Here is a 112,651-nt window from a genome sequence, read left to right as displayed (position 1 = left end):
GCCGGTACCCATGGCGAACAGGATGCCGCCGACCAGCAAGGTGGTCAGGTTGGCGTCGACGATCGCCGAGTAGGCCCGGTTGAAGCCTTCGTGGATGGCGCGCTGCACCGACATGCCGGCGGCGATCTCTTCACGGATACGCGAGAAGATCAGCACGTTGGCGTCCACCGCCATACCCATGGTCAGCACGATACCCGCGATGCCCGGCAGGGTCAGGGTGGCGCCCAGCAGCGACATCAACGCCAGCAGCAGGACCATGTTGCCCGCGAGGGCAATGGTCGCCAGCACGCCGAAGGCACGATAGATGGCGATGATGAACAGCGACACGAAGAGCATGCCCCACAGCGAGGCGTCGATACCCTTGGTGATGTTGTCGGCGCCCAGGCTCGGGCCAATGGTACGTTCTTCGGCGAAGTACATCGGCGCGGCCAGACCACCGGCACGCAGCAGCAGGGCCAGTTCGGACGACTCGCCCTGGCCGTTCAGGCCGGTGATGCGGAACTGGCTGCCCAGCGGCGACTGGATGGTCGCCAGGCTGATGATTTTCTTCTCTTCCTGGAAGGTCTGCACCGCGACTTCTTTCTCGACGCCGTCGACCACCTGCTTCTGGTAGCGGGTGACCGGCTTCTGCTCGATGAAGATCACCGCCATGCTGCGACCGACGTTGCTGCGCGTGGCGCGGCTCATCAGCTCGCCGCCATGGCCGTCGAGGCGAATGTTCACCTGCGGGCGACCGTGCTCGTCGAAGCTGGCCTGGGCGTCGGTGACCTGGTCACCGGTGATGATCAGGCCGCGCTCGACCGGAGCGGAGCGACCGCCTTCGCGGAACTCGAACACCTCGGTGGTGGCCTTGGACGCGCCTGGCTCGGCACCGAAGCGGAACTCCAGGTTGGCGGTCTTGCCGAGGATACGCTTGGCTTCGGCAGTGTCCTGCACGCCCGGCAGCTCGACCACGATGCGGTTGGCGCCCTGGCGCTGCACCAGCGGCTCGGCCACGCCCAGCTCGTTCACACGGTTGCGAACGGTGGTCAGGTTCTGCTTGATGGAGTATTCGCGGATCTCGGCGACCTTGGCCTGGGTCAGTGCCAGGCGCAGCACGGCGAGCTCGTTGCGCTCGGTGGTGGTCAGGTCGAAATCACTGAAATTCTTGCGGATCAGGCTGCGAGCCTGTTCGCGGGTGGCATCGTCGGCGAAGCCCAGCATGATCCCGCCGTCCTGCTGCGGCAGGCTGCGGTAGCGGATACGCTCTTTGCGCAGCAAGGTCTTGACCTCGCCTTCGTAGACTTTCATGCGCGCGGTCATGGCCTTGTCCATGTCCACTTCCAGCAGGAAGTGCACACCACCGGACAGGTCCAGGCCGAGCTTCATCGGGCTGGCACCCAGGTTGCGCAGCCACTGCGGGGTGGTCTGGGCCAGGTTCAGGGCCACGACATAGTCGTCACCGAGGGCCTTGCGCGCCACATCCTTGGCCGGCAACTGGTCTTCCTGGTTGGTCAGGCGCACCAGCGCGCTGCCCTTCTCGCCCAGGCTGCCGCCTTTGACGGTGATGCCGGCATCGGTCAGCGCCTTGGTGACGCGATCGAGGTCGGCCTGGCTGACATGCAGGGCGGAACTGGCACCGCTGATCTGCACCGCCGGATCATCCGGATAGAGGTTGGGTGCGGAATAAATGAAGCCGACCGCCAGTACAGCCACGATCAGCAGGTATTTCCACAGAGGGTATTTGTTCAGCATCACGCCGCCCGTTCAAGACGCGGGGCGCTTTGCGCGCCCCGACTGGAAAAATGAAACCGGTAACTCAGATAGCCTTGAGCGTACCTTTTGGCAGGGTCGCGGCAATGGCGCCCTTCTGGAACTTCAGCTCGACATTGTCGGACACTTCCAGGACCACGAAGTCATCGGCAACCTTGACGATCTTGCCGGCGATGCCGCCGTTGGTGACAACTTCGTCACCTTTTTGCAAGTTGCTCAGCAGGTTCTTCTGCTCTTTGGCACGCTTGGCCTGCGGGCGCCAGATCATCAGGTAGAAGATGACCAGGAAGCCAACCAGGAAGATCCACTCGAAGCCGGTACCGGCTGGGCCGGCGGCGGGTGCTGCTGCGTCCGCGTAGGCGGCGGGGATAAAGAAGCTCATTGGGCTCTCCTAATGGAATTTTCTAATAATGGTTGCGAACAGTCAGTCCAAAGGCGGAACGGGAAGCCCGCGCTTGGCGTAGAAGGCGTCGACAAAGGCGGCCAATTTACCCTGTTGAATAGCCTCGCGTAAACCGGCCATCAAGCGCTGGTAATGGCGCAAGTTGTGGATGGTATTCAGCATGCTGCTCAACATTTCGCCGCACTTGTCCAGGTGGTGCAGGTAGGCGCGGGAGAAGTTGGTGCAGGTGTAGCAATCGCAGGTCGGATCCAGCGGCGATTCATCGTGGCGATGGAACGCGTTGCGGATCTTGATCACCCCGGTATCGACGAACAGATGGCCGTTGCGCGCGTTACGCGTGGGCATCACGCAGTCGAACATGTCGACGCCGCGGCGCACACCCTCTACAAGATCTTCCGGCTTGCCTACCCCCATAAGGTAACGAGGTTTGTCAGCCGGCATCTGCGCGGGCAGGTAGTCCAGCACCTTGATCATCTCGTGCTTGGGCTCGCCCACCGACAGGCCGCCGATGGCCAGGCCATCGAAATCGATATTGACCAGTGCTTCCAGCGAGCGCATGCGCAGGTCCTGGTACATGCCGCCCTGGACGATGCCGAACAGCGCCGCGGTGTTGTCGCCATGGGCGTTCTTCGAGCGCTGGGCCCAGCGCAGCGACAGCTCCATCGAGGTGCGCGCCACGTCGTGCTCGGCCGGGTACGGGGTGCACTCGTCAAAGATCATCACGATGTCCGAGCCCAGGTCGCGCTGGACCTGCATGGACTCTTCCGGCCCCATGAACACCTTGGAACCGTCCACTGGCGATGCGAAGGTCACGCCTTCCTCCTTGATCTTGCGCATGGCGCCCAGGCTGAACACCTGGAAGCCACCGGAATCAGTGAGGATAGGGCCTTTCCATTGCATGAAATCGTGCAGGCCGTTGTGTTTCTTGATGACTTCGGTACCCGGGCGCAGCCACAGGTGGAAGGTGTTGCCAAGGATGATCTCGGCGCCGATGGCCTCGATATCACGCGGCAGCATGCCCTTGACCGTGCCATAGGTGCCCACCGGCATGAAGGCCGGGGTCTCGACCGTGCCACGGGGGAAGGTCAGCCGGCCGCGACGGGCCTTGCCGTCGGTGGCCAGCAGTTCGAACGACATTCGACAGGTGCGACTCATGCTTGATCCTCTGGGCCGCGTGGCGCCGGATTGCGGGTGATGAACATGGCATCACCGTAACTGAAGAAGCGGTAACCGTTCGCGACCGCCGCCGCATAGGCGGCCATGGTCTCGGGGTAACCGGCGAAGGCCGAGACCAGCATCAGCAGCGTGGACTCCGGCAGGTGGAAGTTGGTGACCAGGCAATCGACCACATGGAACGGCCGGCCCGGGAAAATGAAGATGTCGGTGTCGCCACTGAACGCCTTGAGCTCGCCATCGCGCGCCGCGCTTTCCAGCGAACGCACGCTGGTGGTGCCCACGGCGACCACCCGCCCGCCACGGGCGCGGCAGGCCTGCACGGCATCGACCACATCCTGGCTCACTTCGAGCCACTCTTTATGCATGGTGTGGTCTTCGATCTTGTCGACCCGCACCGGCTGGAAGGTACCCGCCCCTACGTGCAGGGTGACGAAGGCGCGCTCGACGCCCTTGGCGGCGATCTTTTCCAGCAGCGCCTCGTCGAAGTGCAGGCCGGCGGTGGGTGCGGCCACGGCGCCGGCGCGCTGAGCGTAGACGGTCTGGTAGCGCTCGCGGTCGGCGCCCTCGTCGGGGCGGTCGATATACGGCGGCAGCGGCATATGGCCGACGCGCTCGAGCAGTGGCAGCACCTCTTCGCTGAAACGCAGCTCGAACAAGGTATCGTGGCGGGCGACCATCTCGGCCTCGCCGCCACCGTCGATGAGGATCTGCGCGCCTTCCTTAGGCGCCTTGCTGGCACGCACATGGGCCAGCACGCGGTGGCTGTCGAGCACGCGCTCGACCAGCACTTCCAGCTTGCCGCCGGAGGCTTTCTGGCCGAACAGCCGCGCCGGGATCACCCGGGTGTTGTTGAACACCATCAGGTCGCCGGGGCGCAGGTAGTCGAGCAGGTCGGTGAACTGCTTGTGGGCCAGCTCGCCGCTGGGGCCATCGAGCACCAGCAGGCGGCTGCCATGACGCTCGGCCAGTGGATGGCGGGCGATCAGGGAATCGGGGAGTTCGAAGGAAAAATCGGCGACGCGCATGATGATGTTCGGGTTCGACAGGGCCGGGAAGTTTAGCCCAATGCGTGAAAATTGACCATGAAAGCCGATTGACCACCTTGGGCGACCTCTCTATACTGCGGCGCCACAAGCCCTGATGGCGGAATTGGTAGACGCGGCGGATTCAAAATCCGTTTTCGAAAGGAGTGGGAGTTCGAGTCTCCCTCGGGGCACCAAGATCCAGAAAGAAGTCGACCAAATGGTCGGCTTTTTTTATGGCCGGATTTTAGTGGTCACCCAGCCTGACGCCTTGAGGGTGGACAGCACGCAAAGGATGGATCAACAGACAGGAGTCCACAGTGTTCGAAGAATGGAATGAAGTACTCAAAGCGTATCGAGCCAGTAGGCCCCGCTACTTCCAGGCACTTTTCACCCAGCCGCTCCGACTCGAGAAGCTACCCATCTGGCTTTGCGTCATCCTACTGACAGTCCTGCTTACACAGGCGCCGGACTTTCATGGCCGCCCCGTCCTCCTACTGGGCTTGGCGGTTTGCGTTGCACTGTGCATGACTGCCCTCTGGCTCTCGCGGGAAATCTTCAGTCTGTCTTACTATCAGGACTTGTACCGCCTACATGCCATCGCATCGCAATCCTCATTGAAAAGCAGCTTCACTCTTCGCTATGCGCTCTTTCTGCAACGCCTCCAGGACAGTGGCATGACCGCCACTCAAGCCGCTCGGCTGGCAGAGTTCGCAAAAATCTGCACGCCACCGCCCAAGTCCCTGAACCTGTCCCAAAGCCTGGTACTGATCGCACTTGTAACCTTTCTCGCTCCGCTCTCGATCGAAGTACTCAAGGCAAGCGAATCCTGGAACTCTGGCGCTGGCAAGATTTCTATCCTAGTCCTCGTGTTGCTTATCCTTATCGTCCTGCTCGTCAAGGCACTGCTAAGTGACCACGCTCATTTCAACCAGCGAATCATCAGATACATCGAGTTGGCGAGTCATGACCTCAAGAAATCAACGCCCTGCTTCCGCGACCGTGGATCCTCTGCCGAACTTTGAATGAGAGTAGGCGTCGCCTGGCGACTTCGAGCTCGTTTCACGCCCAGTCTTTTAAGACTTTCCCCATTCCCTGTAGTCCATTTCCCAAACATACTCCTAACCCCTTTCAAGCCATTGCGATGGTCTGGATCGGCCTCTAGTCTCGACCCGTCGCTGCCAAATCAGCGACCGGCTTTGACAGGCCGCTCCAGTAATTAACTCGCACAGTTTTGCCATCTATGGCGGCTGTACGTGGGGCACCTTCGGGTGCGCCGGGTTTCCTTACTGACCGGTCTGTCAACCCACGTACCGCTGCCACCCTCTTGTTTGACAGCAATGGTGACGGCCCTTCAGTAAGGATCACACCATGTTGAAGATTGTCCCCGACCCACCGCTTTCTCCCGAAACAGCCCACTCGCTCGAAGACCTGCTCATCCAGATCTCGGAACGTCTGTTCTGCGCCCTCTCCGTCACCCACCAGAACGCCCTCACCCAGGTCACCAGCACAGCGCGCGGTATGTCCATGGCAACGATGCACGAAATCGAGGCCGCACGCGGGCTGGTGGAACTGGCACTGAGCAAGCTGCAGATCAAGCACTGAACAGGGAGAAAACACGATGAACGACAAGACTACCGGCGTGACCGGATTCGGCTATGGCGATGGCGAGCAACCGCTGTTCCGGGTCGAACCGGGGCAGGACGGAAAGTCAGCCATGGAACAAGCCTCCGCGATCATGGCCTGCGTGAAGCGCATGACTTTGCTCGCAGCCACTGATGGTGAGGCCAACCTTGGCTGGGGTGCGCACTTGATGAGCGATATGGCCAAGGCGGTGATGGATGATGTTGAGCTGGGTCGCCAATGGGGCTCGACTGAATAGCCCTGACCCAACGTCTACCGTCTAAATCGGCTGCGCCCGCTCCCACACGCTCGATAAAGCCCTATGGGAGTGGGCTCGCCCGTCTACGCGTTAATGACTTTCGAGCTGAATTACCGCCTCTAGCCAAGCCTTTGCGACACTCCTGACTGCACAGAAAATCACAGTTAGTGCAATTTACTGTAGAGCCACAGCATTGACTTCACGTTACCGGCCGCACAGGGTAAATAGCTTCTGGTCCCATCGGAACATTCCCCGTGCCACTTATCCATCGCCCCGTCCAACCTGCCGACATCGCCACGCTCTGTAGCTTCCCTCAAAGCGCGGACGAACTCTTCTATATGTTCCCCAAAGCCACTTACCCGCTTACCCCCACACAACTAAGCGAAGCTATTGAGCAGCGCAGCGGTTCGACAGTGATCGAGGCCGATGGCGTGATCGTTGGCTTCGCCAATTTCTACAAAGCCGAACACGGCGGCGTCTGCGCGCTGGGTAATGTGGTGGTGGCGCCGGCTGCGCGGGGTCAGGGGGTGGCACGTTACCTGGTGCAGTGCATGATCGGCCTGGCTCGCGAAGCGTTCGCGGCGCGGGAGGTCTGGGTATCGTGTTTCAATCACAACACCGCAGGGCTGCTGCTTTATCCACAGCTGGGTTTTGTGCCGTTCGGGATCGAGGAGCGGCGGGCGCCGGATGGAAGCCGGGTGGCGCTGGTGCAGATGAAGCAGGTGTTGGGCTGAGGTTGATATGGTTTACCGGTGTGCGGTGTGGCCCGGATTGAGGCTGCGTTGCAGCCATCGCGGGGCCAGCCCGCTCCCACGCTGGCGATGCTTGCAACTCTGCTCACCGTGCGACAGTGCAGTACAAAATACCGGGTGCAAAGAGTCTGGCTGGACTAGCCATCTGCAGTGCGCAAGCGTGCGGCCTGGACATTGGACTGGGCTCGAATGATTTCATCTGCGTCACCTTCGGCCAGTACCTGTGACAGGTATTCCTGAATCGCTGCCTCTGAATCCAGTAGATCCGCAATCTTGAATGACGTCAGTTCACTGGTCATGCTCGACTTCCTCAAAGTGAGTGGGTCATGAGCCTAAACCATCGCCGCGAGAGAAGCCTTACCGCTTGATGTAAGCCTCTTCTTAAGTGCTGAACAGAAAAGCCACGTTACACCCTGCCCACGAATCCCAGCGAACCTTATCCCCTCCCGAGACGTCGGAACCTGCATCCCCTGCTTCGAGGTTCCCCCAACGTGAAAGCCCTCCTCGCCCGCAAGTACCGCCTGGTGGTCAAGACCTTCGGCTACATCGGCTGGTCGCTGTTCTGGCTGCTGATCTGGGACGTGCTGGTCACCATCGACTTCATGCTGTTCTTCAACAGCAAGTTCAGCCTGCCGCTGATCCCGCTCACCCTGCTGGGCTCGGCGCTGGTGGTGCTGGTGAGCTTTCGCAACAGCAGTGCCTACAACCGCTGGTGGGAAGCGCGCACCTTGTGGGGGGCGTTGGTGAACAGTTCACGCAGTTTCGCCAGGCAAGTGCTGACGCTGGTCGACGACCCGGCTGACGGGCCGAACCCGGTGAAGGCGACCTTGCTGCGTCGGCATATCGCCTATGTGAACTGCCTGGCCGCCCATCTCAAGAACGAGAAATGCCCGGATGAGCTGATGGCCTTCATACCGCCCGGCGAGTTCGAGCGGCGCAATCGCTCCAACAATTTCGCCAACGACATCCTCAGCGGTTCGGCGGCGCTGCTGGCCCAGGAATACCAGGCCGGGCGACTGGACAGCATCCGCCTGGCGCGTCTGGAATCGACGCTGGTGGACATGTCCAACGCCCAGGGCGGGATGGAGCGGATCGCCAATACGCCGCTGCCCTACCCTTATGTGTACTTCCCACGGCTGTTCATCACGCTGTTCTGCCTGATAGTGCCGGTGGGGCTGGTGGAATCGCTGGGCTGGTTCACACCGCTGGCTTCGACGGTCGTCGGCTTCATGTTGCTGGCGATCGAACGGATCGGCACGGACCTGCAGAGCCCGTTCCGCATCAGCGAGCATCAGATCCCGATGGACACGATCTGCGAGACCATCGAACGCAACCTGGAGTCGATGCAGCGTGAGGCGCAGTGTGCGGCCCGCGTGCCTTGAGCCCTCGGCCCTGCTTACTCCAGCCGTGCGTACTCCCGACAGCCTTCCCAACCGATCCCGCTCTGGGCCGTGTGCTGCAACAACCACTCCAGCGCCGGCTGGGCCTTGGGCAAGCCGTCACGGAACTGGATAACCCCCTTGCGCCACAAAAGCATCAGCGTCAGCACCCGCTGCGCCGAGGCCTCGGCGCTCAGCGGGCCGTCATCCTGAGCGTCGATGTCCCACAGTGAAACCCGCAGTTGCTGGGTGTCCAGGAATGCTTCGCCATCGGCGCGGCGCTGCCCATAGGGCGGACGGAACAGCGGTACATACTGCTCGGCCAAGTCGGCCTGCACCCGCGCCTGGCTGCGCCGCAGCGAGTCCTGCCAATCCTGCCACTGGGCATGGGAGCGGTATTCCCAGCCCTGGATACCCACGCACTGGCCGGCGTACAGCTCGCCCAGCGGGCCGGCGTCGCGCCGTTGCTGCAGGCGATTGCCAAGCACGAAGAAAATCCCGTCGAGCTTCTGCCGGCGCAGGTAGTCAGCCAGCGCATCGGTGCTACCGCCCTGGGGAGCGGGGCCGCTGACGAAAGTCAGCAGGAACATCCGGTCATTGAGTTCCTCGCCGTTGCGTTCACGATCGGAGAGCTTGGCCACCTCACTGGTGGTCTGCGGAAACAGCGCAGCCTTGCGCAGTTGCTCATCCAGGTAACGGGTATGGAACTGGTGGCTGGGTTCGACCCACTCGGTATAGAACGAGCCGACATCTTCGGCGAACACAGCGGCCTGTGTACGCAAATCGGCCATGGATTCCACCGGGTAGCAGAACGAGGCATCCTGCTCGCAACTGCGCTGCGCCTGCTGATAGCTTGTCCACAGACGCTGCCACAGGCGCGCCCGCACTGCCCGCACCACGGTCAGGTTGATCTGGCGAAGGCCCAGCCGGGCCTTCAGCGCCGGCTCGTCGAGCATCTCGCTTTCGTGCAGCACGCGGGCGAACGACAGGATCTCCGCCCGCGACGCCACGTCGAACAAAGCCGGGCTATTCAACTGCTCCGGCCAGCGCTCACGGTCGAAACTGACGAAGTCGGCCGGGGCCGCCTGCGCGCCAAGGCTCAGGAGCCCGGCTAGCAGGGCAAACGCGATACGCACGATGTGCATTCTCCTAGAAGACTTGGCGCGCACTATAACGCGACAGCCGCCGGTTGCCTGTGGCGATGTTCGCTGACTATCGTCGCCATAGTTTGGCGTTGCGCCAGCAGCCCCGTAGAATTCGCCCGACGATTCCAGGAGCCGACCCGATGCTGACGGTGATTTCCCCCGCCAAGACCCTCGACTACGACACCCCGCCGGTGACCCAACGCCATACCTTGCCCCAGTACCTGGACGATTCCCAGGAGCTGATCGTGCAACTGCGCGAGCTGTCGCCGGCGCAAATCGCCGAGCTAATGCACCTCTCCGACAAGCTCGCCGGCCTCAATGCCGCGCGTTTCGGCAGTTGGACCCCGGATTTCACCCCGGCCAACGCCAAGCAGGCGCTACTGGCGTTCAAGGGCGACGTCTACACCGGGCTCGATGCCGAAAGTCTGGGCGAGGACGATTTCAGCTATGCCCAGGATCACCTGCGCATGCTCTCGGGCCTGTACGGCCTGCTGCGTCCGCTGGACCTGATGCAGCCCTACCGCCTGGAAATGGGCACAAAGCTGGCCAACGGCCGCGGCAAGGACCTGTATGCCTTCTGGGGCACGCGCATCAGCGAGTGGCTGAACCAGGCCCTGGCCGACCAGGGCGACGACGTGCTGCTGAACCTGGCCAGCAACGAGTACTTCAGCGCGGTGAAGAAAAGCGCCCTGAAGGCGCGGGTGATCGACGTCGACTTCAAGGACCTGAAGAACGGCCAGTACAAGATCATCAGTTTCTATGCCAAGAAAGCCCGCGGGATGATGAGCCGCTTCGTGATCCAGGAGCGGGTCAACGACCCCGAGCAGCTCAAGCGCTTCGATGCGCAGGGCTACTACTATAGTGCCGAGCAGTCGAAGCCAGATCACCTGGTGTTCCTGCGCGATCACGCTGAGGGCTGATGGCCCCGGGGGCGCTTTGCGCCCCCATCCCACCCCTGCCCCGCAATAGGGCACGCTTGCGCCTGAAAATCGCCAAATAACAGACGCCAAAAAACCATCCCCATTATCCTTATCGCAAAACGCCATAAGACCGTTCGTAGTTTTTTGACGGATTTTGAAAAAAATTTTCGCATGCTGGCATATAACCATCGCGCTTCGTTTTCACCCTTTATATACGGGGACGAAACTGCGCCGTGCTATCAGATTGAAAGTATTTCCCTCTGAAAAAATATTTAGAAATCTTTCACCGTGGGGCAACCACCTCAGGAACTTCTACTACGCCCAATGGCTCATAGCACCCGTAACGAGTTTCAAGCGCTGAACGTGAGAAATGACTTACAGATGACAAAGGGCCGCCATCCCTAACCGGCCCGAGAACTTCAACGGCGGTACAGGAAGTGCCTGAAGCCATTATCCATGCAGGAGACAAGCGCCCCTAAAATTCGTCCTAGTGGTTGATTTCAAAGGATTTATCCACTTGAAAAAACAAGCACAGCAATTCGCGAACGGCGATTTGCAATAAAGACGGCTGCATTTCAGGGCACGCCTTTTAAATATTGGCCTTTGACTGCCAACTTTGAGTGCAGAACTTTTTGCGCTCCGGATTTATTCATGCCTGCGTTCGGTGAAGTGTCAATTCGCCATGGAACCGTGCGCCCGAAAACTGCTGGTCAATCAACCCGGTCGGCTCTTCGCTGAAGGGCTGGCGTGATAAACACATGAGGTGAATGCGATGCGTATCAGCATCTTTGGTTTGGGTTATGTGGGTGCAGTCTGTGCCGGTTGCCTGTCGGCACGAGGCCATGACGTGATTGGGGTGGACGTGTCCAGCACCAAGATCGACCTGATCAACCAGGGCAAGTCGCCCATCGTCGAACCGGGCTTGGAAGAGTTGCTGCAGCAAGGCATCGCCAATGGCCGTCTGCGCGGCACCACGGACTTCGCCGAAGCCATCCGCGCCAGCGACGTGTCGATGATCTGCGTCGGCACACCGAGCAAGAAGAACGGCGACCTGGGCCTGGAATACATCGAGTCGGTGTGCCGCGAGATCGGCTACGTGCTGCGCGACACTACCCGCCGTCACACCATCGTGGTGCGCAGCACCGTGCTGCCGGGCACCGTCAAGAACGTGGTAATCCCGATCCTCGAAGACTGCTCGGGCAAGAAGGCCGGTGTCGATTTCGGCGTGGCGGTCAACCCCGAGTTCCTGCGCGAAAGCACCGCGATCAACGACTACGACCACCCACCGATGACCGTCATCGGCGAGCTGGACAGCGCCAGCGGCGACGTCCTGCAAGCCCTGTACGAAGAACTCGATGCCCCGGTGATCCGCAAGCCGATCGAAGTGGCCGAGATGATCAAGTACACCTGCAACGTCTGGCACGCGACCAAGGTCACCTTCGCCAACGAGATCGGCAACATCGCCAAGGCTGTCGGCGTGGATGGTCGCGATGTGATGGACGTGGTCTGCCAGGACAAGGTGCTCAACCTGTCGCAGTACTACATGCGCCCAGGCTTCGCCTTCGGCGGCTCGTGCCTGCCCAAAGACGTACGTGCCCTCACGTATCGCGCCTCGAGCCTGGACGTGAAGGCGCCGCTGCTCGACTCGCTGATGCGCAGCAACGAATCCCAGGTGCAGAACGCCTTCGACATCATCGAGAGCCACGACAAGCGCAAAGTCGCCTTGTTGGGTCTGTCGTTCAAGGCCGGTACCGACGACCTGCGCGAAAGCCCGCTGGTGGAGTTGGCCGAGCGCCTGATCGGCAAGGGCTACCAGCTGGACATCTACGACCAGAACGTCGAATACGCCCGGGTGCACGGCGCCAACAAGGAATACATCGAATCGAAGATTCCGCATGTGTCCTCCTTGCTCAACGCCAACTTCGAGCAGGTGGTGAACGACGCCGACATCATCGTGCTGGGCAACCGTGACGAGAAATTCCGAGCCCTGGCCCAACAGGCGCCGGCCGGCAAGCAAGTGATCGACCTGGTCGGTTTCATGAACAAGCCGACCTGCACCACCAGCCGCACCGAAGGCATCTGCTGGTAAACCCGGTCGGGCGGCGCGTCCCTCCCCAGCGCGCCGCCCTTCCCACCCCGAATTCTCGACGGATGCCGAACATGCAAAGGTTCCAGACAGTGCTGTTGCAGTGCGCCGGCTGGCTGCTCTACATGAGCCTGCTCATGCTGATCGCCCTGGCCCTGCCCAGCGATATCTTCGATTCGCAATCGAAGCACTTCATCTTCCTGGTCGGCGCTGTCGGCATCTGGCGCTACTCCATGGGCGCCACCCACTTCATCCGCGGCATGATCTTCCTGTACCTGGTCTACCCGTACCTGCGCCGCAAGGTGCAGAAGCTCGGCCAGGCCGCCGACCCGTCGCATGTGTACCTGATGGTCACCAGCTTCCGCATCGATGCGCTGACCACCGCCCAGGTCTACAGCTCGGTGATCCGCGAGGCGATCGACTGTGGCTTCCCCACCACGGTGGTCTGCTCGCTGGTGGAGAAGTCCGACGAGTTGCTGGTCAAGAGCCTGTGGGCCAAGTACAACCCGCCCGGACACGTCACCCTGGACATCGTGCGCATCGCCGGCACCGGCAAGCGCGACGGCCTGGCCTATGGCTTCCGCGCCATCTCGCGGATGCTCCCGGACGAAAACGCCGTGGTCGCGGTGATCGACGGCGACACCGTGCTGGCCGAAGGCGTGGTGCGCAAGACCGTGCCGTGGTTCAAGCTCTACCCCAACGTCGGTGGCCTGACCACCAACGAGTTCTGCGAAGTGCGCGGCGGCTACATCATGAGCGAGTGGCACAAGCTGCGCTTCGCCCAGCGCCACATCAACATGTGCTCGATGGCCCTGAGCAAGCGCGTGCTGACCATGACCGGGCGCATGTCGATGTTCCGCGCAAGCGTAGTGACCAACCCCGAGTTCATCGCCGACGTCGAGAGCGACTCGCTGATGCACTGGCGCCTAGGCCGCTTCAAGTTCCTCACCGGCGACGACAAGTCGAGCTGGTTCAGCCTGATGCGCCTGGGCTACGACACCTTCTACGTGCCTGACGCGGCGATCAACACGGTGGAGCACCCGCCGGAGAAAAGCTTCGTCAAGGCCAGCCGCAAACTGATGTACCGCTGGTACGGCAACAACCTGCGGCAGAACTCCCGTGCCCTGGGCCTGGGCCTCAAGCGCCTGGGGCTATTCACCAGCATCGTCCTGCTCGACCAGCGCGTGTCGATGTGGACCAGCCTGCTGGGCCTGACCGTGGCGGTGATCGCCAGCTTCAAGTTCGGCCTGCAGTTCCTGCTGGTGTACCTGCTGTGGATCGGCATCACCCGCCTGATCCTCACCATCATGCTGCTGTGCTCGGGCCACAACGTCGGCCCCGCCTACCCGCTGATCCTCTATTACAACCAGATCGTCGGCGCGGTGATGAAGATCTACGTGTTCTTCCGTCTCGACAAGCAGTCCTGGACCCGCCAGCCCACTGCCCTCAAGCGCGACCTCGCAAGTTTTCAACAATGGTTCAACACCTGGTCCTCGCGGACCATGACCTTCTCGGCCGCGAGCGTCTTCGTCGCCGTGCTGTTCATGGTCGTGTGAGCCCCCGGATCGGATAACAGGAACGAATATCGCCATGAATACCGCCGTGAACGTCAACGTCGTGCATGAATCCGAAGCGCAGCGCCAGCATGCCCGGGTGCGCATCCCCGCCAAACTGCGCTACCTGGACGGCAACCGCGAGCCACACGAGGTGAAGGTTGACGACCTGTCCGCCGGGGGCCTGTCCTTCCATGCGCCAAAGCCCCTGGCCGAAGGCGAAGTGCTGCGCGGCCGCCTGCAGTTCGTGGTCGACAACCTCGGCCTGTCGATGGACGTGGAGCTGCTGGTACGTACCAACAGCCGCGACACCGGCCGTACCGGCGCCGAGTTCCAGAACCTGGAGCCGCGCGACATCGCCACCCTGCGCCATATCATCACCAGCCATCTGTCCGGCGAGTTGATCAGCGCCGGCGACGTACTCAGTACCCTGCAGCGCGACAACTTTACCAAGGCGCGCAAGCAGAAGGACGGTGGCTCCGGCCTGACGGCCTTCGGCCGCCTGCGCGCGGTCACCGTCACCGCCGGGGTGTTCGTGGTCGGCCTGGTGGCGTTCGGCTTCGTCGCCAAATCGCTGTATGGCCTGTACTTCGTCAGCCATGCCGAAGCCGGCGTGGTCGCGGTACCCACCACCAATGTCACCATGCCCCGCGATGGCAGCGTGCAGAGCCTGGTGGAAAACGGTGCCAGCGTAGCCAAAGGCGCGCCACTGGCGACATTCAATACCAGCATGCTCGACCTGCTCAAAGGCCACCTGGACGACTCGCAACTGGAGCCGGCCAAGGTCGAGGAGCTGTTCGGCAAGCAACTCTCCGGCACCCTCACCAGCCCGTGTGACTGCGTGGTCTCGCGCCAGCTGGTGGATGACGGCCAGTACGCCAGCAAGGGCCAGCCGGTGTTCGCGCTGATCCCGCGTACCAGCACCCCGACCATCGAGGCGCGCTTCAGCTACCGCCAGTTCGATGAAGTGAAGCCGGGCACCCGGGTCAACTTCCAGATCGCCGGCGAGGATGAAGTACGCAGTGGCCGGATCACCGGCAGCTCGAGCCTGGACACCGACAACCTGGCCTCCGACATCCGCGTGCAGATCAAGCCCGACGGCGGCCTGCCGGCCGAACTCGCCGGCCGCCCGGCCTCGGTCAACAGCGACCGTGGCCCGTCGCTGAACTGGCTGATCGACAAAGCCGTGGCCCGCGGGCTGTAAGAGGATCATGCCGATGACCAGCAGACACCCCGGCTCCCACAGGGACAGCTTGCGCCTGGGGGCATGCGCCCTGGCCGCCGCCATCACCCTGGCCGGCTGCGCAGGCCTGCCCGACCAGCGCCTGGCCAACGAAGCGCTCAAGCGCGGCGACACCGCCACCGCCGAGCGCAATTACAAGGCCCTCGCCGACCTAGGCTACAGCGACGCCCAGGTCGGCCTCGCGGACATCCAGGTCAGCACCCGCGACCCGGCCAAGCTCAAGCAAGCCGAGGCCACCTACCGCGCCGCCGCTGCCACCTCGCCCCGTGCCCAGGCGCGCCTCGGCCGCCTGCTGGTGGCCAAGCCCGATAGCACCCAGGCCGAGCGCGAGGAGGCCGAAACCCTGCTCAAGCTCGCGGCGCAACGAGGTGAGACGAATACCCTGATCCCGCTGGCGATGCTCTACCTGCAACACCCGCAGAGCTTCCCCAAGGTCAACGCCCAGCAGCAGATCGACCAGTGGCGCGCCGCCGGCAACCCTGAAGCCGGCCTGGCCCAGGTGCTGCTGTATCGCACGCAAGGCACCTACGACCAGCACCTGGGCGAGGTGGAAAAGATCTGCAAGGCCGCACTGACCACGACCGATATCTGCTATGTGGAACTGGCCACCATCTATCAGAAACGTGCCCAGCCCGACCAACAGGCCGCCCTGGTGGAGCAGCTCAAGGCCGCCCATGCCCGCGGCGCCGTGCCCGCCACCCGGGTCGACAGCGTCGCCCGCGTGCTGGCCGACCGCAGCCTCGGCCAGACCGACGAGAAGACCGCCAAGGACCTGCTCGAGCAGGTCGCACCGGCCAACCCGGCGTCCTGGGTGAGCCTGGCGCAGCTGCTCTATGACTTCCCCGAACTGGGCGACACCGACCAGCTGATGACCTATATCGACAAAGGCCGCGAGACAGAACAGCCCCGCGCCGAATTGCTGCTGGGCCGGCTCTACTACGAAGGCAAGACTGTGCCCGCCGATGCGCAGAAGGCCCAGGAACACCTGCAGGCTGCCGCCGATGCCGGCGAAGTCAGCGCCGACTACTACCTCGGCCAGTTGTACCGCCGTGGCTACCTGGGCCAGGTCGAGCCGCAAAAGGCCGTGGACCACCTGCTGGCCGCCGCCCGTGGTGGCCAGAACAGCGCCGACTACGCCCTGGCCCAGCTGTTCAGCGAGGGCCACGGCATCCGCCCGGCGCCGACCAATGCCTGGGTGTTCGCGCAGCTCTCCCAGGTCAACCCGACTCCACAGTCGAGCGAACTGCTGCAACAGCTCGACCAGCAGCTCACGCCCGACCAGCGCAACCAGGCCCAGCAACTGCTGGCGCAGGAGACGCAGGCACGCGGCAGCATGGCCCAAGGCGCCAACAGCACACTGGCCATCGAAGCGCTGCAGGACGAGAAAGAAGACGTAGACGCCGAGGATTCGCTATGACGCTCAACCCCTTCGTGAAAGCCGGCATCGGCCTGGGCTTCGCCCTGCTGTGGTCGATGCCGACCCTGGCGGCGGAAACCGCGCAGAAGAACTTCGGCCTCGACGTGAAGATCACCGGCCAGTCCGAGGACGACCGTGACCTGGGCACCCGCTCCGGCGGCGACGTCAACGGCCTGGGCCTGGACCTGCGCCCCTGGGTGTACGGCGAACGCGGCAACTGGAGTGCCTTCGCCATGGGCCAGGCAGTGGCCGCCACCGACATCATCGAAACCGACACCCTGCGCCAGAACGACGACGGCACCACCAGCGACAACGGCGACGACAGCCGCAAGCCGGACAAGAGCTACCTGGCCATGCGCGAATTCTGGGTCGGCTACAGCGGCCTGACCCCCTACCCAGGTGAGCAGCTGCGCTTCGGCCGCCAGCGTCTGCGCAGCGACGATGGCATGTGGCGCGACACCAACATCGAAGCGCTGAACTGGACCTTCGATACCACTCTGCTCAAGGCCGACTTGGGCGTTGCCCAGCGCTTCAGCGAGTACCGCACCGACCTCACCGAACTGGCCCCCGAAGACAAGGACCGCACCCATGTCTACGGCAACGTCGCCACGCAATGGACACCCGGCCACTGGGTTGGCCTGCGCGCCCACCACAGCCATGACGGCGGCAGCCTGAAGAGCCCCGGCGAAACCGTCGATGCCCTCGACAAGACGCGCACCGGCGACCTCACCTGGCTGGGCCTGGAAGCCAACAGCGACGCCTACAACTGGCGCAACGACCACACTGTCAACTACTGGGGCAGCGTCACCTGGCTGACCGGCGATCGCGATACGCTCAGCAGCCAGGTGGTGGGCAACGACCAGATCGCCACCGGCAAGCAAAGCGGTGACGTCAACGCCTGGGCAACCGATCTTGGCATCCGCCTGCGCCTCGATCCGCAGTGGCAGGTCGGTGCAGCCTACGCCCGGGGCAGCGGCGGCGGTGGCAGCAACGGCTCGAACAACTTCGAGCAGACCGGCCTTGAGAGCAACCGCTCCAACTTCACTGGCACCCGCTCGCGCGTACATCGCTTCGGTGAAGCCTTCCGCGGCGAACTGGGCAACCTGCAGGCGGCCACCCTGTTCGCCTCCTGGCAGCTGCGCGACGACTACGACGCCAGCTTCATCTACCACAAGTTCTGGCGTGTCGACGGCAAGCAGAACATCGGGTCCAGCGGCATCAACGCCGTGGTCGACGACGGCGGTATCAACCGTCCGCTGGTGCAGGGCGAGAAAGACCTCGGCCAGGAAATGGACGTGGTCGTGACCAAGTACTTCAAGCAGGGCCTGCTGCCGGCCTCGATCAGCCAGTCGATCGACGAACCGTCGGCTCTGGTGCGCCTGCGCGCCGGTGTGTTCAAGCCGGGAGACGCCTACGGCAAAGAGGCCGACTCGTACATGCACCGCGCCTTCGTCGACGTGATCTGGCGCTACTGAGGCCGGGAGAGGATAGCCATGAACCTGCACCCGAACCTTCGCCACAGCCTGCTCGCCAGCGCCCTGCTGCTGGCCGGCGGCCTTGCCCAGGCCGCCGAGTCCGAGATGGCCAAAGGGCTGCAACAGGCCAAGACCTATACCGTCTCCAGCGCGCCGATCGAGCCGCTGAAGATGGACCCGCCCAAGCTGCCCGACCTGTCCGGCTACACCGCCCAGGCCGTGCAGCAGAAGATCGACCGCCAGCACAAGGGCAAGGTCAGCGTGCGCCGCATGCTCCAGGAGGACACCCTCAAGGAGTTCATCGGCGGCGACAACAAGGGCGCCGAGTGGGTCCGCCGCCAGCACGGCATCCCCCAGGCGATCTTCGTCGATGACGGCCACGTCGACCTGGTGGAGCTGAGCAAGAAAGTGCCCAGCCAGTACCTGCGTGAAACCGCACCTGGCGTGTACCTGGCGCGCCTGCCGATCGTGGTCGGGCGCAAGGGCGTGCTGGAGATCGACGGCAAGGTCAAGGAGCTGCGCCTGTCCGAGGAAGGCGGCTCGTTCATCGTCAACGACGGCAAGCTGTTTGTCAGCGACACCCAGGTCACCGGATGGCGCGAGCAGGCCAATGGCCCGGCGACCTTCCGCAAGCCCGATGAATTCCGCCCGTTCCTGCTCAGCTGGGGCGGCACCGAGACCTATATCGTCAACAGCAAGATGGCTAGCTTCGGCTACGCCAAATCCAAGTCCTATGGCGTGAGCATCTCGCAGTACACGCCGAACATGGCCAAGCAGATGGGCCGCCCGGAACCCACCGGCTGGATCATCGGCTCCGAGTTCAGCGACATGTGGTACGGCTTCTACTGCTATGAGACCAGCGACTTCGTGGTCAAGGACAGCACCTACCGCGACAACATCGTCTACGGCATCGACCCCCACGACCGTTCGCACCGCCTGATCATCGCCGGCAACACCGTGTACGGCACCAAGAAAAAGCACGGGATCATCGTCTCCCGTGAGGTCAACGACAGCTGGATCATCAACAACAAGAGCTACGACAACAAGCTCTCGGGGGTGGTGATCGACCGTAACAGCGTCAACAACCTGATCGCCTACAACGAGATCTACCGCAACCACACCGACGGCATCACCCTGTACGAGAGCGGCGACAACCTGATCTGGGGCAACAAGCTGATCAACAATCGCCGCCACGGCATCCGCGTGCGCAACAGCGTGAACATCCGCCTGTACGAGAACGTCGCCATGGCCAACGGCCTGGTGGGCGTATACGGCCACATCAAGGACCTGTCCGACACCGACCGCGACATTGCCCTCGACCCGTTCGATACCAAAGTGTCGCTGATCGTGGTCGGCGGCGAGCTGGCGGCCAACGGTTCAGGTCCGCTGTCGATCGATTCGCCGCTGTCGGTGGAGCTGTACAAGGTGTCGATGCTGATGCCGCGCAAGGCCAACGGCATCAGCTTCAACGGCGTGCTCGGCGAACGCCAGGACGAAATCCTCGACCTGCTGGTGCGCCAGCAGAAGGCCGTGCTGATCGACCCGGTCGAACGCCAGACCGAAATGATCGACTAAGGAAGCCCAGACCATGACTCCACACCTGATGAAACTGCTGGGCCTGTCCGCCGCCCTCCTGGCCATCAGCCAGGGCGTGCGCGCCGAAGACGTCCAGGCACCGACCTTCAGCGCCGAACCTTGCTGCCAGCTGTGCCCCGAGGCCCACGATGCCAGCCGCTACACCACGCGCTACCAGCAGAACTTCACCACCCTGGTGCAAGCCCAGGGCGACTGGCTGTTCCGTACCCGTGAGGACCTGCGCACCGAGTTCGACACCACCCCGGGTGGCTACAAACGCCTGCAGCAAGTGCACGACGCGTTCAAGAAGCGTGGCGTCGAGCTGGTGGTGGTGTACCAGCCGACCCGTGGCCTGGTGAACCGCAACATGCTCAACCCCGAAGAGAAGGCCGCCTTCGACTACCAGAAGGCCCTGCGCAACTACCAGGCCATGCTCCAGCGCTTCAGCAAAATGGGCTACAACGTGCCCGACCTGTCGCCGCTGACCAACGAGCAACTGGCCGCCGCCGACCAGGGCAAGGACTTCTACTTCCGCGGCGACCAGCACTGGACGCCCTACGGCGCCGAGCGCGCGGCGAAGATCGTGGCCGACACCGTGCACAAGATGCCGGCTTTCGAAGGCATCCCGCGCAAGGAATTCGAGACCAAAAAATCCGGGCGCATGGGCAAGACCGGCACCCTGCACAACGTCGCCGGCCAGCTGTGCGGCACGAGCTATGCGGTGCAGTACATGGACCAGTTCGCCACCGAACCGAAGGGCGCCGCCGGCGGCGACGACCTGTTCGGCGATTCGGGCAACGCGCAGATCACCCTGGTGGGCACCAGCCACAGCGGCAAGAACTACAACTTCTCGGGCTTCCTCGAGCAGTACATCGGCGCCGATGTGCTCAATGTCGCCTTCCCCGGCGGCGGCCTGGAAGGCTCGATGATCCAGTACCTGGGCAGCGAGGAGTTCCAGAACAACCCGCCGAAGATCCTGGTGTGGGAGTTCTCGCCGCTGTACCGCCTCGACCAGGAAACCATCTGGCGGCAGATCCTCGGCCTGCTCGACGACGGCTGTGACGACCGCCCGGCACAGATGAGCGCCAGCGCCACCCTCAAGCCCGGCAAGAACGAGCTGATGGTCAACGGCAAGAACGGCGTGATCAAGGACCTGGTCAACCGCAACCACCAGCTCGACATCAAGTTCGAGGACACCTCGGTGAAGGTGCTGCAGGCCACCCTGTGGTACCTCAACGGCCGCCACGAGGACATCAAGATCGAGAAGCCCGAGACCTCCGACACCGACGGGCGCTTCGTCTTCCAGATGCGCGAGGACGAAGACTGGGCAGGCCAGAACCTGCTCGCCCTGGAGGTCCAAGGGCCAGAAAGCGGTACGCAGAAAGTCGAAGCCAAACTCTGCAAACGCAACAACTTCGCCAGCCCCGCGCAGCACACCGCGCAAGCTGGCCAGTGAGGCGACCATGACCACCATAAGCAGCAAGACCGCACCCGCCCTGCTCGCCCTCGCCCTGTTCGGCGGCGCGGCGCAGGCCGCGCTGGTGCCGCCCCAGGGTTACTACGAGGGCATCGACAAGCTCAAGACCGGCGACGGCAATTTCCGCTGCGAAGCCGCGCCCAAGCCTTATACCGGCGCGCTGCAGTTCCGCAGCAAGTACGAAGGTTCGGACAAGGCCCGGGCGACGCTCAATGTCGCCTCGGAAAAAGCCTTCCGCAAATCCACCGAGGACATCACCACCCTCGAGAAAGGCGTCAGCAAGATGGTCGGCCAGTACATGCGCGATGGCCGCCCGGCGCAACTGGACTGCGCCCTGACCTGGCTCGACACCTGGGCACGCGCCGATGCATTGATGTCCACCGATTACAACCATACCGGCAAATCCATGCGCAAATGGGCCCTGGGCAGCATGAGCGGCTCGTGGCTGCGCCTGAAGTTCTCCAACTCGCAGCCACTGGCGGCGCACCGCGCCGAAGCCGAGCAGATCGAGAAATGGTTCGTGCGCCTGGCGCGCCAGACCGTGCGCGACTGGAGCGACCTGCCGCTGGAGAAGATCAACAACCACAGCTACTGGGCGGCCTGGTCGGTGATGGCCACCGCCGTGGCCACCGACCAGCAAGAGCTGTTCGACTGGGCGGTGAAGGAATACAAGGTCGGCGTCAACCAGGTCGACGAACAGGGCTTCCTGCCCAACGAGGTCAAGCGCAAGCAACGCGCCCTGGCCTACCACAACTACGCCCTGCCGCCGCTGGCGATGATCGCCAGCTTCGCCCAGGCCAACGGCGTGGACCTGCGCAAGGAAAACAACTTCGCCTTGCAACGGCTTGGCGAAGGCGTGCTGGCCGGCGCCCGCGACCCTGTTCATTTCAACACCCGCGCCGGCGTGAAGCAGGACCTCAAGGACCTGAAGATCGACAGCAAGTACGCCTGGCTCGAGCCGTGGTGCGCGCTGTACCAGTGCGTCGGCGACACCCTAGAGCGCAAGCATGATATGCAGCCGTTCAACAGCTTCCGGCTGGGTGGCGATGTGACGCGGGTCTATGACCCAAAAGCCGAAATGAAGCAGTAAGTCGTTGGGAGCGGGCTTGCCCCGCGATGAGGCCCGAATGGGCAATGGTGTTGGCCCTGCTGACGCCATCGCGGGGCAAGTCGCATCGGCGAACCGCCGCTCCCACAGAGGTATAGGTTTCCCCTGCATTTTCGTGGGGGGTTTGGGGGGCGCTGTGCCCCAGGTGCTGTGCATAACTAGGAGAACCGGGATGGTCTTCTCGTCCAACGTGTTCCTGTTCCTGTTCCTGCCGGTTTTCCTCGGCTTGTACTACGTGAGCGGGAATCGCTATCGCAACCTGCTGTTGCTGGTTGCCAGCTACATCTTCTACGCCTGGTGGCGGGTGGACTTCCTCGCCCTGTTCGCCGGGGTCACCCTGTGGAACTACTGGATCGGCCTGAAAGTCGGCGCCGCCGGCGTGCGCACCAAGCCCGCGCAGCGCTGGCTGTTGCTCGGCGTGGGCGTCGACCTGTGCATCCTCGGCTACTTCAAGTACGCCAACTTCGGCGTCGACAGCCTCAATGCGATCATGACCTCGATGGGGCTGGAGCCATTCATCCTCACCCATGTGCTGCTGCCGATCGGCATCTCGTTCTACATCTTCGAGTCGATCAGCTACATCATCGACGTGTACCGCGGCGACACCCCGGCCACGCGCAACCTGATCGACTTCGCGGCCTTCGTGGCGATCTTCCCGCACCTTATCGCCGGCCCCGTGCTGCGCTTCAAGGACCTGGTCGACCAGTTCAACAACCGCACCCATACCCTGGACAAGTTCTCTGAAGGCTGCACCCGCTTCATGCAGGGCTTCATCAAGAAGGTGTTCATCGCCGACACCCTGGCGGTGGTCGCCGACCACTGCTTCGCCCTGCAGAACCCCACCACGGGTGATGCCTGGCTCGGCGCCCTGGCCTACACCGCGCAGCTGTACTTCGACTTCTCCGGCTATAGCGACATGGCCATCGGCCTGGGCCTGATGATGGGCTTCCGCTTCATGGAAAACTTCAAGCAGCCCTACATCAGCCAGTCGATCACCGAGTTCTGGCGGCGCTGGCACATCAGCCTGTCGACCTGGCTGCGCGACTACCTGTACATCACCCTGGGCGGCAACCGCAAAGGCACCTTCAACACCTACCGCAACCTGTTCCTGACCATGCTGCTGGGCGGGCTGTGGCACGGCGCCAACTTCACCTACATCATCTGGGGCGCCTGGCACGGCCTGTGGCTGGCCATCGAGCGCGCGCTGGGGCTGGACACCAACCCGCAGCGGTTCAACCCGGTGAAATGGGCCTTCACCTTCCTGCTGGTGGTGGTCGGCTGGGTAATCTTCCGCGCCGAGAACCTGCACGTGGCCGCCCGCATGTACGGCGCCATGTTCAGCTTCGGCGACTGGCAGCTGTCGGAAATCAACAGCGCCCAGCTAACAGGCCTGCAGGTCGCGACGCTGGTCGTCGCCTACCTCACCCTGGCGTTCTTCGGCCTGCGCGACTTCTACCGCAATGCCGCGCCGAAACAAGCTCCGCGCACCCCGGTGCAGGTCAATGCCGATGGTTCCCTGGGCCTGGACTGGACCCGGGTCATGACCCGCGCCCTGGTCCTGCTGCTGTTCGCCGCCTCGGTACTCAAGCTCTCGGCGCAGAGCTACTCCCCGTTCCTGTACTTCCAGTTCTGAGGCCTGAATCATGAACCGGACACTTCGCATCACCTATTCATTGACGTTCATGGGCCTGCTCGTCGGGCTGGGCGCATGGTCGGTCGGCGGGCTGGAAAGCTTCAACCGCACCGGGCAGATGACCCTGCTCGACGGCAAGCTGGCCAAGGCCGCCGAAACCCACTACGACGAGCAGTTCCCGATCAAGCGCGTCGGCACCAACCTGTGGGCCGCGCTGGACTTCAAGCTGTTCAACGAAGGCCGCCCTGGCGTGGTGTTGGGCCGCGACCAGTGGCTGTTCACCGACGAGGAATTCAACCCCACCGTCGGCGCGCAGCAACAAATGCAGGACAACCTGGCGCTGGTGCGCGGGGTGCGTGACACACTGCAACGCCAGGGCGTGCAACTGGTGCTGGCGATCGTCCCGGCCAAGGCCCGCCTATATTCCGAATACATCGGCAAAGAGACACCGGCCAGCCTGCACGACGACCTGTTCAACCAGTTCCACGCCCAGGCGCGCCAGGCCAATGTGTTCGCCCCTGACCTGCTGGCACCGCTGGAGCAGGCCAAGGCCCGCGGCCAGGTGTTCCTGCGTACCGACACCCATTGGACGCCGATGGGCGCCGAAGTGGTCGCGCAATCGCTGGCCGAAGCCGTCGACCGCCAGCACCTGCTCACCGGCGAGCCACAGGCGTACATCACCGAGGCCGGCGCCAGCGCGCCCTACAAGGGCGACCTGACCAACTTCCTGCCGCTGGATCCGCTGTTCAGCAACCTGCTGCCCAGCCCCGACACCCTGCAACAACGCAAGACCCATCCGGTGCAGGCCGAGGGCGCCGAGGGTGGCGACGCGCTGTTCGACGACAGCCGCATCCCGGTGGCGCTGGTAGGCACCAGCTACAGCGCCAACCCGCACTGGAACTTCCTCGGCGCCCTGCAGCAGGCCCTGCGCAGCGACGTCGCCAACTACGCCGAAGACGGCCACGGGCCGTTGCTGCCGATGCTCAAGTACCTGCAAAGCGACGCTTTCAAAAATGCCCCGCCACAGGTCGTGGTGTGGGAATTCCCTGAACGGTATCTGCCAATGAAGAACGACCTCAGCGCCTTCGATCCGCAGTGGATCGCACAGCTGAAGAACTCCCGCAAATCCGAAGAAAACCTGGCCCTGTCGTCCAACCGGACGGACCACTGAAGATAGAGAGGAACACGCACATGACCACCAAGACTTCCATTGCCAAAGCCCTCACCCTCGCCGCCGGCCTGTCCCTGGCCTCGATGCAGGCCTTCGCTGGCGCCGATGCCGCCCTCTATGGCCCGAGCGCGCCGAAGGGCTCGACCTTCGTGCGCCTGTACAACGCCGCCAGCAGCCCCACCGCCGCCAGCGTCGGCAACACCCAGATCAAGCAGGTCGGCGCCCAGGCCAGCAGCGACTTCAGCTTCCTGCCCGGCGGCGACTACACCGCCCAGGTCGGCGGCAAGAGCGTGCCGGTCAAGCTGGCCGCCGACAAGTACTACACCCTGGTCAACAACAATGGCGGCAACCCGCAGCTGATCGAGGAGCCACCATTCAAGAACAAGCAGAAGGCCCTGGTGCGGGTGCAGAACCTCAGCGACCAGTCGCTGAGCCTGAAGACCGCCGACGGCAAGACCGAGGTGGTCCAGCCAGTGGCGGCCAAGGGCCGTGGCGAACGTGAAATCAACCCGGTCAAGGTCAACCTTGCCCTGTATGCAGGCGACAAGAAAGTCGGCGACGTCAAGCCCGTCGCCCTGGAGCGCGGCGAAGCGGCCGTGCTGTATGTCACCGGTTCCGGCAACAGCCTGTCGCCGGTGTGGGTAACTCGCCCCGTGGCTAGCAACTGATCCCCCTGCCTCTAAACGACTATTGGAGAAACATGATGATCCCGGTAATTCTTTCTGGTGGTAGCGGTTCGCGTCTGTGGCCTCTGTCGCGCAAGCAGTTCCCCAAGCAGTTCCTGGCGCTGACCGGCGAACACACCCTGTTCCAGCAGACCATCGAACGCCTGGTGTTCGATGGCATGGACACCCCGATCGTGGTCTGCAACAAGGACCACAAGTTCATCGTCCAGGAGCAGTTGGCAGCGCTGAAGCTGGAAACCCAGGCCATCCTCATGGAGCCGTTCGGCCGCAACACCGCGCCGGCGGTGGCCATGACCGCGATGAAACTGGTCAACGAAGGCCGTGACGAGCTGATGCTGGTGCTCCCGGCCGACCACGTGATCGAGGACCAGAAGGCCCTGCAGCGCGCCCTGGCACTGGCCACCGTGGCCGCCGAGCGCGGCGAGATGGTGCTGTTCGGGGTGCCGGCGACCAAGCCCGAGACTGGCTACGGCTACATCCGTTCCAGCCAGGATTCGCTGCTGCCCGAGGGCGTGGCGCGGGTCGCCCAGTTCGTCGAGAAACCCGACGAGAAACGCGCCAACGAGTTCGTCCGCGCCGGCGGCTACTTCTGGAACAGCGGCATGTTCCTGTTCCGCGCCAGCCGTTTCCTGGAAGAGCTGAAAAAGCACGATCCGGACATCTACGACACCTGCCTGCTGGCCCTGGAGCGCAGCGACGAAGACGCCGATGTGCTGAGCATCGACGAAGCCACCTTCGCCTGCTGCCCGGACAACTCCATCGACTACGCGGTGATGGAGAAGACCCAGCGCGCCTGCGTGGTGCCGCTGTCGGCCGGCTGGAGCGACGTGGGCTGCTGGTCGTCGCTGTGGGACGTGCACGAGAAGGACGACAACGGCAACGTCACCAAGGGCGACGTGGTGGTGCAGGACAGCCACAACTGCATGATCCACGGCAATGGCAAGCTGGTGTCGGTGATTGGCCTTGAGAACATCGTGGTGGTCGAGACCAAGGACGCCATGATGATCGCCCACAAGGACAAGGTCCAAGGCGTCAAGCAGCTGGTCAACACCCTCGACGCCCAGGGCCGGACCGAGACCCAGAATCACCTCGAGGTCTACCGCCCGTGGGGCTCGTACGACTCGGTGGACATGGGCGGGCGCTTCCAGGTCAAGCACATCACCGTCAAGCCCGGCGCCAGCCTGTCGCTGCAGATGCACCACCACCGCGCCGAGCACTGGATCGTGGTGTCCGGCACCGCCGAGGTGACCTGCGACGAGAACGTGTTCCTGCTGACCGAGAACCAGTCCACCTATATTCCCATCGCCTCGGTGCACCGCCTGCGCAACCCGGGCAAGATCCCGCTGGAGATCATCGAGGTGCAGTCCGGCAGCTACCTGGGCGAGGATGACATCGAGCGCTTCGAGGATGTGTATGGGCGAACTTCCACGCCGGTGGAGCGTGGGGTTTCGGTGAAGACCATCGCGCAGTAAGCCTGGGGCACCTTCGCGGGGCAAGCTCGCTTCCACGCAGTTTTCCGGCGTGGGAGCGGGCTTGCCCCGCGATTGCGTTTTGGAGGCCTGCCCAATTTGCGGCTAGGATGGTCGAACCCCCGCCACCAAGGCCTGCACTCCCATGATCATCGGCGCCCTGCTCATCCTCACCTGGCTGGTCCTGCTGCTGCGCTATCCCGCCAAGGCCTTGCCGATTTCCCTGGCCGCCGTGTGCGGCCTGGGCCTGGTGGCACTAGGCGTGGTCTGGCAGGACACTCGCGAGGCCTCGCAGCTGGCCCGCCTGGACATTCGCCTGAGCTATGCCCCCGACCAGTGCCCCGCCGACCGCGCCCTGCAAGTACGGATGAAGAACGGCAACAAGGTGCCGCTCACCGAGCTGCGCTGGCGCGTGGCCGCCTATGCCCCCGGCGATACCGTGAACCTTGCCGAGAATACCTATGCAGCACCCCGCTACCGTGGTCCCGGCGAATTGCAGCCGGGCGTCGAGTGGAGCGACTGCCTGCCCTTGCCGCCGCTGCGCTCGGGGTATCGGCCGCAGACCCTGGAGTTTCGTGCCGAGCATCTGCAAGGTACATTCGCCAATTGATTCATTGCCTGTACCGGCCCTATCGCTGGCAAGCCAGCTCCCACAGGGGCTTCGGTGATCCCTGTGGGAGCTGGCTTGCCAGCGATAGGGCCGGGCAGGTATTACGACCCTCCCAGACCTAAGGCCTACCCCATGCCCACCGTCCTCATCACCGGTTGTTCCAGCGGCATCGGCCGCGCCCTGGCCGACGCCTTTCGCGATGCCGGCCACGAAGTCTGGGCCACCGCCCGCAAGCCCGACGACGTCGACGCCCTGCTCGCCGCCGGCTTTGCCGCACGGCAACTGGATGTGAATGACGGCGAGGCACTGACCCGCCTTGCCGACGAGCTGGAAGACCGCCACGGCGGCCTCGATATCCTCATCAACAACGCCGGCTACGGTGCCATGGGCCCGCTGCTCGACGGCGGTGTCGAGGCCATGCGCCAACAGTTCGAAACCAACGTCTTCGCCCTGGTCGGCGTAACCCGCGCGCTGTTCCCGCTGCTGCGCCGCTCCCGTGGGCTGGTGGTGAACATCGGCAGCGTCTCGGGCGTGCTGGTCACCCCGTTCGCCGGCGCGTACTGCGCGTCGAAGGCCGCCGTGCACGGTCTCACCGATGCCTTGCGCCTGGAATTGGCGCCGTTCGGTATCCGGGTGATGGAAGTGCAGCCGGGGGCGATCGCCTCGCAGTTCGCCAGCAATGCCCAGCAACAGGCCGAGCAGGTATTGGCGAGCGATTCCCCATGGTGGCCGTTGCGCGAACAGGTACAGGCCCGAGCGCGGGCGTCGCAGGACCGGCCGACCTCGGCGGCGGTGTTTGCCCAACGCCTGCTGGCCGCCACGCGCAAGTCGCCAGTGCCGGCGCTGGTACGTATTGGCAATGGCAGCACGGCGCTGCCGTTGATGGCCCGGGTGCTGCCACAGAGGTTGCTGGATTGGGTACTGCGCAAACGCTTCGGTCTGTTGCGACCGCTCTGACGACACAAGGCATCGTGGGCTTGCCCCGCGATGCCTTTCAAACCTGATCGAACGCCTGCCAGCCGCCGCCCAGCGCCTTGTATAGCCCGACCAACGCCTGCGACACCGCCGCCGAGCTGTCGATCCACTGCTCTTCGCTGGCCAGCAGCGCACCCTGCACCGTCAGCACATTGAGAAAGTCCACCGCCCCTTCCACATACTGGCGCTGCGCGGTCTCCAGGGCGATGCGATTCTGCCGCACCGCCTCGGCCAGATGATCACGGCGCAGTTGGCTGGCGTTGTACAGGCGCAGCACGTCGTCGATCTCGTGCCAGGCACCGAGCACCACCTTGCGGTAGTTCAGCGCCGCCTCCTGCTGCTGCGCCTCGCGCAGCTCCAGGGTGCCCTTGAGCCGCCCGCCCTCGAAGATCGGCAGCGACAGTTGCGGGCCGAAGGCGAACCGGCGCGAATCCCAACCACCGAAATCGGACAGTTGCATGGCCTGGAAACCGACACTCCCGGACAAGCGGATGCTCGGGTAGAAGTCCGCCTTGGCCACGCCGATGCTGGCGGTGGCGGCATGCAGGCGGGCCTCGGCCTGGCGAATGTCCGGCCGGCGCTCGGCCAGTTCCGAAGGCACGCCGATGGCGAAACGCTGCTGCGGCGCGGGCAGCTCGCCGCCTTGCAGCAGCTCACGCTGCAGGCTGCGTGGCGGTTCGGCGGCGAGCAGGCCGAGGGCGTTGATCAGGTCGTCGCGACGGGCTTCCAAGGTCGGCAGGCGCGCCTCGATCGAGGCCACCTGGGCGCTGGCTTGGGCCACGTCGAGGCGGGTGGCTACCCCTTCCGCCTGGCGGCCTTCGGACAACTTCAGGCTGTGGCGGGCAACCTTGAGGTTGTCCTGGGTAATGTCCAGGGTGTGCTGCACGGCACGCAACTGGATGTAGTTGCCGGCGGTTTCCGCAAGCAAGGCCAGCAGCACGCCCCGGCGATCGTTCTCCGCCACCTCGACGCTCGCGTCGGCGGCCTCGACCTGGCGGCGTACACGCCCCCACAGGTCCAGTTCCCAGCCGGCCACCAGGTCGCCTTGCCAGAGGTTGTACGCCGACTTGCCAGACTTGCCGGACGGGTCGTTCAGCCCCTCGGCGCTGTTGCGCGCACGGCTGTACCCGGCGTTCACGTCCACCGCCGGCAGCTCGTCCGCCGCCACGCTGCTGCGCAGGGCGCGGCTTTGCAGCAGGCGGGCACTGGCCATGCGCAGGTCGAGGTTGCGCTGTGTGACCTTCTGGATCAGCGCGCTCAGGCGCGGGTCGTGGAAGCTGTCCCACCAACGCAGTTCCAGCGGTTCGGCCACCGGCTGGCTGGACGCGGCAGCGCCTTGCAGCTCGGCCCAGTCCTTGGGCGCCTCGCTGTCCGGACGGTGGAAGTCCGGGCCGAGGGTGCAGCCGGCCAGCAGCATGGCCAGCAACAGAGGGCTCAGGCGTCTCATCGCGCAGTCACCTCTTTGCCGGCGAGCGTGTCGCCGTGGGTATCGATGGTCGCTTCCACCGACATGCCCACGCGCAGGCGCGCCAACAGCGGCTGGCCGTCATCGAAGACGATCTTCACCGGAATACGCTGCACCACCTTGGTGAAGTTGCCGGTGGCATTGTCCGGTTTCACGGCGGCGAAGGTCACCCCAGTGGCCGGGGCGATGCTCTCGACACGGCCGTGGAGTTGTTCGCCGGAGAAGGTATCGACACTGATACTGACCGGTTGCCCCGGTTGCACATGGGTCAGTTGGGTCTCCTGGAAGTTGCCGACGATATAGGCGCGCTCCAGCGGCACCACCGACAGCAGCCGCGCCCCCGGATTGACGTAGGCGCCGATGCGCAGGGCGCGCTCGCCGACCATGCCGTCGACCGGCGCGGTGATACGGGTGTAGGACAGGTCCAGGCGGGCTTTTTCCAGCCCGGCTTCGGCACGCTTGAGCTGGCCATCGGCGCTGGCCACCTGGGCGCTGAGGATGTCCACCTGCTTGCGCGTGGCCAGCAGCGCCGCCTGGCTGTTGGCCAACCGCGCACGGGCCTGGTCGACGCCGCTGCGCGCCTGCTGGGCATTCTGCACGGTGCCGGCGCCCTGCTCGGCCAGGCGGCTGTAGCGGGTCACCTCGTGGTCGGCGAAGGCCGCCTCGGCCTGGGCTGCCTTTACCGCCGCCTCGGCCTGGGAGATCAACGAGGCCTGGCGCTCGAGCGTGGCGCGGGCATCCAGGCTCTGCGCCCTGGCCACCAACAGTTGCGCCTGGGCGGCGTCGAGCGCGGCCTGGTAGTCGCGCGGATCGATGGTCGCCAGCAACTGGCCGGCACTCACCTGCTGGTTGTCCTCCACCAGCACCTCCTTGATGAAGCCCGCCACCTTGGGCGCCACCACTGTGTAGTCGGCGGTCACATAGGCGTCGTTGGTGCGCTGGCGGTGATCGCTGCCGAACATCCAGGGGCCGACCAGGGCGGCGAGCACGGCCACGGCGAGTGCCGAGCCGATGAAGAGCGTCTTGCGGTTGTTGGTCATCTTTCTATCTCGAATTCAGCCCCGGCTTCAGGCCACCGCACGCGGCGGGAAGATCCGGGTAGGCACGAAGGGGATCAGGCAGATCATGGCGACGGCGATACCCGCCATCACCAGGTACAGGTCGGCCGAGGTCAGCACCAGGGCCTGTTCATGGATGCGCTTGGCCAGGCCAGCGGCGTTGTCGTCGATCAGCGGCGCGTTGCCCAGGCTGTCGACCAGGTGGTTGGAATGAAAATGCCGGCGCAGGGTGCCAAGGGCATCGAGCAGGCCGCCGGCGATCACCGCCGACAGCCCTTTGATCGTGTTGAACCAGGCGGAGGCGAACGGGCCTTCCTGCGGGGTCATGCCATTGGTGGAGAGCATCAGCAGGGGCAGCACCGCCATCGGCTGGCCGAACACCTGCAGCAGGTAGAAGGGATAGAAGTCGCCGCGAATCCACTGCGAGGTCAGCAGGCTGCTACCCACGCACGATGCCGCCAGCATCGCCAGGCCCGCCGCCAGCACCCAACGGCAGTCCACCGCGCGGATGTTGCACAGCGCCGCGGTGAGCGGCAGGGCGAGCAGCTGCGGCATGGCCACCAGCATCATCAGCGGGCTGGTCTGCGCCGGGCGGTAGCCCTGGATCTGCGCCAGGTACGCCGAAGGAATGCTGCCCACCCCGGACAACACCACCAGTACACCGGCCAGGGTCACCAGGGCGAAGCTCAGGTTGCGCCGCGAGAGCATGCGCAACTGGAAGAACGGCAATGGCTCGGACCACTCGTTGTACATGAACAGCACCAGCAACAGCACACCGCCACCGAGCAGCCAGCAGATCAGCGGCGAATCAAACCATCCCCAGCGGTCGCCCAGCGACAGGCCGAGGACGATGCAACTGATCGCCGGCAAGCCAAGCAACCCCCCACGCCAGTCCAGTTGCCTGAAGCGCTCCAGGCGCAGCGGATCCTGGGGCAGGCCCCAGCCGACGCAGGCGATTGCCAGCAGCGACGGCAGGATGATCTGCCAGAACGCCCACTGCCAGCCGACGTACTCGGTCCACAGGCCAGCCAGCGGCGTGCCGAGGTTCGGCCCGAAGGTGGCGGTCAGGGCATAGCAGGCCAAGCCATAGACCTTGATGCCCGGCGGCAGGAAGCGCAGCGCCACGCTCATCAGCATCGGCGGCAAGGCGCCCGAGGCGAAGCCCTGCAGCACACGCAGCAACATCAGGCTGTGCAGGTTGGGGGCGAAGGGTTGGATCAGGCCGAGCACGGCAAAGACGCCAACGGCGGTCATGGTGAAGCGGCGCAGCGAGAAGGTGGTGGCCAGCCACGGCGCGAAGGCCATGGCCGAGACCGAAGCGGCGCTGTAAACCGCCAGCAGCCAGGCGCCTTCGTCGGCACCGATGCCCATGGCGCCACGGATGTCGCTCAGGGAAATCTTGGTCACCGCCTCGTTGAGCCCGGCGCACAGCACCGCCAGCAACACGCCGAACAGCCCGACCACCACCCGCAGGCCGAACGCCGTCTGCGCGGGGGCGGCCGGCGCAGGGGCGGCGGCCAGCGCGGCGGAAGGCGCGGTCAGGGAACTCATGGATAGACATCTCCAGCAACATTTTAAGGGCTGGGTGAAGTCTAAGAAGGTCGAATACTGACGAAAACTGACTTGTTGGCAGCTTTATGTTGCGTCAGACGCAATCCAGATTGATTTGCCGGCTATGGAACGCAAAACATTGCCCATCAAGGATCGATGCTGCCGCAAGCCTTCAGCGTCTGCCGCAACCAGCGGTGCGCCGGGTCATTGTCGAAGCGCGGATGCCAGGCCTGCATCACGTTGACCTTTTCCAGCGGCACCGGGATCTCGAACGAACGCAACGGCAGCTTCAAGCGCTGCACACTGTTGAGGATGTTGGCCGGTATCGGCAGGATCAGGTCCGAATCCGGCAGCGAGAACATCGCCGAATGGAAACTGGTGGTGATCAGCGCCACTCGCCGCTCCACCTTGCAGTTGGCCAGCGACACGTCGATCGGCCCGTTGGCCCGCCCCCGCCGGGACACGCTGATCTGCGGGTAGGCAGCAAAACGCTCGGGGGTGATCGGAGCATCGAAGATCGGGTGATCCTCACGGGCCAGGCCAACGAAATAGGTGTTGAACAGGCTCTGCACCTTGATCTCCGGCCCCAGTTCGATGGCCGAGCTGATGATCAGGTCGATCTGTCCGTTGCGCAGCACCGCATCGTCATCGCCACTGCCCTCGGGCACGAAACGCAGCACCGTGCGCGGCGCCTGGGCCAGCATCATGCGCAGCAACTGTGCGCCATACAGGGCAATGAACAGGTCGTTGGTGCGGATGTTGAAAGCGCGGTCGAGGTTGGCCAGGTCCACGGCATCGCGGCTGCGAAACACCAGGCCAGCCTGCTCCACCAAGCCATGCACCTGTTCGCGCAGGGCCAACGCTCGCGGTGTCGGCACCAGGCCACGGCCGGCACGCACCAGGATCGGATCGCCCATGGCCTCGCGGATTCGCCCGAGGGTCCGGCTCATCGCCGCCGGGCTCAGGTTCATGCGCTGGGCGGCACCGACCACGCTGCCTTCGTCGAGCAGCACATCGAGGGCGACGAGCAGGTTCATGTCCGGGAGTTGCATGGCCGTTTTCCGTGACAGCTGTGGGAAACGCGATGGTAACAGGTTGGCCGATTGCGTCTGACGCAATGGCGCCGTGCGTGGGGGACCATTTATCCGTAGAGGTCAATGAACCGACAATGGTGTGGCCTCATCGTTGGCAAGCCGCGGCGGCGAACCGCAGTGCCTGCAGGCAGCGCATCTCCCTGCGGGCACCGCGGTTCGCCGTTGCGACTTGCTGGCGATGAGCGCAGCACTGCCATCCATTCTCCAAAGGATTGCCCATGCCCCATCCGGTTCTGATCGCCATCGACGCCTCCCCGGCAGCCGCCAGCCTGCTCACCCTCGCCCAGCGCTACTGCCGCCCCGGCGAGCACACCCTGCATGTGCTGCTGGCCATCGACTCGACCTTCGCCGTGCACGACCACCGCACGGTCTACACCGAAGATGAGTTGGAGGAATACCCCGCCGCCTGCGACGAACAGCAACAGGCCGAGCACGCCGTGAACACCGCCGTGAGCATGCTGCGCGACGCCGGCTTCGACAGCCTGGGCTGCATGGTCGCCGGCCAGCCGGTGGAGGCGATCGTCGCCAAGGCCCGGGAGCTGGAGTGCGAACTGGTCATCATCGGCCACCGCCACCTGTCACGGCTAGGCAGGCTGCTCGATCCGTCGATCAGCGCCAAGGTGATCGATCGGATACAGATACCGGTTCTGGTAGGCGTGCCGACTGAAGTTGGCTGAAGCCCCGCGATAGACTTAGCCCCGCGATGACGTACTCGGATCAGCCCTCGCTCGGCTTGACCACCACGGTACAGGTGGTCCCCGCCGCCAGCAGGAACCCTTCCGGCACTTCATCGATATGGATCCGCACCGGCACCCGCTGCGCCAGGCGCACCCAGTTGAAGGTCGGGTTCACATCGGCGATCAGCTCGCGGCTTTGCGGGTTGTCGCGGTCGTAGATCCCCCGGGCGATGCTCTCCACATGCCCTTTGATACGCTCGCCGCTCATCATCTGCAGCTCGGCGACATCGCCGACCTTGACGTGGGGCAGCTTGGTTTCCTCGAAGAAGCCGTACACCCAGAACGACTGCTCATCCACCACCGCCATCACTGCCTCGCCGGTGCGGGCGTAATCGCCCTTGTGGATGTTCAGGTTGGTCACATAGCCATCGACGGTGGCAACGATCTGCGTGCGCTTGAGGTTCAGTTCGGCGGCGGCCAGCTGGGCCTGGGCGTGCTGGTAGTCGGCCAGGGCGGAGCTGGCGATGTTGCTGGCGTCGTCGCGGTTCTCTTTCGAGATCACCAGGTTGTCCATGTCGGCGCGGCGCCTGGCGTTGACCTTGCGCATTTCCCAGGTGGCCTTGCGCGAGGCCACCAGCGCCTTGGCCTGCTCCACCGCCAACTGGTAGTGCTCGGGGTCGATGCGGATCAGCACGTCGCCCTTCTTCACCCGCTGGTTGTCCTTGACCGGTACGTCCACCACATAGCCTGGCACATCGGCGGCAACGTTGATGATATCGGCGCGCACCCGGCCGTCGCGGGTCCACGGCGTGGTCATGTAGTGCAGCCACAACTGGCGACCGATCACCACGGCAGCGGTCAGCACCAGGAGGGTGGCGATCAGGCTGAAGAACTTTTTCATTGCAGGATTCTCACCAGTAGAGCGACAGCGCCAGGGCGCCGAAAAGGCAAACGAACAGGCTCAGGCGCAGCAGCGCCGGGTGCCAGAAGAAGCGATAGCCATCATGGCTGGCGATGAACCGGTCCAGGCCCCAGGCCAGGCCCAGGGCGAACAGGAACATCAAGGTCATGGTGGGCATGTACACGCCATGGAAGGCGATCTCGCGGGGCATGGTTTCACGGAGCATCGTGCGATCCTTTCGCCGGAGCCAGCGGCGACTGTGGGTCGAGCAGGGAGGAACGGATGAAGTGCAGGTAGCTCTGCGCCCGACGCAACACCGAGGTGTCGAAGTGCCGGGCGAAAGGTTCATCGGTGGCCTGCACGCGGCTGATGGCATGGTCCACCGCCACCAGGGCGCGTTCGTGGTTGCTGGCGCTGGGTTGCAGGAACAACCGCGCCAGGGCCCGGCCCATGACGCGGATGGCCTGGCGCCACGGCTGCGACTCGGCGTAGGCCGGGTGCACCGGGGCGCGGGCCTGCTCCTTGCGCAGCTCGATGATGGCGTGGCCGATCTCCAGCACCGTGAACATCCAGCCCATCAGCTGGCTCTGCACCTGCGGCTTGCCGGCGGCCAGGCCGTAGGCCTGGTGCAGCAGATCGCGGGTACGGCTTTCGAAGGCCGAGCCCAGGCCGCGCAGGCGCCCGCCGATGGCGAACAGCACCTGCTCACGCAGCTCCTGCTCCAGGCGGCTCCACAGCCAGCGGCTGTTGGGCGGCAGGATGATCGCCCCGGCTGCGGCGCAGACGAACATGCCGATGACCATGCCGATGTAGTCGTTGATGAAGGTGTAGGGGTCGTAGATCGTCAGGTTGTTCGGCACCGAGCCGATGGCAAAGAACACCAGCAGGCCCAGGCCGTAACCGGCATAGGCCGGGCGCGAGGCGAGGAATGCGCCGAGCACGAACACCGGCGCCAGGACCATGCACAGCAACGCGAAACCGTCGATCCAGGGGAACACGAAGAACGTCTCGAAGAAACCGACGAAGGCACCGATCGCCGTGCCGCAGGCCATCTGGAACGCCATGCGCTTGGGGTTCGGCGATGCCGCCGAAAGGCCCACGGTGACCGTGGCGATCAGGGTCATCATGCCGCCACTGGGCCAGTCGCTGAGCAGCCAGTAGCTGCCCAGCAGCAACAGCACCGCCGAGGCGCGCACCCCAGCGGCAAGCGAGACCAGCCAGCTGGTCTGGGCCACATAGGGTTCATCCCACTGTTCGCGTTCGTGCTTGTGCACGGCCAGCGAGGCGTGGGTCTCGGCGTAGCTGTACATCTCGTCGACGAAGCGGTACAGCAGCTCGAAGGCAGTATGGAAGTCCAGCAGGTCAGACTCGCTGGGGTTGGTCTGCAGATACTCGGCGCGCAGACCACGCACCTGGGCCTGCAGGCCTTCCTTGTAGGTGCCCAGCTCCAGGGCCAGGCGCAAGGCGTCGGCGTCGGTCAGCGCCCGGCCGACATAGGGCTGCAGCAGCTCGGCCAGGGTGGCCAGCCCGGGCTCGATGGCGCCGACGATCTGCAGCGGGCCACGGGCGCGCAGGCGCTCGAGCAACCGGTGCAGGGCGTTGAAACGCGTGGTGATGGCCATGAATTCGCTGTTCATCCGCACCAGCCGGCCGGAGCGCCGGCGCATGTGCGGGTCTTCGAAGGCGGTGACGTTACGCAGGCTCTCCAGGCCCACCGCCTCGGCAACGAAGCGCACGTTGCTGGTCTCGAAACGGTCGCGCTGGCTGTCGCCGCGCAGGGCCTCGACCACCACCCCGGCGAACACGCCAAAGCGCTGGTACAGGGCGTTGCGCATGGCGGCACTGGCCGACTGCGGCAGGATCGCGGCGCTGACGAAGGTCGAAACGAGAATCCCCAGGGCGATCTCCAGCACCCTCCACACCGCCGCCATGAACGCCTGGTCGGGGTGCTGCAGCACCGGCAGGCCGATCATCGCCGCGGTGTAACCGGCCAGCACGAAACCATAGGCGCGGAAGGTCCGGTAGCGCATGGCGCCCGCCGAGCACAGGCCGACCCACAGGGCCAGGCTGGGCAGGAACAGCTCGGTGTTCTGCGGGAAGATCGCGATCAGCGCGACCATCATCGCCGAGCCGGCCAGGGTGCCGAGCACCCGGTAGAAACTCTTGGCGAACACATGGCCGCTCTGCGGCTGCATGACGATGAACACGGTGATCATCGCCGTGCGCGGCTGCGGCAGCTCCAGGCGCATGGCCAGCCACAGGGTGATGAAGGCGGCGGCCAGGACTTTGAAGATATAGACCCAGGTGACGCCGTCGGTACGCGCCCAGGCAAAGAACCCCCGGCGCCACTCCAGGCTCTGCAGCCAGCGCAAGGGCAAGCTCGATGTGCTCATTCGGCATGGTCCGGCGTGTCGAAGATGGCCAGGGTGGCGGGTGTTTTCGGTGCGGCCTGGCGCTGTTGATCGGGCACATCCTTGCCCGCCTCCAGGCCGCCGCCCAGGGCAGTGACCAGTTCGGCATGGGCCACCAGGCGCGCGGCCTGCACTTGCTGCTGCACCTGCTGCTGGCGGAACAGCAAGGTCTGGGCATTCAGCACGTTGAGGTAATCGGTGAGCCCGCGCTGGAAGGCGACGGTGGCGATGTCGTAGGTCTTCTGCGCGGCAGCCACGGATTCGGCGGCGAAGTGCGCCTGCTCCTTCATCGACTCGCGGCGGATCAGTTGGTCGGAGATGTTCTGCAACGCGCCGATCACCGTCTGGTTGTAGCGCGCCACGGCCACGTCATAGCCCGCCGAGGCCACGCCCAGTTGCGAACGCAGGCGGCCACCATCGAAGATCGGCAGGCTGATGGCCGGCCCGACGTTGTAGTTGAACTTGCGCCCGGTGAGGAACTCCAGCGGGCCGCCCCCGGTGGCCATGAAGCCGAGGCCACCGACCAGGTCGACATTGGGGAAGAACCCGGCATGGGCCACGTCGATGCCACGGGCCTGTGCCGCCACCTGCCAGCGGCTGGCGACCACGTCGGGACGCTGGCCGACCAGTTCGGCGGGCAGGTTCGAGGGCAGTTTCAGCGGCGCAGCGAGGGTCAGGGTCGGGCGTTGCAGTTTCGCGCCCTCCCCCGGCCCCTTGCCGGCCAGGGCCGCCAGCTGGTTGCGAGTCAGGGCGATCTCTTCGTCGAGGCTATCGATCTGGCGGTGGGTTTCCGGCAGCGGCGCCTCGGCCTGGCTGACTTCGAAATGGGTACCGATGCCACCGTCGAGGCGACGCTTGGCCAGGGCGACGATCTGCTCCTGCTGCGCAAGCTCCGCCAGCACGATATCGCGCCGAGCGTAATGCAGGCTGAGCTGGATGTAGGCGCGCACCACGTTGTTCTCCAGCTCCAGCTGGGCCTGGCGCGCCTCGGCGGCGCTCATGTGCGCCTGGTCCACGGCCTGCTCGCTGGCATTGCGCTCGCGGCCCCACAGGTCCAGGGCGTAGCTCAAGCCGATGGCGGCGTTGTTGTCCCAGGTGTTGGCGCCGGACAGCGCGCCGGGGCCGTAGAACTGATCCTCCGGCCAGTTGTGGCGCTTGAGGGTGGCGTTGCCGTTGGCCTGCAGCTTTTCCGCCGACTCGACCACGCCCGCCATGGCCTTGGCTTCGCGCACCCGCGCGGCGGCCATGGCCATGCTCGGGCTGCCGGCCAATGCCAGTGCGACCCAGTCGTTCAACTGCGCGTCGCCATAGGCGCGCCACCATTGCTGGGCCGGCCAGTGGGCGTCGCGCGCAGCCTCACGGATGGCGTCGTCGGTGGTCAGTTGGTTGGCTTGGAGGGTTTTGCTCTGCGGGGCGATACCCCAGGTTCCGATACAGCCGCTCAAGGTGAGACTAAGGGCACAGGCACTGAGCGCGCTAAGCGCTCTGATGTTGCGACGCGGCACAGCTGCGATTTCCCGAGGAAGAGGTGGAGGGGCCGGGCAATTCTAGGGGCGGGTTTCATTGGCGATAAGCGTATATTCCTGCGAATCTTTGTTACCAAAACAGCGATAATCCGGCTTTAGTCGGAAGCGAAACAGCGTTACTTCATGTCACAATTTTGTCCTCTAAACCGAGAGTGACCCATGGACACCCTGCAAAACATGCGTGCTTTCAGTTGCGTGGCCCAGCTCGGCAGCTTCACCGCTGCCGCGGCGCAACTGGATACGACCACCGCGAACGTGTCGCGGGCGGTCTCCAACCTGGAAGCCCATCTGCAAACCCGCCTGCTCAACCGCACCACCCGGCGCATCGCGCTGACCGAGGCCGGCAAGCGCTACCTGATGCGCTGCGAACAGATTCTTACCTACGTCGAAGAAGCCGAGGCCGAGGCCAGCGATGCCCATGCCCGCCCCGCCGGGCAGTTGAAGGTGCATTCGATGACCGGCGTCGGCCAGCACTTCGTGGTCGACGCCATCGCCCGCTACCGCGAATCGCACCCGGACGTGACCTTCGACCTGACCATGGCCAACCGCGTGCCCGACCTGCTCGACGAGGGCTATGACGTGTCGATCGTGCTGGCCAGCGAGCTGCCGGACTCGGGGTTCGTCTCCCAGCGCCTGGGCATCACCTACAGCATCGTCTGCGCCGCGCCCGACTATGTGGCGCGCCATGGCTTCGCGCACAAGCCCGCCGACCTGCTCAAGCATGCCTGCCTGCGCATGGTCAGCCCGGTGATCCCGCTGGAGAAATGGCTGTTCGACGGCCCCGAGGGGCAGGAGGTGGTCAACATCACCAGCTCGCCGTTCCAGGTGAACTCCGCCGATGCGATGAAGACCGCGATCCGCAGCGGCATGGGCGTGGGTGTGCTGCCGATCTACACCGCCATCGATGGCCTGCGCGACGGCAGCCTGGTGCGGATCCTGCCGCAGTACCGCCTGCAGGAGCTGAACCTGTATGCGATCTACCCGTCGCGCCAGTACCTGGATGCGAAGATCAAGACTTGGGTCGAGTACCTGCGCAACTCGCTGCCGGAGATTCTCGCCGCCCACGAGGCCGACCTGAAAACCCACGAGCTGCTGATCGCCAACTGAAAAAGCCGGTGCATTCGGGCGGGGGACAATGGTAGGTTGCTAAGCAACGACACCGCCCCTACCCGCCTTGCAGAGAAGCAGCCCGATGAAAAAGACCGTCCTGGCCTTCAGCCGCATCACCCCGGCCATGGCCGAGCGCCTGCAACACGACTTCCACGTGATCGTGCCCAACCCCAAGCTGGGCGACATCGCCGCCCAGTTCAACGAAGCGCTGCCCGAGGCCCACGGCCTGATCGGCGTCGGCCGCAAGCTGGGCCGGGCGCAGCTCGAAGGCGCGGGCAAGCTGGAGGTGGTGTCCAGCGTCTCGGTCGGCTACGACAACTACGACCTGGACTACTTCAACGAGCGCGGCATCGCCCTGACCAACACCCCCGACGTGCTCACCGAAAGCACCGCCGACCTGGGCTTCGCCCTGATCATGGGTTGCGCCCGGCGCACCGCCGAGCTGGACGCCTGGACCAAGGCCGGCCACTGGCAGGCCACCGTCGGCCCGGCGCAGTTCGGCTGCGATGTGCACGGCAAGAAACTGGGTATCGTCGGCCTGGGCAACATCGGCGCGGCTATCGCCCGGCGTGGCCGTTTCGGTTTCAACATGCAGGTGCTGTACACCGGCAACAGCCGCAAGGCCGCGCTTGAGCAAGAGCTGGGCGCGCAGTTCCGTAGCCTGGATGAGCTGCTGGCAGAAGCCGATTTCGTCTGCCTGGTGGTGCCGCTGTCGGACGCCACCCGCAAGCTGATCGGCGCCCGCGAGCTGAAGCTGATGAAGCCCAGCGCGTTCCTGGTCAACATCGCCCGTGGCCCGGTGGTTGACGAAGTGGCACTGGTCGAGGCGCTGCAGGAAGGTACCATTCGCGGCGCCGGCCTGGACGTGTACGAAAAGGAGCCGTTGGCCGATTCGCCGCTGTTCAAGCTGCCCAACGCCCTGACCTTGCCGCACATCGGCTCGGCCACTGCCGAAACCCGCGAAGCCATGGCCAACCGGGCCATCGACAACCTGCGCTCGGCGTTGCTGTGCGAGCGGCCGCAGGACCTGGTGAATCCACAAGTGTGGAAAGGCTGAGTCGTTCAGCCCGAGCGCCTGGCCCCGTCGCAGTCTGTTTCCACCGCAGACTGCGACAAGGCGCCATTACTTGACTGCCAGCTCCCCTTCCACAGGCCTGGGCTTGGGCTTGCGAAACACCAGCACGTTCCCCGCCATCACCGCCACCAGCCCCAACAATGCCGGCGCTGTCCATTGATACCCCTCGGCAAACGCCGACACATTCAACGCCACCAGCGGGAACAGCACGGTGCAGTAGGCTGCCCGTTCCGGCCCCATGCGCCCGACCAGCGTGAGGTAGGCGGTAAAGCCGATCACCGAGCCCGGGATCACCAGATACAGCAGCGAGCCTATGTAACGCGTGTTCCACTCCATATCGAAGGGGATCCCCCTGAACAGGCAATACCCTGCCAGCATCGACGCGCCATAAACCATGCCCCAGGCATTGGTGGTCATGGGTTTGAGCCCGGCCTTCTGCTGCACACTGGAGAGCATGTTGCCGGCGGAGAAACACAGCGTGCCAAGCAGTGCCAAGCCCAGGCCATAAAGGGTTTCGCGGCTGGCGGCATGATGAGAAAGCTCCGGCCAGAACAGCAGCCCCAACCCCAGCAGCCCCATGGCTCCGCCGCCAAGCACATTGGCAGCGATCTTCTGGCCGAAGAACACCCGCGCATTGATCGCGTTCCACAGGGTGGCAGTGGAAAACACCACGGCGATCAGGCCGGTCGCGACCCACTGGCTGGCGGTGAGAAAGCACATGAAGTTGACGCAGAACAGGCACAAGCCCTGGGCCAGGCACACCAGGTGACCACGTCGGTTCATCGGCTGCAAGCGGCGGGTGAGCAGCAGCAAGACAAACAGGATCAACCCGGCCAGGGCGAAGCGGTAGACAATCGACACCGGGATGGCGACCACACCCAGTTGCAGCTTCAGGGCGATCCAGGTGGTGCCCCAGATCAGGACGGTAAGCAGGTAGAGCGACAGGTTCATGGCGGCTTCCTCGAACAGGCTTTCGGCCCATCGCGGGGCAAGCCCGCTCCCACATTGGGCCACCCTGGCGGGCTGGCGTGGGAGCGGGCTTGCCCCGCGATGGCCGTCACAGGCAAACAGTGTCTTCCCGGGCTTCACACCTGCGCTTGCATAAACTTGCGCTTTTCCTTCTCCGCCAGCTGCCTTCCCGCCCACGCCGCAGTACGATGGCCTTCAGAGGAGTCTCCGATGCCCGCACTCGACCACCTGCAAGTCTTCAACGCCCTCAACGCCTCACCCAACGCCCGGTTGGAGCTGAGCGCGCACCTGGGCGACGGCCTGGCGGCGGCATTGTGGAGCAACCGCGACGATGCCCGTGATTACCAGGCGCCCAGCCATCACACCCTATCGTGCTACATCGCCGACGGCACCGGTACTTTCCGCCGCCAGCGCCCGGCCGACCGCGGCGCACCGGACAAACTGTGCGTGATGCCCGCCGGCCACGAATCGAACTGGGTAATCAATGGCTCGATCCGCCTTGCCCACCTGTACATCAGCGAGGAACAGTTCGCCCTTGGCTGCACCCGCCTGCTGGACCGCGAACCGCGTGAAATGCAGCTGCGCGAGGCGACCTTCCTCGACGATCCGCAACAGGCCGCACGCTTTCGCCAGCTGATCGACATGGACTGGTCCGAGCCCGGCGAACGCCTGCTGGCCAGCAGCCTTGCCCACGACATCATCGACCACGCCGTGCTCAACCAGGTCGGCCTGCGCCATGGGCTCAAACTCAGGGGTGGCTTGGCGCCGCACCAGCGTCGGCAGTTGGTGGACTATATCGAGGCCCACCTGGACCAGCCGCTGACGCTGGGCGAGCTGGCGCTGCGCTGCAACCTGTCCGAGTACCACTTTGCACGGATGTTCCGGGCAAGTTTCGGCCTGCCGCCGCATCAGTATCTGCTTGCCCGGCGGCTGCACAGGGCCTGTCGCTTACTGCGCCTGGGCACGCCAGCCTTGGGCGAGGTGGCACTGGCGTGCGGGTTCGCCAGTGCCAGCCATTTCAGCAACAGGTTTCGCCAGGCATTGGGGGCGACGCCTGGAGAGTACAGGGCAGCGTTCCGCGCCTGACTGCCGGGCCCTGTCGCGGAACAAGCCCATTGCCATGCCGCCCATCATCGATTGGTCAGAACTCGAAGGTGCTCGACAGGCTGACTTGCCGCGCATCCCCCACCGCAACGAAATAGCGGTTCACCGCGGAGCTGTAGTACACCTTGTCGAACAGGTTCTTCACGTTCAACTGCAGGCGCACCTTGTGCTCGTCCAGCTTGGTTTCGTAGCTGGCGAAGGCATCGGCCACGGTGTAGGCCGGCAGGTCGAAGTCGTTTGTCGCATTGCCCGCACGCTCACCCACGTAGCGCGCACCGGCTCCCAGGCGCAGGCGATCACCGCCGAACAGGATGCCGTAGTCGTATACTGCCGACAGCGAACCACTGTGGCGGGCGACGTTCTGCAGGCGGTTGCCCTTGAGCTGCGGGTCCTTGGTGACCTCGGCGTCGGTAAAGGCATAGGCCCCGATCAGGCTCCAGCGCTCGCTGAGCTGGCCAGTCAGGTCCAGCTCGACGCCCCGTGAACGAACTTCCCCCGCGTTGCTGTAGAGAATGGTCCCCGGCTGGGTGTCGCCATCGGCCACCAGCACGTTGCGCTTGGTGATGTCGAACAGCGCCAGGGTACCGGTCACCGCGCCCGGCACGTCGAGCTTGGCCCCCAGCTCCCAGGACTTGCCCTCCTCCGGCGCGATCCCAGAGTCCAGGGTCAGGGTGCGGCCACCACCGATGCTCAGCGGGGCGATGGTCGAGTTGGGCTTGAACGACTCGCTGTAGCTGCCATAGAACGACAGCTGCTCATCGACCTTGTAGACGACGCCCGCATGGGGCACCCAGGTCTGGTCACTGGTGTCGGTGTTGACGTTGAACGGTCGGCCGCGGCCGGCGTACTGGTCGTACTGCTGGAAACGCCCGCCTGCCACCAGGATCCAGTGCTCGTCCAGGTGCCAGGCGTCCTGCAGGAACAGCGAATCGGTGCGCAGCTTGTCGGTCTGGTCGCTGTCGCTGGCGCGCACATTGGTGCCTTCCACTTCGCGGCCATAGACCGGGTTCAGATAGCTGAAGGTCGAGCGGCTGTTCTGGCGGATCAGGTCGGCGCGGTAGACCTTGCGGTCCTCGTGATCGGCACCCAGCACCAGATCATGACGCATGCCGGCCAGCTCGACACTGCCGTTGAGGCTGAAGGTGACGAACTGGTCACGGCTCAGGGCGCCCCGGGTGCCGTCGATACTGCGCGACAGCGTGCCCTTGCTTTCATCCACGCCGGTCACGCGCACCTGGCTGGCATCGTAGGTTTCGCGGTTGAAGCTGTAGCCGACGTGCAGCTTCCACGCGTCGTCCAGCTGATGGTCGATTTCCAGGCGGTACAGGTCGGAGCGGCCCTCCATGTCGTTGAACGGCTCGTCCAGGCGGCGAGTAGCGGGTATGTTCAACGGGTGGCCATCGCTGCCGAAGGCGGTCCCGCGGTCGAACGGATAGCGAAACTCGCGGTGCTCATAGGCCAGCACCACCTGGGTGTCCTCGCCGTACCAGGCCAGCGACGGCGCCACCAGCGATTCGCGGTGCACGCCGAAGTTGCGCCAGTAGTCTTCATCCTCGTGATCGACGATCAGGCGATAGGCCAGGTTGCTCTCCCCCAGCGCACCGGTGCTGTCCAGGCCGCCACCGCTGCCGTTCTTGCCGTTGCCGTAGGTCGAGCCGCGCAGGGTCAGGGCGTTGTACTGCGCAAGTTGCGGGCGCTTGCTGACCACATTGATCACCCCGCCCGGGTCCTGGATGCCGTAAAGCAGCGAGGCCGGGCCCTTGAGCACTTCGACCCGCTCGGTGCTGGCATTGAGCGCGCGGCCCTGCACGATCGGCATGCCGTCGCGCATGATCGAACCGTCGCGGTTGTCGCCGAAGCCACGCTTCATCACGGTGTCGGCGGTACCGCCGAAGTTGTTGCCCTGGGTGATGCCGCTGACGTTGTACAGGGCATCGTCCAGATTGCGCGGCGCCTGGTCGCGGATCACCTGGGCCGGGACCACGTTCACGGCCTGCGGGATATCCAGGGTCGCGCCCTGGCCGCGCATGATCGAGGCGCTGGCCGGCGGCTGGTAGCTGTAGTCGTCCAGTTGCGAGTTGATGGTGGTGGCTTGCAGGTTCACCGCGCCGGAAGTGTCGACCGGCTCCAGGGTCAGCGTGCGGGCGTCGAGGCGGCGCCAGGCCAGGCCTGAATTGCCGAGCAACTGCTGCAGAGCCTGCTCGGCGTCGAAGGTGCCGTTCAGCGCCGGGGCTCGCAGGTCCGGTAGCGTCAGGGTATAGACCACGCTCTGCCCGGTGGTACGGCTGAAGGCGTTGAGCGCCTGGGCCAACGGCTGGCTGGGCTGGGCGAAGGCATAGACCTGGCTCTGCTGGGCGGCCACGGCCTGGGGCACGACGGCCACGGCGGAAAAGCTGCAGAGGCCGAACCAGAGCGAGACGCAACGCGGGGTGAACTTCATGGACGCGGACCTGTGGGCGGGATGATCGTATGCGAATGAATCGCACTTCCACTTACTACACGGATGCCGGCGTGGGGTACCTCATCACCTGATGGAAATATTTTGCTGTTCCGACCCTATCGCGGGGCAAGCTCGCTCCCACGCGGTGGCTTGCAGGGTCCAAGATCGTGGGAGCGGGCTTGCCCCGCGCTGACGTCGGCTCAGGTCAACGCAAAACGGTCAACCGGCCCAACAGCGTCTGCCGCTCGAACCCCAGCACCTTGCCCAGCGAATCCAGCGCGGCCAGCGGTTCCTCAACCGGGAAACTGCCACTGACCCTGCGCTGCGCCAGCTCACCGTCGAGCAGCAGGATCCGCCCCGGGTAGTAACGCCCCAGGTCCTCGAGCACCTGCGCCAACGGCACCTGGTAGTAGTTCAGCCAGCCCTGGCGCCAGGCCAGGCGGCTGTCGCTGTCCACCGCCTCGACCCCACCGGCCACACCACCGGCATAGGCCAGTTGCTGGTTGGCTGTCAGTTCGCGGGCAGGCTGCCCTTCGGCTGCCGTCACCGCCACCCGCCCGCTGCGTACCGTGACCTGCGCGCCGTCACCCTGCCCGCGCACCTCGAACTGGGTCCCCAGCACCCGCACTTCGCCGCCCTGGGCATCCACCAGGAACGGCTCGCCGGTATGGGTCACCTCGAAAAACGCGGCGCCGCGCAGCAACCGCACACGCCGCTCGCCCTGGGCGAAATCCACTGCCACGGCAGTGCCGGCATCCAGGGTCAGTTGCGAACGATCGGCCAGGGTCACCTGCCGCACCTGCGCCCCGCTGGTGTAGTCGGCGCGTAGGTCCTGCAGCCAGAACTGCGGCTGCCAGCCTGCCGCGAATCCCAGCGCCAGGACCAGGCTCGCCGCCACTGCCAGGCCGCGCCACGGTCGCTTGCGCTCGGGCCGGCGCATGGCCTCCAGGTATGTTTGCAGGCCTTGGTGTTCCTCGGCCGCCAGCCGCGCCGCCGGCGCCTCGCTCAGGCGCCAAAGCGCCTGGGCCTCGGCATAGGCCTGGCGATGGGCGGGGCTCTCCAGCAACCAACGCTTGAACGCCGCGCCCTCGGCCTGCGCCGGCTGCTGCTGGATGCGCCCCAGCCAGCGCAGGGCGGCCTGGGACTGGGCGGCAGTGATCGGCTGTTCAACACTCATCGACGGGCGCTCCCTGGCCGGCGCAGTGGGGACGCGGGGTCGGCGACACTCGCCTTGCACGCTTCGAGGGCGCGCATCATATGCTTTTCCACTGCGCTCTGGGACAACTGCATGGCCTTGGCGATCTCGCCGTAGGTGCAGCCATGGATGCGGCTGAGCAGGAAGATCTGCCGGGTGCGTTCGGGCAGCGCCCGCAGGGCCGCCTCGATGCGTTGCAGGTCGTGATTGACCTCCAGGGCCTGGTCGGGGGCCTGGCTGTCCGACACGCTGTCAGGATCATGCAGGCCTTCAGCGACCCGGTCGCGGCTGCCTTCGCTGCGCAGGTAGTCGATAGCCAGGTTGCTGGCGCTGCGCAGCAGGTAGGTATCGAGCGCCTCGACCTGCACCTCGGGGCGCCGCCAGAAGCGCAGGAACAAGTCCTGCACCAGGTCCGACGCCGTGGCGCGGCAGCCGACGCGGCGGCTGACCAGCGCCTCCATGCGCGCACGCTGGGCGAGGAACACCTGGAGGAAGCGTGCCCGCCCGCCGCCGGCCTCGGAGTCGCTCAAGGGCCTAGACCGCCAGCACGGCCAGCAGCGGCCCGAGCACCAGGCTGGCAAGCGCCGCGCCGAGCAACAGCCGCGGCTGGTAGGGCAGGCCGAACACCCACAGGGTCACGCCGGCCATCAGCACGGCGATCCACTCCACCAGGCCCAGGGCCCAGCCGCGCCCATGCACGGCGAGGATCAACGACAGCAGCAGCAACGCCCAGCCCGTGATCTTCAAGGCTCGCAGCTGCCGCCCCGTGGGCTTGCGCCCGAGCAGGTCGTTGAAGTGTTTTTCCATGGCCAGGCACAGGCCGGCAAAACCGGCGAAGCCCATCAGCGCAACCCCCAGCATCAGCTCGCCTCCACGGTCTTGGCGGCGCGTGGCGCATGCTTGGCGACCGGCTTGGGCGCGCGCAGCATCTTGCCGGCGGCCCAGGCCAGGAACAGGCCGGTGGCCAGGGCCGTCAGGTCGAAACCGGCCATGGCCCAGTCACCCGCGGCGATGGAGTGATCCAGGCCCTGGTCGGAGGTCAGCGCGTTGAGCAACGGCAGCAAGGCGAACGCCAGCGCGCCCAGCGTCAGTTGCTCGCCCCAGGCGCGGCGCCCGCTCCTGAGCATGGCGTGGAGCAATGACGCGCCCCAGGCCAGGAAGAAGCCGTTGATCTCCCAGTCAGCCCGCCCTTCCAGCGTTGCCGGCAGCAGGCGATTGGCCCAGAAGAACGCCGCCACGCCCAGCAACAGGCCGCTCATGCTGGCGATGTTCAGCACTTCGACCAGGCGCAGTTCGCCGGGCATGCGCTCATTCTTGGCGTGCTTGAGTTGGCGCTTGCCCAACCACATCACCAGGCCCGTGCCGATCACCGCCGTGCCGGCCACGCCGAAGGCAAAGTAGAGCCAGCGCAGCCAAGGCCCGGCGAAGTTGCCCATGTGCAGGCCGACGAAGGTGAACGAAGTGGTCATCGCCGCGCTTTCCGGCGCCCCGCGTCGCAACAGCTCACCGCTGACGCCATCGAAAGTCCAGGTGGCGCTGCGCTGGTAGGCGACACTGTCGGCCGAGGCACGGTTGAAAGTGACCCGAGCGTTGCGGTCACCGGGGTTGTATACCCGGATGTAGCCCATGCGCGCCCCCGGCGCCTGTTCCTGGACCTTGGCATACAGGTCAGTCAACGGCGCCAGCGGCGCGGCCTGGGCAACCGCCTCGGGCACTTCGTCGCGGCCGAACACATCGTTGAAGTAGCCGCTGCTGTCACCATAGCTGGCCAGGATGCTGGCCGGCATGACCATGTACATGAAGATCACCAGGCTGCTGTAGCTGATCATCAGGTGGAACGGCAGCACCAGCACACCGATGGCGTTGTGGCCGTCGAGCCAGGACCTCTGGCCCTTGCCCGGGCGGAAGGTGAAGAACTCCTTGAAGATCTTCTTGTGGGTGATGATCCCGGTGACCAGCCCCAACAGCATGATGAAGGCGCAGAAGGTCGACAGCCAGCGCCCCCAAGGGTGGGGCATCTGCAATTGAAAGTGGAAGCGGTAAAAGAACTCGCCGCCCCGGCTGTCGCGGGCCTGGACTGCCTCACCGGTGCGCGCGTCGAGGTTCTTGTCGGTGAAGCCACGACGTCCATCGCCGTTAGGGTCGCGCCAGCTGACGCTCAGCGCCGCCTGGCGCTCGCTGGGCAAACGGATGAACCAGGTGCTGGCATGCCCCGCATGGGTTTCGAGGTAACGCTGGGCCAGGCCAAGGCTGGCCACTGGGTCGAGCGGATGGCTCTGCACCTCGGGCCGGCTCCAGTGGCTGATCTCTTCCTTGAAGTACGACAGCGTCCCGGTGAGGAAGATGGCAAACAGCAACCAGCCGAAGATCAGGCCGGTCCAGGTATGCAGCCAGGCCATGGCCTGGCGGAAGCCTTCTTTCATGACAGGTTCATCCAGTAGGCCAGTACGTTGATCAGCCCCAGCACCAGGCTTGGCAACAGCATGCCCAGCCAGGCACGCCAGGCGCTCCGACAGGCGAAGCACCAGATGAAGGCGATGAGGTAGACGACGAATGACAGCATCATTCCGGTCATCGTCGCGTCGGCCTGGGTCATCGGCGCAAGCAGGGTGATGCAGACACTGGCCATCGACGCCAGCAGATAGCCGCCCAGCAGCGCTGCCAAGCTGCGGGAAGTCACGGCCAGGCGGTAGCTCAGGGGAAGGCCGGCGGCTTTGCTCTTCATGACGAGGATCCGGGAATGGGGGCTGCAATACTAATGATTTCAATTCTCATAAGCAAAGCATGCCGACACGCGCGATGGCGAGCCAGCTGCCCAACGGGTCAGTCGTTACGAGTTGAAACCCAAGAAGGTGCGCACCTTGGAAAGCGGCACCGCCAACGGGGACCTGCAGGCCGATGCCGGCGCGCTCTGGTCAATTTCGACAACCCGCTCGAGAGCCTCCAGAACCACACCCACCGCGCGACAGCCCTCTGGACAAGCGCCCCTGTTGGCGCTGCCTTCAAGCCAGCGCTTTCTCGATGGCCTGCACCACGGTCGGATCATCTGGTGCGGTACGTGGGGCGAAGCGTGCCAGCACCCGGCCATCCTTACCGACCAGGAACTTCTCGAAATTCCAGCTGATGTCGCCAGGGAACTCAGCGCCTTCGCCCGCCAACAGGCGATACAGCGAATGACGTTGCGGGCCGTTCACCTCGAGCTTGGCCCCCAGCGGGAAGCTCACGCCGTAGTTGAGGCTGCAGAAGTCCTGGATTTCCTTCTCGCTGCCAGGCTCCTGGCCTGCGAACTGGTTGCACGGCAGGCCGAGCACGTTGAAGCCCTTGCCCTTGAATTGCTGGTGCAGTTTTTCCAGCGAAGCGTATTGCGGCGTCAGCCCGCACTTGGAGGCGACATTGACCACCAGCACCACCTGGCCCTTGAACGGAGCGAGGGGCAGGTCCTCGCCGTTCAGCGCCTTCAACGTCAGGTCGTGAAATGCACTCATGATGAAATCCCCTCTCAGGTTCCGATTGCCGCAGGGGCGAATCCCGCCCACGAAAAAGGCGCGCGGCCAAACCGTCCACCCTCCCGAGGAGGGCAAGTCCGGCTTGCCCGAGCGCCTGGCGACTCTCTGAGCTTAGCGCAGAAAATCAGTGGTGATGGCCACCTTCACCGTGGATGTGACGGTGAGCGATTTCTTCTTCGCTGGCGTCACGCACGTCGACAACCTTGACCTTGAAGTTCAGGCGCTGGCCAGCCAGCGGGTGGTTGCCGTCGACGGTCACGTCGTCGCCGTCGATGTCGCGGATGGTGACGATCTGCATCTGGCCGTCCGGCGCCGAGGCGTGGAACTGCATGCCGACTTCGAGTTGGTCGACGCCTTCGAACATCTTGCTGCTCAGGGTGCTGACCAGCTCGGCGGAGTATTCGCCGTAGGCTTCTTCGGGCTCGATGGCAACGGTCAGTTCGTCACCGGCCTGCTTGCCTTCCAGGGCTTTTTCCAGGCCCGGGATGATGTTGCCGGCACCGTGCAGGTAGACCAGCGGCGCACCACCGGCGGAGCTGTCGATGACCTCACCAGCGTCGTTGGTGAGGGTATAGTCGATGGAGACAGCCTTGTTGGCGGCGATCAGCATGGGGCAAGACCTTTTGCAAAAGTATATAGAACGAACAAGTGTAACCAACGCATCAGCCGATTGCGAACCCGGCGCGGACCAACAGCAGCCCATCAGTCGGATCACCGGCTTCCACCTCGACGAAGAGCGGCACTGGGTGGTCGAGCTGTCCTGCGGCCACACCCAGCATCTGCGCCACCAGCCGCCGTGGCAGGCCCGGCCCTGGGTGCTCGATGCCGACGAACGCGCCCGGCGCATCGGCCAGGTATTCCCCTGCGGCTGGTGCGCTCAGGGTGCCGTTAGCGCTACCCTTGGCCGCTGAACTCCTTGCACCGCTTATTCCGAGAAGCACGCATGCAGACATTTTTCATCGCGCCGACCGACTTCGGTGTCGGCCTGACCTCCATCAGCCTGGGCCTGGTGCGCACCCTGGAGCGCGCCGGGCTCAAGGTAGGCTTCTTCAAGCCGATTGCGCAGCCGCACCCCGGCGACACCGGCCCGGAGCGCTCCAGCGAACTGGTCGCCCGCACCCATGGCATCAAGCCGCCGACGCCCCTGAGCCTGGGCCATGTCGAGCGCATGCTTGGTGACGGCCAGCTCGACGAACTGCTCGAACAGATCATCCGCCTGTACCAGCAGGCCTGCGTCGGCAAGGACGTGGTGGTGGTCGAGGGCATGGTGCCGACCCGTCACGCCAGCTATGCCGCCCGGGTCAACCTGCACCTGGCCAAGAGCCTGGACGCCGAGGTGATCCTGGTATCGGCGCCGGAAAACGAGGTGCTCAGCGAGCTGTCCGGCCGTGTCGAGCTGCAGGCCCAGCTGTTCGGCGGCCCGCGCGACCCGAAGGTGCTGGGGGTGATCCTCAACAAGGTGCGCACCGACGAAAGCATGGCCGACTTCGCCACCCGCCTGCGCGAGCACTCGCCGCTGCTGCGCGGCAACGACTTCCGCCTGCTCGGCTGCATCCCCTACCAGGCCGAGCTCAACGCCCCGCGCACCCGCGACGTGGCCGAGCTGCTCGGCGCCCAGGTGCTCAACCCCGGCGACTACGACCAGCGGCGCATGAGCAAGATCATCATCTGCGCCCGCACCGTGGCCAACACCGTGCCGCTGCTGACCTCCGGCACCCTGGTGGTGACGCCGGGCGACCGCGACGACATCATCCTCGCCGTGTGCATGGCGGCGATCAACGGCGTGCCCCTGGCCGGCCTGCTGCTGACCAGCGACAGCAAGCCCGACCCGCGCATCCTCGAGCTGTGCCGCGGCGCCCTGCAGGCCGGCCTGCCGATCCTGTCGGTGAGCACCGGCTCCTACGACACCGCCAACCAGCTCAACTCGCTGAACCGCGAGATCCCGGTGGACGACCGCGAGCGCGCCGAATTCATCACCGACTTCGTCGCCAGCCACCTGGACGCCGCCTGGCTGCACCAGCGCTGCGGCACGCCACGCGAGCTGCGCCTGTCACCGGCGGTGTTCCGCTACCAGTTGATCCAGCGCGCCCAGCAGGCCAACAAGCGCATCGTCCTGCCCGAGGGCGCCGAGCCCTTGCTGGTGCAGGCCGCGGCCTTGTGCCAGGCCCGGGGCATCGCCCGTTGCGTGCTGCTGGCCAAACCCGAGGAAGTGCAGGCCGTGGCCCGCGCCCAGGGCATCAGCCTGCCGCCGGACCTGGAGGTACTCGACCCCGAGGTGATCCGTGGCCGCTATGTCGAACCCATGGTGAACCTGCGCAAGAGCAAGAACCTCAACGCGCCGATGGCCGAGCAGCAGCTGGAAGACCCGGTGGTGATCGGCACCATGATGCTGGCCCTCGGCGAAGTGGACGGCCTGGTCTCCGGTCTGGTGCACTCCACCGCCAACACCATCCGGCCGGCCTTGCAACTGATCAAGACCGCACCGGGCAGCAGCCTGGTGTCCTCGGTGTTCTTCATGCTGTTCCCCGACCAGGTGCTGGTCTATGGCGACTGCGTGATGAACCCGCACCCCAGCGCAGCCGAACTGGCCGAGATCGCCCGGCAGAGCGCCGAGTCGGCCGAATCGTTCGGCATCGCGCCACGGGTGGCGATGCTCAGCTACTCCAGCGACTCGGCGGCCAGCGACGAAGAAGTGGAGAAGGTCCGCGAGGCCACGCGCCTGGCGCAGCAGGCCGAGCACGACCTGCTGATCGACGGCCCGTTGCAGTACGACGCCGCCGCCAACCCCGAGATTGCCCGACAGCTGGCGCCGTCGAGTCCGGTAGCCGGGCGCGCTACGGTGTTCGTGTTCCCCGACCTGAACACCGGCAACACCACGCACAAGGCGGTGCAGCGCAGCGCCGACTGCGTCAGCCTCGGGCCGATGCTGCAAGGGCTGCGCAAGCCGGTCAACGACCTGCCGCGCGGAGCGCAGGTGGACGATATCGTGCACACCATCGCCTTGACCGCGATCCAGGCCAGCACCGTGCGCTGAACGGCAAAGGGCCGTCATGCGGCCCCACGCTCATCGGAGTGGCCAAGCCTTGGCGAGTCCGAATGAGGGCATGCCGGCACGCCGATCATTCATTTGAATTTCAGATCAATGGCAAAGAAAAACAAACTTCTCAAATAAGCCCCGGGCGCGGATGCTGTGACGATCACGCTCGTATCCTGGAGAACAACAATGAACGAAGTCGTCATCGTCGCCGCCACCCGCACTGCCATCGGCAGTTTCCAGGGGGCCCTGGCCAACGTGTCCGCCGTGGAACTGGGCGCCGCGGTGATCCGCCAGCTGTTGGCCCAGACCCAGCTGGACCCGGCCCAGGTCGACGAAGTGATCCTCGGCCAGGTGCTCACCGCCGGCGCCGGTCAGAACCCCGCCCGCCAGGCCGCCGTCAAGGCCGGCCTGCCCTACGAAGTACCTGCCCTGACCCTGAACAAGGTCTGCGGCTCGGGCCTCAAGGCCCTGCACCTGGCCGCCCAGGCCATCCGCTGCGGCGACGCCGAGGTGGTGATCGCCGGCGGCCAGGAGAGCATGAGCCTGGCCCCCTACGTGATGCCCTCGGCACGCACCGGCCAGCGCATGGGCCACGGCCAGTTGGTCGACAGCATGATCAGCGACGGCCTGTGGGATGCCTTCAACGATTACCACATGGGCATCACCGCCGAGAACCTGGTGGACAAGTACGGCCTGACCCGCGAGCAGCAGGACGCCTTCGCCGCCGAGTCGCAGCGCAAGGCCGTGGCCGCCATCGAGGCCGGCCGCTTCAAGGACGAGATCACCCCGATCCACATCCCGCAGAAAAAAGGCGAGCCGCTGGTGTTCGACACCGACGAGCAGCCACGCCCCGGCACCACCGCCGAGTCCCTGGGCAAACTGCGCGCCGCGTTCAAGCAGGACGGCAGTGTCACCGCCGGCAACGCCTCCAGCCTCAACGACGGCGCCGCCGCCGTGCTGCTGATGAGCGCCAGCAAGGCCAAGGCCCTGGGCCTGCCGGTGCTGGCCAAGGTCGTCGCCTACGCCAGCGCGGGCGTGGACCCGGCGATCATGGGCATCGGCCCGGTGTCGGCAACCCAGCGCTGCCTGGACAAGGCCGGCTGGCAGCTTACCGACCTGGACCTGATCGAAGCCAACGAGGCCTTCGCCGCCCAGGCGCTGGCGGTGGGCAAGCAGCTGGAATGGGATGCGGCGAAGGTCAACGTCAATGGCGGCGCCATTGCCCTGGGCCACCCGATCGGCGCGTCGGGCTGCCGGGTGCTGGTGACCCTGCTGCACGAGATGATCAAGCGCGATGCGAAGAAAGGGTTGGCGACGCTATGCATCGGCGGCGGCCAAGGTGTGGCCCTGGCAATCGAGCGCTGACCTGACGGCTTTTGGGGCTGCTTTGCAGCCCATCGTCGGCAAGCCGACTCCCACCCCGTTCGCACTGCCCAATAGCCATGCGCTGTTGCGGTGGGAGCCGGCCCGCTGGCGATGGACCGCAGAAGCGGCCCCGAAGACCTGTTGCCCACCCTGAACAATCGCCATCCAGAAGCACTAGTTGTAATTAATAGTGCAGCTTTAAAGAGCTCATAAAAGAAACAAACATATTCAAATGAACACTTAACGTCTCATCAACTTAACCCCTCACGATAAGCAGCTGCGCCATTAATTCGAATACTCTCGCCAGCGCCCCCTACTTTCCGACTGCCACCAAAACAACACTTTGACACTTTCAAGGCGCCCTCTAACCTGTGTCAGGCACTCCCTGAACTGCTTAAGTTCAAACGCAATCGACCCTATAAATAAATCTGCTAAAGGGATTTGACATGCACGCTCCAGGAGCAATTCCATCGGAAAAAGAAAGTGCCCACGCCTGGCTGACGGAAACCAAGGCGAATGCAAAATCCACCGCGCTGCGCGGCAACATTTTCGCGCAGGACTACAACCGCCAACTGCTCACGGCGACTGGCCAATCCATGCGCAGCGGCGCGGATGCCATCAACCCCTTCTTCAGCCCGGCCAAGGGCACGGCGACCGGCAGCTATGCCAAGGATGCGGACGCCAACGTCAGCCCCGGCAGCGCACCAGTGAGCATCTACGAAGGCCTGCAGACGGCCATCGACATTGCCCGCCGACGCTCCGGCTACAACCCACTGGACCAGCCGACCGACCAGAAGCCGAAGTCCGCCGGTGACCGTGAGCACTTCATCGCCTTCACCCAGCAGATCGCGGAAATCCCGTTCCTTTCCCTGCTGGCAGCGCAAGTCACGCAGATCCAGCAAAAAAGCCATGACGCCAACGCGCTGGTCGACTCATTCGTCAAAGGCTTCATCGGCCTGAAGAACCAGGATGTCGAGCAGATCAAACAGTCCCTGAGCAGCCTGGTGAATGCGGCACTGTCCTATTCCGAGCAGACCGAGCGCCAGTCGAACTTCAACCAGAACATCCTGCAAACCGGCGACAGCGGCTCGGTGAACTTCATGCTGTACGCCAGCGAATTCACCATCAAGGCGTCCAGTCACAAGGGCACCATCACCTTCCAATCGTCTTACACCTTGTCCCAGGCGATCTACCAGCTGTCGGTGGAAAGCTGGAACAACGTCAAAGACGTGTTCTCCAAACAGCAGAAGACCGATACCCAGCAATGGCTCGGCGATACCACCACGCAAGTGCGCGAAGGCTCAAAACTGCGGGCGATCTGTCTGGTCAGCTGAGACCTTCGCCCAGGCCCGACAGGTTCCCCTGTCGGGCCTTTTCAACATCAGTGCGCGCCCTCGCAGCTCAGAAGCGCTCGTCGCGCAGCGCCGGCAAGGTGATGTCGCGCACATAGCTGGCCGACGACAGGCTCAGCATCATCCGGCACACCTGCACCACATCGTGCAGCGGGATCAGCGCGCCCTCGCCCCGCCGTTCGGCCTCGGCCAGCGGCACGTCCAGGCCATCCTCGGTGTTCAGGTAGCCCAGGTTCAGGCAACTCACCCCCAGGCCCTGTTCGCGGAAACCTTCGCGCAGGCTTTCGGCGATGCCGCGCAAGCCGAACTTGCTGGCGCCGAAGGTCACCTCCGGGCGACCACTGCCCGGCAGGCCGGAGGTGGAACCGGTGAGGATGATCCGTGGTCGGGCACTCTGCAGCAGCAGCGGCAGCAGGCGCTTGATCAGCAGCAGCGGCGCGGTGATGTTGGTGTCGACCATGCGCTCGATCTGCGCCTCGTCATCATCGAGGAAGCTGTAGCCTTCCTCGAAGGCCCGCGCCTCCCAGATGCCGACGTTGTACACCAGCACGTCCAGCCCACCGTCTGCCACCGCCTCATGGATGATCGCCGCGGCCTGGCGCGGCTGGCCGAGGTCGGCCTCGATCCACTGCGCCGCGCCCGGCAACGCCACCGGCCTGCTGCGCGACACACCGATCAGCGTATCGCCATGCCCACCCAGGCCCTGCACCAGCGCCTGGCCCAATCCCTTGCTTGCACCGACCACCAGAATTCTCATCGAATCACTCCCTATGGACTGCGCCGGATAGTACCCTGCCTGCCCCAGTAATCCAGTCGGAAATGCCAGGCCGCCCGTGGACAGAGCGCAACTCGAGCAAAACCAGATCCCCCTCTACTTCATCGCCGTAGCGCTGGCCGCCGTGCTCGGCCTGCTCGCACCCGGCGCCGCCGGCGCGCTCGAAGCGCTGGTGACCCCGGCCATTGCCGTGCTGATGTACGCGATGTTCCTGCAGATCCCGTTCCTCGACCTGCGCGCGGGGCTTGGCAATCGGCGCTTCATGGGCGCGCTGCTGCTGGCCAACTTCGTACTCGTGCCGCTGCTGGTGTGGGCCGGCACACGCGGGCTGACCGAGCACCCCGCCGTGCTGGTCGGCGCCCTGCTGGTGCTGCTGACGCCCTGCATCGACTATGTGGTGGTGTTCACCCACCTCGGCAAAGGCGACGCGAGCCTGACCCTTGCCGCCACGCCAGTGCTGTTGCTGGTGCAACTGGCGCTGCTGCCGCTGTACCTGGCGTTGATGCTGGGTGGCGCCGGCCATGTGGAGATTTCCGTGGCGCCATTCGTCGAAGCCTTCGTGCTGCTGATCGCGCTGCCCCTGCTGCTGGCCGTCGCCACCAGCGCCGGGGCGCGGCGCTCTGCGCTGGTTTCGAAGTGGAACGATGCCTGGACGTGGCTGCCGGTGCCGGCCATGGCCCTGGTGCTGATCGCGGTGATCGGCTCGCAGATCGGCGTGGTCGCCAGCCGGCTGGACGACCTGCTGCCGGTAGTGCCGGTGTATGTCGGTTTCGCTTTGCTGGCGCCGCTGCTCGGATTGTTTGCGGCGCGGCTGTTCAAGTTGTCCACAGGCGAGGCCCGGGCGGTGACCTTCAGCGCCGCCACGCGTAATTCGTTGGTGGTGCTGCCGTTGGCGTTGGCGCTGCCTGAGTCGATCCGGGCGTTGGCGGCAGCGGCGGTGATTACCCAGACGCTGGTGGAGCTGGTCAGCGAGCTGGTCTACGTTCGTGTTGTGCCGGCGTTGGTGCGGCGCTAGGCCAGTCGCACCCGCCACTGGCCGTAGTGGCTGAAACGCGCACTGGCCAGGGGCTGCACATCTATGCGGTGGAAGGATTGCAGAGGCGCGCCCAGCGCATGCAGCATTGCGGCGCGGATGACGAAGGGGTGGGTGACGGCGGTCCATTCGCCCTCGCCCAGGGCGCTGTCCATCCAGTGGGCAACACGCTCGCACAGCGCGGCCAGCGATTCGCCGCCGTGAGGCGTGGCATGGGGGTCGCTCAGCCACGCCTGCAACGCGGCCTCATCCAGATGCTTGAGCGGCTGACCTTTCCAGGTGCCCAAGTCGCAATCGCGCAGCCCCTCATCAACCGTCGCCCTCAGGCCCTCGGCTGTTTGCCGGGCACGCAGCTCAGGTGCGCTGAGGTAGCGGACCGCCGGTTCAGGCACAAGCGAGGGCAATTCCAGCAAAGGCTCGCCATCCTGGGCGAAGCGCCCCACCCTTTGCGCCTCGGTGCGGGCGTGGCAGATCAGGGTGAGGTGGATGGGCTTCATGGCAGGGCTTCGGCAGGAATGTCCGGGCACTCTAGCCGAAGTCCGGGGAACATGCGCGATGAGGTCAGGCTGAAGCACGCAACTCGCGGGCAGCGGCGACCATGTTCACCAACGCCGCCTCGGTTTCCGGCCAGCCACGGGTCTTCAGGCCGCAATCCGGGTTCACCCACAACCGCTCGGCCGGAATCCGCTGGGCAGCCTTGCGCAGTAGCTTGACCATCTCTTCCCTGGCGGGCACCCGCGGTGAGTGGATGTCGTACACGCCCGGGCCGATCTCGTTCGGGTAAGCGAACTGCTCGAACGCCTCCAGCAGTTCCATGTCCGAACGCGAGGTCTCGATGGTGATCACATCCGCATCCATCGCCGCGATCGACTCGATCACATCGTTGAACTCGCTGTAGCACATGTGGGTGTGGATCTGCGTCTCGTCCCGCACACCCGAGGCACACAGGCGAAACGCCTCGGTGGCCCACTCCAGGTAGCGCGGCCAGGCACTGCGGCGCAGCGGCAGGCCCTCGCGGAAAGCGGCTTCGTCGATCTGCACGATCTTGATGCCGGCGGCCTCCAGGTCCAACACCTCGTCACGCAGCGCCAGCGCCAGCTGCTGTGCCTGCACCTCGCGGCTCACGTCCTCGCGAGGGAACGACCACATCAGCATGGTCACCGGGCCGGTCAGCATGCCCTTCATCACCTTGCGGGTAAGGCCCTGGGCGTAGGTGATCCAGGCCACGGTCATCGCCTTCGGGCGACTCAGGTCACCGAAGATCACCGCCGGCTTCACGCAACGCGAACCGTAGCTCTGCACCCAGCCGAAACGGGTGAACATGTAGCCGTCCAGCTGTTCGGCGAAGTACTCGACCATATCGTTGCGCTCGGCCTCGCCGTGCACCAGCACATCCAGACCGAGGTTTTCCTGGATCTCAACCGCATGGCGAATCTCGCTGTGCATGGCCTCGATATAGTCGGCCTCGGTCAGCGTGCCCTGCTTGAACGCCTGGCGCGCCAGGCGGATGGCCGCGGTCTGCGGGAACGAACCGATGGTGGTGGTCGGAAACGCCGGCAGGTTGAGCCCGGCGCGCTGCTTGGCGATGCGCTGCTCGAAAGCGGTGGCGCGCTGGCTGTCGGTTGGCTTGATCGCGGCGACACGGGCCTGCACCGCCGGCTTGTGAATCCGTGGCGAGGTGGCGCGGCTGTGCTGCACGGCGCGGCTCTGCGCCAGCGCCGCCAGCACCTCGTCGGCCTCGGGCTGGTTCAGTGCCTTGGCCAGCACCGCCACTTCCTGGCACTTCTGCACGGCGAACGCCAGCCAGCTTTTCAGTTCGTCATCGAGCTGGTCTTCACGGGCCAGGTCCACCGGGCTGTGCAGCAGCGAGCACGACGGCGCCACCCAAAGGCGCTCGCCCAGGCGCTCATGGGCATGGCGCAGCACCTCCAGCGCCTTGTCCAGATCGCAGCGCCAGACGTTGCGGCCGTTGACCACGCCCAGCGACAGCACCTTGTAGGCCGGCAGACGGTCGAGGATGGTCGGGTACTGGTCCGGGGCACGCACCAGGTCGATGTGCAGGCCATCGACCGGCAGGTTGGCGGCCAAGCCGAGGTTGTCTTCGAGACCGCCGAAGTAGGTGGCGATCAGTTTTTTCAGCGGGGCGCGCTGGAGGATGTTGTAGACCCGCTCGTAGGCGTTCTTCCAGTCCTGCGGCAGGTCGAGGGCGAGGATCGGCTCGTCGATCTGCACCCACTCCACGCCCTGCACCGCCAGGCGGTTGAAGATCTGGTCATACAGCGGCAGCAGGCGGTCGAGCAGGTCGAGCTTGTCGAAGTCGGCGCCCTTGGCCTTGCCCAGCCACAAATAGGTCAACGGGCCGATCACCACCGGCTTGACCGCATGGCCCAGGGCCCTGGCCTCCTCGACCTCCTCGAACAGCTGCTCCCAGCTCAGGGCGAATTGCTGGTCGGCGCTGAACTCGGGGACCAGGTAGTGGTAGTTGGTGTCGAACCACTTGGTCATCTCCTGGGCGTGGGCACCACCGCAGCAGCTGTCGCTTCGGTCCGTCGCCACGGCGCCTCGGGCCATGGCGAACAGGGTCTGCAGGGTCGGCTTGGCAGCGTCCTTGGCACGGAAGCGTTCGGGGATCACGCCAAAGGTCAGCGAGTGGGTCAGCACCTGGTCGTACCAGGCGAAGTCGCCGACCGGCAGCAGGTCGATGCCGGCGTCCTTCTGCACCTGCCAGTGGGCGGCACGCAGCTCACGGCCCACAGCGCGCAGGCCAGCTTCGTTCAGCTCGCCCTTCCAGAACGCTTCCTGGGCTTTCTTCAACTCACGGTCGCGGCCGATGCGTGGGAAACCCAGGTTGTGTGCCAGTGCCATGTCGTGGTCCCTCGATCTTCTTAAAATGAATGAGGGAGATTCTGGGCTGCGGTTTAAAGTGAGACAAACTCATTAAATTTGAGATGAACTCAAGATTTTCTCATAGTGCCTTAGCCATGCCGTCGGCCAGGCATCGCAAATGTCTCAATCAACATACTCCCCCGCGCAATCAGACATGCCCCAGCCACCCACCTGTCGCACACTGCCACCCTGCCCCAACCCGGTAGCCCACACCCCATGAGCCTGTTGAAAACGACCCTGGACGCCAACGCCTTCGCCTGCATCCTGGAGTTCGTGCCCAAGCCCAGCGCCGAGCGTTTCGCCACCCTCGACACCCTCATGGCCCGCACCCAGCTGTGCGGCTGGCCGCTGACCGTGGCCATCGGCGACCGCGTCGGCAGCGCCCTGGACATGTCGCCGCTGGACGCCTTCAACAGCCTGGCCGAGCCCGTCCCCGCCCTGCTGCACTTCTCAGGCAAGGACCGCGAGCGCCATGAACTCCTGGCGCAATTGCAGTGCATGGACGCCGCCGGCCTCGACCAACTGCTGCTGCTCACCGGCGACCGCCTGCCCGGCCACGTCCCGGGCGAGCGCCCGGTGCGCTACCTCGAATCCGTCGCTGCCCTGCAGATCGTCCGCCAGGCCCGCCCGCACTGGCTGCTGGCCGCCGCGCTCAACCCGTTCAAGTACCAGGAGGCCGAAGGCGGCGCGCAGTACAGCAAGGCCGAGAAGAAACTCACCGCCGGGGCCGACCTGTTCATCCTGCAGCTCGGTTTCGATATCGATAAGCATCAGGAAGCCTTCGACTGGATGCAGCGCCAGCCCCGGCCCAAGCCGCTGATGGCCTGCATCATGGCGCTGACCGAGGGCCGTGCCGGGATGCTCGGGCATGTCGCCGGGGTGACCGTCACGCCGTCGATGCGCGCACTGCTGGCCGCCGAAGCAGCGGTTTCCAAGACCTACGCCAAGGAACGCGCCAACCAGCGCCTGGCCTTGCAGGTGATCGGCCTGAAATTGATGGGCTATGCAGGCGTGCACCTGTCCGGCATCCACGAGGTGGCGCAGTTCGAGGCACTTGAGCAGACCATCGAGGTGCTGCAACCGCAGTTCAGCTCACTGCGGGACTGGGCCCCGGCCTGGGAAGCAGCCTGGCAGGCACCTGGCCTGACGCCGGTCACCTTCCATCCACCCGGGCACGCCTGGCGCCTCGGGCAGCGGCAGATCACCGCGTCCAACAAGGAAAAGGTTCGCTATCACCTGCTGTCGGCGATGCACCACCAGTTGTTCAGCCGCACCACCGCCTTGAGCAAGGCCTTCGGCTGGGCCGTGACCCGGCCGCTATGGGCCGACCCCACGGCAGCGCAGTGGCTGCACCAGCTGGAACGGCGTATCAAACGCCCGATGGTGGGCTGCGATACCTGTGGCAGTTGCCGGCTGGAGGACACGCTGTATATCTGCCCCGAGACCTGCCCCAAGGGGCTGGCAAACGGGCCGTGCGGCGGCACCAGCCTGGATCGTTGCGAGTTCGGCGATCGGGAATGCGTGCACAGCGCCAAGTACCGGCTGGCGGTGAGCGTGGGCAGGACCGAGGTGTTGCGTGAGCGGCTGATTCCCTGTGTGCAGGTGGAGAACCGGCAGCGTAGTTCGTGGCCGGGGTGGTTCGAAGGGGGCACCTCGAGATCGCCCTCCCTGCAGCCTGACGTCGCTCCGGAGTTCAACGAGTAACACGCTTGTCGGTAATCTCGTTACTACCCTTGCCCAACAAACTGCTTTGCCTCATTGTACAGACCAATGTCATTACAAAGAGGCTGCAAACATGGCGTCCATCAATGTACGTATCGACGACGACCTCAAGGTGCGCGCCTACCGTGAGCTGGAAAAGCTGGGTGTAACCCCCTCCGAGCTGATGCGCCAAGCGCTGCAATATGTTGCTGAGCGCGGGCAACTGCCTTTTAAACCCGTGTTACTGACCGAAGAGGACGAAGCACTGCTCGCCACGGTACGCGAACGCCTGGCCTCGCCGCAGAGGGTGAGGGTAACGCTGGATGACCTATAACCTCGATTTCGATGCGCGCGCACTCAAGGAATGGCAGAAGCTCGGCGACACCATTCGCCAACAGCTAAAGAAGAAGCTGGCAACCGTGTTGCTCAACCCGAGGGTCGAAGCGAACCGTCTGCACGGTTTCCCGGACTGCTACAAGATCAAGCTGCGCAGCAGCGGATATCGATTGGTCTATCAGGTCATCGATCATCAAATCGTGGTGTTTGTGGTCGCCGTGGATAAACGTGAGCGAGATCAGGTTTACCGCAAGGCGGCCGAACGATTGACCGAGTAAATCAAGCCTTCCAGAGGCGAAAGCGCTGGCGCTCTCAAGGACACTATGAAGGTGCTATGAGGGCGCGAGATACATCTCGCAAACGTCCCGATGAGGCCAAGCACTGCCCAAACCGGGACAATAGTCTGCAAGTCCACATAGCTGTCTTCACCATCCGTACCAGCTGTTTGTCATACGTACAGATATGCGCATTGATAAATGCAAATTGAGCGTATGTGACTCCGAGGAACTCCAAATGACCGGCCTACTGACCCGAGCTGAACAGGCAGTGTCCACCACCACCATGGCCCGGGAGTTTGGCGCACGCTTGAAACAAGTGACCAGCACAGACGCCACTCATCTGGTCATATTCAAGGACAACGAACCCGCTGCGGTCCTGATGGGCGTGCAAGCCTACCAGGCCATGCTGGACGAGCTCGCCGACCTGCGTGCCGAACGTCTCACCACCGAGCGCCTGCCCAGCCTCAATGATAAACACACCGTGAGCCTGGAGGAGATGGAGACTCGCTTCAGGTAAAAGCACATGATCTGGACTGTCAGGTTTCATCCCAACAGGAAGACAATCTTCTGTAACTTGGCCGCGCCGAAGCTCAGCGGGTCCTTAAAGTCGTACGCGAGCGCATCGCTCAAGGTGAACCCGATAAGCTCGGTGTGCTGGTGCTCTGTATTGGCGCCAGGCGCGATGACGAGGTGCATGCCGCTGCCAATCGCCGTATATGAGCCCTGCAAGAGCAGGAAGAACGTGGCAGATTACTGTTCCCGTCCATCAACGGCAGCAACAGTGCCAGGCAAAGCCCCCCTGGCCGGCAACCACACGGTGAAGGTAGTGCCATAGATCGCATCCGAACGCATGCCGATCCTGCCGCCATGCGCCTCGGCAATCTGCTTGACGATGAACAAGCCCAGGCCCACCGAGCGCAGCGGATCCTCGCGCTCACTGCCCCGCGTCATCGGCTCGAACAGCGTCGGGATCAACGCATCAGCAATGGCCGACCCGTGATTGTGAACGCTCAAGGTCGCGCCTTCGTCCGTCAGGTCGGTGGTCACGGTGATCGGTAAGCCCGGGGCGCCATAGGCCACGCTGTTGGCGACCAGGTTGCCGAGCATCTGCTGCAAGCGGTCCTGGTCCACTTCGAAGGTGCCATGCCCGCGCGAATAATGGCGAATACCGGCCTGGGCGAAGGCCACCCTGAGCTCGCTCACGCACTGGTCCACCGCCTGGCGCAAATCGGCCTGCTGACGCGTCACGCGGATGCCCTGCCCTAGCCTGATCGAGGCGAAGTCCAGCAGGTCGACGATCATCCGCTGCGCCCGGTCGGCGGCACTGCCGATGCTGCCCAGCAAGCGCCGGGCCCGGTCGCTGTCGGCATCGCGTTCGAGCAGTTCGGTCGCCATCTTGATGGCCGTCATCGGGTTCTTCAGGTCATGGCTGGCGACCGCGACCATCTGCTCGGCGAGGATGGCGCGGCGCTCGGCGTTTTCATAGGCAGCGGCAAGTTCGGCCTGTGCCCGTTGCAGGGCGGCCTCGGCGCTGACCTTCTGCGCCAGCAGCTCTTCGGCGCGCTGCATGGCCACCAGCGCCGCCCGTTCGTTGCGGTCCCGCTCGCCGGTGCCGAGCAGCGCCAGGTGGTAGCGCACCCCCTCGGCGGTTTCACGCCGCACCCCGTTGAGCAGCATGGCCAGCAGGTGCCCATCGCGATGGCGCAGTTCGAGCTTCACCTCCGACACCGAGCCCTGCAGGTTCATCAACGGCCCCCAGTGCGTGAGCTGGAACGCCCGCCCCGCAGCCGTCAGCAACTGATCGAAACTGCGCGCCTGCAACGCCGCCGGATCATGCCCCAGCCACCGGCTGAACGTCTGGTTGCAGCGCAGCACGGTGCCATCCGCGGCCATGACGACCAGCCCGCACGGCGCGTGCTCGAACAACGACTCATCGAACAACAAGGCGGCGTCATCCATGGCCGAATCCATGGCCAGCGAAGAACGCATCCATCGCCGCCGCGCAGGCTCCCGGGGCGCTCAGCTGCGGGTAATGGCCCATGTTGTCGATAAGGCTCAGCTGGCTGTCGGGGAGCACGCGATGCAGGTACTCGCCCACGGCCACCGGCACCACCGGGTCGCCCGTGCATTGCACGATCAGCGTCGGTACCGGCAGGCCGCTGACCTCCTGGCGGTGATCGGAGAGGAAGATGACCCGGGCAAAGTGCCGGGCGATCTGCGCGTCGGTGCGGCAAAAACTGCTGGTCAGCTCCGCTTCCAGCAATGGTTGCCCGGGCGTGCCCATCAGCGTCGGGGCCATGGAACTGGACCAGCCGAGGTAGTTGTCATCGAGGGTGGTGAGCAGCGCCTGGATTTCCTCCGGCGCAAAGCCACCGGAGTACCCCGCCGAATCGATGTAGCAGGGCGAGCCGCCGATCATCACCAGCCCGGCAAGCCGCCCGGGCCGCTGACGCTCGGCCAGCACGCCGATCATCGCACTCACCGAGTGCCCGACCACGATCACCGGCCCCTCGGCGTAAGCGTCGATCAGCTCGTTGAGGTCCGTGGCATAGCCCCAGAGCGACGCATATTTTTCCGCCGTGTAGGCCGCAAGGTCGGACTGACCGGCGCCAACCAGGTCGTAGCTGACCACGCGAAAGCGCGTGACCAGATGAGGCAGTAGGCAGCGCCACATCGACTGATCGCAGCCGAAGCCGTGAGACAGGATCAAGGTGGCACTGCCGTTGCCAGCGACATGCACGTTGTTACGCTTTTGCAGGGTCATTACCTATCCCGATGTCGTGCAACGTTGTGCTGAGCAGTGCCGAGCGGTCCATGCTGCTGGTGAGAATAGTCGAGGCGTGGGGCGGGTGGCTTGGATTGGCCGGCGGGTTGGGGCGGCCAATGAAGTAGCAGTGCGCGAGGCTCGACGTCACGGGCGCACCGGGCGGATCAGGGTTGATCTGGTGGACACCATACGCGATATGGGGAGAAAGAGGGCGGATTTTGCGGGACATCGCCGGCTTTTGAGTGAAGGCGTGTGGGAATCATCCCTCAATTGAAAGGATTGGGACGAATAGGCCCCTTAGGCAAGAGGGCATCTGACCAGGAGTGGATAATCCACAACCAATCTGCCTTTTTGAACACATCCGACCTATGACAAGCCATCCTAGTCTTGACATCTGCAAGCGAACGAAGCTTAAAGTGTCCACGTTTCATGGAATGTGGACAGACGGGATTTTTACTCGAATGAAGAGTCAAGATATTTTGCTCCTGTTCAAGATGGCGAGCCTCTACGCTCAGGAAGAGAATTTGCTCATCGACACAGAGCAGCTCGACCGCGCCATCAAGAGCGCCATGCAGGCGCCTGACTGGGAATACGATCGAACGGGAAGATTTTTGAAGCCAAGCGGCGCTGGATATCCCGATACCGATTCGGCGCCAGCACTTTCCTATTCCAGTGCCGCCAAGGAAGCCTATTTGCTTATCACCGGCGGCGAAAGCTGGGAGGGCTGGACCGATCCAGTCGAACCGGTCGAGGCAGCGCTCTCGTCCTGGAGTGATCGCTACTCTGTCAGGTCGCTTTCAGCATCGCTGGGCCTGAGCAAGAGCGAAGTGTCGAACGCCATGGGCAGATGTCGCGAATCGGGCCTGCTGATCAACGATCATGCTACCGGGCTCCCGAAGGTCAATCGCCGTGAGCTGCTCAAACTTGCCGAGCACGCCTTGAAGTACTTTTTCCCGGTACGACCGGGTGCTTTGGTTCGTGGAATACCGACCGGCTTCGCCGCTCCCGCGTTGAGCCGCAACATCCGCAGTGCTGGGGAAACCCTCTACGTTTGGCCCGACCCACTAGGGGTCGAGCGCGGCCAGCTGATAGAGCCGCTCTACAAAACGGTCCCCCATGCGGTGAAACAGGACCGTACGCTGTACCACTACCTGGCCCTGGTTGATGCAATACGTGTGGGTGGCCCTCGCGAAACCAGTGTCGCGGTAGGCATTCTCAAAGCTGGATTGGGGCTGAAGTAAATGCCCTCCAACGCTGACCACAACCTCGAGCTCCTTGAGTTTGTCGCTCAGGGGCTTGGTCAAGACTTGCTCGATGAAGTCGCATTCGTGGGCGGCTGCACGACGGCCATGCTGGTCACCGATCCGGTGATCATCGATGACATACGCCACACGGTGGACGTCGACCTGGTTATCGAGTTGGCCGGTATCGCTCAATGGGCCCACCTCACGGAACGGCTGGCCGCTAAAAACATAAAATTAACCGGCGAGGATGACGTCAATTGCCGGTTTCGTTTCAACGACGTTATCGTGGATGTAATGCCCACAGCCGCAGAAGTCTTGGGCTACACAAACAGATGGTTTGTCGAAGGCTTGGCTCATTCCGCTACACAACCACTTCCAAGTGGCCTGGAGATAAAAATCTTCAGGGCCCCGTACTTCCTGGCTACCAAACTGGAAGCGTTCACGGGCCGAGGAAAAAACGACCCTTATCACAAGGATGTAGAAGATATCCTGATCGTCATCGATGGGCGGCCCGAACTGTTGCAGGAACTCAAGGCGGCCGAAGACGAGCTCAGGCAGTACGTTGCCGCCGAGATGACTGAACTGTTGAGCCTGGACGGGATTGACTATGCGGTTCAGAGCAGCAACTCCGTAAGGTCCACCCCGGGCCGGGAACGCCTGGTTTTTCAACGTTTGCATGAACTGGCCGCCTTGAAATGAGGTTCTCGACGAGGTCGTTCAAGGGAACATCGACTGACCTCAACGGCGACTTTGCCGATGCCGTGTTCGACGGCGATAGAGGGTTGATCGTGATTGTCGATGGCACGGCGAAAACAGGGAGCGATCAACTTGCCAGGAGCTTCGTCACCTACGTCATCGATACCTATCAAAAATGGCTATCCGCCGGTGACACTGATACCTCCCCTGCCGCTGCACAGGCGCTATTAGGGAAAGTGCTTTCTGAAATCCATGGCCCACTGTTTCGTGACCACACAGGGACATGCTGCTATCTGGTCGGGGTGATATCGAACGGCTACCTGACCGTGGCGTACGAAGGGGATTGCTCCTGCGGCATTGTCACTGCAGGGACTGTGATCAAATGGCTTACGCCACCTCACTGCTGGGCAAACTGGCAGCGAGACAAAAGCCACGGGGAGCTCGCCGAAGATCCCGCTCGAAATATTGTCACACGCTGCTACAAGGCCAGGACCGCACCACGACCAGACTTTGTTTCTCTAAAGGTCGAAGCGGGGGAACGATTGGTCTTCGCGACTGATGGGTTCTGGGCGGATCTCGAGGTAGAGCGGCAGGGCTCGGCACTCAATTCAGCGGCTTTAGAAACTGTTGAAATGGATGATGACGTAACTTGGGTAGACGTCTGGGTTTAACGGTTGATGCCAGCCACGTTCCAGGCATCGAGTGATCGCCCGCTGATTCATCTGCGTCTCAAAAGAATGTATAAAGCGTCAGCGCCCTGCGACCCCGACGTCCGCACAAGGAACCCCCCTCCATGCTTCGGCTCACCATGCCGGCCCTGCTCCTGGCTGTAGCCGGCTGTGCCACCAAGCCTCCCGCCAACCCCGAGAACCTCTGCGAGATCTTCCGCGAGAAGCCGAAATGGCACGAGGCGGCGCTGAAGATGCAGGCGCGCTGGGGCGCCCCGGTGCAGGTGCCGATGGCGATGATGTACCAAGAGTCGTCGTTCAAGCACGACGCCCTGCCGCCGCGCTATTACTTCCTCGGCTTCATCCCCTGGGGCCGGGTCAGCACCGCCTACGGCTACGCCCAGGCCAAGGACGAGACCTGGGCCGACTACAAGCGCGAAGCCGGCGGCTGGGGCGCCGCCCGCGACGACTTCGCCGACGCCCTCGACTTCATGGGCTGGTACATGCAGAAGAGCCAGCGGGTGAATGGCGTGTCCAAGTGGGACGCCTATGGCCAGTACCTGAATTACCACGAAGGCTGGGGCGGCTACCGCAACCGCAGCTACGACGCCAAGCCGTGGTTGAAGAACGTGTCGCAGAAGGTTCAGGCGCGGGCGTCGGTGTTTGGGGCGCAGTATCGGAGTTGTGAGCAGGAGCTGGCTCGGGGTGGGTGGTTCTGGTAGGCGCTGATTCGGGGGTGATGAAACACCGGGCGAGCGATGCGTTGCCGACCGGGCACGCTCTTGCAAGACGCGATGGTTCAAGTGGAGTCCGCTCAGGAGACACACCGCAACAGGGCCGCAAAGCGGCCCCAATGATGTGCAGCATCAGCCTGTAGAAACACCCTCTTCTTTCATCACCTCCAGCTTGCCGAACTGCTCGCTGGCCAAGCGGCTGATGATCCGGATCGCCTGGTGAATGCCCGCCGTGTTGCGGAAGCTCAGTTGCGGGTTGTGCTCGCACTCGAGCACCTCGTCATGTTGGACCAGCGCCTCGCCTAGCAGTTCGAGGGTCCAGACGTAGCTTTGCAGGGTAGACATGCGTTCATGGTCAGTCATGGGGCACCTCGCGATTGGCGCGGTCGGCGAGGGACTGGCTGTCGATTGGGTAGAACGTTGGGGCTGGGGTGGCCGCATGGGTTGGACGGCGGAGAGCGGATGCGAGGATCCTGTACAGATTTGCGATGAGCATGCATGAGGTCCTTTTCGGTTGAAGCACCACACCATCGTCGCCAAACGAATAGGGTGGCAGCTGTACGCAGGTTGGCGAACCGAGGAAAAGGAACCCGGCAGACCCGAGGGTCTCCCACGCACAGCCGCCATTACACGGAACTGCGGACACAAAAAAAGCGCCTGCAATCGTGATCGGGGCGCCGTTGCGCCTTTTTCGGTCGGGTCGCCAAACCCGGTCGCGGAAGAGGCCGCGACAGAGGGAATTTATTCCTTGGGGGCTGCTAATGCAAGCTTAGGACGGTTGGGAAAAGGCAATGGATGCTGCGGGAAACTGCCTACATCGTAGAGAATGGGTAGTGGGCCTGTCGCGAAACAGCGCAGAGCCTCACCACATGAAGCGGAATCGGAGAGAGGCGGAGAGAGGAATCGTATTCAAACCTAACCATCTGATTTTAAATTTTATTTAAAATAAGCGCGCACTCTACTACCTCTAAAGTTACCTCAAGACGCCTCCCCTATTGTTTACAGGAGTGTCCTAGCGATGAACACGATGGCCCGCTTCAAAAGCTCACGACCCCAGCGTTCCCCCGGCGAGCGCAAATCCGAAGGTTGGCTCGCCGCATCCAAATATACTGTGGCACATCGACAATCAATGCCCGCGGCGAAGTTCCATAGCAGCCATACAAACGGAATAACGCGCCGCTTGCCGTCTGTAGGCAAGGCTCGGCAACCTCAAGACATTCTGTGAATGCGCTTATCCTGCCAGTAGCAGACCACATACGCTGGAAGTGGTCGTGCTTTGAATTTTGAAGTCCATGCAAGGTAACTGGTGATACGCTCCTCCAGCTCGATTTGCTGGCTCACATTTTCGGTGATCGCACTCATCTCCAAGCCGGCCATACCAAGAGCTGTGATAGCCAGGGTCAGTAAACGGTCATCTCCCCCTAGATGCTCGATGTAAGCCAATAGAGCCTGTCCCCGATCCACTCCCTGGAGCGCATGGATCTTCGGATAACACCTAAATAGATCTTCGATGACGGATGCCCAAGCGTTAAAAGGATCGGAACAAACATATGCGTGGAAGGCGGCTTCAAAGACCACAGACCACAGGTCGGCCATCTGCGCCGCAAGGGCCGAGGGGGCTTCTGGCCTCGTGCCTGCACGAATCATTGCGATGCCCACACCAGCGAGGAATAGGCTTGGAATCTCCAGATGCTTCACTGGTTGCCTCAGCCGAGCCCGTCTGAGCATTGGGGCGAAACGGTCAAATGCGGTTCGCCATTTGTCTACTACTGGTTCCGTGCCATTGAGATAGAGATCCGCCGCTAGCCAATGCTGCCACCAGTATTGGTACTTCGTTGAAGAGCCAAACTGAGAGCGGGCCATAATTAGTAGACTTCCTAACGCCTCACGGAGGTCCATTGGGTCGGACACCTTACTGCGCATTAAAAGTGCAATTACGAAGTGAAAGTAAGCACGTTTGGCATCCTGTTCGGCCAACGTGACATGTTGTACATCGGAGAACCCTGTTTTCAGCCCTTGCATTGGGGGCAGGATTAACGTTTCCGCGATAAATCCGCTACTCATCAGTTGGATGACGCTTTCATCGATGAGTGTGTGCGAGTATTCGGAGGCATCGGCTTGGTGAAGCGGCGTTAATAGGTGTACTAGCCAGTTCAAGCAAAGGTAATGTCCGTCAGGGCGAGCAAGCAGCACCAACATGATCGAACGAACCTTGGATCTAACATCGTCAATATCTGCCATAGGCTCGGCAGTCCCAGGCGGGTTGCCTAAATCCTGCAGTAGCCTGAAGGCAACTTGGAGCACCAAAGGGGCCATCATTTTTCGGTTCCAGTTACCCCCGTCATCCAAGACATTCGGCGCACTTTCTAACAAAACAAGCAACTGGTCGAAATCGTAGCGGATATCAATTGTGTAAAGCATGTCCGATGCGATTGGAGGAAAGGTGAGCTTCTCAGCCATTTGTAAGAAGCGCTTAGCATCGGCACAGCGGGCAGCCCGCAGCAACGAAAGCACTTTTGGCCCCAGACAACTCATGTCCCAGCCATGCAGGTGCCAGATTTCCTGAATGTCTGTTTCTTGCTGCCAGCCTCGAAGCATGGCCATTCGATTTGAGTGACGATGATTCCCCGGATCTGCATGGATTCGGTTCTCATGGTCAATAAGAGACTCCAATGCCTCCCACAACCGATGATCTCTACAAGCAAGAGCGCCTTGGGTCGCTTCCGTGAAACCGATGACAAAAAGGTAATTACACCTAGCTAACAATGCCACCGGTACGATATCGATATCGTACTGAGCGCGCGCAAGCAGGGCGTCTCCCAATGCAAGGCCCATAATTCCTGCTTCGCCAACCTTTGCGTCATTGTTCCTCGGGTCATGCAGTAGGGCATAAAACGCATGCTGTAACTGCTCAGGCAGATTGAGATTATCAAGCGATTGCCGTTCGAGAAGGCTAAATTCTTGAAGTTTCCTGAGAGTGTCCTCAATGTCACCGTCAAGTTTGGCCAGAAAGCGACCGAATAGGCCGGCGAGCGCATCCCTTGCACCTGAAGCCCAAGGCTGATCGCGAAGTGAGTGTGCCATTTCCTCGTCCCGCATACACATTTTGACGTAGTAATCCGTTTCAGCGATACGCGGATCGATCATGGCGCGCTCTCCGTTTCAACGCTCATCTGAGGGGCGCCATCGTTCTTCAACACCGAGGGTTGCACTGTTGAGGGGGAGCAGGACACGGTGAGCGTTCCTCGTTTCAGCTTGCGCGCCCAACGAAGCAGTTTAATGAATTTTGAACACGTGTCAGGCTGACGCGTCGCCAAACGATGCTGCACCCAGTCAGCAAGGGATTTGGTTCGCTCAGGGTCATGTATGACTTGGCTTATCTTATCGATCACCGGCCCAGGGGCCGGAAGCTTGATCATCATGCCGGCACGCTCACCGAGTGAGTTGAGTGAATTACCGGTAAACCATACGTCGTCGTCTATCACCAAAAATCTGTCGTGCACCGTGGGCATTGCACCGGTCATCACCCGCACTTGTATATGCTGCATGCTGCTCTGGATAGTATTCAGCAACATTACCTCACCGGCTTCCTTGCCCTCCTCGTTCTCATCAGGCTTGGCCAGCGCTGTGCTCGCTCCGGTCAGAATGATGACTTTGGTGGTCAAATAGGCCGTGGCAGCAGCAAAACTGAAAAGCTCGGTCGTGGCAAAGTAGGGGTCAATGATCCATACACGGCTTTTGGCCGCACCAATTAGCTCGCGAACGAAGCTTGTGGCCTCCTCTTGGTTACGATGGAGCCATTTCTGCCCCAGGCTTTCAGCGGCTAGTGCGCGCTTGCGGTCGTGATGCCCTTTACGAAGTCTCCCCGGGATGTCGTTCGCCCGATGAGGCTCACCTAGCAAACTCTCCGAAACCCGCTCGCGAACGTCTACGTTGAAGGAGTGCCCATCTTTACCGGGAACCTTTATCGCTTTTTTGCTACCAGTAACCTCAAGCCCAAAATTCATCTGTCTGGTATAGCTGCGATCTCTTCTCGACTCCAGCACTCCCCGCTCCGCACATCGAATGAATAAATCAAATTTTTCAGCAGTACCGGCATGGGGTATTTCGATATAGGGACCCTGCGCTATCACCGAGTATATGGCGCTTATTCCCGTAGGCCTATACTCCACCATGATGACTTCTAGGCCAGCGATCGTGTGATCGCGTCTTGGCGAGAGCCGCAACACGGTGTTATCAAGCCCATGCTCATCGACGTGCAGCTTGATCTGCAATCCGCGCAACACCGGATTCGGCAATAGCAGATGTACTGAGCCAAATTGTTCAGGGTGGCGCAAGAAGTCGATGCCCAGCTCAACGCCAAGCCATTCGACTGCAGCCGGATCAGTGTCGCAAAGCTGAGAGATCATAACCGGGCAGCTAGCGGGCATCAGATGGTGCACGCGCCGCACGCCATCTATGTCACTTAGGGCAACAAAATCTTCCGTGGTCGACAGGTGTGGCCATGGCGGCTCGGCGAGGAGCTGCTCGTGTTGAGGTTGATGCGATTTTTCATCTCCGCACAACAACTGCACCTCGCCGCCAAGACAGTTGTCATACCAAGTCAATGCCTGCTTGGCTGTCACCACATACCTGCGGTGAACCAAGCGGCTGCCTCCTTTCAATTTCTTAACTGGATAGCTGGTGAATTTTTCCTCAGCCGGGGCACCAAGCTCAGCAGGGAACAGCTGCGCAGATGCGAATATCAGATAACAGACTTTGTCGTGAAACAGACACGTCATGTCGACCACGGCATGGAGATAATCGGCTTCGAGTATTGCCGCATTTGGTGCGGTGGTTGACATCTGGTCCACGCCTCCCTGGATGATTAAGTCCTGCGCCCGATAGGGCCCCAAGGTGCATATATGCCATCCGTCAAGCAGAAGCAAGCTCAAGCAAACTCAAAGCTCGGAGCCTCTCTTTGGGCGTCTGTCTAGGGATGCGGCCCTTCGCGAAAGGTAGCGAAGGCAATAGCAGCCAGTCGCTATTGATAGGTGGGGCAGCTATCGTGGTCGGCCATCCGGCCTAGCCTTGTGCAAGGGTGTCCGAAAAATGGGAACGGATTTATTTTTCGACGACGAATCAGGTACTGCCCGAACAGGGCACGCTACACAATGGGGCCGCAAAGCGGCCCCGATGATGCGCGGCATCAGCCTTCGGAAACACACTCTTCCTTCATCGCCTCCAGCTTGCCGAACTGCTCACTGGCCAACCGGCTGATGATCCGGATCGCCTGGTGAATCCCCGCCGTGTTGCGGAAGCTCAGTTGCGGGTTGTGCTCGCACTCCAGCACCTCGTCATGCTGCACCAGCGCCTCGCCGAGCAGTTCGAGGGTCCAGACGTAGCTCTGGAGGGTAGACAGGCGTTCATGGTCAGGCATGGGGCACCTCCCGGTTGGCGCGGGTGGCTAGGGAGTGGCTGTCGATCGGGTAGAAGGTGGGGGATGGGGTGCCCGCGGGGGTTGGGCGGCGGAGAGCGGATGCGAGGATCCTCAGTATCTTGGTGGTCATGCATTAGTTCCTTTCGTTGTGGAACTGCCACCGCTCGCGGCATCTCTAGCCCTAGATTTACCCTCAGGCTATTCCAGGTTGCGGACCGCAAAGCCAGTATCAGGCGCTGTCGCGGCTGGCAGCTACCGGCTGGACGATCGCTGACTACAAATATTGGCGAGGTGAAGCGTACGGTGGTTGACGTTTCACGTTATGAGCAAGCGCCTCGCTAGCTTGACATGACCTTCCTACGTAGCTCGACGAGGCCAAACACTCGTTACATCTTACTGCCTAAGTCAAGGCCCGTTGGAGCGCTATGATCGGACCGGCTGTTGGTAGACTCTCGCATGGCATTTTGATAGCCTCGGACTGACTCTCTAACGTGGTGGATAAACGGCCGAAGCAATATTGTTAGTCGACTCAAAATTGCTTCCTGTCCACAATTTGCAGTTTCCGGGTGTGGATGCGGTCGCCAGAATTAGCATCGGCCTATTTGAGCTGCAGCAACAAAACATGGAGTTCCCGATTGCGCGCTGACACTCAAGTACAAGAAATTTTGTCTAAATGTGACATTCTCAAGCGAGCAGGCTTGTGGCCATCCGAGCCAAAGCTACGCCCTCGGGCTTGGCTTAGAAATTTCGACGACTCAGACGCCCACATCGCTGCGTTTCTCTTGGATAAGTTCACTTTCTATAATAAAGCGCTCACTGACGCACTTTTAGTAGCCTCCTATAATTCAATTGGTGATGGAATGGCTAAGGGGCCATCGGCCCCATGTGGTGCTGAGCTTGTGGCTAGTATCAGCTCAGCGGTTTTGACGCCAGTGAGGGGGGAAACCCCAAACCCTACAGATTCCGGCTACTTTCTATGCCGCAGCGCCCGGCAATTACTACACCTAAACGACAGCTTCGTAGTGGACTCGGAAGCAGCACTTGACCATGCGTACTCGGGTGGCACGGTGATTTTCATTGATGACTTCGTGGGTTCTGGCGATCAGTTTGTCTCGACGTGGAAGATGCTTGACAAAAAGAACAGATCATTTGCAGATGCACACTCGAAAACCTCTTTTACTGCCATTTACGTGACCTTGGTCACAACTGATTTCGGCCTTGTAAAAATCAATAGTTGCGCTCCAACTGTTGCTGTTTGCACTACACACATATTAGAAAAAAAGTCCACTATAGCAGGTGTGATGGATGCAAACCCTAGTTTGAAAATACCAATCTTGCAATTTTTAGCAAAATATACCCCTCGGCTTACGCCAACAGAAAACTACATCGCCGGCAATCAAAACTATCTAATGTTTGGATACAAAAATCGAGGCCTAATGTTCGGCTTTGAACATTCAATTCCTGACGCCACCCTGCCAATTTTTTGGTCACCGGGGCGAGACAACTGGGAGCCATTAATTGAGCGAACATAATTCCACAGGCGTCTTAAGACAGCTTTTTGGTGATAACCGAGCAGAATGGCCATCTGCCAACTTCAAAGAATTATTTGTCAAGCCAGCTTACCTTGGCAAACTCGAAGTAATGCGCCCATGCTTCCTTGTTGGCGGTCGCGGGACAGGTAAAACAACAGCACTACAGTCTTTACGCTACGATTCGATGCTAGAGCGCTTGGAAGGTAGCGGTCAATCCTTCGAGGATCAAGAGTATCTAGGGATTCTTGTTCGGATGAACAAGAATCGGGTTCGGGCTTTTGCTGGTAGTGGTATCGAAGAAGAAAGGTGGGCAAAACTATTTGCACATTACTTCAACCTTTCAGCCTGCAGCGAAATGGTAAACTTGGCACTGTGGCTAGAAATAAAGCAAGGTTTAAGACTACAACCTGAGAGCCTGGCAACAATTTCTCTGGAATTAGGACTGGAAACTTGCGACACGCTTGAACAACTCAAAGGATTAATAAAAAAAGCGATTTCTTCACTACAACTGCAAGTCAACAACCCTATGAAGGATCTTGGAATAACGCTATCAATGGCGGAATCTCCTCTAAGAACCTTTGCCGAAGTCCTTCAGCATCAAAGCCTCCTAGGGAACAGAGTAATATTTTGCTGCATTGATGAGTACGAAAACCTTCTAGATTATCAACAGGCAATACTTAATACATATATCAAACATGCTGAACCGCCCCTCTCATACAAGGTAGGAGTTCGAAAAAACGGATTAAGAAATAGGCAGACCCTGGATGGGCAAGACCTGCTGAGGGTACCTGACGACTGCCTGGAGATTGAAATCGCTGACGAGGGCTTCGACTTTTTCGCAAAAGCCGTTGCAGAGTTAAGACTTAAATACGCGCAAGGCGTTGGGGCGAAGATTTCGGACAACCTTCGCGACTTCCTGCAAGAACTTTCGCTTGCTGATGAGGCTGTTGTTTTAGGAGCGGACCGCGTCGCTACAGCAGTGCTCGAAGAGCTTAAAACTAACAAGCACTACAGCTTCTTCAGCGAAAAAACCCAAGCTGAACTGTCCTTCCTCAAGTATTGGCAACAAAGTGAAGGAGGATCATTACAAGAACTGGCGAATGATTGGATTGCTAATGAAAGCGAATGGAAGACCAGGCTAGGTAACCACGGTTACGCCAGTCTTTTTTGGCTCTCGAAAGGTAGAAAAGGCGCGAGAATTAGAAAGTATTATTGCGGCGAACGAACACTGCTTTCACTCGCCGCTGGAAACATACGCTACTTCTTGGAACTGATCGACACAGCAATCGGTTATCAGCTCGATGAGGAGGGAGTCAACCATCAACCCCTGGTTATTTCCGCGAAGTCTCAAACCCTCGCGGCTCGAGAAGTTGGAAAACGTCGTCTCAACCAACTAGAGGGGCTAGCAGACCGTGGAGTACAGCTTAAGCGCCTAGTTCTAGCTATAGGCAAGGTATTCTTCGAGCTCGCAAGAGAGCCTAGTGGTAAAACACCAGAAGTTACATCATTTGTTCTATCCGGTAATCAATCGGAAACAACTAGGATTCATGGCTTGCTACAGGAGGGCGTCGGTCATCTCGCATTCGAATCAGCTCCTAGGACAAAATCGACCAGCAGCGTTGAGCTTAGAGATGACGAATACCGCCTACATAGAATCTTCAGCCCCTTCTTTGAGATTTCACATCGGAAAAAGAGACGTATGTCAATCGAGGCCTCGACCTTGATAAGTGTCTTAGAGGATCGCCCAGCTCGGGCAATTTCTGCGCTTCTTGATGATAGACCGCAAACAACAGAAGATGACCTTCCAGAACAACTTGCACTCTTCTCTGCCTTTTATGATGACGGGCAAAAAAAATGATTAGATTGCCAATTCCGTCACTCCACACCAAACGCTTCAAAACATTTACGATTAGCGACTTAATGCCGGAAGAGATAATAATCCTCGCCGGCGACCTTGCGGAGAATAGGGACAGACTTGATGCATGGGAAGAAATTCAGCGTACTTCTCCTGAACGAATCGTTTTTATCAAAAGTTTAGACGAAGATACAATAGCAGTATGTCATAAAGACCAAGAGCTCCGTATCTCTCTCAGAGACGAAGACTCTATAAATTCAATCTTTACTTCTCAATACTTCTTAATTGATGTCACAGGATTTTCCCACAATGTTTGGGCACCACTATTGAAAAGTGCCTACTCACAAAAAATCAATACGCGGTTAATGTACGTTGAACCAGAGTCATATACCCCGCACCCTAGCCCTGCATCCTCTGCCATTTTCGACTTGAGTGTCACATTTGGAGGATTAGCGCCATTGCCAGGCTTCGCCCAGCTTGCAGGACCAGATGATGAAGACAGGTGCCTGTTTATAGCAATGTTGGGGTTTGAGGGTAATCGCCCTGAACACCTTGCTGCGCAGCTTGACCCGGTTCCGAAAGTCATCCCGGTGGTTGGGGCACCAGGATTTCAACTCGAATACCCAGCATTTACGGTGGGTTGCAACCGAATGTTCTTGGACGAGTACAAAGCCCATTCGGAGGTCAGATATGCCCGTGCAAGCTGTCCATTCGAGGCGTTCGAAGCGCTGACCAAGATCCGTAGAGATTACCCGGAGCATTATATATACTTGGCGCTTGTCGGCACCAAGCCGCACGCTATTGGATCTGTTCTATTCGCCATGAAGAATGCCGAAACGACTGAAATATTGTTCGACCATCCCGTTAAGAAAAGTGGACGGACGTCAGGGGTGGGGATAGTCCATGTCTACGATTTTGAGGACTTCCATGCCTATTGATTTGGATAGGTACTACACGCCGGAAGACGTTGCAGTTAGCGCCCTAGAGCGTGGCGTGTTTCCCTTTGTGCCTAGGGTGTGCGTCGACTCCACGTGTGGATCAGGGCGGCTTCTGGATGCAGCGAATGCTGTCTTTGGTTCAGTAGAGTCTATCGGGATTGACCGTGATGTAGATGCGATCAGCCAGCTACGGTTGAGGAGGCCTGACTGGCACTTGTCCGTAGGTGACTTGCTCCACCCCAGTACCAGCGCAACCTTGTGTAAGCGGCCGCCGGTTGACTTGCTGGTGCTGAATCCGCCCTTCAGCCACGGCCATAAGAAATTCCTAGAGATCCAGTTTGCGGGAAAGGAAATGAGGGGAAGCATCGCAATGGCTCACCTCCTGCGAAGCTTTGAACTGTTTCAGCCCAGTTTGGGTGCCATTGTGATAGCGCCAGAATCCCTTCTCTACTCTGAGACTGATCAGGACGCCCGGCAAGCACTTGCAGAAGACTACCAACTTACAAAATTGGCAGATTTGCAACGATGCACTTTTCGCGGCGCAAGGGTTCAAGCATCCGTTGTCCAAATTCAGCCTGGAGTTCATCAGCAGTCTTATCAAGAAATCAAGCATTACAGTGGCGCTATACAGACCACTATCGTTCGAGGCAGCCTGCCAGTCCACCTAAATATTTCTGATCCATCTGGGATACCATTTATACACTCCACAGATCTTAAGATCGTTGCGGTTACTGGAAAACTTGAAGGTTTATCCAAAACCCGCAACTTGGCTAAAGGAAGAACAAAAGGATGGGTTATTTTAGTCCCTAGAGTTGGACTCCCAGACTGCCTGTCCGTAAAAGCAATTAAGCTAGATCACACCGTGCAGCTTTCCGATTGTGTCATCGCACTGGAGTTTTCTACAAAAGTGGCAGCGACCAAAGCGGAGAAACGGATTCACTCTTGTTGGCAGGAGTTCAAAGGCCTGTATCGAGGCACCGGCGCTCGTTACATCACCATGGCAAGATTGAACCTTTGGCTTCCAACTATAGGGGTTTCCCCGAACACTATGCTGAACTGATGAGATCGCGTCGGTTCTTAGCGAGTAGAATACGACGTTCAATCTAGGGCAAGGGATTAAATAATCGCTCGAGAGGTCACTTCAACGGTCAGAAGCGTCTTTCAGCTCCTACTCGCTGCTGCACTTGCTTCGCTATGCACCTCCCCGAAATAGCACACAAACCAAGCTCTCTATGAAAGTATGCCCCTCTCATATTCAGCGAATCAAAAACTAGGCTTTGAGCTTTAGTTAATTATAGCTATACGCGCGCGAGATGGACACTCGGCACGGCTCCAGCCTGAACAGGCCAAAGCGCTAAAAGCCGATTGTCCTTATAGCCAAAGTTAGCACTCGGCCGATTACCATAAGGTTACAGACCATAAAGCGTCTATCCGATGCAGACGAGAACCTTTTCGTAAAAACTAGCACTCAACACCATCATTCATGTTGATTACTTATTGGGTACTCTTCACCTGTTACTTCCTCATAAATAGCGGATACCATTTTATAAGCTTCTGTGCTGTCGGGAATTTCGTAATTCGCCTTAGGTTCTAAATGCTGAGCCTCTTCGGTAGCTTGTAGTATAAACGTCAACAAGGCCATTACGGATCGTCTAAACTTAGCTCCAGGCGCAGTTATTTCTTTAACCCCATGAAACTTTAATCTGTCGCACAACTTAGAAACTTCAGAATCCTCGAACTCCAATGGCAAGGCACTGTGCGCAAAAATATTTCTGATGCTACGGATGTTATGCAAATCCGTTCTAGCATTTACAGGCAAAAGACCTAGCAAGTATGAAAAATTGATCCTAGACGAGAACGTCCCAAGCGCACCATTGAAATCAAATACTTGAGAGACAATAGTTTTATTATTTACCAATCTTGCTTTTAATAAGCCTTCAAGTCGATCATCAAGAAACGCTGCGGACATCAACACTGACCCTCTAGCGGTCTCTTGAGTAATAGAGCTTCGGAAATCCATAATCTCTTGTGCGCGGCTAGCCAAAGCTGGATCCAACTCCGACAGCATTTCATTAGCAATCACTCGAACTCGCTTAAGCACTGTATCAATGCCAGCGTTCTCTTTATTAGTTTTTTCTTGATTCGTCATAGAGCGCTCGACTCAGGCGTGAATTTTATTAGTTAGATTAACCCACAAAACCAATACAATATACTATAGAGGCAATGCAATAGAAAGCGCCTTTTACCGGCAGCCCTTAGCCGTCAACTACTTATATCTAGATCGTTTAATGCTGCTTGTGAAAAAGGGTGACAGGTTTATTTTCTGACGGGCAGGTGCGATAACATATGACTGAATGGTTTCAGCCATAACTCCATTGTGCAATCAACATTACAGCCAACCACATGGACTACCCTTGGTTCCGTCTCAAAGAAAAGCCCGACTTTTAGCCGGGCTTCGTGTAACGCATTTTTGATCACACGCTTTTTTCTTGGGCTGCAACCATGATCTCGTTCTGTCGCTTAGAAGCCTCAACCAGGACAGCTGTGTAAACGCGCTTCTTCTCGACAGCTTTCGCATTGCGAATGAACTCAGCGAAGGGGCTTGTGACCTTCTCAGTACGCGACTTGAATGGATTCATGGATCCCCCTCCCCAACCGTAGCGACCAGCTACTCGCAGACGAAACGCCCCGCCCGATCTAAAAAGCAAAAAACCGCCCGAAGGCGGTTCATCAGCCCGATAGGGTAACTAAACACTATCGACATTTCTGGTGCCGGAGACAGGAATCGAACCTGCGACCTTCGCGTTACGAGTGCGCTGCTCTACCGACTGAGCTACACCGGCGTGTTGCGCAACGTACCACTGCCGTGTCGGTTACGCAAACCCCTGTTTCACCTCACTTTCATTGCACCGTGCAGCCGTTGGGCGCGAGGTCTTCCTCTACCGTGGTCACGCAAGTCCAGCCTGCCTGGGTACGCGCCAGGGTCACGGTCTTGCCCAGCACATTGGCTGGGGCGTCGGCCAGGGTGCAGGCGATGCTGGCGGTGCCGTCGGCGGCCTTGCCGCTGGCGGTGATCGCGCAATGGGCGGTGGCGGGCTGGCCGCCGAGGCTGGCGACGTCGGGTACGTCCTTGCCGTCGTTCAGGCGCACGTCCATCGGCGTCTTCAGCGCGGAAATCTCCAGCAGCGCGGCGGTAGCCTTGGCGCGGGCCTGGTGGTTGGTGTACATGGGAATGGCGATGGTCGCCAGGATGCCGATGATCGCGACGACGATCATCAGTTCGATCAGGGTGATACCTCGTTGCCCTTTCATGAACGGTCTTCCTTCGTGATACGTGGAGGCGCGGCGGGCGCTTTGCATCGTGGCGCGCCCCGGCCGGCAGGCGCGCAGTAGGCCTGAACCGACACCTTTTGTCACCCCTGCGCGGCGGGGCGTCATCTTCGCTGGACTACTCTAGTGAGCCACAGGGAAACGCGCCCGGCAGCAGGCCGGGCAAGCTGTTACCGGGCTTTTCGCCCCCGCGCAAAAGGACTCTCGCCATGCCTGCTTCCACCCGTCTGTACGCCTGGGAAGGCGTCGATGCCAGCGGCACGCCGCAACAGGGCCAGCACACTGGGCGCAGCCCGGCGTTCGTGCAGGCGTGGTTGCGCAAGCAGGGGATCCGCGCGACGCGGGTGCGGCTGGCGGGTGGGCTGCGCTGGCGCTGGCCGCAACGGGCGGGCAAGGCGGATGCGCCGGGGTTCAGCCGCCAGCTGGCGACCTTGCTCACGGCGGGGGTGCCGCTGTTGCAGGCGTTCGAGGTGATGGCGCGCAGTACGGTGAACAGCGCCATGGCGGCGTTGCTGGCGCGGTTGCAACAGGATGTGGCGGCGGGGTTGGGTTTGGCGGATGCCTTGCAGCGCCATCCGGGGTGGTTCGATGCGCTGTACTGCAACCTGGTGCGGGTGGGCGAGCAGTCGGGCACGCTGGACCGGCAGCTGGAACAGATGGCGACCATGCTGGAGAAGCGCCAGGCGCTGCGGCAGAAGGTGCGCAAGGCGATGCTGTATCCGGCGCTGTTGTTGCTCACGGGGCTAGGAGTGGCGGCGCTGTTGCTGCTGGAGGTGGTGCCGCGGTTCCAGGGGTTGTTCGCCAGTTTCGACAAGGCGCTGCCGGCGTTCACCCAGTGGGTGATCGATCTATCCACAGGGCTGGGCAATCACGTCGGGTGGTTGGTGCTGTTGATAACTGCGCTGGGGTTTGGCATTCGGGCGTTGTACCAACGGCACCTGCCGGCGCGCCTGTGGATATTGCGTGGGGTGTTGCGGGTGCCGGTGGTGGGCTCCTTGCTCGGGCAGGCGGCGTTGGCGCGCTTTGCCCGCAGCCTGGCGACCTCCTACGCCGCCGGGGTGGCGTTGCTGGATGCGCTGGCCACGGTGGCACCGGTGAGTGGTAACAGCCTGCACGAGCGGGCGATCCTCAAGTTGCGCCAGGATGTGGCTGGTGGCATGGGCCTGCAGCAGGCGATGGAGGCGGATGCGCTGTTCCCGCCGCTGTTGCGCCAGCTAGCGGCGGTGGGCGAAGCCAGCGGTGCCCTCGACCGGATGCTGGACAAGGCCGCGCTGCATTACGAAGAACAGGTGAGCCAGGCGCTGGAACAGTTGACCACGCTGCTGGAGCCGGCCATCGTGCTGATCCTCGGGCTGCTGGTGGGGGGCCTCGTCGTGGCGATGTATTTGCCGATCTTCCAGTTGGGTAGCCTGATCTGAACATGAATGCCTGGACCGTAATCGTCGATCATCCGCCGTTCTTCTATACCTTGGCCGCGGTGCTGGGGTTGCTGGTGGGCAGTTTTCTCAATGTGCTGGCGTACCGGCTGCCGATCATGCTCGAGCGCCAATGGCAGCGGGAGGCGCAGGAGGTGCTGGGGCTGCCGCAGGCCGAGCATGAGCGCTTCGACCTGTGCCTGCCAGCTTCGCGTTGCCCGCACTGCCAGCGCCAGATCCGCGCCTGGGAAAATATTCCGCTGCTGAGTTACCTGGCCCTGCGCGGGCGTTGCGCGGGGTGCAAGGCGCGGATCAGCGTGCGTTATCCCCTGGTGGAGCTGGGCAGCGCCCTGCTCTCGCTGTTGGTGGCCTGGCATTTCGGGCCGGGCGTCGAGGCGCTGGGGGTAATGCTGCTGACCTGGGGGCTGATCGCCTTGAGCCTGATCGATGCCGAGCATCAGTTGCTGCCGGATGTGCTGGTGCTGCCGCTGTTGTGGCTGGGGTTGATCGTCAACGCCTTCGGGCTGCTGGTGCCGCTGAGCGATGCGCTGTGGGGCGCGGTGGCGGGTTACTTGAGTTTGTGGTCGGTGTACTGGGTCTTCAAGCTGATCACCGGCAAGGAGGGCATGGGCTTCGGCGACTTCAAGCTGCTGGCCATGCTCGGTGCCTGGGGCGGTTGGCAGATCCTGCCGCTGACCTTGATGCTGGCGTCCTTGGTGGGGGCGCTGATCGGGCTGACGCTGGTGCGTTTCAAGCGCACGCAAATGGGCGCGGCATTGCCTTTCGGGCCTTATCTGGCCATTGCGGGGTGGATCGCATTGCTCTGGGGTGATGAAATAGTCGCCTCATACCTGCAACTGCTTGGAACCTGATGAGCACAGCGCCCTTCACACCCTGGATTCTTGGCCTTACCGGCGGCATCGGCAGTGGCAAGAGCGCCGCCGCCGAGCGTTTCGTCGAACTGGGCGTGCATCTGGTCGATGCCGACCAGGCCGCGCGCTGGGTCGTCGAGCCGGGGCGCCCTGCCCTGGCCAGCATCGTCGAGCGCTTTGGCGCAGGCGTGCTGCAGGCGGACGGCCAGCTCGACCGTGGCGCCCTGCGCCAGCTGATCTTCGCCGACCCGAGCCAACGGCAATGGCTGGAACAACTGCTGCACCCGCTGATCGGCCAGGAGATCTTCAGCTACCTGGCCAAGGCCGAGACGCCCTATGCGGTGTACGTTTCGCCGCTGTTGATCGAGTCGGGGCAGCACCAGAAGACCCAGCGCATCCTGGTGATCGACGCGCCGACCGAGTTGCAGGTGCAACGCACCTTGGCCCGCGACAACACCAGCGCGGAACAGGTGCAGGCGATTCTCAAGGCCCAACTGGCCCGGGAAGAGCGCCTGCGCCATGCCGATGACGTGGTGGTCAACGATCGTGACCTGCAATCGCTGCACGACGAGATCGACCGCCTGCACCACTTTTACCTGACTTTACGAGGAGGCCAGCCATGAGCCAGCCGATGACCGTTGATTGCCCGACCTGCGGGGCGCCCGTGGAATGGGGCGAGCAGAGCCCGTTCCGGCCGTTCTGCTCGGACCGCTGCAAGTTGATCGACCTGGGCGCCTGGGCGGCCGAGGAGCACAAGATCGCCGGGGCGGAGGAGTCCGAGGACGAGTTGTATTCGGGGGATCTGGAGCCGCGGCACTAAGCAGGGTTCGGTGGTGTGGATGCCCCGCGATCACCGGCAAAGCCGGTGCCATTCACATCACTTCTCTTCATCCTTCCACGGGGCCTGCAGATAGCGGCTGCGGTTGAAGGTCTCCAGCCACTCCGGGCAGAACACCACCAGCGCACTGATCACCGTGCCGTTTATAAATGCCTCGGGGAACATCATCAGCCATAGGTAGCCAACGAAGTCGCTGAGCCATTCCGGCATGGCGAAACGCTCGTCCATCCACAGCAACCCCAGCCCTGCCATCAGGCACAGCAACACCGTCAACGCCGCCGGGAAGAACCCGCAACAGAAGATGTAGACGAACAGGTTACGCGGCTGGGCGCGCTCGACCAGGATCGCGCACACCTCGGTGACCAGCACCGGCAGGCCGACGATCAGCAGGCCGTTGACGCCGATGGCGGCGAGGTCCTGCCGGCCCATCAGCAACAGGCCGAGCTGGGCGAGAAAGCCGCCGAGCACGGCCAATGGCCAGTCCAGCAGCAAGGTGACGGCGGTCATGCCGATGAAGTGGTACGACACCCCGGTATCGAAATCGCGGCGCACCAACCAGAGTATGAACAGGCAGAACACCGTGCCGAACAACAAGTGCTGGCGGCGGGTGTCGGTGAACAGCTCGACCCAGCGGGTGCGGCTGGCGGCCCAGATCAGCAGGGGCACGTAACCTATCCAGCCAAGGGTAAGGCTGGTGCTGGACAAGACTTGTGCACTGATCACCTGAACAATATCCCTGTCGGCCATGTGGACAAGCCTGAGTCTACACCCATTCTCCCTTTCAGCCTGTTGCTATAGGCTGGCACCTCCTTTCGATGCAGGACGCATCCGCCATGCCTGAAGGACTTAACCTGCCGCTGCTGCTCGGCGCGGCGTTCAGCGCCATCGCCGGCGTGCTGCACCTGGCGGTGATCGCCATTGGCCCGCGCTGGTACCGCTTGTTCGGCGCCGGCGAGCGCATGGCCAGGGCGGCGGAGCAAGGGCGCGCCTACCCCGCCTTGGTTACTGCGGCGATCGCGGCGGTGCTGCTCGTCTGGTCGGCTTATGCCTTGTCGGCGGCTGGGTTGATGCGCCCATTGCCCTTGTTGTTGCCGGTGATCTGCCTGATCACCCTGGTGTACCTGGCGCGGGGCCTGCTGGGGCCGCTGGTGCTGGCCGGCACCGGGCGCAGTCGGCGGTTTATCGCGGTCAGTTCGGCCATTTGCCTGGGCGGGGGGCTGCTGCATCTGCTGGGGGTGGTGCAGCAATGGCTGGTGCTGGGCTGATTCCTACGCACAAACAGCATCTTACCGTCATCAATTAGCGACTAAGCTTGTCCCCATGGATGACTCAGACTACCTCCGCCTGCTTACCATCCAGGCCGAGCAAGCCAATGCGTTCCTGTCCAATGCCCGCAAATGGGAGCGCGAGCGTTGGGTCTGCCAGCGCCTGCTGCAAGGGCTGAACATCCCCTACCGCAGCGAGGACTTCACGCCGGCCGGGCAAGAGCCGCCGGACGTGCTGTTCCGCGACGCTGCGTTCGAGGTGTTCTTCGTGCTCGACGAGGGCCGCCGGCTCAACGACGAATGGCGCGAGGAGCTGCAACGGCGGCGCAGCGCCTTCTCTCTGGCCCAGCTGGTGCGCCGCGAGCAGCGGCCCCGGCGCATCAGTGCCCAGGAGCTGCTGGCGCGCCTGGCGCCGACCCTGCGCAAGAAGTCGCACAACTACCGCGAGCGCGGGCTGGACCTGAGCGAGCTGGACATCATCGCCTTCGCCAGCCTCAAGCGCGAGGTGCTCGACCTCAACAGCCATTTCCCGCCGCCCACCGAGTACCTGCGCCAGGGCTGGCGGTCGCTGTCGCTGGTGGGGCCGACCTTCGCCCGGGTGCTGTTCGCCCACCCGGACGCGCCGGATTTCCTGCGCGGCAACCTGGGGCGCAGCATCGTGTTCGACGTAGGCATCAGTCTTTGATCCAGTGCCGGGTGTCTTTGCGATCACGTACACTCGGCGCCAGGGATAGAAAGCATTATCATTCGACCCATGCGTTTGCGTGAACGCTGTGGCGTACACGCAGTCACGAACGTCTATCTGACGAGGCCCACCATGACCAGCCGCCTGAATCCTGAAGATCAGCGTCGCGTCGATGAGTATCTGAGCGCCCCCCAGCATCAAGTCGAGCGCCGGCCCTTCCGGCCGTGGCTGCTCCTGCTGCTGGTGGTGGCCGTGACCATCGGTCTGGGCCTGTTGAGCCGCCTGCTGAGTGGACTGGTGCTATGAGCTGCCTTGCGCTCGCCCGCCCCTCATGCCGGATGCGGCCGGACCTTGTGTCCACGAATTCCGTAAAACTTGTGAGATATCCCCATGACTCATCGCATCGTGATTGTCGGCGGCGGCGCCGGCGGCCTGGAACTGGCGACCCGCCTGGGTAAAAGCCTGGGCAAGCGCAAACAGGCCGAGATCACCCTGGTTGATGCCAACCTGACGCACATCTGGAAGCCACTGCTGCACGAAGTGGCGGCCGGCTCGCTGAACTCCTCGGAAGACGAACTGAACTACGTGGCCCAGGCCAAGTGGAACCACTTCAACTTCCAGATGGGACGCATGAGCGGCCTGGACCGCGAAAACAAGATGATTCAATTGGCCGCGACCCTCGACGACGAGGGCCGTGAGCTGCTGCCTGCGCGCACCATCGGCTACGACACCCTGGTGATCGCCGTGGGCAGCAACACCAACGACTTCGGCACCCTGGGGGCGGCGCAGCACTGCCTGTTCCTCGACAGCCGCAAGCAGGCCGAGCGCTTCCACCAGCAACTGCTCAACCACTATCTGCGTGCGCACGCCGGAGATGTGGCCAGCGAGCAGATCAGCGTGGCCATCGTCGGCGCCGGTGCCACCGGCGTGGAGCTGGCGGCCGAGCTGCACAACGCCGCCCATGAGCTGGCAGCCTACGGCCTGGACAAGATCCAGCCCAAAGACATGCACATCACCATCATCGAAGCCGGCCCACGGGTATTGCCGGCGCTGCCGGAGCGCATCAGCGTGCCGGTGCACAAGACCCTGGAAAAACTCGGGGTGACGGTGATGACCAACGCCGCGGTCAGCGAAGTGACCGCCGATGGCCTGAAGACTGCCTCGGGCGAAGTGATCCAGGCCAGCCTCAAGGTCTGGGCGGCGGGCATTCGCGCGCCGGGCTTCCTCAAGGACATCGACGGCCTGGAGACTAACCGCATCAACCAGCTGGTGGTGCGCCCGACCTTGCAGACCACCCTGGACGACAACATCTTCGCCTTCGGCGACTGCGCCGCCTGCCCGCAGCCTGGCACCGACCGCAACGTGCCGCCACGGGCCCAGGCCGCGCACCAGCAGGCCTCGCTGCTGGCCAAGAGCCTCAAGCTGCGCCTGGAGAACAAGGCGCTGCCGACCTACGAGTACAAGGACTATGGCTCGCTGGTATCGCTGTCGCGCTTCTCGGCGGTGGGTAACCTGATGGGCAACCTGATGGGCAGCGTCAAGCTGGAAGGCTGGCTGGCGCGGATGTTCTATGTGTCGCTGTACCGGATGCACCAGATGGCGCTGTACGGGACCTTCCGCACCTTGATGCTGATGCTGGGCAGCAAGATTGGCCGGGGCACCGAGCCGCGCCTGAAGCTGCACTGAGGCTTCAAGATCCTAGGGCTGCTTTGCAGCCCTTTTGCTGCGGTTCGTCGCCACGACAAGCCAGCTCCCACAAGGATGCGCGCTCCTGTGGGAGCCGGCTTGCCGGCGATGGCCTTGACGCGATTTATCTGACCACGCGATACGTACTCTGCACGAACCCACTCTCGTAACTGGTCGTTCTCATGTGCTGCAACAGCACATCCTTCGCCAACTCGCCGAACAACGGTATCCCCTGCCCCAGCAGCACGGGGATGCGGGTGATGGTCATCTCGTCCACCAACCCCTCACGCAAGAACCCCTGAATCAGCTTGCCGCCATCCAGGTAAAGGCTCTTTGCGCCCGTGGCCTGAAGGTGTTCGAGCAAAGCCGGGATCGGCCCCGGGTGCAACTCGACGCGCTCTGATACGCCCTGGGGCAGTGCTTTGAGGGTGCTGCTGACCACCACCACTCGCGCATCCGGATACGGCCACTCGCCAAAGGTCATGACCTTGTCGAAGGTGCCACGCCCCATTACCAAGGTATCGACGCCGGCCTTGAAACCGGCGTAGCCATGGTCGTCAGCAGACTGGGTGGCCCCTAACAACCAATCGAGGCCGCCATCTTCACGGGCGATGTAGCCATCCAAGCTGGTGGCGATGAAAACACTGGCTTTGAGTGGCATGCGCGGGCACTCCTGCGGGCAAAGGCCACAGGGTAGCAAAGGGCGGGGATATAAATCTCGGACAAAGAAAAAGGGCATCTCTTTCGAGATGCCCTCTTTACATGGTGGGTCGTGTAGGATTCGAACCTACGACCAATTGGTTAAAAGCCAACTGCTCTACCAACTGAGCTAACGACCCTGAAAATGGTCGGGGTGAGGGGATTCGAACTCCTGACATCCTGCTCCCAAAGCAGGCGCGCTACCGGACTGCGCTACACCCCGAGATTGGCTCCGCGACCTGGACTCGAACCAGGGACCCAATGATTAACAGTCATTTGCTCTACCGACTGAGCTATCGCGGAACTGAACTTCGGTACATCTTTACTGCTTCGAAGCCTGTGTTAGCTTCGATCTCTTTGGCTATCCGCTTTCGCGTTGTCGCTGCTGAGGCCGGCTATTCTACATTCTTCGTTTTGCTTGTCAACCACTTTTTTTCGTTCAACTTACTGATTTGTAAGTTATTTTCAGATCGTCGGTGTTGCTGGCGATCTGCTCAGTGCCTGACAGCGGGGCGAATATTAGGGGCACTCTGATTTTTGTGCAAGCACTTTTTTCAAAATTTTCAGCAAGTTAGCTAGGAAGCCGGAAAATCAGGGGTTTGCGCTGCCTATACTGGCCTTGTCGCGGGCAAGCCCGCTCCCACGCATTGGGTACTTTCTGGCGCAGATCGGCGTGGGAGCGGGCTTGCCCCGCGATAAAGCCGGACAGCACACATAAAAAAGCCCCGCTTACGCGGGGCTCTTCGTTTACTGCAGGTCAGCCAAAGACGATCTCGTCGCCCTCCACCTTCGCGGTGATCGCCGCACCCGGCAGGAACTCGCCCGCCAGGATCAACTGCGCCAGCGGGTTCTCGATCCAGCGCTGGATCGCACGCTTCAATGGCCGTGCGCCATACACCGGGTCGTAACCGACGGCGATCAGCTTGTCCAAGGCCTCCGGGCTCAGGCTCAGCGACAGCTCGCGCTCGGCCAGGCGACCACGCAGGCGGCCAAGCTGAATCTCGGTGATACCGGCGATCTGCTCGCGGCCCAGCGGTTCGAACACCACCACTTCGTCGATGCGGTTGATGAACTCCGGACGGAAGTGCGCGCCCACCGCGTCCATCACCGCCGCACGCTGTGCCTCGCGGTCACCGGCCAGTTCCTGGATCTGCGCCGAGCCCAGGTTGGAGGTCATCACGATCACGGTGTTGCGGAAGTCCACGGTGCGGCCGTGGCTGTCGGTCAGGCGGCCATCTTCCAGCACCTGCAGCAGCACGTTGAACACATCCGGGTGAGCTTTCTCCACCTCGTCGAGCAGCACCACCGAGTACGGCTTGCGGCGCACGGCCTCGGTCAGGTAACCGCCCTCTTCATAACCCACATACCCTGGCGGGGCACCGATCAGACGCGCCACGGAGTGTTTCTCCATGAACTCGGACATATCGATGCGCACCATGGCCTCTTCGGTATCGAAGAGGAACTCGGCCAGCGCCTTGCACAGTTCGGTCTTGCCCACCCCGGTGGGCCCGAGGAACAGGAACGAGCCACTTGGGCGGTTCGGGTCGGACAGCCCGGCGCGGGAACGGCGCACGGCGTTGGCCACGGCGGTCACCGCCTCGTCCTGGCCGATCACCCGTTCGTGCAGCAGGCTTTCCATCTTCAGCAGCTTCTCACGCTCGCCTTCGAGCATCTTCGCCACCGGGATGCCGGTCCACTTGGACACCACTTCGGCAATCTCTTCCTCGGTGACCTTGTTGCGCAACAGCTGGTTGTCGGTCTTGCCGTGCTGGTCGACCATCTGCAGGCTGCGCTCCAGGTCCGGGATCACCCCGTACTGCAGCTCGGCCATGCGGCTAAGGTCGCCCTTGCGGCGCGCGGCTTCCAGTTCCTGGCGGGCCTGCTCGATCTTTTGCTGGATCTGCGCCGAACCTTGCACCTCGGCCTTTTCCGAGGCCCAGATCTCTTCGAGGTCGGAGTACTCGCGCTCCAGGCGCTCGATTTCTTCGGTCAGTTTCTCCAGGCGCTTCTTCGCCGCTTCGTCTTCTTCCTTCTTCAGCGCCTGGGATTCCACCTTCAGCTGGATCAGACGACGGTCGAGGCGGTCGAGCACCTCCGGCTTGGAGTCGATCTCCATGCGGATGCGGCTCGCGGCTTCGTCGATCAGGTCGATGGCCTTGTCCGGCAGCTGGCGGTCGGTGATGTAGCGGTGGCTGAGCTTGGCCGCGGCAATGATCGCGCCGTCGGTGATGGCCACCTTGTGGTGCACTTCATAGCGCTCTTTCAGGCCGCGCAGGATGGCGATGGTGTCTTCCTCGCTCGGCTCCTCGACCAACACCTTCTGGAAGCGGCGCTCCAGCGCGGCATCCTTCTCGATGAACTGGCGGTACTCGTTGAGCGTGGTGGCGCCGACGCAGTGCAGTTCGCCACGGGCCAGGGCCGGCTTGAGCATGTTGCCGGCGTCCATGGCGCCCTCGCCTTTACCGGCGCCGACCATGGTATGCAGCTCATCGATGAACAGAATGATCTGGCCTTCCTGCTTGCTCAGTTCGTTGAGCAGGCCTTTGAGGCGCTCTTCGAACTCGCCGCGGTACTTGGCGCCGGCAATCAGCGCGCCCATGTCCAGCGCCAGCAGGCGCTTGCCCTTGAGGCCGTCGGGCACTTCACCGTTGATGATGCGCTGGGCCAGGCCTTCGGCGATGGCGGTCTTGCCGACGCCGGGCTCGCCGATCAATACCGGGTTGTTCTTGGTACGGCGTTGCAGCACCTGGATGGTGCGGCGAATCTCGTCGTCACGGCCGATCACCGGGTCGAGCTTGCCTTCCTCGGCACGCTTGGTGAGGTCGACGGTGTACTTGTCCAGGGCCTGGCGCGATTCCTCGGCGTTGGCGTCGTTCACCGCCGCGCCGCCGCGCAGGTTGTTGATGGCGTTTTCCAGGGCCTTCTTGCTCACGCCCTGGCCGAGCAGCAGTTTGCCGACCTTGCTGTTCTCGTCCATGGCGGCAAGCAGCACCAGCTCGCTGGAGATGAATTGGTCGCCCTTCTGCTGGGCCAGGCGGTCGGCCTGGTTGAGCAGGCGCGCCAGGTCCTGGGACATGTTCACGTCGCCGGTGGGGTTCTGGATTTTCGGCAGCTGGTCGAGCTCTTTGGTCAGCGCCTTGCGCAGGCTGTTGACGTCGAAGCCGACCTGCATCAGCAGCGGCTTGATCGAGCCGCCCTGCTGGTCGATCAGCGCCTGCAGCAGGTGCAGGGGCTCGATGGCCGGGTGGTCCATGCCCACGGCCAGGGATTGGGAATCGGATAACGCGAGTTGCAGCTTGCTGGTCAGTCGGTCTATTCGCATGGGGGATACCTTCCTTTAAAGGGCAGGCGGAGCGATGGACAGCACCTGTAATGATGAACCTGCCTGAGATGACCAATAGATAAGGGTGATTCTGGAAGATTCAAGCGTAGCGGGGTTGACGGAGGTCAGCGCGGCTGCAACCAGACCAGCGAAGCGAAGCGCCCACCCTGCGGGGTACGGCGATAAGAGAAGAAGCGTGGATCGCTGACCGTGCAGAACCCTCCGCCATAAACGGCAGTCACCCCACGCGCCGCCAGGCGAATCCGCGCCAGCTGGTAGATATCGGCCATCAACTTACCCGGCCGCTCGCCGTCGACGAACGCCGCGGCCGCCTCGGGATGCACGGCGGTAAAGGCATCGCGCACTTCCATGCCGACCTCGAACGCCTGCGGCCCGATGGCCGGGCCCAGCCATACCAGCACTTCTTCGGGTGGCAGGGCCAGGCGATCGAGGGTGGCTTCCAGCACGCCACCGGCCAGCCCGCGCCAGCCGGCATGGGCGGCGGCCACGCGGGTACCGGCGCGGTCGCAGAACAAGGCAGGCAGGCAATCGGCGGTCATCACGGTGCAGGCAATGCCCGGCTGGTCAGTCCAGCTGGCATCGGCCTCGGCGACCACGGCAGGGTCGGCATCGGCCACTACCAGCCCGTGCACCTGCTTGAGCCAGGCGGGCTGGATGGCGAATTCATTGCTGAGGCGACGACGGTTCTCGGCAACCGCAGCGGGGTCATCGCCCACATGGTCGCCAAGATTGAAGGATTCATAGGGCGGCAGGCTGACGCCGCCCTCGCGGGTGGTGACACAGGCGCGTACCGAGGCCGGGGCCGGCCAGTCGGGAATGATCAGCGCCTGCGTCAGGCCACTCATCCGATAAAGCTCTCGCGGTCGTCGTTGAGCAGCGACAGCAGCCAGAGGAAGTCGTCCGGCAGCGGCGAGGCCCATTCCATGCGCTCACCGGTGGTCGGGTGATCCAGGGCCAGGAAGCGGGCGTGCAGGGCCTGGCGCGGGAAGTTCTTCACCGCCTCGACCATGGCCACGCTGGCGGCCGGCGGAATGCGGAAGCGCACGCCGTAGGTCTGGTCGCCGACCAGCGGATAACCGACATGCGCCATGTGCACGCGGATCTGGTGGGTGCGGCCGGTTTCCAGCTTGACCCGCACATGGGTGTGCGAGCGGAAGCGCTTGAGCACGCGATAGTGGCTGACCGCCGGCTTGCCGCCGTCGGTGACCGCCATGCGCTGGCGCTCGCCGCCGTGGCGGCCGATCGGGGCGTCGATCTTGCCACCGGCGATCACCACGCCGACCACGATGCACTCGTAGATACGGCTGACCGAGCGCTTCTGCAGCTGGTCGACCAGGTTGGTCTGCGCCTGCAGGGTCTTGGCCACCACCATCAGGCCCGTGGTGTCCTTGTCCAGACGGTGCACGATACCGGCGCGCGGTACGTTGACGATGTCCGGCACATGGTGCAGCAGGGCATTGAGCAGGGTACCGTCGGGGTGGCCCGCCGCCGGGTGGACCACCAGCCCGGCCGGCTTGTTGATCACCAGGATCTGGTCATCTTCATAGACGATGTCCAGCTCGATGTCCTGAGCCACCCATTCGCCCTGGGCCTCCTGCTCGGCCTCGAGGGCCAGGATGGAGCCGGTGTGGACGGTGTCGCGCGGCCGCAGCACCGCGCCATCGACGGTCAGGCGGCCATCTTTGATCCACGAGGACAGGCGCGAACGCGAGTACTCGGCGAACAATTGGGCGGCGACCTGGTCGAGGCGTTGGCCGCCCAGTTCGGACGGGACCTCTGCGCTAAGTTGAATGATCTCGGACATGCTCGAATCGACGGGCGTTCAGCCTTTGGTTTCGGCTGCGCGCTTGTGGTTAAATACGGCTTCTTTTGCCCCGGGGTTTGCCGGGGGCGCTCATCATAACAGGACGGCACCGCCCAAGACAGCGGCCGTCAAAGGGACGCAAGCCGCCATGCAAGTGAAACACCTGCTGCTGATCGCCATCCTCGGGCTCACCGCTGCCTGTTCCTCGAACAAGGAAGTCATTGACGAGAACCTCAGCGAGGCCGAACTGTACCAGCAGGCGCAGGCCGACCTGGACAACTCCAGCTATACCAGCGCCGTGAACAAGCTCAAGGCCCTGGAGTCGCGCTACCCGTTCGGCCGCTACGCCGACCAGGCCCAGCTCGAGCTGATCTACGCCAACTACAAGAACTCCGAGCCCGAGGCCGCCAAGTCGGCTGCCGAGCGTTTCATCCGCCTGCACCCGCAGCACCCGAACGTCGACTACGCCTACTACCTCAAGGGCCTGACCTCGTTCGACCAGGACCGCGGCCTGCTGGCGCGCTTCCTGCCGCTGGACATGACCAAGCGTGACCCGGGCGCCGCCCGCGACTCGTACAACGAGTTCGCCCAGCTGACCAGCCGCTTCCCCAACAGCCGCTACGCCCCGGACGCCAAGCAGCGCATGATCTACCTGCGCAACCTGCTGGCCTCCTACGAAATCCACGTGGCCAACTACTACCTGAGCCGCGAGGCCTATGTAGCCGCCGCCAACCGTGGCCGCTACGTGGTGGAGAACTTCCAGGAAACCCCATCGGTGGGTGACGGCCTGGCGGTGATGGTCGAGTCGTACCAGCGCATGCACCTGGACGAGCTGGCCGCCACCAGCCTCGAGACCCTCAAGCTCAACTACCCGGACCACCCGAGCCTGGTCGATGGCCAGTTCGTCACCAAAGTCGACGAAAACGGCAACCGCTCGTGGCTGTCCAAGGCCACTCTGGGCCTGATCGAAACCAAGGCCCCACTGCCGCCGGGCGAAACCCGCGCCAACCAGGACGTGGTCAAGCAGTTCCAGGACGCCCGCTCCGAGATGCCCGAAGAGCTGCTCCCCAAGGACGAGAACGGCGACCCGATCCTGCCGGAAGGTCCGAAGGAAGCCGACAAGGACCGCAGCTGGTTCAGCTACATGACTTTCGGTCTGTTCGACTGATACGTCACATGCGCAGAAAGGGAGGCCCGAGGCCTCCCTTTTTTATTGGCCGCGTCCTAGACTGTCGCCTTCTTAATTCGACAAGCTGGACACCATGGTTCGCCTACTTTTCTGGATCGCCCTGATCGCCGCCGCGTTCTGGCTGTGGCGCAAGTTCAAGACCAGTCAGCAATCACCTGCCGAACCGCGCCTGCAGGACCCGCTACAGATGGTGCGCTGTGCCCATTGCGGCGTGCACCTGCCCAATGACCGGGCGTTGCAGCTGGGCAAGGAGTGGTATTGCAGCCAGCAGCATCTGGAGCAAGGGCCGGGGCAACAGCGCTGAGTTGCGTTGTGGGAGCGGGCTTGCCCCACTCCCACGCCCGCTCGTCATCACTGTTGTGTCTCAGCCCAGACGCCCCTCAGGCGCATACGGCGCCGGATCGATGATCGGCGCACGCCCCAGCAGCAGGTCGCTGAACAGCTGGCAAGACGCCGGCGCCAGCACCAGCCCGTTGCGGTAATGGCCGCAGTTCAGCCACAACCCCGCATGCCCCGGCACTGCACCAATGTAAGGGATGCCTTCCGGCGACCCAGGGCGCAGGCCAGCCCAGTGCCCTACCACCTCGGCATCCGCCAGCGCCGGCAGCAGTTCCACCGCCGAAACCTTCAGACTCTCAAGCGCATCACCGGTCGGGGTCTTGTCGTAGCCGGCATGCTCCAGGGTGCTGCCGACCAGGATATGCCCGTCGCGGCGCGGGATCGCGTAGCGTCCCTTGGCCAGGACCATGCTCGGCAGGAAGTCCTCGGCGCACTTGAACAGGATCATCTGCCCTTTCACCGGCTCCACCGGCAGCCTCAGGCCCAATGTCTGCAGCAGATCGCCGCTCCAGGCACCGGCACTGAGCACCACCTCGTCGGCAGCCAGCACGCCCTGCTCGGTACGCACCCCGGCGACACGCCCGCCTTCATGGACGAAACCGCTGATCTGGCAATGCTCGCGCAGGGTGACGTTGGGCAGCGCCAGCAGCGCGGCCTTGAGCGACTTCACCAGGCGCGGGTTGCGTACGTTGGCCACGCCCGCCATGTAGATGGCATGGCGGTAGCCTGGCCCGAGCACTGGCACCGCGTCGTAGGCAGCCGAGATATCCACGGCGCTGAGCGGCCGCTGCTCACGGGCCGCCCAGGCCAGGGCCTCGGTTTCGTCGTCCAGGTCCAGCCAGTACAGCCCGGTGGTGTGCACCTGCGGGTCGATGCCGGTGCTGGCGAACAGGCGCTCGCCCAGCTGTGGATAGAAATCCTGCGACCAATGCGCCAGCGCCGTTACCGCCGGGCTATAGCGCCAGGGGTACAACGGCGAGACGATGCCGCCACCGGCCCAGGACGACTCACGCCCTACTTCGCCCTGGTCGCACACCACCACCTGGTCGACATCCGCCGCCAGGTTCAACGCCGTCAGCAGGCCGATGACGCCACCGCCGACAATCACTACTTGCTTGCTCATCGTTCGATCCAACACCTGAAGTAATTCCACGGTGCACGGGCACCTCTTGATCTTCAGCTTCCCCAGCACGCCTGTTCGTCTTCGCTGCCCCCGGGATTATCACGCACACCGGCGTGATCAAGGCGGAAGTCGCCACAGCGGTCATCTGCCATGAGCGTCTGCGCAACCCGACGCGCAAGCAGTGTGAAAGCGTCTTCGTCGCGCTGTACCTGCAGTTGGTAGTAGCGGCTGCCAGCCGGCAATAGCGTGACAAGCTGCTCGCTGTCGGCATAGCCGCCGACATGCGCGCGATGCTGTTCCAGGCGCAACGCCGCGTCCTGCAGCAGCCCGACCACCTCGCTGCGCGCGGCACGGCGTAGCTGGTCGCTGTAACTGGGGTAGGCAATGGCTGCCAGCATGCCGATCAGCGCCACGACAATCAATAATTCGATCAGACCAAGACCCCGCTGCATGTCAGCTCTCCTCCAGGCGTTGGCGCCAGCTGATGCGTCCGATATTGCCCTGCCCGTCCACGGCATACACCGCTTCCAGGAACTGCCGGCCGCGCACCTGGCGGCTCAGCGCCGTGATCCGCACGAGGTCGACCCGCTGCTCCGGCGGCAGGCCGACGGCACGGCGTGTCTGCCCCAGATGCTGGAGCAGGACATAGCCACTGTCGGTGGTTCGCCACGGCGCGGCAGGTGAGGCCGTCGGCAGTGCGGGTGGCAGGCAGTCAAGGCACAGCGCAGGCAAGCCACCTGGCAGCAACGCGGCGCCTTCCACCAGGCTGGCTTCGGCCTGTTCGAAAGCCTGCGCCCTGCGCCATTGTTCGCCGACCTGCCGCGCCTGCAGCAAGGCTTCGCGCATGCCCAGCGCGGTCAGCAGGCCAAGCAGCAGGCTGAGGCTCAGGGCCAGCAACAGCACCACGCCACGCTGGCGGCTCATGCGTCATCCCCTGGATTGCGCACGGCCACGCTCAGGGCATGGCGCTGCTCCAGCCGATGCTCGCGGTCCTGCATGAGCAACTCGATATCGACGCGACCGTCGCCATGACGCACCCGCAGGGCCCGGACATTGTCGACCAGGCTGGCATGCTGGGCGTTGCTGGTGAACATCAGGCTGCCATTGCGTACGCGGTAGGTAACCCGGCGCACCGGCAAGGCCAGCAGGGCATCGCCAGGCACATGCTGGCCACGCAGGACCTGCGCCCAACTGCGACAGTCGGTGAGCACGGTCCAGTCCGGCGCGCCGAGCAATCCCGGCAGCTCGGCGCCTACCAGCGTGAGGCTGTCAGCGTTGGCCTCGATCGGCCTGGCGAACGCTAGCGCAGCCTGCGGATCGGTGAAGTCCGCCGCTTCCAGGCGCAGGCAGCCAAACATGCCCGCCATGCGGATGTCCTCGGCCAGGCGCTGCAGGACCAGGCGCGCATCATCCTGAAGCCTCGCCGCCGCGCCTTGTAGCCGCCAGGCCTGATAGGCCTGGCCGAACAACTGGCTCGCCGTCACCAGCAACAACGCCCCCAGGGCCACGGCCAGCAACACCTCGACCAGCCCGGCGCCTGCTTGCCCGCGTTTCATGGCAGCACCCTGCCCTGCAACTGCAAGGGCGGGCGCCCTTCAGCCTGGGCCGGCCAGCTCACCTGCAGCTCCAGCATGCCGGCGTGGCGCCTGATCAGCCCCTGCGCCGAGGTGCCAAGCACCTGGGTGACCCGCGAGCGCCAGGCACTCTCCTCCCCCGCTTCGAGCGTGCCGCTGGCCCTCACCCGCTCGAACATGCCCTGGGCCAGCTGCAACGCCTGACCGTCACGCAGGGCGCTCTCGGCCACCTGCATGCCACGCACCTGCAAGGCCGCCGCGGCGAACACCCCAAGCGCCAGCACCGTCATCGCCAGCAGCACCTCCAGCAGCGTCATCCCACCTTCCTTCGCCCACATCGCCACCCTCCTGGGATCTTTCCTCGCCGTCTGCCCGAACCGCCTGACTGGCGCCTCGCGCGGCCAGGCCGGAAGCTACAGCGAAGCACTTCCAGGGAGGAATGCACGGTGAGGCAACAAGGCGTAACACTGCTACAAATGATGTGCGCACTGACAATTGGCAGCCTGCTGACACACCTGGGGATAACGGCCTACGCCAGGCTCGGCGAAACCCTGCAACTGGCCGCCGCAGCCCGGGAACTGGCGCAGGCACTGCGCGCTGCGCGCAACCAGGCCGCGCTGCAACAGCTGGCGCTGACGGTTCATCCACTGCAAGGTGACTGGGGCAAGGGTTGGCGTGTGTCGCAGGAACACGACGGCCAGGTGTTGCGCGAACATCGCCTGGCCAAGCCCGTAAAGGTAGTGGCCAGTTCTGCGCGGGAGGTGCGCTTCAGCAAGCGTGGCGCACCGATAGGGGAAGGCTTTGTCGGTATCACGCTGGACATCTGCCAGCGCAGCGGGCCTGGCAGCCAGCATCAGGTGGTGCTGAGCCCCAGTGGCCGGGTCAGCCTGCGCAGCGACGAGGGCCGCCGCTGTGCAGGTGACTGAGTCAGATCAGCGAGCGAACCCGCAGTTCCTTGGGCATCGAGAAGGTGATGTTCTCTTCGCGGCCGTCGAGCTCTTCGGCGCCGGTGGCGCCCCAGGCCCTGAGCTGCTCGATCACGCCACGCACCAGCACCTCGGGCGCCGAGGCACCGGCGGTGATACCGATACGCTCGGCACCATCGAACCAGCTGCGTTGCAGGTCCTCGGCACCGTCGATCAGGTAGGCCGGCGTGCTCATGCGCTCGGCCAACTCGCGCAGGCGGTTGGAGTTGGAGCTGTTGGGGCTGCCGACCACCAGTACCACGTCACACTCGTCGGCCAGTTGCTTGACGGCGTCCTGGCGGTTCTGCGTGGCGTAGCAGATGTCGTCCTTGCGCGGGCCGCCAATGTTCGGGAAGCGCGCGCGCAGGGCGTCGATCACCCGGCTGGTGTCGTCCATCGACAGGGTGGTCTGGGTGACGAAGGCCAGGTGGTCAGGATCATTCACCTGCAGCTGGGCAACATCGTCCTCGTCCTCGACGAGGTAGATGGCGCCGCCGTTGCTGGCGTCGTACTGACCCATGGTGCCTTCGACTTCCGGGTGCCCTTCGTGGCCGATGAGAATGGTCTCACGGCCATCACGGCTGTACTTGGCCACCTCGATATGCACCTTGGTCACCAGCGGGCAGGTGGCGTCGAACACTTTCAGGCCACGGCCGGCGGCTTCCTGGCGCACGGCCTGGGAAACGCCATGGGCGCTGAAGATGACGATGACGTCGTCCGGCACCTGGTCCAGCTCTTCGACGAACACCGCGCCACGGTTACGCAAGTCTTCGACCACGAACTTGTTGTGCACCACTTCGTGGCGCACGTAGATCGGCGGGCCGAAGACTTCCAGGGCGCGGTTGACGATCTCGATCGCACGGTCGACCCCGGCGCAGAAGCCGCGCGGGTTGGCGAGTTTGATTTGCATGCTCGGCTCCAGGCTCACACGGCCTTCACGTCGAGGATCTGCACCTCGAAGTTCAGGGTCTTGCCAGCCAGTGGATGGTTGAAATCGATGGTCACCTGGTTGTCGTCGAACGCTTTGACCACACCCGGCAGCTCGGTGTTGGCGGCATCGTTGAAGATCACCAGCAGCCCTTCGGACAGCTCCATGCCTTCGAACTGCGAGCGCGGCATCACCTGTACGTTCTGCGGGTTGTGCTGGCCGAAGGCGTTCTCCGGGGCGATGCTCAGCTTGCGCTGGTCACCGGCCTTGAAGCCGAACAGAGCGTTTTCGAAGCCCGGCAGCAGGTTGCCGTCACCCACCTTGAACGTGGCCGGGGCCTTGTCGAAAGTGCTGTCGACGGTGTCGCCGTTTTCCAGGTGCAGCGCGAAGTGCAGGGTGACTTCGGTGTTCTGGCCGATACGGGTCTCAGTCATGGACGGCTTCCTCGGACTTCTTGCTCTTGAACATATCCAGCGCCAGCATCACCGCGCCCACGGTAATGGCGCTGTCGGCCAGGTTGAAGGCCGGGAAGTAGTGGCGGTTCTGCCAGTGCACCAGGATGAAATCGACCACATGGCCAAGCACCACGCGGTCGTACAGGTTGCCCAATGCACCGCCCAGCACCAGCGCCAGGGCCACGGCCAGCCAGGTCTCGTTGCGCCCCAGGCGCTTGAGCCAGACCACCAGCACGGCGCTGACCACCACGGCGATCAGCGCGAACAGCCAGCGCTGCCAGCCGGAGCTGTCGGCCAGGAAGCTGAACGCCGCGCCGGTGTTGTAGGCCAGGGTCCAGCTGAAGTAGTCGGGGATGACCACGATCTGCTGGTACAGGCTCAGCGCGCCCTCGAAGTAGACCTTGGTGGCCTGGTCGAGGACCAGCACCACCAGGCTCAGCCAGAGCCAGGCAAGGCGCCCAAAGCGCCCCGCGGAAGCGTTAGGCATAGTGGCGCACCTCACCGGAACCGCTCAGGTTATCGACGCAACGGCCACAGATTTCCGGATGCTCCGGATGGCTGCCCACATCGGCGCGGAAGTGCCAGCAACGGCCGCACTTGACATGGCCAGACTTGACGACCTTCAGCTTGAGCCCTTCGACCTCGGTTGTCACGGCATCGGCCGGAGCCTGGACGAACGGCACCACGCTGGCGGCCGAGGTGATCAGCACGAAGCGCAGCTCATCGCCGAGCTTGTTCAGGTCGGCGGTCAGGCCCTCTTCGGCGAACAGGGTGACCTCGGCCTGCAGGTTGCCGCCGATGACCTTGGCGGTACGCTGGTTCTCCAGCTCCTTGTTGACTGCGGCCTTGACCGCCATCACACGGTCCCAGTAGGCACGGTCCAGCTCGGCGTCGGCCGGCAGCTCCGTCAGGCCCTGGTACCAGGTGTTGAGCATCACCGACTCGTTGCGCTCGCCCGGCAGGTACTGCCAGATCTCGTCGGCGGTGAACGCCAGGATCGGCGCTATCCAGCGCACCAGCGCCTCGCTGATGTGGTACAGCGCGGTCTGGCAGGAGCGGCGGGCGACACTGTTCACGCCGGTGGTGTACTGGCGATCCTTGATGATGTCGAGGTAGAAGCCACCGAGCTCCTGCACGCAGAAGTTGTGGATCTTCGAGTAGACGTTCCAGAAACGGTACTCGCCGTAGTGCTCTTCCAGCTCGCGCTGCAGCAGCAGGGTGCGGTCGACTGCCCAACGGTCCAGGGCCAGCATGTCCTCGGCCGGCAGCAGGTCGCGGGCCGGGTCGAAGCCAGACAGGTTGGAAAGCAGGAAGCGCGCGGTGTTGCGGATGCGGCGGTAGGCATCGGCGCTGCGCTGCAGGATCTGCTCGGAGACGGCCATCTCGCCCGAATAGTCGGTGGCGGACACCCACAGGCGCAGGATGTCGGCACCCAGGGTGTTGTTGACCTTTTCCGGCTCGATGGTGTTGCCCAGCGACTTGGACATCTTGCGGCCGTTCTCGTCCACGGTGAAGCCGTGGGTCAGCAGCTCGCGGTAAGGCGCGTGGCCGTCGATGGCGCAGCCGGTCAGCAAGGAAGAGTGGAACCAGCCGCGGTGCTGGTCGGAACCTTCCAGGTACAGGTCGGCGCGCGGGCCGGTGGCGTGGCCGATATCGTGGGAGCCACGCAGCACGTGCCAATGGGTGGTACCCGAGTCGAACCAGACGTCGAGGGTATCGGAAATCTTGTCGTACTGGCCGGCTTCATCGCCCAGCAGCTCAGCGGCATCCAGCTTGAACCAGGCTTCGATGCCCTGCTGTTCGACGCGCTTGGCCACTTCCTCCATCAGTTCGACGGTACGTGGGTGCAATTCGCCGGTCTGCTTGTCCAGGAAAAACGGGATCGGCACGCCCCAGTTGCGCTGACGCGAGATGCACCAGTCCGGGCGGTTGGCGATCATCGAGTGCAGGCGCGCCTGGCCCCAGGCCGGAACGAACTTGGTCTCTTCGATGGCCTTGAGCGAGCGCTCGCGCAGGTTGTCGCCGCTGGTGGGCTGCTTGTCCATGCCGACGAACCACTGCGCGGTGGCGCGATAGATCAGCGGGGTCTTGTGGCGCCAGCAGTGCATGTAGCTGTGGCTGATGGTTTCGGTGTGCATCAGCGCGCCGACTTCGCTGAGTTTGTCGACGATGGCCGGGTTGGCCTTCCAGATGAACTGGCCGCCGAAGAACGGCAGCGACTCGACGTACACACCGTTGCTCTGCACCGGGGTGAGAATGTCGTCGTTGACCATGCCGTAGCGCTTGCAGGTAACGAAGTCGTCTTCACCGTAGGCGGGCGAGGAATGCACCACGCCTGTACCGGCGCCCAGCTCGACGTATTCGGCCAGGTAGATCGGCGACAGGCGATCGTAGAACGGGTGACGGAAGTTGATCAGCTCGAGGGCCGAACCCGGGGCGGTGGCGAGGACCGAACCTTCCAGCGCGTAGCGCTTCAGGCACGACTCGACCAGCTCCTCGGCCAGTACCAGCAGGCGCTCGCCGGTATCGACCAGGGCGTAGGTGAAGTCCGGGTGGATGTTCAGCGCCTGGTTGGCCGGGATGGTCCACGGGGTGGTGGTCCAGATCACGATGGCGGCGGGCTTGGCCAGCGCGGCCAGGCCGAAGGCAGCGGCCAGCTTGGCCTCGTCGGCGACCGGGAAGGCGACGTCGATGGTCTGGGATTTCTTGTCGGCGTACTCGACTTCGGCTTCGGCCAGGGCCGAACCGCAATCGAAGCACCAGTTCACCGGCTTCAGGCCCTTGAACACGAAGCCTTGCTTGACCATCTCGGCCAGGGCGCGGATCTCGCCGGCCTCGTTGGCGAAGTTCATGGTCTTGTACGGGTTGTCCCAATCACCCAGCACGCCCAGGCGGATGAACTCGGTCTTCTGCCCCTCGATCTGCTCGGCGGCGTACTCGCGGCACAGCTCGCGGGTGCGGTCGGCGGTCAGGTGCTTGCCGTGGGTGACCTCGACCTTGTGCTCGATCGGCAGGCCGTGGCAGTCCCAGCCCGGTACATACGGGGCGTCGAAACCCGACAGGGTCTTCGAACGGACAATCATGTCCTTGAGAATCTTGTTCAGCGCATGACCGATATGGATCTTGCCGTTGGCATAGGGCGGGCCGTCGTGCAGGACGAACTTCGGACGATCCTTGCCAATTTCGCGCAGCTTCTGGTACAGGCCAATGCTGTCCCAGCGCTGCAGGATCTGCGGTTCGCGCTGAGGCAGGCCGGCCTTCATGGGGAAGGCGGTGTCCGGAAGGTTAAGCGTGGCTTTGTAGTCGGTCATTTCAGGCTCTTCGTTAGCGGTTGAGCGTGCCAGTGGGCACGTGCGGCGGCGATGTCCGCGTCGATCGCCGACTTCAGCGCCTCCAGGGAGGCGAAACGCTGCTCTTCACGCAGCTTGTGGTGGAATTCCACCGTCAGGCGCCGGCCATAGAGGTCACCGGCGTAGTCCAGGAGATGAATCTCCAGGTGAGGACGCCCGTCACCGGCGACGGTGGGGCGTACTCCGATATTGCCGACACCCGGCCACTGCTGGCCGTCGATCTCGATGCTGGCCAGGTAGACCCCGGACAGCGGCACGCGACGGCGCTTGAGCTGGATGTTGGCGGTAGGTGTGCCGAGCTGGCGGGCCAGCTTCTGGCCATGCAGCACGCGGCCGGTAATGCGGTACGGACGGCCCAGCAGGTGTTCGGCCAGCTCGAAGTCGCCCTCGGCCAGGGCCTTGCGCACTTCGGTGCTGCTGACCCGCAGGCCATCCTGGATGACGGTGTTGGCCGCCTCGACGCTGAAGCCATGGCGTTTGCCGGCTTCGGTGAGGAAAGCGAAATCACCGGCGCGGTCGCAGCCGAAACGGAAGTCATCGCCCACTTCGAGGTGGCGCACGCCCAAGCCATCGACCAGCACTGCCTTGACGAACTGCTCGGCGCTGAGCTGGCTCAGGCGCTGATTGAACGACAGGCACAGCACCCGATCGATGCCCTCCGCGGCCAGCAACTCGACTTTGTCACGCAGGCGCGCCAGGCGGGCCGGCGCGGTATCCGGGGCGAAATATTCGCGAGGCTGTGGCTCGAAGATCACCACGCAGGTGGGCAGGCCGAGTGCCTGGCCACGTTCGCGCAGGCGTGCGAGGATCGCCTGGTGGCCGCGGTGGACCCCGTCGAAGTTGCCAATGGTGGCGACACAGCCCCGGTGCTCGGGGCGCAGGTTGTGAAGACCTCGAACCAGCTGCATAACGCGCTTCTTGCTCATAAAGTGGCCGATTATAACCACACCCGGGCGCTGGTGACAGGCAGCAGCGCCACCCTGGAGTGTGGAATGCGAAAAACCGACGCCTGACCCTTTTCGCGCCTCAGTGCAACGCCTTGCGGGCGAAGTGCCGTGGGCGGAAACCACACAGGTACAGGCAGCCGAAATAGGTCACCACGCCGGCGACGATCAGGGCGCCCAGGCGCACGAAGCGCTCGAGCATGTTGCCCTGCTCCCAGGCCGGCATGTAGTGCATGCCCAGCAACAGCACGCCCGACATCAACGCCACCGCCAGCACCAGCTTGAGCAGGAACATCGTCCAGCCCGGTTGCGGCTGGAACAGTTGCTGGCTGCGCAGCTTCCAGTACAGCAGGCCGGCGTTCAGGCAAGCGCCCAGGCTGATCGCCAGGGCCAGCCCGGCATGGGCCAGCGGGCCGACCAGGGCCAGGTTGAGCAACTGGGTGCAGACCAGGGTGAACACCGCGATCTTCACCGGTGTGCGGATATTCTGCTGCGCATAGAAGCCAGGTGCCAGCACCTTTACCAGGATGATCGCCATCAACCCCACCGAATACGCGACCAGCGCGCGCTGGGTCATCGCCGCGTCAAAGGCACTGAACTTGCCGTACTGGAACAGCGCCACGGTCAGCGGTTCGGCGAGGATGCCCAGGGCCAGGGTGCAGGGCAGCACCAGCAGGAAGCACAGGCGCAGGCCCCAGTCGAGGATCCGCGAATACTCCTCACGGTCCTGGTTGGCGTAGGTCTTGGCCAAGGTCGGCAGCAGGATGGTGCCCAGGGCCACGCCGAGCACGCCGGAGGGCAGTTCCATGAGGCGGTCGGCGTAGTACATCCAGGACACCGAGCCGGCCACCAGGAAGGAAGCGAAGATAGTGTTGATGATCAACGAGATCTGGCTCACCGACACCCCGAGGATGGCCGGCAGCATCTGCTTGAGCACGCGCCACACACCGGTATCGCGCAAGTTCAGGCGCGGCAGCACGAGCATGCCGATCTTCTTCAGCGCCGGCAGCTGGTACAGCAGTTGCGCCAGGCCACCGGCCAGCACGCCCCAGGCCAGGGCCATGATCGGCGGGTCGAAGTAGGGCGTGAGCAGCACGGCGAAGGCGATCATCGCCACGTTGAGCAGCGTGGGGGTGAACGCCGGCACGCTGAAGCGATTCCAGGTGTTGAGGATCGCGCCGACCAGCGACGACAGCGAGATCAACAATATATAAGGAAAGGTCACCCGCAGCAGCGAAGTGGTCAGCTCGTACTTCTCTGCGCTGTCGACGAAACCCGGTGCCGTCGCCCAGACCACCCAGGGCGCGGCAAGGATGCCGATGGTGGTGACCAATGCCAGGATCAGGGTAAGCAGGCCACTGACATAGGCGACAAAGGTGCGGGTGGCCTCCTCGCCCTGCTGGGTCTTGTACTCGGCGAGGATCGGCACGAAGGCCTGGGAGAACGCGCCTTCGGCGAATATCCGCCGCAGCAGGTTGGGCAGCTTGAAGGCGATGAAGAAGGCGTCGGTGGCGATGCCGGCGCCGAACACCCTCGCCAGGATGGTATCGCGCACGAAGCCGAGCACCCGGGAAATCATGGTGATGGAGCTGACCGCAGCCAGGGATTTGAGCAGGTTCATCGAAAAGTTTCACGCCAGGGGCAGAGGACGCTGCAGACAGCGTCCGAATGTGCGATACTCCCGCGCCTTCGCAGGGGAGCCAAAAATTCCCGAGTTTACAGGTCGTGCGACAGAAAGGAATATTTCCCTCCTGTTGGCTCACCACTCGGCGGAACCTTGCAGGTGGCCTTGACATCCGATCGACTCATCGGCATGATTCGCGGCCTATTTTGTTTGCTATTTACCTAAAGTCTTTCGAGGAGCTCGACGGTGGCCAACTCACCTTCCGCCAAGAAACGTGCAAAACAGGCTGAGAAGCGTCGCAGCCACAACGCCAGCCTGCGTTCCATGGTCCGTACCTACATCAAGAATGTAGTCAAGGCCATCGACGCAAAAGACGCCGAAAAAGCGCAAGCCGCTTACGTTCTGGCTGTACCTGTAATCGACCGTATGGCCGACAAGGGTATCATCCACAAGAACAAAGCTGCTCGCCACAAAGGCCGTCTGAATGGCCACATCAAGGCACTGAAAGAAGCTGCAGCTGCCTAAGCGACGTTCTTGTCGAAAAAACCGACCCTAGGGTCGGTTTTTTTATGCCTGTGATTTTCTCGTTACTCGCCAAGGCTGCATTAGCACCGGTGTCTTCGAGTCAACCGGCAAGCCGGCTGCCACAGAATATCCTGAGGCCAACGCGGTCGGCGTGAGAGCCGGCTCGCCGGCGAAAGGGCCGCATAGCGGCCCCCCATCATTACTTGCCGATCTGGATCTTCGGCGCCCACTGCATCCATTCATCCTCCGGCTTGTCGAACAGCGCGAAGGTCTGCTGCGGTCGCGCAGGATTACCCATCTGTTCGCCATCGGGCGTGGCAAAGGCAATCCCACCGTCGATCAAGGTTTCCAACGACTCGGTGCGCACCGTGGCCCCCTTGAACAAGCCCCAGTCGAAACCAAACCCACTGCTGTTCCAGAAACGGCTGCCGCCACGCACCAGCCCGGCATAGCGAGGCTCGATAAGGATGTGGATAAGCACCCGGTCGGCGGTCTGGCCCAGCTCGAAGCCGGTGACCTTGCCCACTGCAATCTCCCGGTAGGTGACCGGCACGCCTGGCTTGATCGAACCACGGCGCGCCGCGCTCAAGGTCAACGGCAGGCCGACCTCCTCACCCTTCACCTCGGGGGCATCGCTCAGGGCGATGAAGTCACGCTGCGGCCCTTTATCCTTGAGCGCCGGCAGCACCTCCAGGTACTGACCGCCAATCAGCGTGTCGAGATTCTCGGTACGCACCAGGCCCAATGCAGGCTTGACCACCCAGAACTGCGTACCGGTGCGGGCGATACGCTCGGCCGCCTGGGTAATCCGCGCACGGAGCAGGACCGCCTGCAGGTCGCCGGTCAGGTCGACGCTCTCGACACTGCCCACATCCAGGCCGCGGAAACGGATCGGCGTGCCCGGCTTCAGGCCATCGGCGCGGTCCACGCGAATGGTGATCAGGGTTCCGGCCCGGTTGGCCGCGTCCTGGCTTTCATGCAGACGGAAGCGCGGGATGCGACGCTTGAGCGGTACATCCGGCTTCGGCGTATCGAAAGCGATGCCCCCGGCCATGAGCGTCTGCAGCGACTCACTCTTGACCTGGATCCCCGACAGCCCCCCGGTCAAGGTGATGCCGCTGGCATTCCAGAAGCGCGTAGACCCGTTGACCAGGTTGGCGTATTCCTTCTCGATGTGCACACCGATCAGGATGCGCTTGCTGTTGCGAGCGAACTGGTAGCTCTGCACGCTGCCCACGCGCACCTGGCGGTACATCACCGGGCTACCCACTTCCAGCGAGCCCAGGGTATCGGCGAACAGCACCATGTGCAGGCCGGGCGCCTTCAGGTCCAGTGGCGGCGCCTTGGGACGCGCCTCGAACTCGCGCAGGGGCTTGGCGCCTGGCTCGCCCGGGCGGACCGCGATGTAGTTACCCTTCACCAACGCCTCGAGGCCAGTGATACCGGCAAGCGAGATCGACGGCTTGACTACCCAGAACTGTGTGCCTTCAACCAGATAGTCCTCGGCCAGCGGGTCCAGGGTCAGCTCGGCCGTTGCGCTGGCCAGGTCACTTTCGACCTTGAGATCCTTGAGCGTGCCAACCTGGATGCCCTTGTACAACACTGGCGTGCGCCCCTTCTGCAAGCCTTCGAAATCACTGAGCTTGACCTTGACGCGGATACCGGCCTGGGCCGCGTCGAAGTCCTCGTACAAGCGGAACGGCAGGCTTGGATCGGTGGGCGGGCTGTCCTTGCGGTTCTCAGGCGTTGCAAAGGCGATACCCCCGGCCACGATGCTCGACAGCGATTCAGTGCGTACCTTCACCCCGGACAGGTCGGCATCGATGCTGACCCCGCTGGCATTCCAGAAACGTGTGTGCTTGCGCACCAGGCTGGCATAGGCTGGCGCGATGAACACCTTGATCTCCACCGTGCCCTGATCCTCGGACAGGCGATAGCTCTTCACCCGACCGACCTGGATCTGCTTGTAGAAGATCGGGCTGTCGCGGTTGAGCGAGCCCAGCCGCTCGGCCTTGAGGGTCAGGTGCAAGCCAGGCTCGGCATCCGACAGTGGCGGCGCTTCCTTGAGCGCGGTGAAGCGCTTGGTCGGCTCTCCGTCTCCAGGGTCGACGGCGATATAGTTGCCCGAAACCAGCGTCTCCAGGCCCGAGATGCCTGCCAGGCTGACGCTCGGCTTGACCAGCCAGAAGCGCGTGCCCTTGTTCAGGTGCGGGCCTGCCTCCTTGCGCATCTCGATGGTGGCGATGACACCACGGTTGTCCCCCTTGTCATCCAGCACCAGGGCAACCACCTTGCCCACCGACATGCCTTTATAGATAACCTCGGTCTTGTTGGCGACGATGCCCTCGCCACTTTCGAAGCGCACCTGGATCTCGATGCCAGCATCCTTATAGGCTTGCCATGCCAGCCAGCCTCCGATTGCCAAGGCAATCAGCGGCAGGATCCAGATGGCCGACCAGTTCGAAGCTGGGCGGGTTTTAGCCGTAGGCAAGTCACTCATGGTCGTCATCCGACTCCGTGTTGTCCCAGATCAGTCGGGGATCGAAAGTTAAAGCGGCGAGCATCGTCAGGATCACCACGGAGGCGAAGGCGACGGCGCCCAGGTTGGCTTCGACACTGGCGATGCGGCCGAAATTCACCACGGCCACGAGAATGGCAATGACGAAGATGTCCAGCATCGACCAGCGGCCGATGAATTCAATGAAGCGATACATCAGGATGCGCTGCCGCGCCGACAGCGGCTGGTGGCGCTGTACCGAATAGAGCAGCAGGGCGATGCCCACCAGCTTGAAGGTGGGCACCAGGATGCTGGCAATGAACACCACCGCGGCGATCGGCAACATGCCGTGCTTCATCAGGGTGATCACGCCGGACATGATGGTGTCCGGGCTGCCTTGGCCGAGAGCGCTGACGGTCATGATCGGCAGCACGTTGGCCGGGATATAGAGGATCATCGAGGTAATCAGCAGCGCCCAGGTACGCACGATGCTGTTGGGCCGCCGGGCATGTACCACTGCCCCGCAGCGGGTGCAGCTCTGCGAGGTGCTGCCGGGCTCCTGACGATTAAGTTCATGACATTCAGTGCATACCAGGATGCCTGCATCAATCGCCCGCATGGACGTCCTCCCCCGACAAGGCCACCCAAATCTGGTGCGGTGACATCACCACTTCGAGCCAGACCTGCACCAGCAGCAGGCTGATGAAGCAGAACAGACCCAGGCCAATGCTCAGCTCGGCCAGATCGACCAGCTTGACGATGGCCACCAGCACGCCCATGAAGTACACCTCGAGCATCCCCCACTCACGCAGGTGGTGGTAGATACGATAGATCAGCAGGCCATAGCTGCGGCCGAAGTCGAGACGGATGCTCAGCAACACCGCCAGCTGGCACAGCAGCTTGAGCAGGGGAATGGCCATGCTGCACAGGAACACCACCACGGCGATGCCACGCATCCCTGAATTGTATAGCCCAAGCACACCACTCCAGACCGTGTCGTCGGAGGTCTGGCCGAGCAGGTGCAATTGCATGATGGGCAGGAAGTTGGCCGGCACATACAGCAACAGGGCGGTCAGGACGAGGGCCAGGCTACGGTTGACCAGGTTGTGGCGATGGGCGTACAGCTCGTAGCCGCAACGTGGGCATTGCGCCTTTTCATCAGTCTGCAACGAGACTTTGCGCATCAGCAGGTCGCACTCGTGGCAGGCCACCAGCTCATCCAGCGGCAGCTGCGCGAGCGCTTCGGGTTCTACAGGGTTAGGCATAAAGGGGGTCTGAATGGAGACGTCGGCTCTATTCTAGTGTTCCGACTCGAATTGTGGGAGGTGGCCAGTATGAGGAACTGTATCGGTGTTCGAGTCACATTTTCCGTGAGCAGGGCGCATCGCCGGCAAGTCGGCACCCGTAGCGTTTTCCGGGCACAAAGACAAAACCCCTACCTGCTCGCGCAGATAGGGGTTTTGCGAAATGAATCTTGACGATGACCTACTCTCACATGGGGAAACCCCACACTACCATCGGCGATGCATCGTTTCACTGCTGAGTTCGGGATGGGATCAGGTGGTTCCAATGCTCTATGGTCGTCAAGAAATTC

The 112,651-nt window shown here is 62.9% G+C and carries 111 protein-coding genes, 5 tRNA genes and 1 rRNA gene (1 of these 117 cut by a window edge); 54 read left to right on the top strand and 63 right to left on the bottom strand.

From position 1 onward, the window contains the following. From secD to queA, 4 genes are all read right to left on the bottom strand, one after another. Positions 1-1,734, bottom strand: partial view of a protein translocase subunit SecD gene (secD, locus tag R5C80_RS02770; RefSeq protein ID WP_263160160.1) — the 5' portion only. 129 nt of this gene lie to the left of the window's left edge; only the first 1,734 of its 1,863 coding nucleotides appear in the window; it begins with the start codon at positions 1,732-1,734; its stop codon lies beyond the left edge, outside the window. Between the two features lie 64 nt (positions 1,735-1,798). Continuing rightward, entirely contained in the window at positions 1,799-2,134 is a 336-nt protein-coding gene (gene yajC / locus R5C80_RS02765; RefSeq protein ID WP_023629280.1) for a preprotein translocase subunit YajC, read from the bottom strand. A 42-nt stretch (positions 2,135-2,176) separates the two neighbouring features. Beyond that, positions 2,177-3,292 (bottom strand): tRNA guanosine(34) transglycosylase Tgt, encoded by a 1,116-nt coding sequence (tgt, locus tag R5C80_RS02760; protein WP_023629281.1) that lies wholly within the window; start codon positions 3,290-3,292, stop codon positions 2,177-2,179. 14 nt (positions 3,293-3,306) lie between these two features. Next, a complete protein-coding gene (gene queA / locus R5C80_RS02755) occupies positions 3,307-4,356 on the bottom strand; it encodes a tRNA preQ1(34) S-adenosylmethionine ribosyltransferase-isomerase QueA (protein ID WP_046854244.1) in 1,050 nt (349 codons plus the stop codon). Positions 4,357-4,465: 109 nt separating this feature from the next. Between queA and R5C80_RS02750 the strand changes: the two genes are divergently transcribed. The 5 genes from R5C80_RS02750 to R5C80_RS02730 all read left to right on the top strand — a co-directional run bounded on the left by R5C80_RS02750 (position 4,466) and on the right by R5C80_RS02730 (position 6,969). Continuing rightward, positions 4,466-4,550 (top strand) — tRNA-Leu (locus R5C80_RS02750). 123 nt (positions 4,551-4,673) lie between these two features. After that, on the top strand, positions 4,674-5,378 hold the full coding sequence (locus R5C80_RS02745; RefSeq protein WP_023629290.1) for a hypothetical protein: 705 nt from the start codon (positions 4,674-4,676) through the stop codon (positions 5,376-5,378). 346 nt (positions 5,379-5,724) lie between these two features. Continuing rightward, positions 5,725-5,958 carry a hypothetical protein gene (locus tag R5C80_RS02740; protein WP_023629291.1) on the top strand — a complete coding sequence of 78 codons (234 nt, stop codon included), beginning with the start codon at positions 5,725-5,727 and terminating at the stop codon, positions 5,956-5,958. Between the two features lie 16 nt (positions 5,959-5,974). Continuing rightward, entirely contained in the window at positions 5,975-6,235 is a 261-nt protein-coding gene (locus R5C80_RS02735; protein WP_319049778.1) for a DUF3077 domain-containing protein, read from the top strand. A 254-nt stretch (positions 6,236-6,489) separates the two neighbouring features. Continuing rightward, a complete protein-coding gene (locus R5C80_RS02730; protein ID WP_263160159.1) occupies positions 6,490-6,969 on the top strand; it encodes a GNAT family N-acetyltransferase in 480 nt (159 codons plus the stop codon). 155 nt (positions 6,970-7,124) lie between these two features. Here R5C80_RS02730 and R5C80_RS02725 read toward each other — a convergent pair whose 3' ends face one another. After that, complete coding sequence (locus tag R5C80_RS02725) at positions 7,125-7,286, bottom strand: transcriptional regulator (RefSeq protein ID WP_319049777.1); 162 nt, start codon at positions 7,284-7,286, stop codon at positions 7,125-7,127. A 192-nt stretch (positions 7,287-7,478) separates the two neighbouring features. On the opposite strand from R5C80_RS02725, the gene R5C80_RS02720 reads away from it, so the two are divergent. Beyond that, entirely contained in the window at positions 7,479-8,369 is an 891-nt protein-coding gene (locus R5C80_RS02720) for a bestrophin family protein (RefSeq protein WP_263160158.1), read from the top strand. A 14-nt stretch (positions 8,370-8,383) separates the two neighbouring features. On the opposite strand, the gene R5C80_RS02715 is transcribed toward R5C80_RS02720, so the two are convergent. After that, positions 8,384-9,502 (bottom strand): polysaccharide deacetylase family protein, encoded by a 1,119-nt coding sequence (locus R5C80_RS02715; RefSeq protein WP_319049788.1) that lies wholly within the window; start codon positions 9,500-9,502, stop codon positions 8,384-8,386. Between the two features lie 149 nt (positions 9,503-9,651). Here R5C80_RS02715 and yaaA point away from each other — a divergent pair, with 149 nt between their 5' ends. From yaaA to R5C80_RS02640, 15 genes are all read left to right on the top strand, one after another. Further along, positions 9,652-10,431 (top strand): peroxide stress protein YaaA, encoded by a 780-nt coding sequence (gene yaaA, locus R5C80_RS02710; RefSeq protein WP_094011730.1) that lies wholly within the window; start codon positions 9,652-9,654, stop codon positions 10,429-10,431. Between the two features lie 772 nt (positions 10,432-11,203). Further along, positions 11,204-12,520: a UDP-glucose/GDP-mannose dehydrogenase family protein gene (locus R5C80_RS02705; RefSeq protein WP_319049776.1), complete on the top strand. Its 1,317-nt coding sequence runs from the start codon at positions 11,204-11,206 to the stop codon at positions 12,518-12,520. A gap of 71 nt (positions 12,521-12,591) precedes the next feature. Further along, on the top strand, positions 12,592-14,073 hold the full coding sequence (locus R5C80_RS02700; protein WP_177182921.1) for a glycosyltransferase family 2 protein: 1,482 nt from the start codon (positions 12,592-12,594) through the stop codon (positions 14,071-14,073). A gap of 34 nt (positions 14,074-14,107) precedes the next feature. Continuing rightward, the gene (locus R5C80_RS02695; protein WP_038706777.1) at positions 14,108-15,274 is read left to right on the top strand and encodes an alginate biosynthesis protein Alg44; all 1,167 of its coding nucleotides are present in this window, start codon (positions 14,108-14,110) and stop codon (positions 15,272-15,274) included. A gap of 13 nt (positions 15,275-15,287) precedes the next feature. Continuing rightward, positions 15,288-16,730 (top strand): alginate biosynthesis TPR repeat lipoprotein AlgK, encoded by a 1,443-nt coding sequence (algK, locus tag R5C80_RS02690; RefSeq protein WP_319049775.1) that lies wholly within the window; start codon positions 15,288-15,290, stop codon positions 16,728-16,730. Further along, positions 16,727-18,205 carry an alginate export family protein gene (locus tag R5C80_RS02685; protein WP_038706779.1) on the top strand — a complete coding sequence of 493 codons (1,479 nt, stop codon included), beginning with the start codon at positions 16,727-16,729 and terminating at the stop codon, positions 18,203-18,205. The genes algK and R5C80_RS02685 overlap by 4 nt, the downstream gene beginning before the upstream one ends. A gap of 18 nt (positions 18,206-18,223) precedes the next feature. After that, positions 18,224-19,780, top strand: coding sequence for a mannuronan 5-epimerase AlgG (algG, locus tag R5C80_RS02680; RefSeq protein WP_319049774.1), 1,557 nt, complete (start codon positions 18,224-18,226; stop codon positions 19,778-19,780). Between the two features lie 13 nt (positions 19,781-19,793). Further along, a complete protein-coding gene (locus tag R5C80_RS02675) occupies positions 19,794-21,236 on the top strand; it encodes an alginate O-acetyltransferase (RefSeq protein WP_023630479.1) in 1,443 nt (480 codons plus the stop codon). Between the two features lie 7 nt (positions 21,237-21,243). Further along, a complete protein-coding gene (locus R5C80_RS02670; RefSeq protein ID WP_038706780.1) occupies positions 21,244-22,347 on the top strand; it encodes a mannuronate-specific alginate lyase in 1,104 nt (367 codons plus the stop codon). 190 nt (positions 22,348-22,537) lie between these two features. Beyond that, a complete protein-coding gene (locus tag R5C80_RS02665; RefSeq protein ID WP_038706781.1) occupies positions 22,538-23,998 on the top strand; it encodes an MBOAT family O-acyltransferase in 1,461 nt (486 codons plus the stop codon). A 10-nt stretch (positions 23,999-24,008) separates the two neighbouring features. Then, complete coding sequence (locus tag R5C80_RS02660) at positions 24,009-25,169, top strand: alginate O-acetyltransferase (protein WP_038706782.1); 1,161 nt, start codon at positions 24,009-24,011, stop codon at positions 25,167-25,169. A gap of 20 nt (positions 25,170-25,189) precedes the next feature. Continuing rightward, the gene (locus R5C80_RS02655; RefSeq protein ID WP_038706783.1) at positions 25,190-25,837 is read left to right on the top strand and encodes an alginate O-acetyltransferase AlgF; all 648 of its coding nucleotides are present in this window, start codon (positions 25,190-25,192) and stop codon (positions 25,835-25,837) included. Between the two features lie 35 nt (positions 25,838-25,872). Next, positions 25,873-27,327 (top strand): mannose-1-phosphate guanylyltransferase/mannose-6-phosphate isomerase, encoded by a 1,455-nt coding sequence (locus R5C80_RS02650; protein ID WP_094011734.1) that lies wholly within the window; start codon positions 25,873-25,875, stop codon positions 27,325-27,327. 142 nt (positions 27,328-27,469) lie between these two features. Continuing rightward, a complete protein-coding gene (locus tag R5C80_RS02645; RefSeq protein WP_023632535.1) occupies positions 27,470-27,934 on the top strand; it encodes a hypothetical protein in 465 nt (154 codons plus the stop codon). A 132-nt stretch (positions 27,935-28,066) separates the two neighbouring features. Continuing rightward, a complete protein-coding gene (locus R5C80_RS02640; protein WP_094011735.1) occupies positions 28,067-28,891 on the top strand; it encodes an SDR family oxidoreductase in 825 nt (274 codons plus the stop codon). Positions 28,892-28,928: 37 nt separating this feature from the next. Here the strand turns inward: R5C80_RS02640 and R5C80_RS02635 are convergent, their stop codons facing one another. The 4 genes from R5C80_RS02635 to R5C80_RS02620 form a co-directional block, all read right to left on the bottom strand. Beyond that, positions 28,929-30,356 (bottom strand): efflux transporter outer membrane subunit, encoded by a 1,428-nt coding sequence (locus R5C80_RS02635; RefSeq protein WP_319049773.1) that lies wholly within the window; start codon positions 30,354-30,356, stop codon positions 28,929-28,931. Then, positions 30,353-31,414, bottom strand: a complete 1,062-nt coding sequence (locus R5C80_RS02630; protein ID WP_319049772.1) for an HlyD family secretion protein — start codon at positions 31,412-31,414, stop codon at positions 30,353-30,355. Before R5C80_RS02630 ends, R5C80_RS02635 begins: the two co-directional genes overlap by 4 nt. 27 nt (positions 31,415-31,441) lie before the next feature. After that, positions 31,442-32,983, bottom strand: coding sequence for an MFS transporter (locus R5C80_RS02625; protein WP_319049771.1), 1,542 nt, complete (start codon positions 32,981-32,983; stop codon positions 31,442-31,444). Between the two features lie 146 nt (positions 32,984-33,129). After that, positions 33,130-34,035: a LysR family transcriptional regulator gene (locus R5C80_RS02620; RefSeq protein ID WP_038706789.1), complete on the bottom strand. Its 906-nt coding sequence runs from the start codon at positions 34,033-34,035 to the stop codon at positions 33,130-33,132. A 260-nt stretch (positions 34,036-34,295) separates the two neighbouring features. On the opposite strand from R5C80_RS02620, the gene R5C80_RS02615 reads away from it, so the two are divergent. Further along, positions 34,296-34,754, top strand: a complete 459-nt coding sequence (locus tag R5C80_RS02615; protein WP_023632219.1) for a universal stress protein — start codon at positions 34,296-34,298, stop codon at positions 34,752-34,754. Positions 34,755-34,794: 40 nt separating this feature from the next. Here the strand turns inward: R5C80_RS02615 and R5C80_RS02610 are convergent, their stop codons facing one another. The 4 genes from R5C80_RS02610 to R5C80_RS02595 are packed head-to-tail and all read right to left on the bottom strand — an operon-like array spanning position 34,795 to position 39,571. Then, positions 34,795-35,655 (bottom strand): HlyD family secretion protein, encoded by an 861-nt coding sequence (locus R5C80_RS02610; RefSeq protein ID WP_023632220.1) that lies wholly within the window; start codon positions 35,653-35,655, stop codon positions 34,795-34,797. 10 nt (positions 35,656-35,665) lie between these two features. Then, positions 35,666-35,866: a DUF1656 domain-containing protein gene (locus R5C80_RS02605; RefSeq protein WP_008097766.1), complete on the bottom strand. Its 201-nt coding sequence runs from the start codon at positions 35,864-35,866 to the stop codon at positions 35,666-35,668. A gap of 4 nt (positions 35,867-35,870) precedes the next feature. Then, positions 35,871-38,048, bottom strand: a complete 2,178-nt coding sequence (locus R5C80_RS02600; RefSeq protein WP_104444925.1) for an FUSC family protein — start codon at positions 38,046-38,048, stop codon at positions 35,871-35,873. After that, positions 38,045-39,571: an efflux transporter outer membrane subunit gene (locus R5C80_RS02595; RefSeq protein ID WP_319049770.1), complete on the bottom strand. Its 1,527-nt coding sequence runs from the start codon at positions 39,569-39,571 to the stop codon at positions 38,045-38,047. The genes R5C80_RS02600 and R5C80_RS02595 overlap by 4 nt, the downstream gene beginning before the upstream one ends. A 180-nt stretch (positions 39,572-39,751) precedes the next feature. Between R5C80_RS02595 and R5C80_RS02590 the strand changes: the two genes are divergently transcribed. Together R5C80_RS02590 and R5C80_RS02585 are read left to right on the top strand one after the other, a co-directional pair. Beyond that, complete coding sequence (locus R5C80_RS02590; protein ID WP_023632830.1) at positions 39,752-40,699, top strand: LysR family transcriptional regulator; 948 nt, start codon at positions 39,752-39,754, stop codon at positions 40,697-40,699. A gap of 85 nt (positions 40,700-40,784) precedes the next feature. Beyond that, complete coding sequence (locus R5C80_RS02585) at positions 40,785-41,759, top strand: D-glycerate dehydrogenase (protein ID WP_319049769.1); 975 nt, start codon at positions 40,785-40,787, stop codon at positions 41,757-41,759. A 66-nt stretch (positions 41,760-41,825) separates the two neighbouring features. On the opposite strand, the gene R5C80_RS02580 is transcribed toward R5C80_RS02585, so the two are convergent. Continuing rightward, positions 41,826-42,728 carry a DMT family transporter gene (locus tag R5C80_RS02580; RefSeq protein ID WP_023631099.1) on the bottom strand — a complete coding sequence of 301 codons (903 nt, stop codon included), beginning with the start codon at positions 42,726-42,728 and terminating at the stop codon, positions 41,826-41,828. 228 nt (positions 42,729-42,956) lie between these two features. On the opposite strand from R5C80_RS02580, the gene R5C80_RS02575 reads away from it, so the two are divergent. Next, positions 42,957-43,832: a helix-turn-helix domain-containing protein gene (locus R5C80_RS02575; protein WP_038706793.1), complete on the top strand. Its 876-nt coding sequence runs from the start codon at positions 42,957-42,959 to the stop codon at positions 43,830-43,832. 55 nt (positions 43,833-43,887) lie between these two features. Here R5C80_RS02575 and R5C80_RS02570 read toward each other — a convergent pair whose 3' ends face one another. The 8 genes from R5C80_RS02570 to R5C80_RS02535 all read right to left on the bottom strand — a co-directional run bounded on the left by R5C80_RS02570 (position 43,888) and on the right by R5C80_RS02535 (position 51,601). After that, entirely contained in the window at positions 43,888-46,290 is a 2,403-nt protein-coding gene (locus R5C80_RS02570; RefSeq protein ID WP_319049768.1) for a TonB-dependent receptor, read from the bottom strand. Positions 46,291-46,495: 205 nt separating this feature from the next. Further along, positions 46,496-47,467 (bottom strand): FecR family protein, encoded by a 972-nt coding sequence (locus R5C80_RS02565; protein ID WP_038706795.1) that lies wholly within the window; start codon positions 47,465-47,467, stop codon positions 46,496-46,498. Then, entirely contained in the window at positions 47,464-48,015 is a 552-nt protein-coding gene (locus tag R5C80_RS02560) for an RNA polymerase sigma factor (RefSeq protein WP_038706796.1), read from the bottom strand. The genes R5C80_RS02565 and R5C80_RS02560 overlap by 4 nt, the downstream gene beginning before the upstream one ends. A gap of 4 nt (positions 48,016-48,019) precedes the next feature. Continuing rightward, positions 48,020-48,346: a DUF3325 domain-containing protein gene (locus R5C80_RS02555; RefSeq protein ID WP_046854208.1), complete on the bottom strand. Its 327-nt coding sequence runs from the start codon at positions 48,344-48,346 to the stop codon at positions 48,020-48,022. Then, entirely contained in the window at positions 48,346-49,908 is a 1,563-nt protein-coding gene (locus tag R5C80_RS02550) for a PepSY-associated TM helix domain-containing protein (protein WP_319049767.1), read from the bottom strand. The genes R5C80_RS02555 and R5C80_RS02550 overlap by 1 nt, the downstream gene beginning before the upstream one ends. Next, positions 49,905-50,210, bottom strand: coding sequence for a DUF3649 domain-containing protein (locus R5C80_RS02545; RefSeq protein ID WP_023630342.1), 306 nt, complete (start codon positions 50,208-50,210; stop codon positions 49,905-49,907). The genes R5C80_RS02550 and R5C80_RS02545 overlap by 4 nt, the downstream gene beginning before the upstream one ends. A gap of 277 nt (positions 50,211-50,487) precedes the next feature. Beyond that, positions 50,488-50,970 carry a glutathione peroxidase gene (locus R5C80_RS02540; protein ID WP_094011746.1) on the bottom strand — a complete coding sequence of 161 codons (483 nt, stop codon included), beginning with the start codon at positions 50,968-50,970 and terminating at the stop codon, positions 50,488-50,490. 145 nt (positions 50,971-51,115) lie between these two features. Next, positions 51,116-51,601 (bottom strand): FKBP-type peptidyl-prolyl cis-trans isomerase, encoded by a 486-nt coding sequence (locus R5C80_RS02535; RefSeq protein ID WP_023630340.1) that lies wholly within the window; start codon positions 51,599-51,601, stop codon positions 51,116-51,118. On the opposite strand from R5C80_RS02535, the gene R5C80_RS02530 reads away from it, so the two are divergent. The 4 genes from R5C80_RS02530 to R5C80_RS02515 all read left to right on the top strand — a co-directional run bounded on the left by R5C80_RS02530 (position 51,600) and on the right by R5C80_RS02515 (position 56,727). Continuing rightward, entirely contained in the window at positions 51,600-51,902 is a 303-nt protein-coding gene (locus R5C80_RS02530; protein ID WP_081941345.1) for a DUF3565 domain-containing protein, read from the top strand. The genes R5C80_RS02535 and R5C80_RS02530 overlap by 2 nt on opposite strands. Positions 51,903-51,934: 32 nt before the next feature. Further along, positions 51,935-54,025 (top strand): phosphate acetyltransferase, encoded by a 2,091-nt coding sequence (gene pta, locus R5C80_RS02525; RefSeq protein WP_038706799.1) that lies wholly within the window; start codon positions 51,935-51,937, stop codon positions 54,023-54,025. 189 nt (positions 54,026-54,214) lie between these two features. Further along, positions 54,215-55,393, top strand: a complete 1,179-nt coding sequence (locus tag R5C80_RS02520) for an acetyl-CoA C-acetyltransferase (protein ID WP_319049766.1) — start codon at positions 54,215-54,217, stop codon at positions 55,391-55,393. A gap of 446 nt (positions 55,394-55,839) precedes the next feature. Continuing rightward, positions 55,840-56,727: a hypothetical protein gene (locus R5C80_RS02515; RefSeq protein ID WP_023631032.1), complete on the top strand. Its 888-nt coding sequence runs from the start codon at positions 55,840-55,842 to the stop codon at positions 56,725-56,727. A gap of 67 nt (positions 56,728-56,794) precedes the next feature. Here R5C80_RS02515 and R5C80_RS02510 read toward each other — a convergent pair whose 3' ends face one another. Further along, entirely contained in the window at positions 56,795-57,502 is a 708-nt protein-coding gene (locus tag R5C80_RS02510; protein ID WP_111532064.1) for an SDR family oxidoreductase, read from the bottom strand. Positions 57,503-57,578: 76 nt separating this feature from the next. On the opposite strand from R5C80_RS02510, the gene R5C80_RS02505 reads away from it, so the two are divergent. Further along, on the top strand, positions 57,579-58,535 hold the full coding sequence (locus tag R5C80_RS02505; RefSeq protein WP_319049765.1) for an arsenic resistance protein: 957 nt from the start codon (positions 57,579-57,581) through the stop codon (positions 58,533-58,535). Here the strand turns inward: R5C80_RS02505 and R5C80_RS02500 are convergent. Beyond that, the gene (locus R5C80_RS02500; RefSeq protein WP_319049764.1) at positions 58,532-59,050 is read right to left on the bottom strand and encodes a histidine phosphatase family protein; all 519 of its coding nucleotides are present in this window, start codon (positions 59,048-59,050) and stop codon (positions 58,532-58,534) included. The two genes, R5C80_RS02505 and R5C80_RS02500, sit on opposite strands and share 4 nt — an antisense overlap. 64 nt (positions 59,051-59,114) lie before the next feature. After that, the gene (gene metE, locus R5C80_RS02495) at positions 59,115-61,418 is read right to left on the bottom strand and encodes a 5-methyltetrahydropteroyltriglutamate--homocysteine S-methyltransferase (RefSeq protein WP_267301587.1); all 2,304 of its coding nucleotides are present in this window, start codon (positions 61,416-61,418) and stop codon (positions 59,115-59,117) included. Between the two features lie 237 nt (positions 61,419-61,655). Here metE and R5C80_RS02490 point away from each other — a divergent pair, with 237 nt between their 5' ends. The 4 genes from R5C80_RS02490 (at position 61,656) to R5C80_RS02475 (ending at position 64,271) form a co-directional block, all read left to right on the top strand. Next, positions 61,656-63,143, top strand: a complete 1,488-nt coding sequence (locus R5C80_RS02490; RefSeq protein WP_319049763.1) for a methylenetetrahydrofolate reductase C-terminal domain-containing protein — start codon at positions 61,656-61,658, stop codon at positions 63,141-63,143. A 91-nt stretch (positions 63,144-63,234) separates the two neighbouring features. Then, on the top strand, positions 63,235-63,474 hold the full coding sequence (locus R5C80_RS02485; RefSeq protein ID WP_023629499.1) for a type II toxin-antitoxin system RelB/DinJ family antitoxin: 240 nt from the start codon (positions 63,235-63,237) through the stop codon (positions 63,472-63,474). Further along, positions 63,464-63,754 (top strand): type II toxin-antitoxin system RelE family toxin, encoded by a 291-nt coding sequence (locus R5C80_RS02480; protein WP_023629498.1) that lies wholly within the window; start codon positions 63,464-63,466, stop codon positions 63,752-63,754. Before R5C80_RS02485 ends, R5C80_RS02480 begins: the two co-directional genes overlap by 11 nt. A gap of 235 nt (positions 63,755-63,989) precedes the next feature. Further along, positions 63,990-64,271: a Phd-YefM gene (locus tag R5C80_RS02475; RefSeq protein WP_023629497.1), complete on the top strand. Its 282-nt coding sequence runs from the start codon at positions 63,990-63,992 to the stop codon at positions 64,269-64,271. A 26-nt stretch (positions 64,272-64,297) separates the two neighbouring features. On the opposite strand, the gene R5C80_RS02470 is transcribed toward R5C80_RS02475, so the two are convergent. Genes R5C80_RS02470 through R5C80_RS02455 form a run of 4 tightly spaced genes read right to left on the bottom strand, consistent with a single transcriptional unit; the run spans position 64,298 to position 66,750 of the window. Beyond that, positions 64,298-64,450: a hypothetical protein gene (locus tag R5C80_RS02470; RefSeq protein ID WP_158659585.1), complete on the bottom strand. Its 153-nt coding sequence runs from the start codon at positions 64,448-64,450 to the stop codon at positions 64,298-64,300. A gap of 54 nt (positions 64,451-64,504) precedes the next feature. Next, entirely contained in the window at positions 64,505-65,743 is a 1,239-nt protein-coding gene (locus R5C80_RS02465) for a PAS domain-containing sensor histidine kinase (protein ID WP_319049762.1), read from the bottom strand. After that, positions 65,706-66,518: an alpha/beta hydrolase gene (locus R5C80_RS02460; RefSeq protein WP_319049761.1), complete on the bottom strand. Its 813-nt coding sequence runs from the start codon at positions 66,516-66,518 to the stop codon at positions 65,706-65,708. Before R5C80_RS02460 ends, R5C80_RS02465 begins: the two co-directional genes overlap by 38 nt. Then, complete coding sequence (locus R5C80_RS02455; RefSeq protein ID WP_319049760.1) at positions 66,499-66,750, bottom strand: hypothetical protein; 252 nt, start codon at positions 66,748-66,750, stop codon at positions 66,499-66,501. Before R5C80_RS02455 ends, R5C80_RS02460 begins: the two co-directional genes overlap by 20 nt. A 232-nt stretch (positions 66,751-66,982) precedes the next feature. Here R5C80_RS02455 and R5C80_RS02450 point away from each other — a divergent pair, with 232 nt between their 5' ends. The 4 genes from R5C80_RS02450 (at position 66,983) to R5C80_RS02435 (ending at position 69,851) form a co-directional block, all read left to right on the top strand. Continuing rightward, entirely contained in the window at positions 66,983-67,762 is a 780-nt protein-coding gene (locus R5C80_RS02450) for a MarR family transcriptional regulator (protein ID WP_319049787.1), read from the top strand. Continuing rightward, positions 67,763-68,464: a hypothetical protein gene (locus R5C80_RS02445; protein WP_319049759.1), complete on the top strand. Its 702-nt coding sequence runs from the start codon at positions 67,763-67,765 to the stop codon at positions 68,462-68,464. Further along, complete coding sequence (locus tag R5C80_RS02440) at positions 68,461-69,132, top strand: serine/threonine protein phosphatase (RefSeq protein ID WP_319049757.1); 672 nt, start codon at positions 68,461-68,463, stop codon at positions 69,130-69,132. The genes R5C80_RS02445 and R5C80_RS02440 overlap by 4 nt, the downstream gene beginning before the upstream one ends. Positions 69,133-69,254: 122 nt before the next feature. Continuing rightward, positions 69,255-69,851 carry a lipoprotein gene (locus tag R5C80_RS02435; protein WP_046854187.1) on the top strand — a complete coding sequence of 199 codons (597 nt, stop codon included), beginning with the start codon at positions 69,255-69,257 and terminating at the stop codon, positions 69,849-69,851. Between the two features lie 144 nt (positions 69,852-69,995). On the opposite strand, the gene R5C80_RS02430 is transcribed toward R5C80_RS02435, so the two are convergent. From R5C80_RS02430 to R5C80_RS02405, 6 genes are all read right to left on the bottom strand, one after another. Then, positions 69,996-70,226 (bottom strand): hypothetical protein, encoded by a 231-nt coding sequence (locus tag R5C80_RS02430; RefSeq protein WP_046854186.1) that lies wholly within the window; start codon positions 70,224-70,226, stop codon positions 69,996-69,998. Next, a complete protein-coding gene (locus R5C80_RS02425) occupies positions 70,219-70,359 on the bottom strand; it encodes a hypothetical protein (RefSeq protein WP_319049756.1) in 141 nt (46 codons plus the stop codon). The genes R5C80_RS02430 and R5C80_RS02425 overlap by 8 nt, the downstream gene beginning before the upstream one ends. Before the next feature lie 713 nt (positions 70,360-71,072). Further along, positions 71,073-73,010, bottom strand: coding sequence for a hypothetical protein (locus tag R5C80_RS02420; RefSeq protein ID WP_319049755.1), 1,938 nt, complete (start codon positions 73,008-73,010; stop codon positions 71,073-71,075). Continuing rightward, a complete protein-coding gene (locus R5C80_RS02415; RefSeq protein WP_319049754.1) occupies positions 73,007-74,707 on the bottom strand; it encodes a VPA1262 family N-terminal domain-containing protein in 1,701 nt (566 codons plus the stop codon). The genes R5C80_RS02420 and R5C80_RS02415 overlap by 4 nt, the downstream gene beginning before the upstream one ends. A 344-nt stretch (positions 74,708-75,051) precedes the next feature. Beyond that, complete coding sequence (locus R5C80_RS02410) at positions 75,052-75,282, bottom strand: hypothetical protein (RefSeq protein WP_182322032.1); 231 nt, start codon at positions 75,280-75,282, stop codon at positions 75,052-75,054. Beyond that, a complete protein-coding gene (locus tag R5C80_RS02405) occupies positions 75,275-75,412 on the bottom strand; it encodes a hypothetical protein (protein ID WP_319049753.1) in 138 nt (45 codons plus the stop codon). The genes R5C80_RS02410 and R5C80_RS02405 overlap by 8 nt, the downstream gene beginning before the upstream one ends. 652 nt (positions 75,413-76,064) lie before the next feature. Here R5C80_RS02405 and R5C80_RS02400 point away from each other — a divergent pair. The 4 genes from R5C80_RS02400 to R5C80_RS02385 all read left to right on the top strand — a co-directional run bounded on the left by R5C80_RS02400 (position 76,065) and on the right by R5C80_RS02385 (position 80,667). Further along, the gene (locus tag R5C80_RS02400) at positions 76,065-76,814 is read left to right on the top strand and encodes a hypothetical protein (RefSeq protein ID WP_319049752.1); all 750 of its coding nucleotides are present in this window, start codon (positions 76,065-76,067) and stop codon (positions 76,812-76,814) included. Continuing rightward, positions 76,801-78,672 (top strand): hypothetical protein, encoded by a 1,872-nt coding sequence (locus R5C80_RS02395; RefSeq protein ID WP_319049751.1) that lies wholly within the window; start codon positions 76,801-76,803, stop codon positions 78,670-78,672. The genes R5C80_RS02400 and R5C80_RS02395 overlap by 14 nt, the downstream gene beginning before the upstream one ends. A gap of 62 nt (positions 78,673-78,734) precedes the next feature. Next, positions 78,735-79,607, top strand: coding sequence for a hypothetical protein (locus R5C80_RS02390; protein WP_319049750.1), 873 nt, complete (start codon positions 78,735-78,737; stop codon positions 79,605-79,607). 214 nt (positions 79,608-79,821) lie between these two features. Further along, complete coding sequence (locus tag R5C80_RS02385; RefSeq protein WP_319049749.1) at positions 79,822-80,667, top strand: hypothetical protein; 846 nt, start codon at positions 79,822-79,824, stop codon at positions 80,665-80,667. A 417-nt stretch (positions 80,668-81,084) separates the two neighbouring features. Here the strand turns inward: R5C80_RS02385 and R5C80_RS02380 are convergent, their stop codons facing one another. The 4 genes from R5C80_RS02380 to R5C80_RS02365 all read right to left on the bottom strand — a co-directional run bounded on the left by R5C80_RS02380 (position 81,085) and on the right by R5C80_RS02365 (position 82,919). Next, on the bottom strand, positions 81,085-81,756 hold the full coding sequence (locus tag R5C80_RS02380) for a hypothetical protein (RefSeq protein WP_319049748.1): 672 nt from the start codon (positions 81,754-81,756) through the stop codon (positions 81,085-81,087). A gap of 325 nt (positions 81,757-82,081) precedes the next feature. Beyond that, the gene (locus tag R5C80_RS02375) at positions 82,082-82,246 is read right to left on the bottom strand and encodes a hypothetical protein (protein ID WP_319049747.1); all 165 of its coding nucleotides are present in this window, start codon (positions 82,244-82,246) and stop codon (positions 82,082-82,084) included. Positions 82,247-82,374: 128 nt separating this feature from the next. Then, positions 82,375-82,450: transfer RNA gene (locus tag R5C80_RS02370), tRNA-Thr, on the bottom strand. A gap of 58 nt (positions 82,451-82,508) precedes the next feature. Continuing rightward, complete coding sequence (locus tag R5C80_RS02365) at positions 82,509-82,919, bottom strand: pilin (RefSeq protein ID WP_102682141.1); 411 nt, start codon at positions 82,917-82,919, stop codon at positions 82,509-82,511. 227 nt (positions 82,920-83,146) lie between these two features. Here R5C80_RS02365 and R5C80_RS02360 point away from each other — a divergent pair, with 227 nt between their 5' ends. From R5C80_RS02360 to yacG, 4 genes are read left to right on the top strand one after another with little or no spacing between them, the layout of a single operon-like run. Beyond that, entirely contained in the window at positions 83,147-84,355 is a 1,209-nt protein-coding gene (locus tag R5C80_RS02360; RefSeq protein ID WP_319049746.1) for a type II secretion system F family protein, read from the top strand. A gap of 2 nt (positions 84,356-84,357) precedes the next feature. Next, positions 84,358-85,224 (top strand): A24 family peptidase, encoded by an 867-nt coding sequence (locus R5C80_RS02355; protein WP_319049745.1) that lies wholly within the window; start codon positions 84,358-84,360, stop codon positions 85,222-85,224. Then, positions 85,224-85,847, top strand: a complete 624-nt coding sequence (gene coaE, locus R5C80_RS02350; protein ID WP_038706809.1) for a dephospho-CoA kinase — start codon at positions 85,224-85,226, stop codon at positions 85,845-85,847. Before R5C80_RS02355 ends, coaE begins: the two co-directional genes overlap by 1 nt. Continuing rightward, positions 85,844-86,044, top strand: coding sequence for a DNA gyrase inhibitor YacG (gene yacG / locus R5C80_RS02345; RefSeq protein ID WP_046854173.1), 201 nt, complete (start codon positions 85,844-85,846; stop codon positions 86,042-86,044). The genes coaE and yacG overlap by 4 nt, the downstream gene beginning before the upstream one ends. Before the next feature lie 57 nt (positions 86,045-86,101). On the opposite strand, the gene R5C80_RS02340 is transcribed toward yacG, so the two are convergent. Next, positions 86,102-86,809: an energy-coupling factor ABC transporter permease gene (locus R5C80_RS02340; RefSeq protein ID WP_023632865.1), complete on the bottom strand. Its 708-nt coding sequence runs from the start codon at positions 86,807-86,809 to the stop codon at positions 86,102-86,104. A gap of 86 nt (positions 86,810-86,895) precedes the next feature. On the opposite strand from R5C80_RS02340, the gene R5C80_RS02335 reads away from it, so the two are divergent. The 4 genes from R5C80_RS02335 to R5C80_RS02320 all read left to right on the top strand — a co-directional run bounded on the left by R5C80_RS02335 (position 86,896) and on the right by R5C80_RS02320 (position 89,698). Next, positions 86,896-87,327, top strand: a complete 432-nt coding sequence (locus tag R5C80_RS02335) for a hypothetical protein (protein ID WP_038706810.1) — start codon at positions 86,896-86,898, stop codon at positions 87,325-87,327. A 55-nt stretch (positions 87,328-87,382) separates the two neighbouring features. Beyond that, positions 87,383-88,012, top strand: a complete 630-nt coding sequence (locus R5C80_RS02330; RefSeq protein ID WP_038706811.1) for a DUF1780 domain-containing protein — start codon at positions 87,383-87,385, stop codon at positions 88,010-88,012. Positions 88,013-88,144: 132 nt separating this feature from the next. Beyond that, positions 88,145-88,318, top strand: coding sequence for a DUF3094 family protein (locus R5C80_RS02325; RefSeq protein WP_023631877.1), 174 nt, complete (start codon positions 88,145-88,147; stop codon positions 88,316-88,318). An 84-nt stretch (positions 88,319-88,402) separates the two neighbouring features. Next, the gene (locus R5C80_RS02320; RefSeq protein ID WP_038706812.1) at positions 88,403-89,698 is read left to right on the top strand and encodes an NAD(P)/FAD-dependent oxidoreductase; all 1,296 of its coding nucleotides are present in this window, start codon (positions 88,403-88,405) and stop codon (positions 89,696-89,698) included. 124 nt (positions 89,699-89,822) lie between these two features. Here the strand turns inward: R5C80_RS02320 and R5C80_RS02315 are convergent, their stop codons facing one another. The 7 genes from R5C80_RS02315 to rluD all read right to left on the bottom strand — a co-directional run bounded on the left by R5C80_RS02315 (position 89,823) and on the right by rluD (position 95,544). Next, positions 89,823-90,359 (bottom strand): dihydrofolate reductase family protein, encoded by a 537-nt coding sequence (locus tag R5C80_RS02315; protein ID WP_110604836.1) that lies wholly within the window; start codon positions 90,357-90,359, stop codon positions 89,823-89,825. 102 nt (positions 90,360-90,461) lie between these two features. Further along, positions 90,462-90,537, bottom strand: a tRNA-Lys gene (locus R5C80_RS02310). 6 nt (positions 90,538-90,543) lie between these two features. Then, positions 90,544-90,620, bottom strand: a tRNA-Pro gene (locus tag R5C80_RS02305). 4 nt (positions 90,621-90,624) lie between these two features. Further along, a tRNA-Asn gene (locus R5C80_RS02300) sits at positions 90,625-90,700 on the bottom strand. Positions 90,701-91,154: 454 nt separating this feature from the next. Beyond that, entirely contained in the window at positions 91,155-93,719 is a 2,565-nt protein-coding gene (gene clpB / locus R5C80_RS02295; RefSeq protein ID WP_023631670.1) for an ATP-dependent chaperone ClpB, read from the bottom strand. Positions 93,720-93,844: 125 nt separating this feature from the next. Continuing rightward, a complete protein-coding gene (gene pgeF, locus R5C80_RS02290; RefSeq protein WP_110604837.1) occupies positions 93,845-94,585 on the bottom strand; it encodes a peptidoglycan editing factor PgeF in 741 nt (246 codons plus the stop codon). After that, positions 94,582-95,544, bottom strand: a complete 963-nt coding sequence (rluD, locus tag R5C80_RS02285) for a 23S rRNA pseudouridine(1911/1915/1917) synthase RluD (RefSeq protein ID WP_110604838.1) — start codon at positions 95,542-95,544, stop codon at positions 94,582-94,584. The genes pgeF and rluD overlap by 4 nt, the downstream gene beginning before the upstream one ends. A gap of 148 nt (positions 95,545-95,692) precedes the next feature. Between rluD and R5C80_RS02280 the strand changes: the two genes are divergently transcribed. Both R5C80_RS02280 and R5C80_RS02275 read left to right on the top strand, forming a co-directional pair. After that, on the top strand, positions 95,693-96,712 hold the full coding sequence (locus tag R5C80_RS02280; RefSeq protein ID WP_023632577.1) for an outer membrane protein assembly factor BamD: 1,020 nt from the start codon (positions 95,693-95,695) through the stop codon (positions 96,710-96,712). 94 nt (positions 96,713-96,806) lie between these two features. Beyond that, a complete protein-coding gene (locus R5C80_RS02275; RefSeq protein WP_023632576.1) occupies positions 96,807-97,037 on the top strand; it encodes a PP0621 family protein in 231 nt (76 codons plus the stop codon). A gap of 60 nt (positions 97,038-97,097) precedes the next feature. Here R5C80_RS02275 and thiO read toward each other — a convergent pair whose 3' ends face one another. The 5 genes from thiO to pilV are packed head-to-tail and all read right to left on the bottom strand — an operon-like array spanning position 97,098 to position 100,107. Continuing rightward, on the bottom strand, positions 97,098-98,195 hold the full coding sequence (gene thiO / locus R5C80_RS02270; RefSeq protein ID WP_110604839.1) for a glycine oxidase ThiO: 1,098 nt from the start codon (positions 98,193-98,195) through the stop codon (positions 97,098-97,100). Between the two features lie 53 nt (positions 98,196-98,248). Beyond that, complete coding sequence (locus R5C80_RS02265; protein ID WP_110604840.1) at positions 98,249-98,647, bottom strand: type IV pilin protein; 399 nt, start codon at positions 98,645-98,647, stop codon at positions 98,249-98,251. Between the two features lies 1 nt (position 98,648). Then, entirely contained in the window at positions 98,649-99,119 is a 471-nt protein-coding gene (locus tag R5C80_RS02260) for a hypothetical protein (RefSeq protein ID WP_110604841.1), read from the bottom strand. Beyond that, positions 99,116-99,751, bottom strand: a complete 636-nt coding sequence (locus tag R5C80_RS02255; protein WP_110604842.1) for a PilW family protein — start codon at positions 99,749-99,751, stop codon at positions 99,116-99,118. Before R5C80_RS02255 ends, R5C80_RS02260 begins: the two co-directional genes overlap by 4 nt. Beyond that, a complete protein-coding gene (gene pilV, locus R5C80_RS02250) occupies positions 99,748-100,107 on the bottom strand; it encodes a type IV pilus modification protein PilV (protein WP_110604843.1) in 360 nt (119 codons plus the stop codon). Before pilV ends, R5C80_RS02255 begins: the two co-directional genes overlap by 4 nt. Before the next feature lie 108 nt (positions 100,108-100,215). On the opposite strand from pilV, the gene R5C80_RS02245 reads away from it, so the two are divergent. Further along, positions 100,216-100,695, top strand: a complete 480-nt coding sequence (locus tag R5C80_RS02245) for a GspH/FimT family protein (protein ID WP_289678250.1) — start codon at positions 100,216-100,218, stop codon at positions 100,693-100,695. A gap of 1 nt (position 100,696) precedes the next feature. On the opposite strand, the gene ispH is transcribed toward R5C80_RS02245, so the two are convergent. The 6 genes from ispH to murJ form a co-directional block, all read right to left on the bottom strand. Continuing rightward, the gene (gene ispH, locus R5C80_RS02240) at positions 100,697-101,644 is read right to left on the bottom strand and encodes a 4-hydroxy-3-methylbut-2-enyl diphosphate reductase (protein ID WP_110604844.1); all 948 of its coding nucleotides are present in this window, start codon (positions 101,642-101,644) and stop codon (positions 100,697-100,699) included. A 14-nt stretch (positions 101,645-101,658) separates the two neighbouring features. Continuing rightward, complete coding sequence (locus tag R5C80_RS02235) at positions 101,659-102,096, bottom strand: FKBP-type peptidyl-prolyl cis-trans isomerase (protein WP_023629753.1); 438 nt, start codon at positions 102,094-102,096, stop codon at positions 101,659-101,661. Further along, the gene (lspA, locus tag R5C80_RS02230; protein ID WP_023629752.1) at positions 102,089-102,604 is read right to left on the bottom strand and encodes a signal peptidase II; all 516 of its coding nucleotides are present in this window, start codon (positions 102,602-102,604) and stop codon (positions 102,089-102,091) included. Before lspA ends, R5C80_RS02235 begins: the two co-directional genes overlap by 8 nt. After that, the gene (ileS, locus tag R5C80_RS02225) at positions 102,597-105,428 is read right to left on the bottom strand and encodes an isoleucine--tRNA ligase (protein ID WP_023629751.1); all 2,832 of its coding nucleotides are present in this window, start codon (positions 105,426-105,428) and stop codon (positions 102,597-102,599) included. Before ileS ends, lspA begins: the two co-directional genes overlap by 8 nt. Next, positions 105,425-106,375: a bifunctional riboflavin kinase/FAD synthetase gene (ribF, locus tag R5C80_RS02220; protein ID WP_104444893.1), complete on the bottom strand. Its 951-nt coding sequence runs from the start codon at positions 106,373-106,375 to the stop codon at positions 105,425-105,427. Before ribF ends, ileS begins: the two co-directional genes overlap by 4 nt. Before the next feature lie 118 nt (positions 106,376-106,493). Continuing rightward, positions 106,494-108,032 (bottom strand): murein biosynthesis integral membrane protein MurJ, encoded by a 1,539-nt coding sequence (gene murJ, locus R5C80_RS02215; RefSeq protein ID WP_038706820.1) that lies wholly within the window; start codon positions 108,030-108,032, stop codon positions 106,494-106,496. Positions 108,033-108,281: 249 nt separating this feature from the next. Here murJ and rpsT point away from each other — a divergent pair, with 249 nt between their 5' ends. Next, positions 108,282-108,560 carry a 30S ribosomal protein S20 gene (gene rpsT, locus R5C80_RS02210; RefSeq protein ID WP_023533220.1) on the top strand — a complete coding sequence of 93 codons (279 nt, stop codon included), beginning with the start codon at positions 108,282-108,284 and terminating at the stop codon, positions 108,558-108,560. 199 nt (positions 108,561-108,759) lie between these two features. Here the strand turns inward: rpsT and R5C80_RS02205 are convergent, their stop codons facing one another. The 4 genes from R5C80_RS02205 to rrf all read right to left on the bottom strand — a co-directional run bounded on the left by R5C80_RS02205 (position 108,760) and on the right by rrf (position 112,645). Next, positions 108,760-111,060 carry a PqiB family protein gene (locus tag R5C80_RS02205; protein WP_031314796.1) on the bottom strand — a complete coding sequence of 767 codons (2,301 nt, stop codon included), beginning with the start codon at positions 111,058-111,060 and terminating at the stop codon, positions 108,760-108,762. Continuing rightward, positions 111,053-111,676 carry a paraquat-inducible protein A gene (locus R5C80_RS02200; protein WP_110604845.1) on the bottom strand — a complete coding sequence of 208 codons (624 nt, stop codon included), beginning with the start codon at positions 111,674-111,676 and terminating at the stop codon, positions 111,053-111,055. The genes R5C80_RS02205 and R5C80_RS02200 overlap by 8 nt, the downstream gene beginning before the upstream one ends. After that, positions 111,663-112,322 carry a paraquat-inducible protein A gene (locus R5C80_RS02195; RefSeq protein WP_046854155.1) on the bottom strand — a complete coding sequence of 220 codons (660 nt, stop codon included), beginning with the start codon at positions 112,320-112,322 and terminating at the stop codon, positions 111,663-111,665. The genes R5C80_RS02200 and R5C80_RS02195 overlap by 14 nt, the downstream gene beginning before the upstream one ends. 207 nt (positions 112,323-112,529) lie before the next feature. Beyond that, positions 112,530-112,645, bottom strand: a 5S ribosomal RNA gene (rrf, locus tag R5C80_RS02190). Positions 112,646-112,651: the final 6 nt, after the last annotated feature.

The sequence above is a fragment of the Pseudomonas sp. On1 genome (genome assembly GCF_033783325.1).
This window is presented reverse-complemented; position numbering and strand designations above follow the sequence as displayed.

Coding starts and splice junctions, on each gene's coding strand:
- R5C80_RS02610 (WP_023632220.1), bottom strand. CDS start 35,655: ATGAAAAAGTTCTTCAGCCTGATCGCCACCCTCCTGGTGCTGACCGCT.
- R5C80_RS02515 (WP_023631032.1), top strand. CDS start 55,840: ATGCACGCTCCAGGAGCAATTCCATCGGAAAAAGAAAGTGCCCACGCC.
- R5C80_RS02645 (WP_023632535.1), top strand. CDS start 27,470: ATGATCATCGGCGCCCTGCTCATCCTCACCTGGCTGGTCCTGCTGCTG.
- R5C80_RS02255 (WP_110604842.1), bottom strand. CDS start 99,751: ATGAAACGCGGGCAAGCAGGCGCCGGGCTGGTCGAGGTGTTGCTGGCC.
- R5C80_RS02665 (WP_038706781.1), top strand. CDS start 22,538: ATGGTCTTCTCGTCCAACGTGTTCCTGTTCCTGTTCCTGCCGGTTTTC.
- R5C80_RS02625 (WP_319049771.1), bottom strand. CDS start 32,983: ATGAGTTCCCTGACCGCGCCTTCCGCCGCGCTGGCCGCCGCCCCTGCG.
- R5C80_RS02195 (WP_046854155.1), bottom strand. CDS start 112,322: ATGCCTAACCCTGTAGAACCCGAAGCGCTCGCGCAGCTGCCGCTGGAT.
- pgeF (WP_110604837.1), bottom strand. CDS start 94,585: ATGAGTGGCCTGACGCAGGCGCTGATCATTCCCGACTGGCCGGCCCCG.
- R5C80_RS02635 (WP_319049773.1), bottom strand. CDS start 30,356: ATGAGACGCCTGAGCCCTCTGTTGCTGGCCATGCTGCTGGCCGGCTGC.
- ribF (WP_104444893.1), bottom strand. CDS start 106,375: ATGCAGCTGGTTCGAGGTCTTCACAACCTGCGCCCCGAGCACCGGGGC.
- R5C80_RS02485 (WP_023629499.1), top strand. CDS start 63,235: ATGGCGTCCATCAATGTACGTATCGACGACGACCTCAAGGTGCGCGCC.
- R5C80_RS02555 (WP_046854208.1), bottom strand. CDS start 48,346: ATGCTGGGGGTTGCGCTGATGGGCTTCGCCGGTTTTGCCGGCCTGTGC.
- R5C80_RS02200 (WP_110604845.1), bottom strand. CDS start 111,676: ATGCGGGCGATTGATGCAGGCATCCTGGTATGCACTGAATGTCATGAA.
- R5C80_RS02390 (WP_319049750.1), top strand. CDS start 78,735: ATGCCGGAAGAGATAATAATCCTCGCCGGCGACCTTGCGGAGAATAGG.
- R5C80_RS02605 (WP_008097766.1), bottom strand. CDS start 35,866: ATGCCCCGCGAGATCGCCTTCCATGGCGTGTACATGCCCACCATGACC.
- R5C80_RS02335 (WP_038706810.1), top strand. CDS start 86,896: ATGCCTGAAGGACTTAACCTGCCGCTGCTGCTCGGCGCGGCGTTCAGC.
- R5C80_RS02580 (WP_023631099.1), bottom strand. CDS start 42,728: ATGAACCTGTCGCTCTACCTGCTTACCGTCCTGATCTGGGGCACCACC.
- R5C80_RS02470 (WP_158659585.1), bottom strand. CDS start 64,450: ATGCACCTCGTCATCGCGCCTGGCGCCAATACAGAGCACCAGCACACC.
- R5C80_RS02455 (WP_319049760.1), bottom strand. CDS start 66,750: ATGTCCCGCAAAATCCGCCCTCTTTCTCCCCATATCGCGTATGGTGTC.
- R5C80_RS02430 (WP_046854186.1), bottom strand. CDS start 70,226: ATGACTGACCATGAACGCATGTCTACCCTGCAAAGCTACGTCTGGACC.
- R5C80_RS02410 (WP_182322032.1), bottom strand. CDS start 75,282: ATGCCTGACCATGAACGCCTGTCTACCCTCCAGAGCTACGTCTGGACC.
- R5C80_RS02275 (WP_023632576.1), top strand. CDS start 96,807: ATGGTTCGCCTACTTTTCTGGATCGCCCTGATCGCCGCCGCGTTCTGG.
- R5C80_RS02550 (WP_319049767.1), bottom strand. CDS start 49,908: ATGAAAGAAGGCTTCCGCCAGGCCATGGCCTGGCTGCATACCTGGACC.
- R5C80_RS02380 (WP_319049748.1), bottom strand. CDS start 81,756: ATGACGAATCAAGAAAAAACTAATAAAGAGAACGCTGGCATTGATACA.
- R5C80_RS02440 (WP_319049757.1), top strand. CDS start 68,461: ATGAGGTTCTCGACGAGGTCGTTCAAGGGAACATCGACTGACCTCAAC.
- R5C80_RS02650 (WP_094011734.1), top strand. CDS start 25,873: ATGATCCCGGTAATTCTTTCTGGTGGTAGCGGTTCGCGTCTGTGGCCT.
- R5C80_RS02740 (WP_023629291.1), top strand. CDS start 5,725: ATGTTGAAGATTGTCCCCGACCCACCGCTTTCTCCCGAAACAGCCCAC.
- R5C80_RS02670 (WP_038706780.1), top strand. CDS start 21,244: ATGACCACCATAAGCAGCAAGACCGCACCCGCCCTGCTCGCCCTCGCC.
- R5C80_RS02600 (WP_104444925.1), bottom strand. CDS start 38,048: ATGAGCACATCGAGCTTGCCCTTGCGCTGGCTGCAGAGCCTGGAGTGG.
- R5C80_RS02375 (WP_319049747.1), bottom strand. CDS start 82,246: ATGAATCCATTCAAGTCGCGTACTGAGAAGGTCACAAGCCCCTTCGCT.
- R5C80_RS02640 (WP_094011735.1), top strand. CDS start 28,067: ATGCCCACCGTCCTCATCACCGGTTGTTCCAGCGGCATCGGCCGCGCC.
- R5C80_RS02615 (WP_023632219.1), top strand. CDS start 34,296: ATGCCCCATCCGGTTCTGATCGCCATCGACGCCTCCCCGGCAGCCGCC.
- R5C80_RS02365 (WP_102682141.1), bottom strand. CDS start 82,919: ATGAAAGGGCAACGAGGTATCACCCTGATCGAACTGATGATCGTCGTC.
- R5C80_RS02265 (WP_110604840.1), bottom strand. CDS start 98,647: ATGCAGCGGGGTCTTGGTCTGATCGAATTATTGATTGTCGTGGCGCTG.
- algK (WP_319049775.1), top strand. CDS start 15,288: ATGACCAGCAGACACCCCGGCTCCCACAGGGACAGCTTGCGCCTGGGG.
- R5C80_RS02475 (WP_023629497.1), top strand. CDS start 63,990: ATGACCGGCCTACTGACCCGAGCTGAACAGGCAGTGTCCACCACCACC.
- R5C80_RS02565 (WP_038706795.1), bottom strand. CDS start 47,467: ATGAGTGTTGAACAGCCGATCACTGCCGCCCAGTCCCAGGCCGCCCTG.
- R5C80_RS02450 (WP_319049787.1), top strand. CDS start 66,983: ATGAAGAGTCAAGATATTTTGCTCCTGTTCAAGATGGCGAGCCTCTAC.
- rluD (WP_110604838.1), bottom strand. CDS start 95,544: ATGTCCGAGATCATTCAACTTAGCGCAGAGGTCCCGTCCGAACTGGGC.
- R5C80_RS02535 (WP_023630340.1), bottom strand. CDS start 51,601: ATGCTGATCGCCGCCAACAAGGCTGTCTCCATCGACTATACCCTCACC.
- R5C80_RS02445 (WP_319049759.1), top strand. CDS start 67,763: ATGCCCTCCAACGCTGACCACAACCTCGAGCTCCTTGAGTTTGTCGCT.
- yajC (WP_023629280.1), bottom strand. CDS start 2,134: ATGAGCTTCTTTATCCCCGCCGCCTACGCGGACGCAGCAGCACCCGCC.
- R5C80_RS02575 (WP_038706793.1), top strand. CDS start 42,957: ATGCCCGCACTCGACCACCTGCAAGTCTTCAACGCCCTCAACGCCTCA.
- R5C80_RS02405 (WP_319049753.1), bottom strand. CDS start 75,412: ATGACCACCAAGATACTGAGGATCCTCGCATCCGCTCTCCGCCGCCCA.
- R5C80_RS02480 (WP_023629498.1), top strand. CDS start 63,464: ATGACCTATAACCTCGATTTCGATGCGCGCGCACTCAAGGAATGGCAG.
- R5C80_RS02500 (WP_319049764.1), bottom strand. CDS start 59,050: ATGAAGCCCATCCACCTCACCCTGATCTGCCACGCCCGCACCGAGGCG.
- R5C80_RS02490 (WP_319049763.1), top strand. CDS start 61,656: ATGAGCCTGTTGAAAACGACCCTGGACGCCAACGCCTTCGCCTGCATC.
- R5C80_RS02355 (WP_319049745.1), top strand. CDS start 84,358: ATGAATGCCTGGACCGTAATCGTCGATCATCCGCCGTTCTTCTATACC.
- R5C80_RS02510 (WP_111532064.1), bottom strand. CDS start 57,502: ATGAGAATTCTGGTGGTCGGTGCAAGCAAGGGATTGGGCCAGGCGCTG.
- yacG (WP_046854173.1), top strand. CDS start 85,844: ATGAGCCAGCCGATGACCGTTGATTGCCCGACCTGCGGGGCGCCCGTG.
- R5C80_RS02705 (WP_319049776.1), top strand. CDS start 11,204: ATGCGTATCAGCATCTTTGGTTTGGGTTATGTGGGTGCAGTCTGTGCC.
- R5C80_RS02530 (WP_081941345.1), top strand. CDS start 51,600: ATGGGGCAAGACCTTTTGCAAAAGTATATAGAACGAACAAGTGTAACC.
- R5C80_RS02700 (WP_177182921.1), top strand. CDS start 12,592: ATGCAAAGGTTCCAGACAGTGCTGTTGCAGTGCGCCGGCTGGCTGCTC.
- R5C80_RS02360 (WP_319049746.1), top strand. CDS start 83,147: ATGCCTGCTTCCACCCGTCTGTACGCCTGGGAAGGCGTCGATGCCAGC.
- R5C80_RS02330 (WP_038706811.1), top strand. CDS start 87,383: ATGGATGACTCAGACTACCTCCGCCTGCTTACCATCCAGGCCGAGCAA.
- queA (WP_046854244.1), bottom strand. CDS start 4,356: ATGCGCGTCGCCGATTTTTCCTTCGAACTCCCCGATTCCCTGATCGCC.
- ileS (WP_023629751.1), bottom strand. CDS start 105,428: ATGACCGACTACAAAGCCACGCTTAACCTTCCGGACACCGCCTTCCCC.
- R5C80_RS02425 (WP_319049756.1), bottom strand. CDS start 70,359: ATGCTCATCGCAAATCTGTACAGGATCCTCGCATCCGCTCTCCGCCGT.
- R5C80_RS02460 (WP_319049761.1), bottom strand. CDS start 66,518: ATGACCCTGCAAAAGCGTAACAACGTGCATGTCGCTGGCAACGGCAGT.
- R5C80_RS02520 (WP_319049766.1), top strand. CDS start 54,215: ATGAACGAAGTCGTCATCGTCGCCGCCACCCGCACTGCCATCGGCAGT.
- thiO (WP_110604839.1), bottom strand. CDS start 98,195: ATGAGCAAGCAAGTAGTGATTGTCGGCGGTGGCGTCATCGGCCTGCTG.
- R5C80_RS02280 (WP_023632577.1), top strand. CDS start 95,693: ATGCAAGTGAAACACCTGCTGCTGATCGCCATCCTCGGGCTCACCGCT.
- R5C80_RS02735 (WP_319049778.1), top strand. CDS start 5,975: ATGAACGACAAGACTACCGGCGTGACCGGATTCGGCTATGGCGATGGC.
- R5C80_RS02420 (WP_319049755.1), bottom strand. CDS start 73,010: ATGATCGATCCGCGTATCGCTGAAACGGATTACTACGTCAAAATGTGT.
- R5C80_RS02545 (WP_023630342.1), bottom strand. CDS start 50,210: ATGAAGAGCAAAGCCGCCGGCCTTCCCCTGAGCTACCGCCTGGCCGTG.
- tgt (WP_023629281.1), bottom strand. CDS start 3,292: ATGTCGTTCGAACTGCTGGCCACCGACGGCAAGGCCCGTCGCGGCCGG.
- R5C80_RS02685 (WP_038706779.1), top strand. CDS start 16,727: ATGACGCTCAACCCCTTCGTGAAAGCCGGCATCGGCCTGGGCTTCGCC.
- R5C80_RS02590 (WP_023632830.1), top strand. CDS start 39,752: ATGGACACCCTGCAAAACATGCGTGCTTTCAGTTGCGTGGCCCAGCTC.
- R5C80_RS02435 (WP_046854187.1), top strand. CDS start 69,255: ATGCTTCGGCTCACCATGCCGGCCCTGCTCCTGGCTGTAGCCGGCTGT.
- R5C80_RS02465 (WP_319049762.1), bottom strand. CDS start 65,743: ATGCGTTCTTCGCTGGCCATGGATTCGGCCATGGATGACGCCGCCTTG.
- pilV (WP_110604843.1), bottom strand. CDS start 100,107: ATGTGGGCGAAGGAAGGTGGGATGACGCTGCTGGAGGTGCTGCTGGCG.
- metE (WP_267301587.1), bottom strand. CDS start 61,418: ATGGCACTGGCACACAACCTGGGTTTCCCACGCATCGGCCGCGACCGT.
- pta (WP_038706799.1), top strand. CDS start 51,935: ATGCAGACATTTTTCATCGCGCCGACCGACTTCGGTGTCGGCCTGACC.
- R5C80_RS02655 (WP_038706783.1), top strand. CDS start 25,190: ATGACCACCAAGACTTCCATTGCCAAAGCCCTCACCCTCGCCGCCGGC.
- R5C80_RS02585 (WP_319049769.1), top strand. CDS start 40,785: ATGAAAAAGACCGTCCTGGCCTTCAGCCGCATCACCCCGGCCATGGCC.
- R5C80_RS02630 (WP_319049772.1), bottom strand. CDS start 31,414: ATGACCAACAACCGCAAGACGCTCTTCATCGGCTCGGCACTCGCCGTG.
- R5C80_RS02415 (WP_319049754.1), bottom strand. CDS start 74,707: ATGTCAACCACCGCACCAAATGCGGCAATACTCGAAGCCGATTATCTC.
- R5C80_RS02340 (WP_023632865.1), bottom strand. CDS start 86,809: ATGGCCGACAGGGATATTGTTCAGGTGATCAGTGCACAAGTCTTGTCC.
- R5C80_RS02570 (WP_319049768.1), bottom strand. CDS start 46,290: ATGAAGTTCACCCCGCGTTGCGTCTCGCTCTGGTTCGGCCTCTGCAGC.
- murJ (WP_038706820.1), bottom strand. CDS start 108,032: ATGAACCTGCTCAAATCCCTGGCTGCGGTCAGCTCCATCACCATGATT.
- R5C80_RS02235 (WP_023629753.1), bottom strand. CDS start 102,096: ATGACTGAGACCCGTATCGGCCAGAACACCGAAGTCACCCTGCACTTC.
- R5C80_RS02315 (WP_110604836.1), bottom strand. CDS start 90,359: ATGCCACTCAAAGCCAGTGTTTTCATCGCCACCAGCTTGGATGGCTAC.
- lspA (WP_023629752.1), bottom strand. CDS start 102,604: ATGCCTAACGCTTCCGCGGGGCGCTTTGGGCGCCTTGCCTGGCTCTGG.
- R5C80_RS02620 (WP_038706789.1), bottom strand. CDS start 34,035: ATGCAACTCCCGGACATGAACCTGCTCGTCGCCCTCGATGTGCTGCTC.
- yaaA (WP_094011730.1), top strand. CDS start 9,652: ATGCTGACGGTGATTTCCCCCGCCAAGACCCTCGACTACGACACCCCG.
- R5C80_RS02695 (WP_038706777.1), top strand. CDS start 14,108: ATGAATACCGCCGTGAACGTCAACGTCGTGCATGAATCCGAAGCGCAG.
- R5C80_RS02675 (WP_023630479.1), top strand. CDS start 19,794: ATGACTCCACACCTGATGAAACTGCTGGGCCTGTCCGCCGCCCTCCTG.
- R5C80_RS02205 (WP_031314796.1), bottom strand. CDS start 111,060: ATGAGTGACTTGCCTACGGCTAAAACCCGCCCAGCTTCGAACTGGTCG.
- clpB (WP_023631670.1), bottom strand. CDS start 93,719: ATGCGAATAGACCGACTGACCAGCAAGCTGCAACTCGCGTTATCCGAT.
- algG (WP_319049774.1), top strand. CDS start 18,224: ATGAACCTGCACCCGAACCTTCGCCACAGCCTGCTCGCCAGCGCCCTG.
- R5C80_RS02320 (WP_038706812.1), top strand. CDS start 88,403: ATGACTCATCGCATCGTGATTGTCGGCGGCGGCGCCGGCGGCCTGGAA.
- R5C80_RS02725 (WP_319049777.1), bottom strand. CDS start 7,286: ATGACCAGTGAACTGACGTCATTCAAGATTGCGGATCTACTGGATTCA.
- R5C80_RS02660 (WP_038706782.1), top strand. CDS start 24,009: ATGAACCGGACACTTCGCATCACCTATTCATTGACGTTCATGGGCCTG.
- R5C80_RS02260 (WP_110604841.1), bottom strand. CDS start 99,119: ATGAGCCGCCAGCGTGGCGTGGTGCTGTTGCTGGCCCTGAGCCTCAGC.
- ispH (WP_110604844.1), bottom strand. CDS start 101,644: ATGCAAATCAAACTCGCCAACCCGCGCGGCTTCTGCGCCGGGGTCGAC.
- R5C80_RS02540 (WP_094011746.1), bottom strand. CDS start 50,970: ATGAGTGCATTTCACGACCTGACGTTGAAGGCGCTGAACGGCGAGGAC.
- coaE (WP_038706809.1), top strand. CDS start 85,224: ATGAGCACAGCGCCCTTCACACCCTGGATTCTTGGCCTTACCGGCGGC.
- R5C80_RS02325 (WP_023631877.1), top strand. CDS start 88,145: ATGACCAGCCGCCTGAATCCTGAAGATCAGCGTCGCGTCGATGAGTAT.